The 115,343-nt window shown below is 52.9% G+C and carries 111 protein-coding genes, 2 tRNA genes and 2 riboswitches (2 of these 115 cut by a window edge); of the genes, 83 read left to right on the plus strand and 30 right to left on the minus strand.

What is annotated here, in order from left to right:
- Together gatA and gatB are read left to right on the plus strand one after the other, a co-directional pair.
- On the plus strand, nucleotides 1-216 hold the end of the coding sequence (gene gatA / locus D7024_RS08490) for an Asp-tRNA(Asn)/Glu-tRNA(Gln) amidotransferase subunit GatA (RefSeq protein WP_121451401.1). Its footprint begins 1,242 nt before the window's first position; 216 of the gene's 1,458 nt are visible here — the last part of the coding sequence; its start codon lies off the left edge, out of view; its stop codon occupies nucleotides 214-216.
- A gap of 15 nt (nucleotides 217-231) precedes the next feature.
- Nucleotides 232-1,677, plus strand: a complete 1,446-nt coding sequence (gene gatB / locus D7024_RS08495; RefSeq protein ID WP_121451402.1) for an Asp-tRNA(Asn)/Glu-tRNA(Gln) amidotransferase subunit GatB — start codon at nucleotides 232-234, stop codon at nucleotides 1,675-1,677.
- A gap of 46 nt (nucleotides 1,678-1,723) precedes the next feature.
- Here the strand turns inward: gatB and D7024_RS08500 are convergent, their stop codons facing one another.
- Nucleotides 1,724-2,974, minus strand: a complete 1,251-nt coding sequence (locus D7024_RS08500) for an L-lactate MFS transporter (RefSeq protein WP_121451403.1) — start codon at nucleotides 2,972-2,974, stop codon at nucleotides 1,724-1,726.
- 431 nt (nucleotides 2,975-3,405) lie between these two features.
- Between D7024_RS08500 and nifV the strand changes: the two genes are divergently transcribed.
- The 7 genes from nifV to D7024_RS08535 all read left to right on the plus strand — a co-directional run bounded on the left by nifV (nucleotide 3,406) and on the right by D7024_RS08535 (nucleotide 12,124).
- Nucleotides 3,406-4,569 (plus strand): homocitrate synthase, encoded by a 1,164-nt coding sequence (gene nifV / locus D7024_RS08505; protein WP_121451404.1) that lies wholly within the window; start codon nucleotides 3,406-3,408, stop codon nucleotides 4,567-4,569.
- 10 nt (nucleotides 4,570-4,579) lie between these two features.
- Complete coding sequence (locus D7024_RS08510; protein ID WP_121451405.1) at nucleotides 4,580-5,836, plus strand: 3-isopropylmalate dehydratase large subunit; 1,257 nt, start codon at nucleotides 4,580-4,582, stop codon at nucleotides 5,834-5,836.
- Nucleotides 5,837-5,860: 24 nt separating this feature from the next.
- Nucleotides 5,861-6,361: a 3-isopropylmalate dehydratase small subunit gene (locus D7024_RS08515; protein WP_121451406.1), complete on the plus strand. Its 501-nt coding sequence runs from the start codon at nucleotides 5,861-5,863 to the stop codon at nucleotides 6,359-6,361.
- Between the two features lie 24 nt (nucleotides 6,362-6,385).
- Nucleotides 6,386-7,390: an isocitrate dehydrogenase (NAD(+)) gene (locus D7024_RS08520; protein ID WP_121451407.1), complete on the plus strand. Its 1,005-nt coding sequence runs from the start codon at nucleotides 6,386-6,388 to the stop codon at nucleotides 7,388-7,390.
- A gap of 462 nt (nucleotides 7,391-7,852) precedes the next feature.
- Complete coding sequence (locus D7024_RS08525; protein ID WP_121451408.1) at nucleotides 7,853-8,227, plus strand: carbohydrate-binding protein; 375 nt, start codon at nucleotides 7,853-7,855, stop codon at nucleotides 8,225-8,227.
- A 147-nt stretch (nucleotides 8,228-8,374) separates the two neighbouring features.
- Nucleotides 8,375-9,622, plus strand: a complete 1,248-nt coding sequence (locus D7024_RS08530; protein WP_207666912.1) for a glycosyltransferase family 4 protein — start codon at nucleotides 8,375-8,377, stop codon at nucleotides 9,620-9,622.
- Nucleotides 9,623-9,655: 33 nt separating this feature from the next.
- Nucleotides 9,656-12,124: a mannose-1-phosphate guanyltransferase gene (locus D7024_RS08535; RefSeq protein ID WP_121451409.1), complete on the plus strand. Its 2,469-nt coding sequence runs from the start codon at nucleotides 9,656-9,658 to the stop codon at nucleotides 12,122-12,124.
- 32 nt (nucleotides 12,125-12,156) lie between these two features.
- On the opposite strand, the gene D7024_RS08540 is transcribed toward D7024_RS08535, so the two are convergent.
- On the minus strand, nucleotides 12,157-13,764 hold the full coding sequence (locus tag D7024_RS08540; protein WP_121451410.1) for a glycoside hydrolase family 57 protein: 1,608 nt from the start codon (nucleotides 13,762-13,764) through the stop codon (nucleotides 12,157-12,159).
- Nucleotides 13,765-13,781: 17 nt separating this feature from the next.
- Nucleotides 13,782-14,531, minus strand: a complete 750-nt coding sequence (locus D7024_RS08545) for a DUF4912 domain-containing protein (RefSeq protein ID WP_121451411.1) — start codon at nucleotides 14,529-14,531, stop codon at nucleotides 13,782-13,784.
- Nucleotides 14,532-14,851: 320 nt separating this feature from the next.
- Here D7024_RS08545 and D7024_RS08550 point away from each other — a divergent pair, with 320 nt between their 5' ends.
- Both D7024_RS08550 and nth read left to right on the plus strand, forming a co-directional pair.
- Nucleotides 14,852-15,277, plus strand: coding sequence for a CoA-binding protein (locus tag D7024_RS08550; RefSeq protein ID WP_121451412.1), 426 nt, complete (start codon nucleotides 14,852-14,854; stop codon nucleotides 15,275-15,277).
- The gene (gene nth / locus D7024_RS08555) at nucleotides 15,277-15,966 is read left to right on the plus strand and encodes an endonuclease III (protein ID WP_121451413.1); all 690 of its coding nucleotides are present in this window, start codon (nucleotides 15,277-15,279) and stop codon (nucleotides 15,964-15,966) included. The genes D7024_RS08550 and nth overlap by 1 nt, the downstream gene beginning before the upstream one ends.
- Before the next feature lie 44 nt (nucleotides 15,967-16,010).
- Here the strand turns inward: nth and D7024_RS08560 are convergent, their stop codons facing one another.
- A complete protein-coding gene (locus D7024_RS08560) occupies nucleotides 16,011-16,637 on the minus strand; it encodes an acetate uptake transporter family protein (protein WP_121451414.1) in 627 nt (208 codons plus the stop codon).
- Nucleotides 16,638-17,138: 501 nt separating this feature from the next.
- Between D7024_RS08560 and trmL the strand changes: the two genes are divergently transcribed.
- The 16 genes from trmL (at nucleotide 17,139) to D7024_RS08640 (ending at nucleotide 36,040) form a co-directional block, all read left to right on the plus strand.
- Nucleotides 17,139-17,600 (plus strand): tRNA (uridine(34)/cytosine(34)/5-carboxymethylaminomethyluridine(34)-2'-O)-methyltransferase TrmL, encoded by a 462-nt coding sequence (gene trmL, locus D7024_RS08565; protein WP_121451415.1) that lies wholly within the window; start codon nucleotides 17,139-17,141, stop codon nucleotides 17,598-17,600.
- Between the two features lie 121 nt (nucleotides 17,601-17,721).
- Nucleotides 17,722-18,663, plus strand: a complete 942-nt coding sequence (locus D7024_RS08570) for an AAA family ATPase (protein WP_121451416.1) — start codon at nucleotides 17,722-17,724, stop codon at nucleotides 18,661-18,663.
- Nucleotides 18,664-18,677: 14 nt separating this feature from the next.
- Nucleotides 18,678-20,084, plus strand: coding sequence for a vWA domain-containing protein (locus D7024_RS08575; RefSeq protein WP_121451417.1), 1,407 nt, complete (start codon nucleotides 18,678-18,680; stop codon nucleotides 20,082-20,084).
- Nucleotides 20,085-20,161: 77 nt separating this feature from the next.
- A complete protein-coding gene (locus tag D7024_RS08580; RefSeq protein ID WP_243113737.1) occupies nucleotides 20,162-21,907 on the plus strand; it encodes a sigma-54 interaction domain-containing protein in 1,746 nt (581 codons plus the stop codon).
- A gap of 145 nt (nucleotides 21,908-22,052) precedes the next feature.
- Nucleotides 22,053-22,163: riboswitch (TPP riboswitch) on the plus strand.
- A 102-nt stretch (nucleotides 22,164-22,265) separates the two neighbouring features.
- The gene (locus D7024_RS08585; protein ID WP_121451419.1) at nucleotides 22,266-23,045 is read left to right on the plus strand and encodes a sulfide-dependent adenosine diphosphate thiazole synthase; all 780 of its coding nucleotides are present in this window, start codon (nucleotides 22,266-22,268) and stop codon (nucleotides 23,043-23,045) included.
- 73 nt (nucleotides 23,046-23,118) lie between these two features.
- A complete protein-coding gene (locus tag D7024_RS08590) occupies nucleotides 23,119-23,529 on the plus strand; it encodes a Fur family transcriptional regulator (protein WP_121451420.1) in 411 nt (136 codons plus the stop codon).
- Between the two features lie 138 nt (nucleotides 23,530-23,667).
- Complete coding sequence (locus D7024_RS08595; RefSeq protein ID WP_121451421.1) at nucleotides 23,668-27,066, plus strand: DNA polymerase III subunit alpha; 3,399 nt, start codon at nucleotides 23,668-23,670, stop codon at nucleotides 27,064-27,066.
- Nucleotides 27,067-27,144: 78 nt separating this feature from the next.
- Nucleotides 27,145-27,381, plus strand: coding sequence for a trp RNA-binding attenuation protein MtrB (gene mtrB / locus D7024_RS08600; protein ID WP_121451422.1), 237 nt, complete (start codon nucleotides 27,145-27,147; stop codon nucleotides 27,379-27,381).
- Between the two features lie 91 nt (nucleotides 27,382-27,472).
- A complete protein-coding gene (locus D7024_RS08605; RefSeq protein ID WP_121451423.1) occupies nucleotides 27,473-27,664 on the plus strand; it encodes a putative signal transducing protein in 192 nt (63 codons plus the stop codon).
- Nucleotides 27,665-27,684: 20 nt separating this feature from the next.
- Entirely contained in the window at nucleotides 27,685-28,527 is an 843-nt protein-coding gene (gene accD / locus D7024_RS08610) for an acetyl-CoA carboxylase, carboxyltransferase subunit beta (protein ID WP_121451424.1), read from the plus strand.
- Nucleotide 28,528: 1 nt separating this feature from the next.
- Nucleotides 28,529-29,494 (plus strand): acetyl-CoA carboxylase carboxyltransferase subunit alpha, encoded by a 966-nt coding sequence (locus D7024_RS08615; protein WP_121451425.1) that lies wholly within the window; start codon nucleotides 28,529-28,531, stop codon nucleotides 29,492-29,494.
- A gap of 35 nt (nucleotides 29,495-29,529) precedes the next feature.
- Complete coding sequence (gene pfkA / locus D7024_RS08620) at nucleotides 29,530-30,492, plus strand: 6-phosphofructokinase (protein ID WP_121451426.1); 963 nt, start codon at nucleotides 29,530-29,532, stop codon at nucleotides 30,490-30,492.
- A 13-nt stretch (nucleotides 30,493-30,505) separates the two neighbouring features.
- Nucleotides 30,506-32,257 carry a pyruvate kinase gene (gene pyk, locus D7024_RS08625; protein WP_121451427.1) on the plus strand — a complete coding sequence of 584 codons (1,752 nt, stop codon included), beginning with the start codon at nucleotides 30,506-30,508 and terminating at the stop codon, nucleotides 32,255-32,257.
- Between the two features lie 111 nt (nucleotides 32,258-32,368).
- A complete protein-coding gene (locus D7024_RS08630) occupies nucleotides 32,369-32,965 on the plus strand; it encodes a DedA family protein (RefSeq protein WP_121451428.1) in 597 nt (198 codons plus the stop codon).
- Nucleotides 32,966-33,057: 92 nt separating this feature from the next.
- Nucleotides 33,058-34,173, plus strand: coding sequence for an HD-GYP domain-containing protein (locus tag D7024_RS08635; protein WP_121451429.1), 1,116 nt, complete (start codon nucleotides 33,058-33,060; stop codon nucleotides 34,171-34,173).
- Between the two features lie 256 nt (nucleotides 34,174-34,429).
- The gene (locus tag D7024_RS08640; protein ID WP_121451430.1) at nucleotides 34,430-36,040 is read left to right on the plus strand and encodes an acyl--CoA ligase family protein; all 1,611 of its coding nucleotides are present in this window, start codon (nucleotides 34,430-34,432) and stop codon (nucleotides 36,038-36,040) included.
- A gap of 135 nt (nucleotides 36,041-36,175) precedes the next feature.
- Here D7024_RS08640 and D7024_RS08645 read toward each other — a convergent pair whose 3' ends face one another.
- The 4 genes from D7024_RS08645 to sigK all read right to left on the minus strand — a co-directional run bounded on the left by D7024_RS08645 (nucleotide 36,176) and on the right by sigK (nucleotide 39,651).
- A complete protein-coding gene (locus D7024_RS08645; protein WP_121451431.1) occupies nucleotides 36,176-36,907 on the minus strand; it encodes a UPF0280 family protein in 732 nt (243 codons plus the stop codon).
- 62 nt (nucleotides 36,908-36,969) lie between these two features.
- The gene (locus D7024_RS08650; protein WP_013822739.1) at nucleotides 36,970-37,371 is read right to left on the minus strand and encodes an NIL domain-containing protein; all 402 of its coding nucleotides are present in this window, start codon (nucleotides 37,369-37,371) and stop codon (nucleotides 36,970-36,972) included.
- 20 nt (nucleotides 37,372-37,391) lie between these two features.
- The gene (locus tag D7024_RS08655) at nucleotides 37,392-38,585 is read right to left on the minus strand and encodes a homocysteine biosynthesis protein (RefSeq protein ID WP_121451432.1); all 1,194 of its coding nucleotides are present in this window, start codon (nucleotides 38,583-38,585) and stop codon (nucleotides 37,392-37,394) included.
- A gap of 83 nt (nucleotides 38,586-38,668) precedes the next feature.
- Nucleotides 38,669-38,817: riboswitch (SAM riboswitch) on the minus strand.
- Between the two features lie 126 nt (nucleotides 38,818-38,943).
- Nucleotides 38,944-39,651 (minus strand): RNA polymerase sporulation sigma factor SigK, encoded by a 708-nt coding sequence (sigK, locus tag D7024_RS08660; protein ID WP_121451433.1) that lies wholly within the window; start codon nucleotides 39,649-39,651, stop codon nucleotides 38,944-38,946.
- A gap of 402 nt (nucleotides 39,652-40,053) precedes the next feature.
- Here sigK and D7024_RS08665 point away from each other — a divergent pair, with 402 nt between their 5' ends.
- The 19 genes from D7024_RS08665 to cooS all read left to right on the plus strand — a co-directional run bounded on the left by D7024_RS08665 (nucleotide 40,054) and on the right by cooS (nucleotide 59,039).
- Nucleotides 40,054-40,824, plus strand: coding sequence for an SDR family NAD(P)-dependent oxidoreductase (locus tag D7024_RS08665; protein ID WP_121451434.1), 771 nt, complete (start codon nucleotides 40,054-40,056; stop codon nucleotides 40,822-40,824).
- 35 nt (nucleotides 40,825-40,859) lie between these two features.
- The gene (locus D7024_RS08670; RefSeq protein ID WP_121451435.1) at nucleotides 40,860-41,882 is read left to right on the plus strand and encodes a zinc-dependent alcohol dehydrogenase; all 1,023 of its coding nucleotides are present in this window, start codon (nucleotides 40,860-40,862) and stop codon (nucleotides 41,880-41,882) included.
- A 52-nt stretch (nucleotides 41,883-41,934) separates the two neighbouring features.
- Nucleotides 41,935-42,981, plus strand: coding sequence for a TRAP transporter substrate-binding protein (locus tag D7024_RS08675; RefSeq protein ID WP_121451436.1), 1,047 nt, complete (start codon nucleotides 41,935-41,937; stop codon nucleotides 42,979-42,981).
- 132 nt (nucleotides 42,982-43,113) lie between these two features.
- Nucleotides 43,114-43,575, plus strand: coding sequence for a TRAP transporter small permease (locus D7024_RS08680; RefSeq protein WP_121451437.1), 462 nt, complete (start codon nucleotides 43,114-43,116; stop codon nucleotides 43,573-43,575).
- Nucleotides 43,576-43,603: 28 nt separating this feature from the next.
- Nucleotides 43,604-44,896 (plus strand): TRAP transporter large permease, encoded by a 1,293-nt coding sequence (locus D7024_RS08685; protein WP_121451438.1) that lies wholly within the window; start codon nucleotides 43,604-43,606, stop codon nucleotides 44,894-44,896.
- A gap of 356 nt (nucleotides 44,897-45,252) precedes the next feature.
- The gene (locus D7024_RS08690) at nucleotides 45,253-46,281 is read left to right on the plus strand and encodes a TRAP transporter substrate-binding protein (protein ID WP_165859317.1); all 1,029 of its coding nucleotides are present in this window, start codon (nucleotides 45,253-45,255) and stop codon (nucleotides 46,279-46,281) included.
- A 69-nt stretch (nucleotides 46,282-46,350) separates the two neighbouring features.
- On the plus strand, nucleotides 46,351-46,833 hold the full coding sequence (locus tag D7024_RS08695) for a TRAP transporter small permease (protein WP_165859318.1): 483 nt from the start codon (nucleotides 46,351-46,353) through the stop codon (nucleotides 46,831-46,833).
- A gap of 1 nt (nucleotide 46,834) precedes the next feature.
- The gene (locus tag D7024_RS08700) at nucleotides 46,835-48,115 is read left to right on the plus strand and encodes a TRAP transporter large permease (RefSeq protein WP_121451440.1); all 1,281 of its coding nucleotides are present in this window, start codon (nucleotides 46,835-46,837) and stop codon (nucleotides 48,113-48,115) included.
- A 16-nt stretch (nucleotides 48,116-48,131) separates the two neighbouring features.
- Nucleotides 48,132-49,424, plus strand: coding sequence for a nickel pincer cofactor-dependent isomerase, group 22 (locus D7024_RS08705; protein WP_121451441.1), 1,293 nt, complete (start codon nucleotides 48,132-48,134; stop codon nucleotides 49,422-49,424).
- Between the two features lie 119 nt (nucleotides 49,425-49,543).
- Nucleotides 49,544-50,458 carry a dihydrodipicolinate synthase family protein gene (locus tag D7024_RS08710; RefSeq protein WP_207666913.1) on the plus strand — a complete coding sequence of 305 codons (915 nt, stop codon included), beginning with the start codon at nucleotides 49,544-49,546 and terminating at the stop codon, nucleotides 50,456-50,458.
- 17 nt (nucleotides 50,459-50,475) lie between these two features.
- A complete protein-coding gene (locus D7024_RS08715; RefSeq protein WP_121451442.1) occupies nucleotides 50,476-51,249 on the plus strand; it encodes an IclR family transcriptional regulator in 774 nt (257 codons plus the stop codon).
- Nucleotides 51,250-51,394: 145 nt separating this feature from the next.
- A complete protein-coding gene (locus tag D7024_RS08720; RefSeq protein ID WP_121451443.1) occupies nucleotides 51,395-52,039 on the plus strand; it encodes a bifunctional 4-hydroxy-2-oxoglutarate aldolase/2-dehydro-3-deoxy-phosphogluconate aldolase in 645 nt (214 codons plus the stop codon).
- 40 nt (nucleotides 52,040-52,079) lie between these two features.
- On the plus strand, nucleotides 52,080-53,030 hold the full coding sequence (locus D7024_RS08725) for a sugar kinase (protein WP_121451444.1): 951 nt from the start codon (nucleotides 52,080-52,082) through the stop codon (nucleotides 53,028-53,030).
- Nucleotides 53,030-53,671 carry a bifunctional 4-hydroxy-2-oxoglutarate aldolase/2-dehydro-3-deoxy-phosphogluconate aldolase gene (locus D7024_RS08730; RefSeq protein ID WP_121451445.1) on the plus strand — a complete coding sequence of 214 codons (642 nt, stop codon included), beginning with the start codon at nucleotides 53,030-53,032 and terminating at the stop codon, nucleotides 53,669-53,671. The genes D7024_RS08725 and D7024_RS08730 overlap by 1 nt, the downstream gene beginning before the upstream one ends.
- Entirely contained in the window at nucleotides 53,672-54,601 is a 930-nt protein-coding gene (locus D7024_RS08735) for a phosphoglycerate dehydrogenase (protein ID WP_121451446.1), read from the plus strand.
- Between the two features lie 24 nt (nucleotides 54,602-54,625).
- Nucleotides 54,626-55,621, plus strand: a complete 996-nt coding sequence (locus D7024_RS08740) for a C-terminal binding protein (protein WP_121451447.1) — start codon at nucleotides 54,626-54,628, stop codon at nucleotides 55,619-55,621.
- Nucleotides 55,622-55,783: 162 nt separating this feature from the next.
- Complete coding sequence (locus D7024_RS08745) at nucleotides 55,784-56,437, plus strand: HAD-IA family hydrolase (protein WP_121451448.1); 654 nt, start codon at nucleotides 55,784-55,786, stop codon at nucleotides 56,435-56,437.
- A gap of 77 nt (nucleotides 56,438-56,514) precedes the next feature.
- The gene (mgsA, locus tag D7024_RS08750) at nucleotides 56,515-56,886 is read left to right on the plus strand and encodes a methylglyoxal synthase (protein WP_121451449.1); all 372 of its coding nucleotides are present in this window, start codon (nucleotides 56,515-56,517) and stop codon (nucleotides 56,884-56,886) included.
- Nucleotides 56,887-57,128: 242 nt separating this feature from the next.
- Nucleotides 57,129-59,039 carry an anaerobic carbon-monoxide dehydrogenase catalytic subunit gene (cooS, locus tag D7024_RS08755; protein ID WP_121451450.1) on the plus strand — a complete coding sequence of 637 codons (1,911 nt, stop codon included), beginning with the start codon at nucleotides 57,129-57,131 and terminating at the stop codon, nucleotides 59,037-59,039.
- Nucleotides 59,040-59,195: 156 nt separating this feature from the next.
- Here the strand turns inward: cooS and D7024_RS08760 are convergent, their stop codons facing one another.
- Nucleotides 59,196-59,483, minus strand: a complete 288-nt coding sequence (locus D7024_RS08760; protein ID WP_121451451.1) for a DUF3795 domain-containing protein — start codon at nucleotides 59,481-59,483, stop codon at nucleotides 59,196-59,198.
- 204 nt (nucleotides 59,484-59,687) lie between these two features.
- Here D7024_RS08760 and D7024_RS08765 point away from each other — a divergent pair.
- Nucleotides 59,688-59,765 (plus strand) — tRNA-Pro (locus D7024_RS08765).
- Nucleotides 59,766-59,856: 91 nt separating this feature from the next.
- Here D7024_RS08765 and D7024_RS08770 read toward each other — a convergent pair.
- The 12 genes from D7024_RS08770 to D7024_RS08830 form a co-directional block, all read right to left on the minus strand.
- The gene (locus tag D7024_RS08770; protein WP_121451452.1) at nucleotides 59,857-61,038 is read right to left on the minus strand and encodes a tyrosine-type recombinase/integrase; all 1,182 of its coding nucleotides are present in this window, start codon (nucleotides 61,036-61,038) and stop codon (nucleotides 59,857-59,859) included.
- A gap of 48 nt (nucleotides 61,039-61,086) precedes the next feature.
- Complete coding sequence (locus D7024_RS08775) at nucleotides 61,087-61,476, minus strand: hypothetical protein (protein ID WP_121451453.1); 390 nt, start codon at nucleotides 61,474-61,476, stop codon at nucleotides 61,087-61,089.
- Nucleotides 61,477-62,138: 662 nt separating this feature from the next.
- A complete protein-coding gene (locus tag D7024_RS08780; RefSeq protein WP_121451454.1) occupies nucleotides 62,139-62,462 on the minus strand; it encodes a helix-turn-helix domain-containing protein in 324 nt (107 codons plus the stop codon).
- 330 nt (nucleotides 62,463-62,792) lie between these two features.
- On the minus strand, nucleotides 62,793-63,176 hold the full coding sequence (locus tag D7024_RS08790) for a hypothetical protein (protein ID WP_121451456.1): 384 nt from the start codon (nucleotides 63,174-63,176) through the stop codon (nucleotides 62,793-62,795).
- Nucleotides 63,173-63,436, minus strand: coding sequence for a helix-turn-helix domain-containing protein (locus D7024_RS08795; RefSeq protein ID WP_073167516.1), 264 nt, complete (start codon nucleotides 63,434-63,436; stop codon nucleotides 63,173-63,175). The genes D7024_RS08790 and D7024_RS08795 overlap by 4 nt, the downstream gene beginning before the upstream one ends.
- A 57-nt stretch (nucleotides 63,437-63,493) precedes the next feature.
- Complete coding sequence (locus D7024_RS08800) at nucleotides 63,494-63,928, minus strand: helix-turn-helix domain-containing protein (protein ID WP_165859319.1); 435 nt, start codon at nucleotides 63,926-63,928, stop codon at nucleotides 63,494-63,496.
- Nucleotides 63,929-63,974: 46 nt separating this feature from the next.
- Entirely contained in the window at nucleotides 63,975-64,184 is a 210-nt protein-coding gene (locus D7024_RS08805; protein WP_121451458.1) for a hypothetical protein, read from the minus strand.
- Nucleotides 64,171-64,653 carry a hypothetical protein gene (locus D7024_RS08810; protein WP_121451459.1) on the minus strand — a complete coding sequence of 161 codons (483 nt, stop codon included), beginning with the start codon at nucleotides 64,651-64,653 and terminating at the stop codon, nucleotides 64,171-64,173. The genes D7024_RS08805 and D7024_RS08810 overlap by 14 nt, the downstream gene beginning before the upstream one ends.
- Before the next feature lie 111 nt (nucleotides 64,654-64,764).
- Nucleotides 64,765-65,217 (minus strand): hypothetical protein, encoded by a 453-nt coding sequence (locus D7024_RS08815; protein ID WP_121451460.1) that lies wholly within the window; start codon nucleotides 65,215-65,217, stop codon nucleotides 64,765-64,767.
- Between the two features lie 139 nt (nucleotides 65,218-65,356).
- Entirely contained in the window at nucleotides 65,357-66,874 is a 1,518-nt protein-coding gene (locus D7024_RS08820; protein ID WP_125185642.1) for a YfjI family protein, read from the minus strand.
- 35 nt (nucleotides 66,875-66,909) lie between these two features.
- The gene (locus tag D7024_RS08825; RefSeq protein ID WP_165859320.1) at nucleotides 66,910-67,494 is read right to left on the minus strand and encodes a CHC2 zinc finger domain-containing protein; all 585 of its coding nucleotides are present in this window, start codon (nucleotides 67,492-67,494) and stop codon (nucleotides 66,910-66,912) included.
- 70 nt (nucleotides 67,495-67,564) lie between these two features.
- On the minus strand, nucleotides 67,565-67,768 hold the full coding sequence (locus D7024_RS08830) for a helix-turn-helix domain-containing protein (protein WP_073167520.1): 204 nt from the start codon (nucleotides 67,766-67,768) through the stop codon (nucleotides 67,565-67,567).
- 91 nt (nucleotides 67,769-67,859) lie between these two features.
- Between D7024_RS08830 and D7024_RS08835 the strand changes: the two genes are divergently transcribed.
- From D7024_RS08835 to selB, 17 genes are all read left to right on the plus strand, one after another.
- A complete protein-coding gene (locus tag D7024_RS08835) occupies nucleotides 67,860-68,879 on the plus strand; it encodes a hypothetical protein (protein WP_121451463.1) in 1,020 nt (339 codons plus the stop codon).
- Between the two features lie 481 nt (nucleotides 68,880-69,360).
- A complete protein-coding gene (locus tag D7024_RS15375; protein ID WP_121451464.1) occupies nucleotides 69,361-70,314 on the plus strand; it encodes a methyl-accepting chemotaxis protein in 954 nt (317 codons plus the stop codon).
- A gap of 185 nt (nucleotides 70,315-70,499) precedes the next feature.
- A complete protein-coding gene (locus tag D7024_RS08845; RefSeq protein WP_121451465.1) occupies nucleotides 70,500-72,293 on the plus strand; it encodes a methyl-accepting chemotaxis protein in 1,794 nt (597 codons plus the stop codon).
- Nucleotides 72,294-72,540: 247 nt separating this feature from the next.
- Complete coding sequence (locus D7024_RS08850; protein ID WP_121451466.1) at nucleotides 72,541-73,692, plus strand: LysM peptidoglycan-binding domain-containing protein; 1,152 nt, start codon at nucleotides 72,541-72,543, stop codon at nucleotides 73,690-73,692.
- An 89-nt stretch (nucleotides 73,693-73,781) separates the two neighbouring features.
- Nucleotides 73,782-73,970: a ferredoxin gene (locus D7024_RS08855; RefSeq protein ID WP_072870099.1), complete on the plus strand. Its 189-nt coding sequence runs from the start codon at nucleotides 73,782-73,784 to the stop codon at nucleotides 73,968-73,970.
- A 305-nt stretch (nucleotides 73,971-74,275) separates the two neighbouring features.
- Nucleotides 74,276-75,475 (plus strand): glycosyltransferase family 4 protein, encoded by a 1,200-nt coding sequence (locus tag D7024_RS08860; RefSeq protein ID WP_121451467.1) that lies wholly within the window; start codon nucleotides 74,276-74,278, stop codon nucleotides 75,473-75,475.
- A 37-nt stretch (nucleotides 75,476-75,512) separates the two neighbouring features.
- The gene (locus D7024_RS08865; protein ID WP_121451468.1) at nucleotides 75,513-77,774 is read left to right on the plus strand and encodes a hypothetical protein; all 2,262 of its coding nucleotides are present in this window, start codon (nucleotides 75,513-75,515) and stop codon (nucleotides 77,772-77,774) included.
- A gap of 156 nt (nucleotides 77,775-77,930) precedes the next feature.
- Nucleotides 77,931-78,323: an adenosylmethionine decarboxylase gene (gene speD / locus D7024_RS08870; protein WP_121451469.1), complete on the plus strand. Its 393-nt coding sequence runs from the start codon at nucleotides 77,931-77,933 to the stop codon at nucleotides 78,321-78,323.
- Nucleotides 78,324-78,488: 165 nt separating this feature from the next.
- A complete protein-coding gene (locus D7024_RS08875; RefSeq protein WP_121451470.1) occupies nucleotides 78,489-79,241 on the plus strand; it encodes a polyprenyl synthetase family protein in 753 nt (250 codons plus the stop codon).
- A 19-nt stretch (nucleotides 79,242-79,260) separates the two neighbouring features.
- Nucleotides 79,261-79,986, plus strand: coding sequence for a demethylmenaquinone methyltransferase (locus D7024_RS08880; RefSeq protein ID WP_121451471.1), 726 nt, complete (start codon nucleotides 79,261-79,263; stop codon nucleotides 79,984-79,986).
- A gap of 15 nt (nucleotides 79,987-80,001) precedes the next feature.
- Nucleotides 80,002-81,438, plus strand: coding sequence for a menaquinone biosynthesis decarboxylase (locus D7024_RS08885; RefSeq protein WP_121451472.1), 1,437 nt, complete (start codon nucleotides 80,002-80,004; stop codon nucleotides 81,436-81,438).
- A complete protein-coding gene (locus tag D7024_RS08890; protein ID WP_121451473.1) occupies nucleotides 81,428-82,306 on the plus strand; it encodes a UbiA-like polyprenyltransferase in 879 nt (292 codons plus the stop codon). The genes D7024_RS08885 and D7024_RS08890 overlap by 11 nt, the downstream gene beginning before the upstream one ends.
- A 41-nt stretch (nucleotides 82,307-82,347) precedes the next feature.
- Nucleotides 82,348-83,454 carry an aminofutalosine synthase MqnE gene (gene mqnE, locus D7024_RS08895; protein ID WP_121451474.1) on the plus strand — a complete coding sequence of 369 codons (1,107 nt, stop codon included), beginning with the start codon at nucleotides 82,348-82,350 and terminating at the stop codon, nucleotides 83,452-83,454.
- Entirely contained in the window at nucleotides 83,451-84,305 is an 855-nt protein-coding gene (locus D7024_RS08900; protein WP_121451475.1) for a menaquinone biosynthetic enzyme MqnA/MqnD family protein, read from the plus strand. Before mqnE ends, D7024_RS08900 begins: the two co-directional genes overlap by 4 nt.
- Nucleotides 84,293-85,360: a cyclic dehypoxanthinyl futalosine synthase gene (gene mqnC, locus D7024_RS08905; protein WP_121451476.1), complete on the plus strand. Its 1,068-nt coding sequence runs from the start codon at nucleotides 84,293-84,295 to the stop codon at nucleotides 85,358-85,360. The genes D7024_RS08900 and mqnC overlap by 13 nt, the downstream gene beginning before the upstream one ends.
- 110 nt (nucleotides 85,361-85,470) lie before the next feature.
- Entirely contained in the window at nucleotides 85,471-86,898 is a 1,428-nt protein-coding gene (gene selA, locus D7024_RS08910; protein ID WP_207666914.1) for an L-seryl-tRNA(Sec) selenium transferase, read from the plus strand.
- Complete coding sequence (selB, locus tag D7024_RS08915) at nucleotides 86,895-88,823, plus strand: selenocysteine-specific translation elongation factor (protein WP_121451477.1); 1,929 nt, start codon at nucleotides 86,895-86,897, stop codon at nucleotides 88,821-88,823. Before selA ends, selB begins: the two co-directional genes overlap by 4 nt.
- 52 nt (nucleotides 88,824-88,875) lie before the next feature.
- Here the strand turns inward: selB and D7024_RS08920 are convergent, their stop codons facing one another.
- Together D7024_RS08920 and D7024_RS08925 are read right to left on the minus strand one after the other, a co-directional pair.
- On the minus strand, nucleotides 88,876-89,337 hold the full coding sequence (locus tag D7024_RS08920; protein WP_243113738.1) for a PPC domain-containing DNA-binding protein: 462 nt from the start codon (nucleotides 89,335-89,337) through the stop codon (nucleotides 88,876-88,878).
- Nucleotides 89,338-89,436: 99 nt separating this feature from the next.
- The gene (locus D7024_RS08925; RefSeq protein ID WP_121451478.1) at nucleotides 89,437-89,664 is read right to left on the minus strand and encodes a DUF1657 domain-containing protein; all 228 of its coding nucleotides are present in this window, start codon (nucleotides 89,662-89,664) and stop codon (nucleotides 89,437-89,439) included.
- Between the two features lie 141 nt (nucleotides 89,665-89,805).
- Between D7024_RS08925 and D7024_RS08930 the strand changes: the two genes are divergently transcribed.
- From D7024_RS08930 to D7024_RS08950, 6 genes are all read left to right on the plus strand, one after another.
- Nucleotides 89,806-90,957, plus strand: coding sequence for a class I SAM-dependent methyltransferase (locus D7024_RS08930; RefSeq protein ID WP_121451479.1), 1,152 nt, complete (start codon nucleotides 89,806-89,808; stop codon nucleotides 90,955-90,957).
- On the plus strand, nucleotides 90,954-91,337 hold the full coding sequence (gene lpdD, locus D7024_RS08935) for a prenylated flavin chaperone LpdD (protein ID WP_121451480.1): 384 nt from the start codon (nucleotides 90,954-90,956) through the stop codon (nucleotides 91,335-91,337). Before D7024_RS08930 ends, lpdD begins: the two co-directional genes overlap by 4 nt.
- A 75-nt stretch (nucleotides 91,338-91,412) precedes the next feature.
- Entirely contained in the window at nucleotides 91,413-91,565 is a 153-nt protein-coding gene (locus D7024_RS14790) for a hypothetical protein (protein ID WP_165859321.1), read from the plus strand.
- A 202-nt stretch (nucleotides 91,566-91,767) separates the two neighbouring features.
- Complete coding sequence (locus tag D7024_RS08940) at nucleotides 91,768-91,989, plus strand: FeoA family protein (RefSeq protein WP_121451481.1); 222 nt, start codon at nucleotides 91,768-91,770, stop codon at nucleotides 91,987-91,989.
- A gap of 2 nt (nucleotides 91,990-91,991) precedes the next feature.
- Complete coding sequence (gene feoB / locus D7024_RS08945) at nucleotides 91,992-93,968, plus strand: ferrous iron transport protein B (protein WP_121451482.1); 1,977 nt, start codon at nucleotides 91,992-91,994, stop codon at nucleotides 93,966-93,968.
- A 375-nt stretch (nucleotides 93,969-94,343) separates the two neighbouring features.
- Entirely contained in the window at nucleotides 94,344-94,823 is a 480-nt protein-coding gene (locus tag D7024_RS08950; RefSeq protein WP_121451483.1) for a DUF456 domain-containing protein, read from the plus strand.
- Nucleotides 94,824-94,838: 15 nt separating this feature from the next.
- On the opposite strand, the gene D7024_RS08955 is transcribed toward D7024_RS08950, so the two are convergent.
- The 3 genes from D7024_RS08955 to D7024_RS08965 form a co-directional block, all read right to left on the minus strand.
- Complete coding sequence (locus D7024_RS08955; protein ID WP_121451484.1) at nucleotides 94,839-95,024, minus strand: hypothetical protein; 186 nt, start codon at nucleotides 95,022-95,024, stop codon at nucleotides 94,839-94,841.
- Between the two features lie 87 nt (nucleotides 95,025-95,111).
- Nucleotides 95,112-95,585 (minus strand): ribonuclease HI, encoded by a 474-nt coding sequence (gene rnhA, locus D7024_RS08960; RefSeq protein WP_121451485.1) that lies wholly within the window; start codon nucleotides 95,583-95,585, stop codon nucleotides 95,112-95,114.
- A 73-nt stretch (nucleotides 95,586-95,658) separates the two neighbouring features.
- Nucleotides 95,659-96,945, minus strand: a complete 1,287-nt coding sequence (locus D7024_RS08965; protein WP_121451486.1) for an AAA family ATPase — start codon at nucleotides 96,943-96,945, stop codon at nucleotides 95,659-95,661.
- 237 nt (nucleotides 96,946-97,182) lie between these two features.
- Here D7024_RS08965 and purL point away from each other — a divergent pair, with 237 nt between their 5' ends.
- From purL to D7024_RS08990, 5 genes are all read left to right on the plus strand, one after another.
- Nucleotides 97,183-100,056: a phosphoribosylformylglycinamidine synthase subunit PurL gene (gene purL, locus D7024_RS08970; RefSeq protein WP_121451487.1), complete on the plus strand. Its 2,874-nt coding sequence runs from the start codon at nucleotides 97,183-97,185 to the stop codon at nucleotides 100,054-100,056.
- A complete protein-coding gene (purQ, locus tag D7024_RS08975) occupies nucleotides 100,053-100,832 on the plus strand; it encodes a phosphoribosylformylglycinamidine synthase I (RefSeq protein WP_121451488.1) in 780 nt (259 codons plus the stop codon). Before purL ends, purQ begins: the two co-directional genes overlap by 4 nt.
- 20 nt (nucleotides 100,833-100,852) lie before the next feature.
- Entirely contained in the window at nucleotides 100,853-101,320 is a 468-nt protein-coding gene (locus D7024_RS08980; protein ID WP_121451489.1) for an N-acetyltransferase, read from the plus strand.
- Nucleotides 101,321-101,495: 175 nt separating this feature from the next.
- Entirely contained in the window at nucleotides 101,496-101,729 is a 234-nt protein-coding gene (locus tag D7024_RS08985) for a DsrE family protein (protein ID WP_121452528.1), read from the plus strand.
- A 46-nt stretch (nucleotides 101,730-101,775) separates the two neighbouring features.
- Nucleotides 101,776-102,621, plus strand: a complete 846-nt coding sequence (locus tag D7024_RS08990; protein ID WP_121451490.1) for a nitrilase family protein — start codon at nucleotides 101,776-101,778, stop codon at nucleotides 102,619-102,621.
- A gap of 41 nt (nucleotides 102,622-102,662) precedes the next feature.
- Here the strand turns inward: D7024_RS08990 and D7024_RS08995 are convergent, their stop codons facing one another.
- From D7024_RS08995 to D7024_RS09005, 3 genes are all read right to left on the minus strand, one after another.
- Complete coding sequence (locus D7024_RS08995) at nucleotides 102,663-103,433, minus strand: YkgJ family cysteine cluster protein (RefSeq protein ID WP_121451491.1); 771 nt, start codon at nucleotides 103,431-103,433, stop codon at nucleotides 102,663-102,665.
- Between the two features lie 212 nt (nucleotides 103,434-103,645).
- Entirely contained in the window at nucleotides 103,646-105,514 is a 1,869-nt protein-coding gene (locus D7024_RS09000) for an NADH-quinone oxidoreductase subunit NuoF (RefSeq protein ID WP_121451492.1), read from the minus strand.
- Entirely contained in the window at nucleotides 105,456-106,010 is a 555-nt protein-coding gene (locus D7024_RS09005) for an NADH-quinone oxidoreductase subunit NuoE family protein (protein ID WP_121451493.1), read from the minus strand. The genes D7024_RS09000 and D7024_RS09005 overlap by 59 nt, the downstream gene beginning before the upstream one ends.
- A gap of 138 nt (nucleotides 106,011-106,148) precedes the next feature.
- Here D7024_RS09005 and D7024_RS09010 point away from each other — a divergent pair, with 138 nt between their 5' ends.
- Together D7024_RS09010 and D7024_RS09015 are read left to right on the plus strand one after the other, a co-directional pair.
- Nucleotides 106,149-107,156, plus strand: a complete 1,008-nt coding sequence (locus tag D7024_RS09010) for a restriction endonuclease (protein ID WP_121451494.1) — start codon at nucleotides 106,149-106,151, stop codon at nucleotides 107,154-107,156.
- Between the two features lie 119 nt (nucleotides 107,157-107,275).
- Nucleotides 107,276-108,382, plus strand: a complete 1,107-nt coding sequence (locus tag D7024_RS09015; RefSeq protein WP_121451495.1) for a GerAB/ArcD/ProY family transporter — start codon at nucleotides 107,276-107,278, stop codon at nucleotides 108,380-108,382.
- A gap of 69 nt (nucleotides 108,383-108,451) precedes the next feature.
- On the opposite strand, the gene D7024_RS14795 is transcribed toward D7024_RS09015, so the two are convergent.
- Nucleotides 108,452-108,549, minus strand: a tRNA-Sec gene (locus tag D7024_RS14795).
- 222 nt (nucleotides 108,550-108,771) lie between these two features.
- Here D7024_RS14795 and D7024_RS09020 point away from each other — a divergent pair.
- The 6 genes from D7024_RS09020 to nirJ1 all read left to right on the plus strand — a co-directional run.
- Nucleotides 108,772-109,734 carry a polyprenyl synthetase family protein gene (locus tag D7024_RS09020; protein ID WP_121451496.1) on the plus strand — a complete coding sequence of 321 codons (963 nt, stop codon included), beginning with the start codon at nucleotides 108,772-108,774 and terminating at the stop codon, nucleotides 109,732-109,734.
- Between the two features lie 19 nt (nucleotides 109,735-109,753).
- Nucleotides 109,754-110,401: a precorrin-2 dehydrogenase/sirohydrochlorin ferrochelatase family protein gene (locus tag D7024_RS09025; protein ID WP_121451497.1), complete on the plus strand. Its 648-nt coding sequence runs from the start codon at nucleotides 109,754-109,756 to the stop codon at nucleotides 110,399-110,401.
- On the plus strand, nucleotides 110,370-111,695 hold the full coding sequence (hemA, locus tag D7024_RS09030) for a glutamyl-tRNA reductase (protein ID WP_121451498.1): 1,326 nt from the start codon (nucleotides 110,370-110,372) through the stop codon (nucleotides 111,693-111,695). The genes D7024_RS09025 and hemA overlap by 32 nt, the downstream gene beginning before the upstream one ends.
- A gap of 71 nt (nucleotides 111,696-111,766) precedes the next feature.
- Nucleotides 111,767-112,705 carry a hydroxymethylbilane synthase gene (hemC, locus tag D7024_RS09035; RefSeq protein WP_121451499.1) on the plus strand — a complete coding sequence of 313 codons (939 nt, stop codon included), beginning with the start codon at nucleotides 111,767-111,769 and terminating at the stop codon, nucleotides 112,703-112,705.
- The gene (gene cobA / locus D7024_RS09040) at nucleotides 112,702-114,246 is read left to right on the plus strand and encodes a uroporphyrinogen-III C-methyltransferase (RefSeq protein WP_121451500.1); all 1,545 of its coding nucleotides are present in this window, start codon (nucleotides 112,702-112,704) and stop codon (nucleotides 114,244-114,246) included. Before hemC ends, cobA begins: the two co-directional genes overlap by 4 nt.
- Nucleotides 114,230-115,343 carry the 5' portion of a putative heme d1 biosynthesis radical SAM protein NirJ1 gene (gene nirJ1 / locus D7024_RS09045; protein ID WP_121451501.1) on the plus strand. The gene runs 62 nt beyond the window's last position, so 1,114 of the gene's 1,176 nt are visible here — the first part of the coding sequence; it begins with the start codon at nucleotides 114,230-114,232; its stop codon lies off the right edge, out of view. Before cobA ends, nirJ1 begins: the two co-directional genes overlap by 17 nt.

A 115,343-nucleotide genomic window follows, 5' to 3' on the forward strand; every position in this document is an offset into this window, starting at 1 on the left:
ACTGACGACCCCCTTCAGATGTACATGTCCGACATCTGCACCCTGGCGGTAAACCTGGCCGGCATACCCGGAATATCCATCCCGGCGGGGTTTGTGGACGGCTTACCCGTGGGCTTACAGTTAATTGGCAGGCCCTTTGGCGAGGGTACCCTCTTGCGGGTGGCCTACACCTTTGAGCAACACACGGATTATCACCGGCGCCGGCCGTCTTTATAGGGAGGGAAACAAAATTTGGTTGAGTACGAAACCATCATCGGCCTGGAAGTGCACGTAGAATTAAAAACAAAAAGCAAGATCTTTTGCTCGTCCACCACGGAATTTGGGGGGGACCCCAATACCCATGTTTGCCCCGTTTGCCTGGGGTTGCCGGGAGTGCTCCCGGTTTTAAATAAAAAGGTGCTGGAATACGCCATCCGGGCGGCTTTGGCCCTGAACTGCGAAATTGCTGAATACTCCAAGTTCGACCGCAAAAACTACTATTACCCAGATCTACCTAAGAATTACCAGATATCCCAGTATGATCTGCCCCTGGCCAGAAACGGCTACCTGAACATTGAAGTGAACGGGCAAACCAGGCGCATCGGCATTACCCGCATACACATGGAGGAGGATGCGGGTAAGTTGATCCACCAGGGCACCATTGCCACCTCTCCCTATTCCCTGGTAGACTACAACCGCACCGGTGTGCCGCTCATTGAAATTGTCTCCGAGCCGGATATGCGTTCCCCCGAGGAAGCCCGGGCTTACCTGGAAAAACTGAAGGCCATTATCCAGTATACCGGAGTTTCCGACTGCAAAATGGAGGAAGGGTCCTTACGCTGCGACGCCAACGTTTCCGTACGCCCCAGGGGGAGCCGGGAATTCGGCACGAAAACGGAAATTAAAAACATGAACTCCTTTAAAGCGCTGCAGCGGGCCCTGACCTACGAAGTAGAACGGCAAATTGCCGTGCTCCAGGAAGGCGGCCGCATCGTCCAGGAGACCCGCACCTGGGATGAAAACAAAGGGGTAACCCTGCCCATGCGCAGCAAGGAAGAAGCCCACGATTACCGCTACTTCCCCGAGCCGGACCTGGTACCCCTGGTGATCGACCGGCGGTGGGTGGAGGAAATCCGGGCAACACTCCCCGAGCTTCCCGACGAGCGGCGCAACCGCTACATCAAGCGCTACGAGCTCCCGGCCTACGACGCCACCGTGCTCACCGCCACCAAAGAAATGGCCGATTACTTTGAAGAGTGCGTGGCCCTTTATCCCAACGCCAAGGCGGTCAGCAACTGGATGATGGGGGATCTCTCGCGCCTGTTAAATGCCCATAATATAGACATTACCCGGTGCAAGGTGTCCCCCCGCCAGCTGACGGACATGCTCAAACTGATGGATAAGGGCACCATCAGCGGAAAGATTGCCAAAACGGTTTTCGAGGAAATGTTTGCCACCGGCAAGGATCCGGAACAAATTGTGCAGGAGAAGGGGCTCGTACAGATTACCGATGAGGGGGCCATTGCCGCCGTAGTGGAGGAAGTGCTGGCCGGCAACGCCAAGGTGGTGGAAGACTATCTGAAAGGAAAGGACAGGGCCTTCGGCTTCTTAGTGGGCCAGGTGATGAAGGCCACCCGGGGTAAAGCCAACCCGGAGCTGGTCAACCGCCTGCTCAAAGAAAAACTTCATTCCAGTTAAAGACTTACCCTAATGTTAAGGGGCGGGTGCAAACCCGCCCCAACCTTTATACATTTACTGCCTGCTCGTTTGCCGCCGGTTTTGTGGGCGGCTTGGTGACAAAACTCAGGATGGCGGCCACCACCAGCAGGGCGGCGGAGATCAGGTAACTGGCATTATAACCGCCGGTAAGGTCTGCCGCCCGCCCCGCAATGATTGGCCCGATGAGGGCGCCGGCACCCCAGGCGGTAAAGACCAGGCCGTAGTTGATACCGGCATTCTTCAACCCGAAGTAGTCGTAAGTAGCCGACGGGAAGAGGGAAAGGTTGGCCCCGTAAGCTATCCCGGTGAGAACCGAGCCAATAAACAGGGTTGCCGCACTCTTGTAGGAGGCAAACAGCAGCATGTTGGCCGCTTGAATGGCAAACACAAGAAGCATGGTGTTGGTCCGGCCCAACCGGTCACTCAACCATCCGGCCAGTATGCGCCCGCCGGCATTGGCTACGGCCAGCACCGCCACAAACACGAAGCCCCAGTTGATGCCACCCTGGATCTGGGCAATCTTGGCCAGGTGGCCGATAACCAATAGCCCTGCCGAAGCGGCGAAGCAGAACATCAACCAGAGCAGGTAAAACTGGGGTGTGGCCAGCATCTCGCGGGGGCTGAAGTCCTGCTTGGAGCTGGCCGCGGTGGCCGCCCTGGTGGCGGGAGGCGGACCGCCGTAAGGCACATAACCCGGGGGCGGGAAGGCAAGTACCTGGGCCAGGATGACAATAACGGTTAAGAATATGATTCCTTCGTAGATAAAGGTTTTGGAAATACCGTAATTAGCCAGGAAATACTTTGTCATGGGGGCGGTATAAACCGAAGCCAGGCCGAAGCCGGCCACCACCAGACCGGCAATCAGTCCCTTCTTATGGGGCTGGAACCATTTCACCGCCGCCGGCGTGGGAGCGCCATATCCAAACCCCAGGGCCGCACCAACGATAAGCCCAAAACCGATGGTAATACCTGCCAGGGACTGGGTAACTCCCGAGATAATCATACCCGCACCGGCCAGGATACCGCCAATAGTGGCCACCAGCCGGGGACCAAACTTATCCACCATACGCCCCGCCGGAACCATGAACAGGGCAAACATCACACAGGCCAGGGTATAGGGAAACTGGGACTGGGTTTTGGTCCAATGCAACTGATCAATGAGGGCCGCGGCAAAAACACTCCAGGTGTATAATACACCCAAAGCCAGATTTATACCCATGCCGGCAAGGGGAACTGACCAGGCCCGGGCCAAACTGGGCTGGTTGGGCTGATTCATGGGATACACCTCCGGTCATATTTGGTTAAATACCTCACTTGTTGCTGCACTATCTTTTAAATGCGATGGGGCGTTCTGCTGGTCATGGCATCCCTCCCCGGGGCATCCCTCCGCTATTTTTATTGTATTTTGTTTTATCAGGTAAGAATATAAATTTTCCGGCAATAGACAAAACCATCAACTAAATGGTTTCGCTTTCGCTCAAAGAAAGCAAAAGGTTCCCCAACTGCCAGCGGATTTTCTACCCGCAGCCAGATTTTGACCGCTGGGTGCACCAGAATGGCCGTCGGAGGAAGCATCTTTTGGGCTTTTATACAGGTGAAATTATGCTTTTCAGTTAACCAATTTCATGGTATTATTAAAGCTGTATAATTTTGTGTCGCATTTTGCTACAGACCTTTCGGGAAAAGAATGCAACAAGGGGTGAAAAAATGAGTGAAAAACTGACTGAAAATACGACCGAAAAAAAGGAGCAAAGGAAAATTATTATCGTGGATACCACCCTGCGGGATGGTGAGCAGACGGCAGGAGTGGTCTTTGCAAACCGGGAAAAGGTACGTATAGCCAGGTTCCTGGACGAAATTGGCGTGCACCAAATCGAAGCAGGCATCCCCGTAATGGGCGGCGATGAGATGGAAGCCATTAAGGAAATTTGCAGGGCGGGCCTTAAAGCCAGCATAATGGGCTGGAACCGCCCGGTAATCAAAGATATCGAAGCCTCCCTGGCCTGCGGGGTAGATGCCGTGGCTATTTCTATTTCCACCTCGGATATCCACATTAAATACAAGCTGCAAACCAGCCGGGAATGGGTGCTGGAGCAAATGGTCAAGGCCGTGGAGTTTGCCAAGAAAGAAGGCATGTATATTTCGGTTAACGCCGAAGACGCCTCCCGCACCGACATGGATTTCCTGATCCAGTTTGCCAGGGCGGCCAAGGAGGCTGGCGCCGACCGGCTGCGCTACTGCGACACCGTGGGCATTCTGGATCCCTTCACTACCTACGAGCGCATTCAAACCATACTTAAACATGTGGACATAGACATTGAGATGCATACCCATAACGATTTCGGCATGGCCACAGCCAACGCCCTCGCCGGTGTCAGGGCCGGTGCGACCCATGTGGGGGTGACCGTAATCGGCCTGGGTGAGCGGGCGGGAAACGCCGCCCTGGAGGAAGTGGTCATGGCCTTGAAACACTTGATGGGCATTGATTTAGGATTTAAGACCGAGATGTTCCGGGAAATCGCCGAGTACGTATCCCGGGCTTCCGGCCGGGAGCTGCCGGCCTGGAAGGCCATTGTGGGTTCCAATATGTTTGCCCATGAATCGGGCATCCACGCCGACGGCGCCCTGAAGAACCCGAAGACTTACGAGGCCTTCCATCCGGAAGAGGTAGGCCTGGAGCGCCAGATCGTGATCGGCAAACATTCCGGTACCGCTGCCCTGAAGGCCAAGTTTGCTGAGTACGGGATCCATTTGAGCGAATTCCGGGCTCAGGAGTTGCTGGCCAAAGTACGTGCTTACTGTGTAGCCTTAAAGCGGCCGCTCTTCGATAAGGAGCTCATGTACATCTACGAAGACTATTTTGGAAAGTAGGGGTTTTGCCTTGGGTCAGACCATCATTGAAAAAATTCTGTCCAGTCATAGCGGTCAGGAGGCCTATGCCAACGATATTGTGGTAGCCCGGGTTGACTTCATCATGGGTCAGGACGGTACCTCCCCCCTGGCCATTCGGGCCTTCGAGGAAATGGGGGGATCAAAGGTCTCCGATCCCGACCGGGTTGCCTTTGTTATCGATCACAGTGCCCCGAGCCCCAATGAAGGGGTATCGGCTTTGCACCAGCTGATGCGCCGGTTCGCCCGGGAAAAGGGCATTCATCTTTACGACATCGGGGAGGGTGTCTGTCACCAGGTGGTGCCGGAGAGCGGGCGGGTAGGTCCCGGAACCCTGGTCATTGGTGCCGATTCCCATACCTGCACCTACGGGGCGCTTAATGCCTTTTCCACGGGTGTGGGTTCCACCGATCTGGCCGGTGCCTTGATTTCGGGGCAGATGTGGTTTAAAGTGCCCGAAACCTTCAAGTTTGTCTGTCACGGCACCCTGCCCCGGGGTGTTTACGCCAAAGACCTCATCCTGCACCTCATCGGTGATGTAACGGCCGATGGCGCCACTTATATGGCGGCGGAATACACCGGTGAAGCCATTGCCAACCTGTCCATGGACGGGCGTTTTACCATTGCCAACATGGCCATTGAAATGGGTGCCAAGGCGGGTTTAATGGAAGCCGACGAAAAGACCTTTGCCTGGCTGGCCCAGTTCACCCGCCGGCAGTTCATCCCCGTAAGCCCGGATCCCGATGCCCGCTATGCCCGGATCAAGGAATATGACGTCTCAAACCTGGAACCTCAGGTGGCCCGGCCCCACCGGGTGGATAACGTCTGCCCGGTGGCGGAGGTGGCCGGAACCCCCATCCAGCAGGCGGTGATCGGCACCTGCACCAACGGGCGGCTGGAGGATTTACGCATCGCAGCCCAAATTCTGGCCGGAAGGCGCATCCACCGGGACGTGCGCCTGATTGTCGCACCCGCTTCCAGGCGCATTTACCTGCAGGCCATGCGGGAGGGGATCATCCAGACCCTGGTGGAAAGCGGTGCCGCCGTGGTTACCCCCGGCTGCGGACCCTGCGTGGGCACCCATAACGGCGTGCCTTCCGATGGGGAGAATGTAATTTCCACCGCCAACCGGAACTTTAAAGGCCGCATGGGCAACAGCAAAGCCTTTATTTACCTGGCTTCCCCGGCCACGGTGGCAGCCTCGGCCCTGACCGGACGGATTACCGACCCGCGGGAGTTTTTGCGTTAAACTGAACATAAAGTAGGTGACGGGATGCTTTTACAGGGAAAAGCCCATAAATTCGGCGATGACGTAAATACTGACTACATCATTTCGGGTAAATATAAATTTAAAACCCTGGACATGCAGGAACTGGCCAAACATGTCATGGAAGACCTGGACCCTGACTTTTACCATAAGATCAACGCGGGCGATTTCATCGTGGCCGGCCGTAATTTTGGCTGCGGCTCATCCCGGGAACAGGCCCCCCTGGCCATCAAACACGCCCGCATTTCCGCCGTGCTGGCCAAATCCTTTGCCCGCATTTTTTACCGCAACGCTATCAATACGGGACTACCCGTAGTGGAATGCGACACCGACCAGATCGACCCGGGGGATGAGCTGGTAGTGGACTTAAGTAGCGGGGTGATTACCAACAAAACGAAAGGGATCACCATTGCGGCCAAACCCCTCCCCCCGGTGATGATTAAAATTCTTAACGACGGCGGCCTGGTGGCCCACTTCCGGAAATACGGCGGTTTTAATTTAGATTAGGTAACCACTAGGAGGTACTAAGCGGTGACACATAAAATAACCCTGATCCCCGGTGACGGCGTGGGCCCGGAGATTGCCCAGGCCACCCGCCGGGTTATCGATGCCAGCGGTGTGAATATTGAATGGGAAGTGGTAGAGGCCGGGGAAGCCTTGATACCCCGGTACGGTACTCCTCTGCCCGAGCATGTACTGGACTCCATCCGCCGGAACCGGGTAGCCTTAAAGGGGCCCATCACCACCCCGGTGGGAGGGGGCTTTCGCAGCGTAAACGTTACCCTGCGCCAGGAATTAAACCTTTACGCCAACGTGCGCCCGGCCCGCACCCTGCCGGGAATAGTTACCCGTTACCAGAACGTGGACCTGGTGGTGGTAAGGGAAAATACGGAAGACCTTTATGCGGGTATTGAACACCGGGTGGGCCCGGATGCGGCCGAAAGCATCAAAATCATTACCCGCCAGGCCTCGGAGCGCATTGCACGCTTTGCCTTCGAACTGGCCAGGAAACAGGGGCGCAAAAAAGTCACCGCCGTACATAAGGCCAATATTATGAAACTCACCGATGGCCTGTTTCTGGAATGTGCCCGGCAGGTGGCCCGGGAATACCCGGATATTGTCTTTGAAGACATGATCGTCGACGCCATGTGCATGAAACTGGTACAGGCTCCGGAAAACTATGATGTCCTGGTGCTTCCCAACCTGTACGGTGATATCGTCAGCGACCTCTGTGCCGGTCTGGTGGGCGGCCTGGGTGTCGCCCCGGGAGCAAACATCGGTACCGGGGCGGCGGTTTTTGAGCCGGTTCACGGCAGTGCTCCCAAACACGCCGGCAAGAACCGCATTAACCCCCTGGCCATGATTCTGTCCGGCATAATGATGCTGCAGCACCTGGGCGAAGATGAGGCGGCCAACCGCATATACGAGGCCGTGCTGGCCGTACTGCGGGAGGGCAAGGCCCTGACCTACGACCTGGGTGGCAATGCCGGAACCAGTGAAATGGCTGATGCGATTATAAGTAAAATGCTGGCTTAATAATGTAGGGTCCTGTACTTTTAAGGAGGCCGAAAAAACCCTCCGGGGTACAAAACGCTTGCCTATCTCAAATACTTCCATTTAACGGTGTGATCCGTGTCACACCGTTATTGACACGGCTATGCAGGACACCTTAAGCAAATGTTTGGGTGTATATTTACCGCTCCAACGTGCGATGCCCTTTTCATCCCACAGCACGAGGCCGCAGGTTTTCTGGGGCGGTGCTATATAAAATTGGTGTGCCGGACATGTTAGCTAGCTACGCCCAACGCCTTAAAAACAAGTACCGGGTTACCTAACACTTAACCGCCGGTGTTCCACCGGCGGATTTTTTTATTGTAAAAACATCTATTGTTGCCCCTTTATCAACGGGAAAGTTGTGTGCATAAAAAAAGCCCGCCGGCATAATAATAAGCTTGTGGCCTGATTTCGCTTACCGTTACAGCCAGGAGGTGATGTTATTTGGCGCATCCAAGCAATTTCGGGGAAGGCGAGGGGCGGCTTAAAGCCATGCACGACGCCGACTTCCCCGGTGGAGTTGTGGTGGACCCCACTCCGATCACAGCATATGATGAGATCACCGTATTTTACAACGGACTGCTGGCCCAAAGCGGCGCCGAACAGGTTTACCTGCACGTGGGATTCGGAGATCCCAGGAACTGGCGCAATGTCCAGGATTTACGGATGTCCCGTACGGGGTGGGGTTTTGTGAAAACACTGGAAATGCCCGATGAAAGCCGCTTCAACTTCTGTTTTCGGGACAACGCCTATAACTGGGATAACAATAACGGGCTCAACTGGAGTTTCGAAATCCATAACGGCCAGCGCCGTATTTAAATTTCCAGGGAAGCTTTATGGTCACCACTGGCTTTAAGCAACAGCTTGCCATTTGCTTTTTAAATCCCTACCGCCAGGGCCCGGTAGGGATTTCACTTTAGGTTCAAAGTCAAAAAACAAAAAACGGATCAGGGAGGGAAAAGCCTTTTGCGGATCCTGATGCTTTCATGGGAATACCCGCCTAAATCCGTAGGGGGACTGGCCCAGCACGTCTACGACCTGTCCTGTGCCCTGGTGGGAATTGGAGAGGAGGTACATGTGCTCACCTGTGGGGCACCCGGTATTCCCGATTACGAGCAAGTAAACGGCGTACACGTCCATCGCTTTCATACCTACCAGATATCTGCCCCCCATTTTGTCACCTGGGTTGCCCAACTGAACATAGCCATGCTGGAACGGGCCATCCCGCTCTTCTCCGAATTGGGAGGGGTGCATATAATCCATGCCCATGATTGGCTGGTAGCATATGCGGCCCGGGCCTTAAAACACGCCTGGCGCCTGCCCCTGGTAGCCACCATTCATGCCACCGAATACGGCCGTAACTGTGGTTTACATAATGATATCCAGCGACATATTAGTGATATTGAATGGTGGCTGACGTACGAGGCCTGGAAAGTGATCTGCTGCAGCCAGTACATGAAAAATGAGGTGCGTCACGTCTTTCAAGTGCCGGATGATAAGATCGAGGTTATCGTCAACGGGGTTAATCCGGCCAATTTTGCCATCCGCACCATACGGGTAACCAGGGACCAGTTCGCCGCCCCAGACGAACACATCGTTTTTTATGTGGGACGGCTGGTGCGGGAAAAGGGCGTACAGGTCCTTTTAGACGCTGCCCCGCAAATTCTAGCCCGGCACCCCCAGACCAAATTTATTATTGCTGGTAAAGGCCCTTACGCGGAGGAACTGCACCGCCAGGCCGTTAGCCTGGGCATTGCCCAGCGGGTTTATTTTACCGGGTATGTAGATGACGAGGTACGGAACACCCTGTACAGCTGGGCCGATGTAGCCGTTTTTCCGAGCCTGTATGAGCCCTTTGGCATTGTCGCCCTGGAAGGTATGGCCGCCCGGACTCCGGTGGTAGTGGCGGATACCGGCGGCTTAAGTGAAATTGTGGAACATGGAGTGGACGGTTTAAAGTTTTACCCCGGCAATAGCCGTTCCCTGGCCGATATGATCGTCTGGCTGTTACAGGACCGCCAGTTGGCCCAAAACCTGCGCCAGCGGGCTTTTCGCAAGGTGCAGGAAAAGTTCAACTGGCGGGATATTGCCCTTGCCACCAGGCGGGTTTACCAGCAGGTGTGGAATGAATACCGCCACGTTCCATGGTATAGCCCGTACATGCGTAGCAACCGTCTGTTCACCCGCATGTCCAAAATCTTTGCCCGGGCCTAACCTGGGCTTTTAGTGCAGAACAGGAGGGATTTAATGAAAGCAATCATTATGGCCGGGGGAGAGGGTTCCCGCCTGCGCCCCCTCACCTGCAACCGCCCTAAGCCCATGGTGCCGGTAGCCAACCGGCCCATGATGTCTCACATTGTGGAACTGCTGAAAGCCCACGGTTTTACCGACGTGGCGGTAACCCTGCAATACATGCCGGAAGCCATCCGGGATTATTTCGGAAACGGCGCCCGGTACGGAATTAATATGCAATACTTCATCGAGGAAACCCCCCTGGGCACCGCGGGCAGTGTAAAGAACGCCCGGGAGTTTCTGGATGAAACCTTCCTGGTGATTAGTGGGGACGCCCTCACCGATTTAGATCTTTCCCGGGCCGTTGCCTTTCACCGCCAGCGGGGAGCCATGGCCACCCTGGTGCTTACCCGGGTGAGCTGTCCCCTGGAGTACGGTGTGGTTATCACCAAACCCGACGGACGCATCACCCAGTTTCTGGAAAAGCCTGCCTGGGGTGAGGTTTTCAGTGATACGGTAAACACGGGCATTTATGTGCTGGAACCGGAAGTCCTGGAATATATCGAACCCGGCCGCATGGTCGACTTCAGCAAGGATCTCTTTCCCTTACTGTTGCAGGAGAAAAAGCCGCTGTTCGGCGTGGTGCTGCCGGGCTACTGGTGTGATATAGGCAACTTGCAGCAATATTTGCAGGCCCATCAGGACGTTCTTTCGGGCCGGGTGAAAATTAACATTGCGGGCCGGGAAATTCAACCGGGAGTTTGGGTGGGTGACGGGGTGGATATCAGTACCGGCGCCCGCATCACCGGTCCGGTCCTGATTGGAGACGGGTGTTACATCGGTCCCGGTGCGGAGATAGATCCTTTCAGTGTCCTTGGAGAAGGTTGTTTGATCCAGGAACGGGCCTCCATCAAGCGCAGCGTTCTATGGAACAACGTATATACGGGGCCGGGGGCGGCCTTAAGGGGGGCCATCGTAGCCAGCCGCGTGCAGGTGCAGGCCCACGCGGCGGTCTATGAAGGGGCCGTCATTGGCAGCGACTCGGTAATTCAGGAACGAAGCATAATCAAACCAGACGTAAAGTTATGGCCCCATAAACTGGTGGAAAGCGGTACCGTTGTCCAAAACAGTCTGGTCTGGGGTACCCGATACCCGAAGAAAATTTTCGGGCTTGAAGGTATCAGCGGCCTGGTTAATGTGGAGCTGACTCCGGAGTTTGCCTGCCGGGTGGGAGCGGCCTTTGCCTCGGCCATGGGCAGCCGGGGGGTGCACCTGGCTGTAAGCAGCGATGCCTATCCGGCTTCCCGGATGATTAAATGCGCCCTGACCTGCGGGTTGCAGTCGGCCGGCGCACAGGTGGTGGACCTGGGCACCGGTATTACCCCCATGCAGCGTTTTGCCGTGCGCCAACTGGCGCTGGCCGGAGGGGTACATGTACGGCTATCTCCCCACCGCTCCGATCATGTAACTATGATTTTTATCAACGGCAAGGGCGGAAACATTTCCCGCAACGTCGAGCGAAAAGTGGAAAACTTGCTCATGCGGGAAGACTTTCACCGGGCTGAACCGCAGACCATCCTTCCCCCGGAGTTTGTTCCCGCCGTTCCCGAAAGTTATATCGAAGCCCTGATGCGGGATCTCGACCCGGCAGTGCTGGAGGAAGCGCGTTTCCGGCTGGTAGTAGCCTATGATAGGGATAATTTGGGCCCCTTCCTGGAACATCTGATCGGAAGATTGGGCGTTATAGTGGAAAACCTGAACCTGCCGGCGGATACACCTCCCGCCACCTGGCGGAATTATCAGGAAACCTTGTCCTTCTTGGGCCGGCGGGTACGGGAAACGGGTGCTTCGGCCGGGGCGCTCCTGGATGCCAACGGCGACCGGCTGGTGCTGGTGGATGAACGGGGGCGGGTAATCCAGGATAACCTGCTTACCGCCCTGATCGCGCTCATCATCCTCCGGGCCCGGGGAGGACCGGTGGTAGTCCCGGTTACAGCCCCGCTGGCTATTGATACTCTGGCCGAAAAATACCGGGGACGGGTGGTACGCACCAAGACGGCCGTCCAGGACTTTGTGGAAAAAGTGCTGGGACAGGATGAGTTCCAGTTCCTCCTGAATTTTGATGCCCTGGGAGCCCTCACCCGCATCCTGGAGTTTGCCGCCAAAAACGGACTTACCCTCGGTGAGCTGGTAGATGAAATACCCACCTTTTTTATGGACCAGAAGGAGGTGCCCGTGCCCTGGGAGGCTAAAGGCCGGGTAATCCGGCGGTTGATTGAAGACCCTCCCACAGCACAACTGGAGTTGCTGGATGGTGTAAAGGTTTTTCACCCCCAGGGATGGGCGCTGGTCCTGCCGGACCCCGACGAACCGGTTTGTCGGGTATTTACCGAAGGAGCATCCATGGAAATCGCCCGGTCCTTGTGTGATTTTTACATTGATAAAATAAGTCAAATTGCGGGTTCTGCCGAAGCTACCGGTTAAAAAAAGCTCCCCGTAGGTAACGGGGAGCTTTTTTAACCGGCTGCCATCAGCTCTTTTTCTTTAGAACGATACCAGGAGTAATCGATATCGGGGAAAATATTATTGGTGTGTTCCAGCCAGGATAACCAGCCCTCGTCGATATGCTGCCCTTTGATTTCATCGTAAAGCCGCAGGAAATTTGACAAATGGCTTTTGGTGCGCCTCACCGCGTAATCGACCATGGTGCCGGTGCTCATGATGAAAGCCCAGTCACTGCTCTGGGCCAGGAGCAGCTCCCGGGCCGCCTGATTTAAAGCCCGGCGCAAGAGCCCCTGCGCTTCGGTATGGGTATTGGCCAGTTCAACCATCCTGGAGGCGGCCAGGTGAAGGTGGCGGTAAATCCAATCGTTGGCCTGGCAGAGCCAGACTTCATTATATCCCTTGTTCCCCCAACTGGAAGGACAGGGCCTGGCCACCTGGTTGCAGGGAAAACGCTGCAGGTAATCGCTGGGGGTAACCAGTTCCACCGTATCCTGGTCAAAATGGATTTTGCGAATGAGAAATTCCAGCCACATGGGACCTTCAAACCACCAGTGGCCAAAAAGTTCGGCATCATAGGGAGCAACAATAATGGGTGGCCTGTCCATGTGCCGGCAGAGGTACTTAATCTGCAGTTCCCGGTTAAACATAAAGTTTCCGGCATGGATGGCGGCCTTTTCCCGGGCCCAGGCCGGCACATAAGGTTCTTTATGGTTTGTCCGCCCGGTGATGCGGTAATATTTAATGCCGGTGTGCACGCGGATGCCGTCGGGGTGAATATACGGCTTGATGTAATCATAGTCCAGGTCGAAACCAATATCCCGGTAAAACTCCCGGTAATCAAAGTCCCCGGGGTAACCTTCCTGGGCACTCCACACCTGCTTGGAAGACTCCACATCCCGCCCAAAGACGGCCACCCCCGAAGGACAGTAAATAGGAGCAAACACCCCGTAGCGGGGCCGGTGGGAGGCAAATAAAACCCCGTGGGTATCGGTAAAGAAAAAGCGAATACCGAACTCTTTAAGAATCTGATCAATGCCCGGCCCGTAGGCACATTCAGGCAGCCAGAGTCCCCGGGGGGGCACGCCAAAATGCCGGCGGTGCAGATCCACGGCCACGGCAATTTGTGCCCGCACCGCCTCGGGATTGACCATAAGCAGGGGCAGATACCCGTGGGTGGCCGCACAGGTGATAATCTCCAGACGACCTAAATCCTGAAAGCGCTTGAACCCCTGGATCAGGTTGCGTCCGTAAGTGTGATGGTAGGTATGGGCAATCTCCCGGAACAGCCTCTGGTACATCAGGGCCGTTTCGTGGAAGGGGCTGTTTCGCGTACGCTCCACTTCTTTATCAGCCAGTTCCATTAATTGTCTTAAATGGCGGGAATAGCGCTCCTGCAACAGGGGATCGGTAAGCATGGAAACCAGGGGTGGCGACAGGGAAACGGTGAGGCGGAAAGGTATGCCGTCGGCCACCAGGCGTTCAAAGACATGCAAAAGGGGGATGTAGGTTTCGGTGATGGCCTCGTAAAGCCACCTTTCTTCTAAAAAATGCTCATGCTCTGGATGGCGTACATAGGGTAGATGGGCGTGCAACACCAGCGCCAGGTATCCTTTGGCCATTTTAGCCAGCTCCTCCCTTACTCTTTAACCTCTATTTTGGGGCCTGCTACCGGCGGTCCAAAACCGGGAGAACTGATCCCCAGGGGAACCACGGCCGCCCGGCCGGCCACCTCCTGGATTAGCATGGGTGAACTGATACCAAACTGGAATTGATAGGAGCGATACACCCCCTCAATCCACATCCATTCTTCATCCAGGCATTCCGAAAGGCGTGACCTGGGGGTAGTTACCACATTGGACCGCAAAAGGGTTACAAAACGGCCATCGGGAAACATGCGGCCCAGGTCGACACAAAAGGAACGGTTGGGCTGGCCAACGGGGATATGCCAGTTATCCACCCCTTCCTGGACGTTGATATCCATATAACTGTTGGCATTGTACCCGTTAAAAGTTATTCCTGTAACATCGTAAACCCTTAAAACCGGGCGGGTAGTATTCCACGCCCGGGGCCCGTAAGTGGCATTAAACTCTTCCTGCCTGGTGGCGGTTATTTCCCAGTATGCGTAGAGCCAGTAAGGATCCCGGACCAGAAGCACCAGACGGTCCACTCCGTAGCGGCGGGGCAATTCGGGAACTGGCGGTGGGGATTGTTCAACCTGCGGAACAGGCAAGGCCAGTTCCTCCGCGATTTCCTCGGTGAAAAGGGGGGGAATAACTTTTTCCGCGGGCACCGGCTGGGGTGCCCGGCGCCGGGAAGGCCATAAAAAAATAACTAGAAACAGGACCACCAGGGCGATCCCGAAAAGAAGCGGAACTAACGCGCTCATGGAATACCCTCCTTATAGAAAAATATAAATAACACCAGTTTCGGGGTGAGATAATTTAAGAAGTGTTAAAAAGCTTTTTTTATTATTGCCCTGGTGCCGGGATTTATGAACGAAAAATGAGTCCCAACCTGCATAAATTAACTTATTTAGAAAAATACGACCGATTTGTTTTCATAGCTTCTAGAGGACTGGAGACGGCCATGTAATGTGGGTGTATATGACTGGGGGCAATCGCGTTCCCTGTTTTATCACGTACGGGTTGTATTGAAAAACTAAAGGGGTTAAGATAAAAATGAGCTTTTTATTAAGAGGTGGTCAGGTTGTTTCAAAATCCAGACGATGCCGTTTTAAAGGAAATATTAAGTAAAAGCCGGCGCATTGCCGTGGTGGGTTTATCCAATAAACCGGAACGGGATAGTTACCGGGTGGCCCGTTACATGAAGGAACAGGGCTATGAAATTATCCCGGTCAACCCTATGATCCAGGAGGCCCTGGGTAAAAGGGCCTACCCGGAGCTCAGTGCTATACCCCATCCCGTGGACATAGTTAATGTTTTCAGGCGTGCAGAGGAAGTCCCGGCGATTATCGAAGCCGTACTACAGCTTAACTTCCAGCCGGTCATCTGGTTGCAACTGGGAGTGGTGCATCAGGAAGCGGCTGAAAAGGCACGGGCCCGGGGCCTAACAGTGGTTATGGACCGTTGTCTGATGGTGGAGCACCGTCGGCTGCTGGGAGGCAGCTGCTAATGCCGGCCCTGCACGGGACAACCCAACCGCAGGAAGAACAGGACCGGGCCGCCCGGGTCAGTGAAATCCTGGCCATATTATCCCAAACCTACCCCGATGCCGGAACAGCCCTGCGCTTTGAGACTCCCTTCCAGCTGCTGGTGGCGGCCATGCTTTCAGCCCAGACCACGGACCGGCAGGTGAACATCATTACCGGTAGGCTGTTTCAGCGTTACCGTGAACCTGCGGATTTTGCCCGCCTGCAGCCGGAAGAACTGGGCCGGGAAATCCGGGGCTGCGGTCTCTACCGGAATAAAAGCAAAAATATTATCGCCGCCAGCCGCATTCTGGTGGAGAAATATAATTCTCAAGTGCCTCAGAGTCTGGAAGAGCTGGAAAGTCTCCCGGGGGTGGGCCGTAAAACGGCCAATGTGGTGCTGAATGTAGCCTTCGGTCGACCCACTCTCCCGGTGGATACGCATGTCTTCCGGGTCAGTCACCGCCTGGGCCTGGCCCGGGGTAAAACTCCCGAAAAAACTGAGGAGGAATTACTGGCCATCATCCCGGAATACGCCCGCCGGGCCGCCCACCACCAGCTAATCGCCCACGGCCGCACCATTTGCACCGCCCGCCGGCCCCGGTGCAACATCTGCCCCGTGGCCCATCTTTGCCCCAGCCGCGACGGGCAAGAACCGGTAACAAGTGCTTGAAAAAAAGCTCCCGCCTGTTCAGGCGGGAGCCAAAAGGCCGCGTTCTAATGTTGCTGGCTTGTCGTTGATACCGGCATCGGCTTGATAATGGGTCCGGGAAAGGGAACTACCGTTCGACCATAGGCGGTATTTAATATCACAGCCATGGCCGTGTAGAGGCCGAAAATACCGGCAAGGAGCAAGAGATTTCCGGCCAGGGACAGCATTGTCCTGGGAATGACTCCCATATCAGCAAAGGCAACAATGAATATGGCCGGATCGAGGGCTAATACCACCCCCAGCAAGGTAAGAGGTGATTTAAAGTAAGCCGGCGTCCAGGTGAGCAGGGCAATGCCCAGGGCAAGCCAGGCCCAACCGTCGATACGGGCGTCAATCTTCCAGCCATTCATGGCGGCAAAAAATTTAAAGATCAATTCCAAACCGGTAACCAGCATAAAAAAGGCCGAGAAAAAGGTGAACACGTTACCCCCGGTAGTATTGCCTTCCTTTAGTTCAATTAGTCCCACGCAAATTTGAATGACAAATCCTCCCAGAAGCCAGATTCCCAGCAGGGGAATGGCGCTGTGCTCAACTTTACCAGTAAAGACCGCATAAAAGGTAAAACAGGCCATGGCCAGGGCAACCAGCCCGGCCGGACCGGGATTGGCCCAGTCGTGTCCCTTTGCCGACATCTAGATTCCTCCCCCGATTATCATTTTGGTTACACTCATAGCTAGGGGTCCCATTAAATACATCCCTGCCCGTTCAAGGGCCCTTTGTGCCAGGGATTCTCCTTTCCGGTTCTTTTTTAGTGAACACCTCCCTTAAGACATCTAAACTATCCCGAAATGAGGCAATTGCAATAAATGGGGCAATATTCAGCCATTTCAGGCGAAAGGCTATTTAATAGCCGGGAATGGTTGACTTAAGACGGTGAACAGCATTTAAGAACAAATGAAAATTACCCCAAAAGCAGCGTTGAAGCCGGATACATGTCAAGTTTCATAAACATGTCTAGAGTTTTCCAACCCAAGTAGCCGGGGCAAAATTTACAAAATGACTACCTGCTCAAATGAAAAAGCCTTATAATTTTTAGCAGACGGATTAGAGTGCATGTTTTTTAAATTTCTGTTCAGGCAGGCGGTGGCGGCCGACCAAAGTGAAACAATTTTTCCCTAAAGGAGTCGATTCCAGTGCACATTGTTCTCGTTGAACCGGAGATTCCAGCTAACACCGGCAATATTGCCCGCACCTGTGCGGCCACGGGCAGCATCCTCCACCTGGTTCGCCCCCTGGGCTTTTCCACCGACGACAAACATCTTAAGCGGGCGGGCCTGGATTACTGGCATCTGGTGGAAATACACTACCACGATTCCTTTGAGGAAGTGCGCCGCCTGTATCCCCGACACCGTTTTTATTTCCTCAGCACCCGGGGCATACATCTATATAGTGAAGTCAGATATGGACCGGATGACTTTCTGGTCTTCGGGAAGGAAACGCAGGGATTGCCGGCGGATCTACTGTCCGCCAACCGGGACTATACCCTGCGCATTCCCATGCGAGAGGGCACTACCCGCTCCTTAAACCTGGCCAACTCCGTGGCCCTGGTTCTTTACGAGGCCTTGCGCCAGCAGGGCTTTCCAGGACTGCGTTAACACACATTTATGTAATTTCTAAAAATTATTGAAGGATTTTGGTGTTGGCAGGACGAATACTATCGTTTACACCTGGCTGTTTGCACCTGTTACAAGAGCAATACCGGGGAAGGAGAAGCCCATGGATTTAACCATAAAACAGCTACAACAAAGACTGGAAGCCCAGGGGTACATTTGTGATCAGGACCTGGTGATTACCCTCTACCTGTCCTTAAAACTGGCCAAGCCCCTGCTGGTGGAGGGGGCCCCCGGGGTAGGCAAAACTGAGGTGGCCAAAGCCCTGGCCGGGGCTTTAAATACGGAGCTGATTCGCCTGCAGTGTTACGAAGGGCTGGACGAAAACCGGGCCCTTTACGAATGGAACTACCAGCGGCAGTTGCTGAAGATCGAAATTGCCAGAGGCAGCTGCGATCCTGCCGCCCTGGAAAAGGATCTTTTCGATGTGGAATATTTGCTGGAAAGACCACTTTTAAAGGCCATCCGGGCTGAAAAACGAGTTGTTTTATTAATTGATGAAATTGATAAAACCGACCCGGAATTTGAGGCCTTTTTATTTGAAATGCTGTCCGATTTTCAGGTATCCATTCCCGAACTGGGCACACTCAAAGCGAAGCAAATCCCGGCGGTAGTATTAACCAGCAATGGCGAAAGGGAATTATCCGACGGGTTAAAACGCCGGTGCGTCTATTTGTACATTGATTATCCCACGGTGGAAAAGGAAGTGCGCATTTTACAGGTCAAAGTACCCCAGGCCCAGGAGGAACTTGTACGCCAGGTGGTCCGGGCGGTACACTTCATCAGGTCCCACCTGAATTTGAAAAAGAAACCGTCCATTGCCGAAACCCTGGACTGGACCCGGGCACTGGTAGCCCTGCATGCCGATGCCCTGACGCCGGAAATCCTTGGGCAAACCCTGAGCCTTTTCCTGAAAAACCGTGATGACCAGGAAACGTTAAAAAGGGAGGTGGGATTAAGCGGACTGGTGGAGCAGATCCGGGGGGTAAAGGATGATTCGTCCGGCCCTGCCGGGGCCACCTGTCATTGCGGCCACCATCAGCGTTAGCGGGGGGAGCACACATGGAAATTGATCCGGTCACCCGGGCGGTGGCCCGGGTAGAAGGGCAGGGCGAAAATACCCTGCACCATAACCTGGTACGCTTCACCCATATCCTGCGCCACCTGGGGATCCGGGTAAGCATGGCCGAAGCCCTGGATGCTTACCAGGCCCTGACGCTGGTTGACCTTACGTCCAGGGAACAGGTCAAGGCTGCCCTGGGGGCGGTGCTGGTAAAAAACGCCTCCGACAGGCAAATTTTTAACCTGTCCTTTGATCGCTTCTTTGTCCCCCCGGAGGAAAAGAAGCGGCGGCGCATGTTAAGAAAACAGCTGGAGGAAGAAGAACGGCGGCGCCTGGCAGAAGCCCGGGAAAAATTAAACCAGGCCCTTTCTCCCTGGTCCACGGAAGTGAATTTTAGCCCGGAGGAAATCCAAACCTTTGCCCGCATGCCCGCCCGGGAACAAAGGCGTTTAACGGAACTTATCCGCCAGATGCACGGTAATCCGGTGAACAGCCCGGGACACCTGATCGCCCGGGTAATGCAATCAGCTCTCAATTACTGGCGCTACTACTTGCTGAAAACCCAGGGGGAAGAAGCCAGGCGGCAACTGGAGGCAGAGCTGACCGGGGAAACGGAAATGGATGACGTAATTGCCGGTGTGGCCGCAGATTTTTACCGGGACCCGGATGATCAGTTGCTCCACCAGGACATGCAGCAGGTTGCCGATGCTGACCTGGAAAAGTTTACCTTAGCCCTTGAGCGCCTGTCCACACACCTGGCCAACCGGCTTTCTCGCCGTTACCGGAAAAGCAACCGCCGGCAAAAACTGGACATGCGCAGGACGATTCGCCGGAACATCGCCTTCGGCGGTTCACCCCTTAAATTATGCTATCGATCCCGCCGCCGGCACCGTCCCCGCCTGCTCCTCATCTGTGACGTGTCCGCCTCCATGGCCCGCTATGCCCGGTTTGTCCTCCAGTTTATCTATGGTTTAAGCAGTGCGGCACAAGATATCGAAAGCTTTGTCTTTTCCGAGGATCTGGAACGGGTTACCCCTTACTTCCGGCGGGATGATGGTTTTGTACCCGTAATGACCGAGCTTGTTAATGCCAGCCGGCAGTGGGGAAAGACTACCGACTTTAACGTAGCCCTGAAAACTTTTCACCGCCACTGGCGCCACCTGCTTACCGGCGATACCCTGGTAATCATAGTCAGTGACACGAAGACCGTTGCCCCCCAGGAAACCGCCCGTGAGCTGGCCGCTTTACGGGAGCGGGTGCGGGAGATCCTGTGGCTCAACCCCGTTCCCCGCAAGCAATGGCCCTATTTACCAGGTGTTAATGCCTTCCTGCCTTATGTACGCATGTTCGAATGTTATTCCCTGCATCACCTGGAAGCAATCCTGCACCGGCAAATGCTGAAGTAAAAGGACGGAAAAAAATTCACCTGATCATGCAATAAAATTAAGTTAAGTAAAACAGGTCCTGGTTACAGGTGGGGGAGGTGAAAAGCTTGGCGATCAACAAATTGGAAAGCACCGCCTTTTTAGGGAACGAACTATCTATTTTTAATTCCGTACACAATATGGTCGTTGCCGTGGACTATCAGGGCCGCGTGATCATTTTTAACCCCACCAGCGAACGGGTTTTTAATTATCCGGCAGAAAAGGCCCTGGGTCGTCCCATCAGGGAGGTCGTTCCTTTTACGGGTCTTCCCAAGGTGTTGCAGACGGGAAAACCCCACATCGGACGTAAATTTGTCGTAGGCAATGCCCTGTATGTGGTCAACCGCACACCCATAATCCGCAATAACACCATTGTAGGCGCCATTGGCGTGGCTCAAGAAATCACCGAGCTACAACATCTAGCCCAGGAGCTGAAAGAAATCAAGGAAGTCAACGGCCTCCTGGAAAATATCTTTCACAGCACACATGAAGGCTACATTGCCACCGGTAACGATGGCCGGATCCTGATGCTAAACGGGCCCATGGCGGAACTGCTGGGCGTTACCATCGAAACAGCCCTGGGCCGGCACATCCGTGAGGTGGCTCCCGATAAGCGGTTGCACCAAATCCTCTGGACCGGTAAATTGCAGTATGGGGAAGTGGTACGCATCCGGGGCAGAGAAACGGTGGTCATGCGGGTACCCCTTTATAACCAGGGCAAGATGGTGGGAGCAGTGAGCAAAGTAATGTTCCAGGATGTGGAACAGCTGCTGGCCCTGGCGGAAAAGATCAGTACTCAACGGCGAAATTTCTCCTGCCCTTCCATAACACACAACGACAACCAGACCGCGCGTTACACCGTAGATAACCTGATCGGTGCCAGCAGGGATATGCTCCGGCTCAAGGAAACCATCCGGCGGGTGGCTCAGGGACCTTCCACAGTGCTTATCCGGGGGGAAAGCGGCACAGGCAAAGAGCTGGTGGCCCATGCCCTGCACACGGCCTCCCCCCGTCACCGGGGGCCCTTCATCAAGGTTAACTGCGCTGCCGTACCAGAAAACCTTTTAGAATCGGAACTTTTCGGTTACCAGGAAGGCGCCTTTACCGGGGCGAGAAAGGGCGGGCAAATTGGTAAATTCGAACAGGCCCATGGGGGAACAATTTTTCTCGATGAAATTGGGGATATGCCCCTGCCCATGCAGGCCAAAATATTGCGGGTCCTGCAGGAAAAGGAAATTGAGCGCCTGGGAGACACCCGGCCCCGTGCCGTTGATGTACGGGTGGTGGCAGCTACCAACCGGGATCTGGAGGAATTAATCCGGCAGGGACACTTCCGGGAAGATCTTTATTACCGCTTAAATGTAGTTTCCCTTTATATTCCGCCCCTGCGGGAAAGACCCGATGACCTCCCCCTGCTGGTCAATCATTTTATCAAGAAATTCAACCGGGAATTTGGTCTTCTGGTGCGGGGCGTGTCACCGGAAGTCTGGGAGATGCTTTGCGCCTACGATTGGCCGGGTAACGTGCGGGAACTGGAAAACGTAATGGAAAGGGCTTTTAACCTGGTGGAAGGAGATACCATTGAAGTTAAACATATGCCCCCCTACCTTCAGAAAATGAGTCAGAGCAAGAAAAGAAACCTGCACAACCGCACGCTGGCAACATTACTGCAAGAGGTGGAAAAGGAAGCCCTTCTGGAAGCCCTGGCTACTGCCGGTGGTAATAAAATGCAGGCGGCTAAAACCCTGGGTATTTCCAGGGCCTGGTTATATAAGAAGATGAAACAATACGGCATCAGGGGATAAAAAAAAATATTTACCCCCAAAAAAGGAGGATAACCGGCCGAAAACATCGAAATAGTAACTTCAGGCGGCCGTCCTTAAAATGGCTTAAAATGCAAGGGTTACTTCTATAAGCCGGAACCAACCCGGCCTCTAAAGCCTGAACCGGCAAAGTACAACGGGGAGCTCCTGTTAGGGGCTGAGAAAGGGCTAGTGAGCACCTGACCCGCTAAACCTGCTCGGGGTAATGCCCGCGAAGGGAAAAGCCGTGCGTGCTGTTGACTGTGGCGCATCCTTTTGTGGGTGCGCTATTTTTTATTTGCCACCGGGATGCCCACCAGTCAACCGCTATAAATAATTAAAAAAGGAGTGGTTTTGCAAAATGCACCTGGAAGACGTAACCATTTCCAAGGCCATTATCACAAGGTACCAGGAGGAACTGCTGGAAGCTCTGGAATCAGACGTAGCCGTAGTGGGCGGAGGTCCGGCGGGACTGGTGGCCGCCTATTACCTGGCCCGGGCAAACAAAAAAGTGGTTCTCTTTGAACGCAAACTCAGCATCGGCGGCGGTATGTGGGGCGGCGGGATGATGTTCAACCAGATTGTGGTCCAGGACGAAGCATTGCCCCTTCTCAAGGAGTTTGGTGTCTCCTACAGGACATTTGAGGAAGGGTATTACACGTCCAGCTCCGTGGAAACCGTTGCCGCCCTAACCCTTGGTGCGGTACGGGCCGGGGCGAGAATCTTCAACTTAATCTCCGTGGAAGACGTCATGGTCAGGGATAACCGGATAACCGGCCTGGTCATCAACTGGACCCCCGTTGATTTGGGCCGCCTGCACGTGGACCCTCTGACGGTACAGTCGGCATACGTCATCGACTGCACCGGACATGATGCCCAGGTAGCCAGTATGGTAGTCAAAAAAATGGGGGCGGTTTTAAGAACCAGGACCGGCAACCTGGAAGGAGAAAAGCCCATGTGGGCCGCGCGGGGTGAAACAGCCACCGTAGCCAATACCCGTGAAATTTACCCCGGGCTCCTCGTGGCCGGTATGGCGGCAAACGCGGTTTGCGGCGGCCATCGCATGGGACCGATTTTCGGCGGGATGCTCCTGTCAGGCCGACGGGCGGCCCGGCTTATTCTCGGTGAAGATGAAGAATAGAACTTGACATTGGGGAAAAAAAGGCTGTATATATAATTATAAAAGTAGCTGTTATTAGATAGGGGTGAGGTTAATGGTAAAAACCACACGGATGACCAGGCAAAAAAAATTAATCCTGGAAATCCTGCGTAACACTGACACTCACCCCACGGCAGACTGGATTTACGAGCAAGCCCGCAAACAAATTCCGGACATCAGCCTGGGTACCGTATACCGCAATTTAAATAACCTCAAACAGGCCCGGGAAATCATGGAACTCAACTACGGCAGCACATTCAGCCGCTACGATGGTAATCCCCATAACCACTATCATTTTGTCTGCGATAGCTGTGGCCGGGTATTCGATCTAGATCTACCCCTGCTAGACAATCTGGAGGGAGAAGTAGAAAGCCGCACGGGCATGCAGGTAACCCGGCACCGGCTGGAATTTTACGGGTACTGCCCTGATTGCCGGCAAAGGCAACCGGGCGAAGCAGAGCAGTAAACTTCCATAGAGGTTTAAATAAAAAGGGGGGCTTAGAGCCACCCCTTTTTATTTACGACCGGGAGCAGGATTTTGCCTGACTTAAACGAATGAGGATCATAGAAAAAAGGCTAGGTTGTCCAGGAGTGTCTGAAGACCATGTTTATACACCTTCATGTACATACCGAATACAGTCTACTGGACGGTGCCGCCCGGATCAAGGAAGTAGTGGCCAGGGCCAGGGAACTGGGTATGGACTCCCTGGCCATCACCGACCATGGCGTTATGTTTGGGGTGGTGGACTTTTACAAGGCCTGCCAGAAGCAAGGGGTTAAACCCATCCTGGGTTGCGAGGTTTACGTGGCCCCCCGCACCATGAAAGACCGCACGCCCAAGGTGGATGACCGCCTTTATCACCTGGTATTGCTGGCCGAAAACCAGACCGGGTATCGTAACCTCCTGCAATTGGTATCCTTGGCCTACACCGAAGGTTTTTACTACAAACCCCGGGTGGATAAAGATGCCCTGGCCCGCTACAGCGAAGGGTTAATTGCCTTAAGCGGCTGCATAGCCGGGGAGGTGGCCGACCGTCTCCTGGCCGGGGAGAAGGAAAAAGCCGTGGAAGCCGCCGCCCTCTACCAGGATATTTTTGGACGGGGGAATTTCTTTTTAGAACTACAGGACCACGGCCTTCCCGAACAGCGCAAAGTCAACCGGGAACTTTTGCGCCTGCACCGGGAAATGAATATACCCCTGGTGGTAACCAACGACGTCCACTACGTAAACAAAGAGCATGCCGAAATGCAGGACATCCTGCTCTGTATTCAGACGGGTAAAAGTGTGGACGATCCTTCCCGGATGAAGTTTGATTCCCAGGAACTATACCTGAAAAACGAAGAAGAAATGGCCCGTCTCTTTGGAGAGCTGAAAGAGGCCATGGAAAATACCCGTCTCATTGCCGAACGCTGTAATGTAGAACTCAGTTTCGGCCAGATCCACCTTCCCTATTACGAGGTACCCCCGGGTCATACCGTGGATAGCTACCTGGAACAGCTGTGCCTGGAAGGGGTACGCCGCCGCTACGGGGAGATCACCGAGCCGGTACGGCAGCGGCTGGAATATGAGTTAAAAGTGATCCGGCAGATGGGCTACTCCGCCTACTTCCTGATTGTGTGGGATTTCATCCATTATGCCCGGCAACAGGGCATCCCGGTAGGGCCCGGCCGGGGTTCTGCCGCCGGCAGTCTGGTAGCCTACGTGCTGGGGATTACCAACCTCGACCCGTTAAAATACGGCCTGTTATTTGAGCGTTTCCTCAACCCGGAACGAGTCTCCATGCCCGACGTGGATGTGGACCTGTGCTTTGAGCGCCGTGGAGAGGTAATTAACTACATTACCAGCAAATATGGAGCCGATAAAGTAGCCCAAATTGCCACCTTTGGTACCATGGCTGCCAGGGCAGCCATCCGGGACGTGGGGCGAGCACTGAATATGCCCTACGGGGAAGTGGATAAAATAGCCAAACTGGTGCCCGCGGAACTGCACATGACCATTGAACGGGCCCTCAGTGAATCCAGCGAATTAAGGGAACTCTATGAACGAAACCCGCAGGTAAAAAAACTAATTGATACCGCCGCCCTTCTGGAAGGTATGCCCAGGCACGCCTCCACCCATGCGGCCGGTGTGGTGATCACCAGGGAACCTTTAACCCATTACCTGCCCCTGTACAAGGCCGCCGACGGTCCATTAACCACCCAGTTTGCTAAAGACCAGGTAGAGGAATTGGGCCTTTTAAAAATGGACCTCCTGGGCCTGCGCACCCTGACGGTCATTGCCGACACTTTAAAGCTCATCCGGGAAAGTGGCGGACCGGAAATAAACATTGATGAAATTCCCTTAGACGATCCGAAAACCTTTGCCCTGTTATGCCGGGGAGAAGGGAGCGGCGTGTTCCAGCTGGAATCCAGCGGCATGCGGGCCCTGTTAAAAGAGCTGCGCCCGGAGGTTTTTGAGGATATCGTGGCCCTGGTGGCCCTCTACCGACCCGGCCCCCTGGGTAGCGGCATGGTGGAGGACTTCATCAAGAGCAAGCACGGGGAAAAGAAAGTTACCTACCTGGACCCCAGGCTGGAACCAATATTAAGGGATACCTACGGTGTCATTCTCTACCAGGAACAGGTTATGCGCATAGCCAGCGACCTGGCGGGCTTCACCCTGGGGGAGGCCGACCTTCTGCGGCGAGCCATGGGTAAAAAGAAGCCCGAAATTATTGCCGGGCTGAGGAACCAGTTTATCGAGGGGGCGGTAAAGAACGGGGTAGACCCCCAAATTGCCGGACAGATTTTCGATCTGATGGAGTACTTTGCCGGTTACGGTTTTAACAAAAGCCATAGCGCCGCCTATGCCCTGGTTGCCTACCAGACGGCCTACCTGAAGGCCAATTACCCGGCCCAATATATGGCGGCACTGCTTACCTCAGTGCGGGACAACGCGGACAAGGTAGCGGCGTACGTGGAGGAATGCCGCCGTATGGGCCTGGAAGTCCTGCCTCCCGATGTCAACGAAAGCCGGGAAAGTTTCGCCGTGGTTGACGGTAAAATCCGTTTCGGGCTGGCGGCAATTAAAAACGTGGGCGAGGGTGCAGTGCAGGCCATTATCAAATCCCGGGAGGAAAAGGGACCCTTCAAAAACTTTGCCGACTTCTGCCGGCGCCTGGACACGCGGATCATTAACAGGCGGGTGCTGGAAAACCTCATTAAAAGCGGAGCTCTGGATTCCCTGGGCCACCACCGGGCACAGCTAATGGCAGGCATTGAGCTGGGGCTGTCCTTAGCCCAGCAGTCGCAGCAGCAGCGACAAAACGGCCAGCTCACCTTTGAGCAGTTCTGGCAGGGGACAGGAGAAGATATTGTGCTGCCCCAGGTGCAGAAATATTCCCGTGCGGAAATGCTAGCCCTGGAAAAGGAGGCCCTGGGACTTTACATCAGCGGTCATCCCCTGGAAGAATACCGCCAGGCCCTGGCGGAAGAAACCACCGCTACGGTGGCGGAACTTGGGGAGGGGGAACAGGCCGGGGTCACGATCGGCGGCATGCTCACCGCCCTAAAGCGCATCAGCACCCGGCGGGGGGAACCCATGGCCTTTGGTACCCTGGAGGATCTTACCGGTAGCATCGAAGTAGTTTTCTTCCCCCGCGTTTACCAGCAGTACGCTAAACTCATCGTCCCCGAAGAGGTGGTGTTAATCCGGGGGGAAATAAGCTCTACCGGTGAAACATTAAAGATTGTCGCTGAAGAGGTATCCCCCTTACAAAAGAAAACCAGTGCCAGCCTTTATCTACAGTTCAGGGAAGCTACCCCCCAGCTAATCAGGCGGGTCCAGCTGGTCCTGCGCAATTATCCCGGCCCCTCACCGGTCTACCTGTACTTCCCCCTGGAGAAGAAGCTGGCCCGAACTTCCCGGGACTACTGGATTAACCTGTCTTCACCGGTAGTCACAGAACTGGCCACCCTTTTAGGGCCGGAAAACGTGAGAATAAAGGAATCGCCTGGCAGGTAACTTGTCAAAGACCTTGCGGTATGCTATGATGGAACTGCTAAAACCCGGCAATCTACCTGAAAAGGGGGGGGTACTTGCATGCCTGAAAACTGGGAAATTAATGCCGACTATGTGGCAGTCAAAGCCCTGGAAAACGGGGTAACCATCATCGGCCTTACCCGTGGGAAGGATACCCGCTTTCATCATTCGGAAAAGCTGGATAAGGGCGAAATTATGATCGCCCAGTTTACAGAACATACTTCGGCGATTAAAATCCGCGGCAAGGTAGAACTGCTGACCCGGTACGGCGTCATGCGCAATGACGATCTGGCCTGAAAGTATCCAGGGTATATACTCTGGATATACTTATTGTTATCCTTCTTCTAACTTCTAAATTAATTAAATCCCGGCCCCGGGGGTGGGAATCTTGTGGACTGTGGTTTATATTGCCCCAAATAAAAAAGAAGCGACCCGGATCCAAAACATTCTTTCCAATGAAGGAATACTGGTGAAATTGCGGGAACTCTCACCGACCCATTGTGGGCACAACTGTTCGGTGGAAATCCTGGTACCGGAAGCAGAAGTGGACGAAGCCCTGGAAATAATAAACACCATTTAAATTACTTTGGAGCGAGCAAAATGCTGGATATTTTTAAAAGACAGCGACAGCGTTACGCCACGGTCAATCCCGCCAGTCGGGAAATACCCGATGGCTTATGGGTAAAATGTCCCCGTTGCCACGAAATCCGGTTCACAGGGGAGCTGGGAAAACAATTTAAGGTTTGTGCAAGGTGCGGCTACCATTTTCGCCTCACTGCCGAAGAACGCATTAAAATAACCATTGATGAGGGCACCTTTACCGAATGGGACCGGGACATGATGCCTGTAAACCCCTTCGGATATACCGAGTACAACGAAAAGCTGGCCAGGGCCCGCCAGGACACCGGACTGAACGAAGCGGTAGTCACCGGAGAAGGGAAAATTGGCGGGCACCGGGTAGTGGTGGCCATAATGGACACCCGCTTTATGATGGCCAGCATGGGCACGGTGGTGGGGGAAAAAATTACCCGGGCCATTGAGCGCGCCCGGGAAAAAAGGTTGCCCCTGGTCATTTTTGCCGCTTCCGGGGGGGCCCGCATGCAGGAAGGAGTACTTTCATTAATGCAAATGGCCAGGACATGCGCGGCCCTATCCGCCTTTTCCGAAGCGGGACTGCTGTACATATCCGTACTTACCGACCCGACAACGGGGGGAGTCAGCGCCAGCTTTGCCTTTTTAGGGGATATCATCCTGGCTGAGCCGGGGGCACTGATTGGGTTTGCCGGCCCCAGGGTGATTGAGCAAACCATTCGCCAGAAGCTGCCCGAAGGATTTCAAAGGGCCGAGTTTCTGCGGCAGCATGGCTTTATAGACGCTGTGGTTCCCCGGCCGCAGTTGAAATCCACCCTGGCCCAAATCTTAGATTTACACCGGAGCGAGTGAGATGGTTTACGATTTCGAACGGCCCATCATTGAACTGGAAGAAAAAATTGCCGAGCTACAACGTTTTGCCAGGGAAAGGGGTATTGATCTAAGCAATGAAATCGAAAACCTGGAAAAACGGGCCCGGGAACTGAAACAAACCATTTACGGACAACTCTCCCCCTGGCAAAAGGTACTGATCGCCCGCCATCCCGAACGCCCCAACACCCTGGATTATATCAAGATGCTGTGCACGGACTTCATTGAATTCCACGGGGACAGGTGCTTCGGGGATGACCCGGCAATAGTGGGGGGTATTGCCAGGTTCCGAGGACGGGCAGTAACCGTAATCGGCCACTTGAAAGGCCATGATACCAAGGAGAACCTGGCCCGCAATTTTGGTATGGCCCATCCCGAAGGATACCGCAAGGCCCTGCGGCTCATGCAACAGGCGGAAAAATTTAACCGGCCGGTGCTGGCCTTTATCGATACCCCCGGCGCGTACCCTGGAATGGGGGCGGAAGAAAGGGGACAGGCCCATGCCATTGCCCGCTGTATTGCCGGCATGCTTGTCTTGCGCGTACCGGTAATCTCGGTGATTCTTGGTGAAGGGGGCAGCGGAGGAGCCCTGGCCCTGGCTTCGGGCGACCGCATCCTGATGCAGGAGCATGCCATTTTTTCGGTGATTTCCCCGGAAGCCTACGCCACCATTCTCTGGAAGGACGTGACCCGCTGCCGGGATGCCGCCGAGGTAATGAAAATCACCGCCCAGGACCTCTACGCGCACCAACTGGTAGACGAGGTTATTCCAGAACCACTGGGCGGCGCCCACCGGGATAAAAATGAAGCCGCCCGGCTGTTGGGGGAAGCCATAGCCCGCCACCTGGAAGAACTGCGGGGCTATCCCACCGACGAACTCATTAAACGGCGCCACGCCCGTTTCAGGCGCATCGGTCCTGAATATTTGCCCGGCAATAACATAACTTAATAATGCATTTACCTGAAAGCCAGGGAGGTATTTTTTTGCAAAGGATAGGGATTTTGACCAGTGGCGGCGATTCTCCGGGAATGAATGCGGCCATCCGGGCGGTAGTACGCAAGGCTATTTATCACGGCCTGGAAGTAATCGGCATCAAAAGGGGCTTTAACGGTTTCATTGAAGGTGACATGGAACCCATGCGGCTGGGTTCGGTAGCAGATATAATTCACCGGGGAGGAACCATTTTACATACGGCCCGCTCCGAGCAGTTCAAAACGCCCGCGGGGCGGGCCAAAGCATGGGAAAATGTGGAGCGCTTTGGCCTGGAGGGGCTGGTGGTTATTGGCGGTGACGGTTCCTTTACCGGCGCATCCATCTTTCACCGGGAATACGGGCTCCCGGTGGTGGGCATCCCGGGAACCATCGACAATGATATCAGCGGCACGGATTTTTCCATTGGCTTTGATACCGCCGTAAACACCGCGGTTGACGCCATCAACAAGATCCGTGATACCGCCACCTCCCACGAACGCACCTTTATTGTGGAAGTAATGGGTCGCGACACAGGCTTTATTGCCGTCGCCGCCGGCCTGGCCGGAGGAGCGGAATCCATTCTCATTCCCGAACATCCCTTCAGCATTGAAGAAGTTTGTCACAAACTTTGTAAGGGCTACCGGCGCGGAAAACTGCACAGCATCATCGTGGTGGCCGAGGGAGCAGGCAGCGGACTGGAAATAGGCAAACAAATTAAGGAACGCACCGGCTTTGATACCAAAGTGACCATCCTGGGCCACCTGCAACGGGGTGGCACGCCGACAGCTTTTGACCGCATTCTGGCCAGCCAGCTGGGAGCCCGGGCCGTAGAATTGCTCATGCAAGGGGCAACCAGTAAAATGGTCGGCATGTCAGCCGGGAAAATAGTGGAAACCGATCTGGACCGGGTCCTGGGGCAGAAAAAAACCGTTGATCTCGATGTTTACCGGCTGGCGAGCATTTTAGCCATATGAGGAGGAACAGGCCGTGAGACGAACCAAAATAATCTGCACCATCGGTCCAGCCTGCGAACAGGTAGAAACCCTGATGGAAATGATGCGGGCGGGCATGAATATAGCCAGGCTTAATTTTTCCCATGGCACCCATAAAGAACACGCCCGGCGCATTGCCAATATCCGCGAGGCTGCCGGCCGGGTAGGTAAAAATATTGCCATTTTGCTGGATACAAAGGGGCCGGAAATCCGCCTTGGTTACCTGGAAAAGGAACCTGTAGTGCTCAAGGCAGGACAGCGGGTAGTGCTCACAACCGAAAAAATTAAGGGTACGGCGGAACGCCTGCCCATCACCTATGCCGGATTGCCCCGGGACGTGTCCCCCGGAAACACCATCCTTATTGCCGATGGACGAATCGAGCTGCGGGTACTTAGCACCAACGGGCACGAAGTGGAATGTGAAGTAGTGCACGGGGGGGAATTGACCAGCCAAAAGGGGGTCAATCTCCCCGGAGTGCCGGTGAACCTGCCCGCCATTACCGAGCAGGACATCCGGGACATCAAGTTTGGCATTGAACAGGAACTGGATTTTATCGCCGCCTCCTTTATTCGCAAGGCTTCAGATGTGCTGGCCATCCGCCGCATCCTGGAAGAGCATGGGGCGGACATGGACATTATCGCCAAAATCGAAAGCCGTGAAGGCGTGGAAAACCTGGATGAAATTATCAAGGTTGCCGACGGCATCATGGTGGCCCGGGGTGATTTAGGGGTTGGCCTTCCGGTAGAGGAAGTACCGCTGATCCAAAAATCCATCATTGAAAAATGCAATTTGGCCGGAAAGCCGGTCATTACCGCCACCCAGATGCTGGAATCCATGATCCATAACCCCCGGCCTACCCGGGCCGAGGCCAGCGACGTGGCCAACGCCATCCTGGACGGTACCGATGCCATTATGCTCTCGGGAGAAACAGCCGCAGGGCACTATCCGGTGGAGGCGGTAAAAACCATGGCCCGCATTGCCAGCCGCGTGGAGCGCGCCCTGCCCTACGAAGAAATTTTACAACGGCGGGGCCGGGCGCTGGCCCGCACGATCACCGATGCCATCAGCCACGCCACCTGTACTACCGCCCAGGACCTGGGAGCCGCCGCCATTATTACCTCCACAGAAACGGGCTACACGGCCAAGATGGTAAGCAAATACCGTCCCCGGGCGCCGATCATTGCCGTGACCCCGGTAGCCCGGGTGTTGCGCAAGCTGGCCCTGGTCTGGGGCGTGCAGCCCCTCCTGGTAGGACGCACCCGGGACACTGACAGTATGATTGCTTCGGCCATTGAAGCATCCCTGGCGGCGGACCTGATCAAACCAGGAGATCTGGTGGTCATTACTGCCGGTGTTCCCGTGGGTGTTCATGGCACCACCAATCTTTTAAAAGTCCATACTGTTGGGGATATCCTGGTCCGCGGCCAGGGTATTGGCACCCGGGCAGTCACCGGGCGTGTGCGCATCTGCCACACCGTGAAAGATGCTTTGGAAAAGGTGGAACCCGGGGACATCCTGGTCACACCCTTCACCGACAAGGACTTTATACCGGCCATCGAAAAGGCGGCCGCCCTGATCACGGAGGTGGGAGGACTGACTTCCCATGGCGCCATTGTCGGCCTGGAATTCGGCATTCCGGTAATTGTAGGGGTAGATGCTGCCACCTCCATCCTTACCGACGGGGAAACGGTTACGGTGGACGGACAACGGGGCCTGGTGTACCGGGGTACCGCCAGGGTGCTATGACCTCCGCGGGGACAGGCCTGCAAGATATTCAACGGGCAAATTTGGCGCAAGCGTACCCATATATAACGCACCTTTTCCGGGCATGTTAAAGCCCGGGAAGGTGAATTTTTTATGAAGGACTGGGTCCTGCACTACCTGGGCACCCTGGGTGCAGGGGGACTGTTCCTGGGGTTAATTATCGAAGCCCTGGGCATTCCCTTTCCCGGGGGCTTAATGACCCTCCTGGCCGGTATTCTGGTAAACCAGGGGAGGCTTGATTTTTACCATATACTTGCTGCTGCCGTGCTTGGTTTTAACGTAGGTGCCACAGCGGCCTATTTGATCGGCCGCTGCGTAGGCGAACCGTTTTTGCTCCGTTACGGAAAATATTTAATGGTTACACCGGCCAAATTTAATCAAGCCCGCAGCTGGATGTATCGGTCGGCACCGGCCTTTATCATTTTCGGTCGCTTTGTGCCCATGGTGAGCAACCTCACCCCCTATCTGGCCGGTATCAGCCGCTTACCGTTTGTGCAGTTTTTAATTTATAATTCTCTTTTCGCCTTAAGCTGGGTTTCGTTCAACCTGGGCATCGGCATCTTTTTTGGGCATCACTGGGAATCTATCTTTTCCCTGATCCAGTCGAGGTTGCCCCTGCTGGCCTTAGGGGTGTTAGTTGTTTATTTGCTTTATCTTTTCCTCAAGCAAAAAGCGTTGCACCGGACATAAAAATTAGAAAGATTTTTCTTTGCTGTAGGGATAAATTAGTTTTCGTCGAATTAGGTAGATAAGTGCGTACATAAACAACAAAGGGGTAAAATATGCGCAAGGTTCCTACAGATCTTTTACGGCCCGGTTTAAAGGTCGGCCGGGCGGTTTACAATGCTTCCGGGCAGGTACTGCTCCAGGCCGGGACCATTCTTACCGAAAGGTTTATCACCAGGTTAAAAATGCTGGGTATTCCGGCCGTATACATAGACGACTTTGTGGGTGTAGAAGTAGAGGATGTCATTTCCGAGGAAACACGGGTCCAGGCCACAGCCAAAGTCAAAGCCCTGTTCCTTTCCGAGTCCCAACGGGGCACTGGCCCAAGCCGGGCGTTAATTGATGTAAAGGATATGATCAGCACCGTAAATGAGATCATTGACGAATTGCTCAGCCGGCGTTCATTGATGGTCAACCTGGTGGATATCCGGAGCCTGGATGAGTATACATTCGGTCATTCGGTTAACGTCTGTGTCCTGGCAGTGATTACGGGCATAACCCTCGGTTACAGCCGCACCAAGTTGTTCCATCTGGGCATGGCGGCTTTATTGCACGATATTGGTAAAACACGTATTCCTCTTGAAATTTTAAATAAGCCCGGGCCACTGACCAGTGAAGAATTTCAGCTGATCCAAAAACACTGTATTTACGGTGCCGAGATCCTGCAGCAGGACCCCGAAGCCAACCTCCTGTGCCGGATCGTGGCCATGCAGCACCATGAACGCCATAACGGTCAGGGTTATCCCCTGGGGCTCAAGGGGGCGGAAATTCATGAATTCGCCCAGATCACCGGCCTGGTGGACATGTATGACGCTCTGACCGCCGACCGGGTTTACCGCCCGGCCTATCCCGTGCACGAAGCTTATGAAATGATTGCCGGTTCGGGTAACTTTTTATTTGACTTTGATATTGTACAGGCCTTTTTAAGTAACGTGGCCGCTTACCCCGCAGGCAGCCTTGTGCGCCTATCCAGCGGTGAGATTGGCGTGGTGATTGAAACCAAGCGGGGCTTTTCCCTTTATCCCCGGGTACTAGTTTTATTTTCCGCCCAAAGGCAACCCCTGGGCAAACCCTATGAAATAAACCTGGCGGAACACCGCCACCTTACCATAACCGAAGTTATTAAAGATTACTGGGAATCGTTCTCTGAAACCATTAAAAATGTCACGTGAATACAAATGGTGCTTGAGGTCATATCTCTGATCGCTGGGGGAACATCAACGCTTCCCCCAGAAAAATTTTTACTATCCCGCTGGGCAGGCAGGAAAAAGGAAGGTTAGCGCCGAATAATTATGAATATTCATTTAATATAGCACAACTAGAGTTACGCACACAACAACCGTTTTGATCGGGAAAAAACGCCGATTGCCACCGTCAGGCCAGTACCCTGATAAACCACCATGCCGGAAAAGAGAGGAGTAAAAAACCATGACCCAGCGCACGGTTTACTATGAACCGCTAAGTCCTTTAAGTTTTCTGCGGCGCAGCGCCTTTGTTTTCCGCGATAAAACGGCAGTGGTATATAATGATAAACGTTACACTTACAGTGAATTTTATCAACGGGCTAACCGGCTGGCCAGCGCCTTAAAAAAGATTGGCATCGGGAAAGGGGATAAGGTGGCTTTCCTGTGCCCCAACATTCCACCCATGCTGGAAGCCCATTATGGAGTACCCATGCTGGGAGCAGCCCTGGTAAGCATTAACATACGCCTATCTCCCCGGGAAATAGCCTACATTCTCAATCATTCCGACAGCAAAGCCCTTTTTGTGGATAATGAATTTGCCCATCTTATTACCGCCATCAAAGAGGATCTCCCCAATATCAAAACCTTTGTCAACATCTGTGATGTTAACGACAGCCGCCCGTTGGAAGGACCCGAGTATGAAGAATTCCTGGCCGGAGGTTCCCCGGATCCCCTGCCCAATGTAATTGAGGATGAAATGGAAGTTATTACCATTAACTATACCAGCGGAACCACCGGCCTGCCCAAGGGTGTCATGTATCACCACCGGGGGGCCTACCTGAACGCCCTTGGGGAAGCCCTGGAACATAAAATGAGTTCTAATTCGGTCTACCTGTGGACATTACCCATGTTCCACTGCAACGGGTGGTGTTTTACCTGGGGTGTCACTGCGGTAGGTGGGACCCATGTTTGCCTGCGCAAAGTGGTGCCGGAAGACATTTACCACCTCATCGAAAGGGAAGGGGTTACCCACCTTTGTGCCGCCCCAACGGTGCTGGTGTCCATGGCCAATTACCCGAAGGCGAAAGAATGCAAGATGAAAGCAAAACTAAATGTAATCACGGCCGGTGCTCCTCCATCTCCGACCGTGATCAGGAACATGGAGGAGATTGGGGCGGAGGTAACCCACGTTTACGGCCTGACGGAAGTATACGGGCCCCACACCATTTGTGAATGGCAGGCCCCGTGGAATGAACTGGATGTAAGTGAAAGGGCGAAAATTAAGGCCCGCCAGGGAGTGGCCTACATTCACGCGGAGTTCGTGCGGGTCGTGGATCCGGCAGATATGACCGATGTCCCCGCGGATGGTCAGACTATGGGTGAAATCGTCATGCGTGGCAACAACGTCATGCTGGGTTATTACAAACAACCAGAAGAAACTGAAAAGGCCTTTCGCGGCGGCTGGTTCCACAGCGGAGACCTGGCCGTGATGCACCCTAACGGTTACATTGAAATTAAGGACCGCTTGAAGGATATTATCATCAGCGGCGGGGAAAACATTTCCACGGTAGAAGTGGAGAACTGCATTTACGAACATCCCGACGTGCTGGAAGTAGCGGTAATCGGCATTCCCGATCCCAAGTGGGGGGAAGTACCCAAGGCCTTTGTGGTCCCCAAACCGGGCACCAACCTTACTGCGGAAGACATCATTAACTTCTGCCGGGAACGCATCGCCCGCTTTAAAGTGCCCAAGGCCGTGGAATTTGGCGAGCTACCCAAGACCTCCACGGGTAAAATTATGAAGTACCGGTTGAGGGAAAAAGAATGGCAGGGTTATGATAAACGGGTCAACTAAACTTCAGGCAGGGTGATGGTAAACAAAAGCAGAGATTTTTAGAACGGGAAGCGGTTGAAGCACCAGATGGGTGGCGAAGCAATAATCGCGGGAAAAATAAAAAGGCGGGCCAAGAAGCCCGTCTTTTTTACGTGTTTATGCGGGTACCAGTTTGAGGCGACCCCAGGCGGCCATTTTGTCCCGGCAAATGATCAGCGCCCCGGTGACCCCGGGGATGCGGGCGGCAAAATCCACCGCCTGCCCTACCTGATCGGGATCCTTTACCAGATTTCCCGCCGCCGTGGCCACTGCATCGGCCAGGGCCGTATTGGGGGAAAGGATAACCACCGCATCGGCCATGCCGAAACTCAAAGAGTGCCCTACCGTACCCGAAGAAGTGCAAATGCCTAGAGGAGTATCCTCCGGGCGGACCTCCAGGGCCAGGCGATGGGAAAAGGGAGAGTTCCCGGCATAAATACCAATCCGCCGGATCCGGGCACTGCGCAGGTAAATGTCCCCGCCATTTTCCACAATAACATCGCGGCTGAAGCGGACCAGAGCCCGTCCCACCCTTTCGGCTATGGCCCCGGCCACGGCAGCCATGGGGCCAACGCCGGCCAACCTGGCCGCTTCGGCCATCTCCCGCACAATGGGGGGGGCGTCGGGCGGTATATCGTAAGGTGTATGGGCTTTAAGGAATGCCGGGTCTCTTTTAATATATTCTTCCAGGGGGGCCCGGCATTCCCGCACCATTTGCGTTACCCGCTCCACCAGTTCCGGGGAAAAACGCTCCCTGCGCACACCAATATCCAGGTCCGTTTCCCCTACCACCACCTGAAAGTGTACCAGATCCTCCTGCCGGTGGCGGTAACGATAGGTTCGTTCCAACTACAGTTTAACCTCCATTGTCCTTCTCCCGGCGGCAATAAAGAGTGCCCCCGGCAAGTTTCCTATAGCTTAACCTCCATCGCCCGCACCGGGCAGGCCTTCACGCATAGCTGGCAGACCACGCAGCTATCCCCGTCAAAACGCACTTCCATGCCTGGCCGGTCCAGGTACAGGGCACCGGTGGGACAGATGGCAGTACAGGCACCGCACATGGTGCAGCGTTGTTCATTGCGCACCACCTCGTGGGTGAGGGCCTGGACCGTTACCCCCTGTTCCCGCAGGTACTTCAGACCCTGCTCGTAGTTATCCCCCGTTAACTCCAGGACCATAATGCCTTCTTTTTGGGGGTTAACATTGGCCTTTACTATGTTCATCACCAGGTCGTAATCCTTGACCAGGCGGTAAATAATAGGTTTATCAGAAATCTCGGGTCCAAAGCGAAGGACTATTTTCCTGGGCGACATGGTCGTTTGCCCTCCTTAACTTAACCTTTTAAAACTTTTCCGGTCAAACCATCGGCCGGAGAGGGTAGGAGCTGCACTGGTTCGGAAAGGAAAAACTCACCCTTTTGAATCCATTCCTTCAAGATGCCGGCAATTTCCCGGGCCCGGGGGTAGCTGGACAATGGTGCCGTGGGCACTTCCTTACCCTGGACCACGATCTTCCCCGACTTCAGCTGGGCGTAACTGACATAACCCAGGTTCCCCGGTTTCCGGTTGGGATAGGCCTCACCATAATCCACAATGGGGGCGTAAAGATCCGCATCGGTGGCTGCGGCATAACGGGCAATTTCTTCATTTAAAATGGGAATGGGTACGCCAATACCGACGCTCAAGGTGGCCCCGTAGCCCAGGTAACTGGTGCCCATGAGCCAGCGGGGACTCATTTGCTTTAAATCTCCAATAACCGCCAGGGTGCCGCCGGCAGGCCCCAGTTCCTTGCCGCTGGCATCGGTTTGTATGGCCGGGAAGTGCTGGGTGCCGTGCCAGGCCACATACCCGATACCGCCGCCCAGGAAAATGCGGGTACCGATGCCAATAGTTTTAAAATGGGGATCTTTGAGCAAAGGACTTAATTGACCGGAAGTGGAATAATGGGCGTTACCCAGATTGGGCTTCAAGATCCCCATGTAGGTATATATGGTCCGGTTGGAAAGGTTGACGGCACAGTTGTAATTCTGGTAAGCATTCCGCGGGTTAAACAAAATGGCCTCGTTAATATCATGAATGGTGATGGTGGTTTCAATTTCCCGCCGCGGGTAGCAATCGGTGCCGTAACCCACTGCTTTCAAACGGACAGGCCTTCCGGCTACCAGGTCTTCAATAACATGGCCGCCGCCGTAGCGGAATTCCCCCGGGTGATTGCTGTTCAAGGGGTCATCATCAGGAAGCTCGGTGGCTCCAATATAGGCATCTACCGCCGCGATGCCCGTATAGGCCGGTACGTTGTTAAGCCACACCCGGTGCATTTTGATGCGCGGGGCCGGGTGGCCGAAATTGAGAAAGGCGCCGGAGGAGCACATGGGGGCAAAGGTGCCGGTGGTCACCACATCCACTTCCCGGGATGCATGGGCAAGCCCCTTCTCTCGGACGATGTCGATAAATTCTTCCGCCGTTACCACTACTGCTTTGCCGCTTCTAATCCGGGCATTGATCTCTTGATAGGTTTTTTCGCTCATTCACCTCATCCCTTTCGTCGTGTGCTCTACTCCAGACGTCAGGAGGCCTCTTCTAAACAGAAGAGGCCTCCATAAAATGAACCCTCTTATCTGTCAGAAGATAAACTTCTGCAGGAATTAGCACCATTCCCCGGGCAACGGTAAAACCCGCCGGCGGTTTGCGGGTTCACCTTCACCCCAGGGCGGTTGCCGGGTTTCATCGGGCCAGTCCCTCCACCACTCTGGATAAGAGCACCCCGGTATTCGTTTTTAATTCGATAGATATTCTAACAACTGGCCAGGAAAAAGTCAACGGTTTTATAATTTATTTATATAGCGGGATTTTTGGGCCATTTGTCCGTTAAATCACGCAAATTATTCATCTCCCGGCCTCACAGGGGAAATACTGGGTTAAACGACTGAGCGCCCGCTTCTCAATGCGGGAAACGTAAGAACGGGAGATGCCCAATCGCCGGGCGATTTCCCTCTGGGTGCGGCGGGCACCGTCCTTCAAACCGAAACGCAACACCAGCACCTTGCGTTCCTGGGGTGATAGCTGCTCCAACTGCTTCCACAGGCGGTCCTGCTCCATCTGTCCGGCCACGATATCACTGACAATCTCCGGATCGGTCCCCAGGACATCGATAAAACTAATCTCATTGCCTTCCTTATCCACGCCAATGGGATCATAGAGGGAAAGCTCTGCCCGGATTTTTTTGCGTGCCCGCAAATGCATGAGGATTTCATTTTCAATGCAACGGGAAGCATAGGTGGCCAGGCGGGTAGCCTTTTCGGGATTGTAGGTATCCACGGCCTTGATTAAACCAATGGTACCGATGGAAATCAGGTCGTCAAAATCCTCACCGCTGTGATCGAACTTCTTGATGATGTGGGCTACCAGGCGCAGGTTGCGCTCAATGAGCACCCGCCGGGCCGACTCATCCCCGGCCAGCATTTTTTCCAGGTATAGGGCTTCCTCCTCCTCGCTCAAAGGTTTGGGAAAGCTGTTCCCGGCTACATGGCAGATCAGGATCACCAGACCGTTAAGCATCGACAATACTGCCAGCGCCAACAGACCAGGCCCCATGGTATCCCTCCCCCAAAAGAGTAGGACTGTATATCTTATGGAATGATAAAAAAAAAGGTGCCTGGCATGAAAAAATTTTTTGCCATTTAAAAATCCAGGCCTTCGTAATTGCTTAATGAACATAAAGAAGAGTAATACCAACCAGCTATGGTACACTTTACCGTACTCCCAGAAAAAGAGATTTGCCATTTTTTACATGGCAAAAAATTTTTTGAGTTAATAAAAGTTCTGAAGGAATTTTTAAATTCATGCCGAAAAGTAGTTTTGTGTTATAATACATGATTTCACTTTATGAAACAAACTTTTATTTTTTGCTACTTACCAAAACATTGTTTCACATTGTGCAACTAGCCAACAGTGTTAACGATCATATAAGCTTTAACTTAAAAGGGGAGGTTGTTTATGAGCTTAGACCTTTTCGACTTATCTGGAAAAGTAGCTCTGTTTATAGGCGGTGGTGGCGGACTGGGGAAGGTGGTTAGTTTGGGACTAGCCAGGGCTGGAGCAAATGTAATTCCGGTTAGTCGCAATAAGGAGCGGAATGCAGATCTGGTCGAAGAAATTATGGCTTTAGGCCGCAAATCTTTCCTCACCTCGGTAGACATTACTAACAAGATGGACATCAAGAGATTGGTCAATGAGGTTATTGAAAACTTTGGTAAAATTGATATTTTAATCAATGCAGCGGGTAAAAATTACAAAAAACCGGCCCTGGAACTTACAGAAGAGGAATGGGACGATGTTTTGGAGGTTAACGCCAAGGGCGTATTTCTGGCCAGTCAAATAGTTGGGGAGAAAATGATTGCCCAAGGCGGTGGAAAAATTATTAACTTTGCCTCTCTAGGTTCCCATCTTGGTATTACCCGATCAGTTGCATACTGTTCCAGCAAGGGTGCCGTAATGCAGATGACAAAGGTCCTTGCTACCGAATGGGCACCTTACGGCATCAATGTCAATTGCATCTCGCCGGGCTATTTCAAAACCCCGCTTACCGAAAAAGTCCTTTCGGAAAAAGAGACCTGCGAGAAAATAATCAACCGCACACCGATGAGGCGGTTAGGTGTACCGGAGGATTTGGTCGGAGCGGTCATCTTCCTGGCTTCGGACGCTTCAAATTTTGTCACCGGCACCACCATTGCTGTTGATGGCGGTTTTCTCTCGCTGGCTATCTAAGCAGGGAGGCAGCAATCAACTCAGGAGGGTTGTTAATGAATGCCAAAATGAAAGCAGCTGTCTGGGTGGGAAAAGAAAAGATAGCCCTGCAGGAAGTAGATGTTCCAAAACTAAAGCCGGGGGAGGTGATGATCAAGATAGCATATGCCGGTATCTGCGGTTCAGACCTGGGTATTTACGCCGGCAAGCACCCCAGGGCGAAAGCCCCCCTAATTATGGGTCATGAGTTTGCCGGGGAAATTGTTGAAACCGCACTACCCCAAGGGAGTGATTTGAAAGTAGGTGACAGGGTAACTGTAAATCCTTTAATCAGTTGCGGCATATGTCAGCCCTGCCAAACAGGTCATTCTCATGTATGTCGTAACCTTGGGCTGGTGGGTATTGACTGCGATGGTGGTTTTGCAGAGTATGTAGCAGTGGATGCTGACAGGGTGGTGAAGGTACCACCCGGAATGCCTTTGGACATAGCTACCCTGGTAGAACCGGTCGCAGTGACGGTACATGCCTTACGCCGGTCGAACTTCAAGGCAGGGGATGCCGTTGTGGTATTAGGGGGTGGACCGATTGGCCTGCTGACCGCATTCAGTGCACGATATGCCGGAGCTTCTCAGGTAATACTCAGTGAAATAAGTGAACAGCGTCTAAAACTGGCTTCTGATCTGGGATTTACCGTAGTTGATGCCAAACAGGACCCCGGGCAGAAAATATTAGCCATGACCGGTGGCGATGGCGCTGACGTGGTTTTTGAGGCAGCCGGCGTGCCGGAAACCGCTGCGCTGGCAACCCAAATAACAAAAATCACCGGGCAAATAGTTATTGTCGGGGTATTTAAGGAACCCGTCCCGCTTGACCTGCAAGCAGTGAATTTCCGCGAGCTGTCAATAACTGGAGCCCGGGTCTATACCCAAAAAGATTTCCAAATTGCCATTACCATGCTCGAGCGGGAACCGGGTATTGCCAGCGTAATTTCTCACCATTTGCCGCTGGAAAAAGCCGAAGAAGGCATCAGGCTAATACTCTCAGGTGGGGACTCAATGAAGGTTTTGTTGCACCCTTAATTCCAGAAATTCCGTCTATTATCTCTCATTTTCTGGAGGAGGAATAAAAACTATGAGAGTAAAACGTTTGCTGTTACTTTTCACAATCTTTAGCTTGTTGATTGGTTTGGTCGGTTGTGGCGCATCGCAGAGTAAAAAAGAAGGTGAAGAAAAAAGTAAAGATCAGGCGCAGCAGATTGTTCTAAAGGCGGGCATTGGATCCAGTTTACAAAACAGCTCCCATGGAAAAGGATTGGTAAAATTTCAAGAAATCGTTGAAAAAGAAAGTAACGGCAGGATTAGTTTGCAGATATTTCCAGACGGCCAGCTTGGCAACGATAAGTCCATGATGGAAGCGCTGCAAATGGGTACCCTGGATATTACCATTCCGTCCACAGCACCTATTGCCAACTTTACCAAGTCCTTTATGGTTTTCGATCTTCCTTATCTATTCCCGAACGAAGAAGTAGCTGACAGGGTTTTAGACGGACCGGCAGGACAAGAAATTCTAAAAACCCTGGAAGACGTGGGCATGGTAGGGTTAGCCTATTGGGAAAATGGTTTCCGGAATATTACCAACAGTAAAAGACCCATTAACTCCATCGATGATTTGAAAGGGTTAAAAATTAGAACGATGCAGAATCCGATTCACCTGGAAACTTTTAAGGCCTGGGGAGCCAATCCCGTACCGATGCCTTTTAATGAAGTGTTTACTGCTCTGGAACAGAAAGTCATTGATGGCCAGGAGAATCCTAATACCCTTATTTACGATGCAGGATTTTATGAGGCGCAAAAGTATCTGACTTTATCCAGACATTTCTATACTCCTTTTGTATTCATGATCAGTAAAAAGACATGGGATAAGCTATCTCCTGCTGATCAGGAACTGCTTAAAAAAGCGGCTGTTGAAGCCGGAAAATATCAGAGACAGATAAATCGGGAACTGAGCGAGATGTATTTGGAAGATATGAAAAAGAAAGGTATTGAAGTAAACGAACTCTCTACTGAAGAGAAGCAAAAGTTTATCGAAAAGTCCAGGGCAATTTATGCGAAATTTGAAAACGAAATTGGAAAAGATCGACTCAAAAAAGTTTTAGACGAAATAGCGAAAGTACAATAACAATTTGGCAAACTGATTGGTAAGGCTGGATCCAGGCTACGGATGTACCCCAGCCTGGATCCAGTCAAATAGGTTAAGTAGATTTCTCACAGAGAGTTCGTCTTTTTAACATTACATCTCGGAGGTGAGGAAATGAAAAAATCAGGGCACTTGTTGGGAATCATAGTTAATTTTTCAACTGCAATAGCATTGGCCGGTATAGTCGTACTGGTATTTATTAATGTTATTTTGCGCTATTTCTTCAATAGTGGCCTTACCTGGAGCGAAGAAGTAGCAGTGAATCTCTTCGTCTGGGTGATCTTCCTTGGTGCTATCATGGCCGCCAGGGACGGGTTGCACATCAGAGTAGATGTATTTGTTAGTAGACTTCCAAAAGGCCTTCAAAAAATATTTTTGCTTCTTGCTAATTTTTTAGTGTTAATAGGATTGGCAGTACTTATACACGGAGGAATCAAAGTTGTCAAGGTAACTCACGCCAGCATTAGCCCGGCGACTGGTATTCCTTTTTCCTACATTACCATATCCCTTGTTGTTTCTGCTATAGGCATAGGGCTTATTACAATGTACCAGACCTATAAAACTTTGCAGCGGTGAGTCTGAGAAAAAGGGGGGGGCAGGTAGAATGTCAGGAAACGAATTGATTCTTCTATTTTTAGGGGTATTATTTCTTCTGTTGTTTATTGGTGTACCCATAGCTTTTACATTGTTGCTCGTAGCTGTAGCCTTGTTGATTGCCATCGGAAATTTCGATACGCAGTTAATAGCCCAATCTGTTATTTTTGGCGCAAATAGCTATACTTTGTTAGCGATACCCTTCTTCATCCTTGCAGGGGAAATAATGAGCTATGGTGGTATATCACGCAGAATAGTAGATTTTGTTGCAAGTCTGGTTGGACATGTTAGAGGTGGCTTGGGGTACGTAGTAATTATAGCTAGTATCATATTTGCCGGTTTGTCGGGGTCAGCGGTCGCCGATGCTGCTGCTTTAGGAGCTATATTAATACCAATGATGGTTCAGATGGGATATGATAAGGCAACTTCCGTAGCTCTTGTCTGTGCCTCGGCAATTATTGCCCCTATCATTCCTCCCAGTATCCCCATGATCTTGTTCGGAGTTGCGGGACAAGTATCCATTAGTCGCCTTTTCATGTCTGGAATTGTTCCAGGCCTCATTCTGGCTCTTTCTCTGATGACTATCTGGTATTTCATAGCCAGGAAAAACAATTATCCGGTTGGGCAGAAGGCTTCTCCAGAGCAAGTGCTTAAAGCTTTTAAAGGTGCCATATTCGCTCTGGTCATGCCTCTGATTATTGTCGGAGGCATTCGTTTTGGTATTTTCACGCCCACTGAGGCCGGTGCCATTGCCGTGGTATATGCTTTTATTATTTCTGTTTTTGTTTATAAGGAAATAAAGCTCAAGGAAATCCCGCAAGTTCTAACGGCTGCAGCAAGGACTACAGGACAGGTGTTACTGGTTGCCGCGACAGCAATGAGTGCCGCGTGGGTAATTACAACTGCCGGTCTTCCTCAAAAGATTGTTACAACATTATCCGGCCTGGCGGAAACAAAACTAATGCTTTTATTAGTTATTAACGTATTTCTCCTGTTCCTGGGAATGGTAATGGATATCACCCCTGCTATTTTGATTTTTACTCCCATCTTGATACCACTTATAAAGCAGGTCGGGATAGATCCCATTTATTTTGGACTGATTATGACGCTCAACCTCGTAATGGGTCTTATTACACCCCCGGTTGGTACTGTTCTTTATGTAGGCTGTGGTGTGGGAAAAATAAACATGGCAGAACTTGTTAAGAAGATCTTGCCGTTTATTATGGTTGAGTTTATTGTGCTGTTACTGTTGATTCTCTTCCCCCGCCTGGTTATTGCACCGCTGGGTTGGTTGGTAAAGTAACCGGGAAGGCAACAGGACCTTGGGAAGTATATTGGAATTATGGCCACCAGTAGCTGTAACTCCCAGGAAGAGGAGGAACCGATCCCAAATGCCAGGTTGTTCCTTCTGAGCTGGTGATAAAAAGTTTTCAAGTTAATGAAAGTTTGAAGGAATTTTTAAACCCATGTCGAAATGTTGTATTACGTTATGGCACAATGTTTCATATTGCAAAATTCACAGATGACGGCGAAGGAATAATGTGGCCTGGGAAATGTAAAATATTTCAATAACTAACCCAGGGGAGGTGATGTAAAGGTAGCTATACGCCGGCGATCTTCAAAATTTAAAAAAGAAATACCAGAAAACGGGAGGGTTAAATGGTGAAAAAACATTTTAAGCTGGTTTCGAGTTTAATTATTACTTTACTTTTTGCATTTTTCTTAAGTGGCTGTGGCAGCAACCAGACTGCCGACGGCTCTAAAGGAAAAACTTATACCATTAAAGTAGCTAACTACTTCGCTGCCGATCACCCCCAAAACATTGCCTTAAAAGAAAAGTTCAAGCCCATGGTTGAGAAGGAATCCGGTGGCAGGATAAAAGTGGAAATATATGACAATTCCACGCTGGGTTCTGAGGAGCAGTTTATTGACGGTGTAAAGAACGGCAGCATTGAAATGGCTGTTCCTGGTATGCTGGTTGCCAAGGACATGCCGATTATCGGATTAACTGAAATGCCATATTTGTTCCGTGATTACGAACATGCCCAAAAGGTCTTGAATGGCGAGCTGGGCAAGGAACTTACTAAAGGTATGGTGGAAAAAATGGGCATTCGTCCGCTGGCGTGGACTGCCAATGGGTTTAGAGTTGTTTCTTCCAGCAAGCCAATTAACAGGTTTGAAGATTTTAAAGGATTCAGGTTAAGGGTTCCCAATAACCCTCGTTTTCTGGAAATGGCTAAGGGTTTTGGTGCAAACCCCATACCGATGCCAATTTCAGAGGTATTTACTGCTTTAGAACAAAAAGTGATTGATGGACAAGAAAACCCCTATGCAACTCTGCGGGCTTCTGGTTTCTATGAAGTGCAAAAATACGTAGTAGATACCCGGCACATATTTTCTCCCAACCTATATGTTATTAACGAGAAATTCTACCAAAGCTTGGATCCCGAGCTGCAAAAAGTAATTGAAAAAGCTGCTATCGAATCTGCGAACTACGAATGGAAACTGCTGCAGGAGTCTGAAGAAAAAGATATCCAATTCTTAAAGGAAAAAGGCCTGACTGTTGTATTTCCGGATGATACATTTAAACAAAAGCTAATCGAATCTCAGAAACCCGTTCAAGAATGGTTCTACCGGACCTACCCCGGTACCAAAGAACTGGCCGAAAAGATCATGGCTGCAAAATAAACTACCACCAGGTAAATGGCTGCTGCCTCCCGCTGGACGGGAGGCAGCAAAATTAGAAAGAGGTGGACTATGATTGAGCTCATTCAAAAAATAGGTCGTGGCGCTGAGAAGCTGGTGGAATATTTACTGTTTGCATCCCTGGGCGGGATGGTTTTTCTGGTTTTCGTTAACGCAGTCTTAAGATACATTTTTAACGAAGGTTTTGCTCCCAGTGAGGAGTTAGCTCGATACCTCTTTGTGTGGGCTGTTTTTCTCGGCGCAATCACTGCTTACAAAGATAACAAGCATATTGCCGTAAATTTAATTACTGCTCGCTTAAAGGGTCTGCCGAAAAAAATAATAGAATTAGCAGGATATATGCTGGTGCTGGTAGCAGCAGGGGTTATGATCAAAGGTGGGTTAGAGTTTACTCAACAATCTATATCCTCTTTAGGTCCTGCTACAGGAATTCCCTTTTCGTTTATTACTTTTTCTTATGTCTTAGCTACCGTGTTCATTGGAGCAATGACCTTGGGGAGAATCGTTAATGTAATTCGCAAGGGTGGTGTGTAGGTTGGCCTTAGGAATATTTTTTGCTAGTTTGTTTGCATTGTTAGCCTTAGGTATCCCCATTGCTGTTGTTCTAGTGCTTTGTGCAATTACTTTAATGTTGTTCCTGGGTAATTTTGATGCACAAATTATTGCTCAAAACATGGTTTACGGTGCCAACAGCTTTCCCCTGATGGCAATTCCCTTCTTTATGCTGGCCGGGGAAATTATGGCATACGGATCCCTCTCACAAAAGATTGTCGACTTTGCCACGATGTTGGTCGGTCGTATCAGAGGAGGATTGGGTTATGTTGTAGTCCTGGCCAGTATATTATTTGCCGGTCTTTCCGGGAGTGCAGTGGCTGACGCGGCTGCTCTGGGAAGCATCTTGGTACCCTTGATGGCCCGGGAAGGTTACCGCAGGGATGTTTCAACCGCCTTGGTAGCCAGTTCGGGGATTATTGCTCCGATTATCCCGCCCAGTATTCCCATGATTATTTTTGGGGTTACGTCTGGAGTTTCGATCACAAAATTATTTATGTCAGGTATTATTCCCGGCTTAATTTTAGGTTTAATACTCATGGTGACCTGGACTTTTCTGGCCAGGAAGGGTAATTATCCACGAGGAAAAAAATATAGCCGGGCAGAAAGTTTAAAAGTCGTTAAAGAGTCCGTCTGGGCTCTATTAATGCCGATCATCATTGTAGGTGGAATCAGATTCGGCGTTTTTACACCCACTGAAGCTGGTGCCGTCGCAGTTGTTTATGCGTTAATTGTTTCCATGTTTATCTATCGGGATGTGAATCTGAAGGATTTAAAACCCATTTTTATAGCAGCAGCTAAGTCAACATCAGTGGTCATGTTTGTTGCTTCAGCGGCTATGGCGGTGGCCTGGCTGTTGACGGTAGCGCAAATTCCAAATCAAATGGCTCAAATTTTCGGGGGCTTAACAGAAAATAAATTAGTATTTCTTTTTGCCGTTAACGTATTCCTTTTATTCCTTGGTATGATCATGGATCTAACTCCTGCTATTCTAATTTTTACCCCCGTTTTAATGCCATTAGTAGCAAAAGCAGGTATCGACCCGGTTTATTTCGGAGTAATTATGGTCTTTAACTTATGTATAGGTTTGATTACTCCTCCTATTGGAACTGTTTTATATGTAGGATGTGGTGTCGGTCAAATTAATTTCATAGATTTGACAAAAAAGATCTGGCCTTTCCTGATTGCGGAAATAATTGTGTTGATTTTATTGATTCTCTTTCCAGATCTGGTAATGGTGCCACTGAAATGGTTTGCTCATTAGGAGAGGTGTATGGATAATGCCGGTACTTGGTGATTTCTCTATGATAGAGCGAATTCTGGACGAAGTTAGGATACCGAAATTTGCCAAAGCGAGGCAGAACTTACCAGCGCCTGTACTGGATAATGTCGAGGAAGCTGTTTTGACCGAATTAAATCGAGAGAAGATAAAACGTCTGCTCACGCCGGGAATGAAAGTCGCAGTGGCGGTGGGGAGTCGTGGTATTACAAACATTTCTAAAATCGTTAAAACAACCATTGATTTTCTCAAGAGCCGATTTATAGAGCCTTTTATCATACCAGCAATGGGTAGTCATGGTGGGGCTACTGCGGAGGGACAAAAACAAGTCCTGGCAGAATTTGGCATTACCGAACAGACGATGGGGGTTCCAATTCTGTCTTCAATGGAAGTTGAAAAAATTGGGGAAGCAAGCGGGATGCCGGTCTATGTTGATAAGTATGCGCTCACTGCCGACGGGGTGATTATCATTAACAGGATTAAGCCCCATACCGCCTTTCGGGGGGTTATTGAAAGCGGTATTATCAAAATGAGTGTTATTGGACTAGGAAAACAGAAGGGCGCAGAATCCTGCCACCAGTTGAGTATGAATCGTTTCGACCGGCATTTGATCGCCATGAGCAAGGTTGTGTTTGAAAAGGTTAACGTACTATTTGGATTGGCTATCCTGGAAAATGCTTATGATCAGACTGCAGAAATTTACGCCATTCCTGTTCCAGAAATATTGGAGAATGAACCCCGGTTGTTAGAAAAAGCCAAAAGTTTAATACCCAAAATACTGCTCAATCCCTTGGACGTTCTGATTGTTGATGAGATCGGTAAGGACATCAGCGGGGACGGTATGGATCCAAATGTAACCGGGCGATTTTCTACCAAATTTGCCCATGGAGAATTAGAGGTTGAGCGTATCGTCGTTTTGGGTCTTACTGAAAAAACCGAGGGAAACGCCAATGGCCTGGGTGCGGCAGATATTACCACTGAACGGGTATTTAACAATTTTAATATGGCAAAAACATATATTAATGCTATAACCGCTGCCTTCCCGCCCACTGTGCGTATTCCAATGGTGATGCGTAACGATAACTATGCCATCAGGTGTGCTATAAAAACTTCATATTGTTTACAGCCCGAACGGATCCGGATTGTGAGGATTAAAAATACCCTTCATGTAGATGAGATTTATATCTCTGAAGGCCTTTTGCCTGAGGCTATGGCTAACCCGCAAATAGAAATTCTAAGTAAACCTGAACCGTTTAAGTTTGATAGGTTTGGTAACCTGCTTACAAAAATTTAGGGTTTTCATTACATTACCGGGTTTGGGGTCAGCTCCATGGTAGCACCAGGATAGCTTATGACTAATTCTGGCACGAGTTTATTCTTTATTCGTTGATTTCAACCCAGGGGGGTCTATCAGTGACTGTAGCTAAATTCCGGGGAGTTATTCCGCCCATGTTGACAATCTTTAAGGAAGATGGTTCCTTTGACTGGGAAGGCAACAAAGCCTTGATTGAACACCTGCTCAGGGGTGGAGTCCACGGCATCTTTGTGCTGGGCAGCAGCGGAGAATTTTCTCACCTGAGCGTGGATGAAAGAAAGGAATTTGCCGAGTTTGCCGTGAATTATATAGCTGGCCGCGTACCTGTTGTTGTGGGTACTTCCAGTTGCAACACCCGCGAAGTAGTGGAACTTACCCAACATGCCACGGAAATTGGTGCCGATGGTGCAGTCATCGTCACTCCGTACTACTGGGGCTTATCTGAAGAAAACCTTTATCTTCACTACGCTACTGTGGCCGAGACAGTGGATATTCCAATCATTCTCTATCACTTTCCCGACAATACCGGCCAAAGCCTTTCCCCTGCGCTGGTAGCCCGTTTGGCTAAAGACTTTTCCAACATTGTGGGGATCAAAGACACCGTTGACAGCATTGCCCATATCCGGGAACTGATTTTGCAAGTGAAAGCAGTCAGGCCTGATTTCAGCGTACTGGCCGGTTATGATGACCATCTGCTCAACACTCTCGCCATGGGCGGTGATGGGGCTATTCCCGGCACTGCCAATTTCGCTCCTCAGGTGACCGTCAATATTTACAATAACTTTGTAAGAGGAAACCTGCAGGAAAGTATCAATTGGCACCGCCAGCTATTAAAGCTTCCCCGGATTTATACCCTCGACAAACCTGCCATTGGTGTATTGAAAGAAGCCTGCAGGCTCTGTGGTGTACCGGTAGGGACCACTGTCAGGCAACCTGCGGGTCGTCCCGACGAAACTGTCCTGACAAAACTGAAAATCATGCTAGACGAAGCCGGTTTGCTTAGAACTTGTTAGTTAATAGGGTGATAAGGATGTCCACGCGTAACGGGCAAAATGTACAATCGCTGGGCCGGGCTTTAAAAATTCTCGAAGTTTTGGGCAACAACCCAAAAGGCCTGGGTGTTACCGAATTGGCACATGAAGTTGATCTCCATAAAAGCACTGTCCACCGCCTTCTTAATACACTGGCACAGAGAGGTTATGTTGAGAAAGATCAGGAAACGGAAAAGTATAAATTGGGTTTAAAAATTGTTGAGTTAAGCAACAAAATTTTGACCAACATGGAATTGCGCGGAGAGGCCCGGCCTTATCTGGAAGAATTAATGAAATTTGCCAATGAAGTGGTACACCTGTGTGTTTTGCGGGAAGGTGAAGTGGTCTACATTGATAAAGTTGAGTGCCCAAGTACAATTCGAATGTATTCGCAAATTGGCCGGCGCGCACCCGTTCATTGTACAGGAGTAGGAAAAGCTATTCTAGCCTTTCTGCCTGAAGACGAGATCATAAGTATTTTGAAAACAAAAGGCATGCCGCAAAAAACGCCCAACACTATTACTGACATCCAGGAGATGCTTAAACATTTAAAAGAAATCAGGCATTTAGGTTATGCCGTAGATGAAATTGAGCACGAACCTGGTATCCGTTGTGTTGCCGCGCCTGTTTGGGATCATACAGGGCAGGTCATAGCGTCTATAAGTGTTTCAGGACCGGCATATCGTTTAACCCGGGAAAGAGTACCTGAACTGGCGGTTAAAGTTAAGGAAACCGGATTGAAGATCTCTCGCCGTCTCGGCTATTGTCCTTAATTATGTAGGGAGACATGGTGTCATATTGTGGTATAATAGTTAATTAATGGGCCTTTTCTTTTAAAAGTAATATGAAACAAGATACCATAATATGAAACAACCAGGCGCTTTGGCCCCAGAGCAAAGAAAAACCGAGGTGAATTTAATGAGTTTGGATCTGATAACAGATACCGGTCTCGTTGTTATTATTCGGGGAACGAAAAAGGAAGAATTGTTACCGGTAGTTGATGCTCTTCGGGAAGGAGGTGTTAAGGTAATAGAGGTAACCTGCAACACTCCGGGAGCCCTGGAAATGATCGGTGAACTAAGGAACAAATTTGGTAACGAATTATCAGTAGGAGCCGGTACGGTACTGGACCGGGAAACAGCCAGGCTGGCTATTTTAGCAGGGGCTCAATTTCTCATCTCACCGCACCTTTCCAGAGAGGTAGTAGAATTAGGAAATCTCTACGGTAAGGCAGTGATACCGGGAATAATGACTCCCACTGAAATTGCCCAGGCCCTCCAATGGGGCGTAAAGATGGTGAAGGTATTTCCGGCAGCGGCTCTCGGGGCGAAATATTTTACTGACGTTTTAGGTCCCCTTGCTCAAACACAGCTGATGGCAGTGGGTGGTGTAAATATTGCTAATGCCGGTGACTTTCTGCAGGCTGGGGCAACGGCTCTAGGCATTGGCAGCGATCTGGTAAACAGAGAGGTAGCACGAAGGGGTAGCTACCGGGAAATTACCGCTAAAGCAAGGCAATATTTAAAAATAATCACCGAGGTAAGACAAAAAAACGTCCAATGACTACTGACTTTACAATTCGTTTTTAAGGGAGAGGACTAAGATGCCGGAAGTAGTTACACTGGGAGAAACCATGGTTCTGATGAACCCGGATAGTTCCGGACCTTTAAAATATGTTACTCGCTTTACCAAACAGATTGGTGGCGCCGAATCCAACTTTGCCATTGGTGTTGTCCGGCTCGGACATGGTGCCGGCTGGATCAGCCGAGTGGGTAATGATGAATTTGGCAAGTATATAGTAGCTTTCATTCGGGGAGAAGGGGTTGATACGTCTCAGGTTAAGTTTGATCCCGATGCCCCTACCGGATTGTACTTCAAGGAACGGCGGGAGTACGGCGAAAGTAAAGTGTACTATTATCGCCGGGGCTCTGCTGCGAGCCGGCTTTCCCCGGAAGATCTTGATCCTGACTATATTGGGTCAGCTAAGTTTTTGCATGTTACCGGAATCACGCCGGCACTGAGTGAATCATGCTACCGTACTGTCAAAGAGGCAATCAAAATTGCCAAAAGCCGGGGGGTAAAAGTCTCCCTGGATCCCAACATCCGGCTGAAGCTGTGGAGCAAGGAACGCGCCAGAGAGGTCATTATGGAGTTAGCCACCCAGGCTGATATTATTCTGCCCGGTCTCAGTGAAGGAGCCATTCTGGTCGGGGAAAGGGAACCGGAGAAAATTGCCGCTAAATTTCTGGACCAGGGAATAGAAACGGTTGTGGTTAAGTTGGGAAAAGAAGGTGCTTATTTTGCTTCAGGCTCAGAGAGCAAATTTGTACCTGGTTATCCAATTGAAAGAGTGGTTGACCCCATCGGAGCCGGGGATGGATTTGCCGCCGGCTTTATCGCCGGTTTGCTCAAGGGTTATAGTATTGAAGAATCAGTGAAGCTGGCCAACGCTGTGGGCGCGCTGGCCACTACCGTGACCGGTGATGTGGAAGGGTTGCCCACCATGGAAGAGGTTGCTGTCTTTCAAGGAAAAAAGGAGGGGGTTGATCGTTAATGAAAGGATTGGAGAAACTTAGAGCCAGTGGTGTCGTGGCGGTAGTCCGGGGAGCCAAAGCCGAAAGTATCCTTAACATAGCACGGGCTTTAAAAGCCGGTGGTGTCACTGCCATTGAGATTACCGTGGATGCTCCCGGGGCGATGGAGATGATCAAGCAACTTACCTCCGGGCTGGGAGATGAGGTGTGGGTTGGAGCCGGAACCGTCCTGGATGGAGAAACTGCCAGGCTGGCCATTCTGGCCGGAGCGGAGTTTATTGTCTCCCCCAGCCTCCACCCGGACGTCATTACCACCTGTAAGCGCTACGGAAAAATTATAATCCCCGGGGCGATGACTCCTACCGAAATTGTAAAAGCCTACGAACTGGGAGGAGACGTGATCAAGGTTTTCCCTGCCGGTGTTTTAGGGCCTCAATATATCAAGGATGTACGCGGACCTCTGGGGCACATTCCACTAATACCCACAGGGGGCGTCGACCTGCATAACGCCGCCGATTTCATCCGGGCCGGCTGTATAGCCATCGGGGTGGGCGGTTCCCTGATCTCTCGAAAGGATGTTGTGGAAGGAAACTGGGAGTCGATTACTAAAAAAGCCCGCCAGTTCGTAGAAACGGTCCGGCTAGCGAGGTCGGAACGATAAGTGAAACCTACAGTTCTTATTTCCTCAGCTTCTTTTGGCAGGCTGTCCGGAGATGCTCTTGAGCTCCTGGCCAGGGCAAAGGTTAAAGTTGTGCATAACCCATTCGGCCGCACCCCGACCGAGGATGAAATGGTAGGGCTGATCCAGGGGATAGACGGGGTAATTGTCGGTACCGAACCCATAAGTGCTCGGGTTCTGGAACGAGCGGATCGGTTGAAGGTAATTGTTAGAAGAGGTACCGGGCTGGACAATATTGATCTGGCAATAGCCCGGCGAAAGGGTGTGCAGGTATTTAATACCCCGGGAACTGTTGAGGATTCGGTAGCCGAATTAACAATGGGGCTCATCCTTGCTTTGGCCCGACAATTGACAGTACTGGATAAAGCCCTTAAAAATAACCGGTGGTGGAAGCTGCCAGGTATTGAACTGGCTGGAAAGATTCTGGGTCTCGTGGGATTGGGACGAATCGGCCAGGCAGTGGCCGAAAGGGCCAAAGCATTTAAGATGAGGGTTATCTATTACAGCCGTACCAGGCGGTTTGATCTCGAAGAACGACTTGGGGTAACCTTTATGCGGTTGGACCAACTGTTGCAAGAGAGCGATTTTGTAACCCTCCATGTACCTTTAAGTAAGGAAACCACGGGTCTGATTGGAGAACGAGAATTAGCCCTGATGAAGCCTGCGGCCTTTCTCATTAATACAGCCAGGGGTGCGGTGATTGACGAAGAGGCATTATATCGCTTTTTAGAGGAGGGGCGGATAGCCGGAGCAGCTTTGGACGTGTTCAAGCAAGAACCTCTCCGCGATAGCCGGCTTCAAAAACTGGATAATGTTATTCTCACCCCTCACGTTGGTACCTACACGAAAGAAGCTGCCCAGAAAATGGATCTCAAGGCGGCCGAATTAGTCTTGAAAGTTCTTCAACCCTAAAAATTTCCGAAAGAGGTGGAGAAGATGAGTCAATTCAAGGTTGTGGTAACCGATTACGAGTATGGAAACCTTAAGTATGAAGAGGAGGTCCTGGCACGGGCTGGTATTACCCTGGTCCCTGCCCAGTGCCGGACCGAAGAAGAATTAATTGCCGCCTGTAAAGATGCCCACGGCCTGTTAAACCAGTATGCTCAAATTACAAGGCGCGTCATTGAGGCGCTGGATAACTGTAAAGTAATTGCCCGTTACGGGGTAGGAGTAAATACTATTGACCTTGCGGCGGCGACGGAAAAGGGGATTTGTGTGGTCAATGTGCCAGATTATTGCATGGACGAAGTTTCCGATCACGCTCTTGCCCTGCTGCTGGCCTGTGCCCGGAAAGTAGTTCTGTTAAATAACAGCGTGAAAGCAGGGACATGGGATTACAAAATAAGCAGGCCTATTTCACGCCTTCGGGGTCAAACCCTGGGAATTGTCGGATTTGGCCGTATACCCCGCACCCTGGCGGAAAAAGCAAAACCTTTTGGTTTTCATCTGCTGGTATATGATCCCTATCTTACCCAGGCAGACGTAGAACCTTACGGAGCTACTTTGGTTGAGTTGGAGGAGCTGCTGGCTAAATCTGACTTTGTTTCTGTGCATGCTCCGTTAACCCCGGAAACTTATCACCTGATTGGTGAAAAAGAATTGGGGTTGATGAAGCCCAGCGCATTCATTATTAATACCTCAAGAGGTCCTGTTATCGATGAAAAGGCCCTCATTAAAGCTTTGCAAGAGGGGCGCATTGCCGGAGCAGGGCTGGATGTCTTGGAAGAAGAGCCTGCTCCCCGGGATAATCCTCTGCTGACCATGGATAATGTCATTATCAACCCCCATGTTGCATGGTACTCCGAGCAAGCTGAAATAGAGCTGCGGACAAAGGCGGCCCAGGGAGTGGTAGAAGTGTTGCAAGGTTATTATCCCAGAAACCTGGTAAACAAAGAAGTTAAAGATAAAGTACATTTAAAAAGGCTACCGTAGCATAGAAGCGTGGTTTCAGGCTTCCAGGCTGTTGACAAAGGTGGTATTTTAAAAGCTTTAAATTTTGCATTAAAACAATATGAGATTTTTAAGAAGCTGAAGCGTGATTATTACGCTTCAGCTTTTTGGGTTGTTTAACTTACTTTTAAGGCCGGTGAATAAATGTTTAAAGGAATTCTTTTTGATCTGGACGGGACATTGATAGATACCCTACAGCTAATTGAAGAATGCTACCGTTTCACCTTTCACAAAAAAACTGGCCTGGACGTACCTGTTCAAAAAATTATGAAGCACCTGGGACTTCCCTTGAAGGATATCTGTACCATTTTTGCTCCAGACAGGGTTGAAGAAGCCATAAGTTATTACTTAGAAACCTATGACCGGCTCCATGACCGGCTTATCAAGGTATATCCCGGGGTATGGGAAGTTTTAGACCATATAAAGGACAATGGTCTCAAACTGGGAGTTGTTACGTCCAAAAACCGAACCAATACCGACAAGGCGTTAAATCTGTTTGGACTGGAGCAGTTTTTGGATGTAATAGTTAGTTCAGACGATTGTCGGCTTCATAAACCACATCCTGAGCCCGTAATAAAAGCATTAAGATTTTTGCAGATTGATCCCGGGCAAGTCCTTTTGATAGGTGACAGCCCTTATGATATTAGGGCCGGAAAAGCCGCCGGTGTTAAAACAGGCGGCATAACGTGGGGGGTATCTACCAGTGAGGAACTACTGGCTTATCAACCCGATTTTTTGCTAGGGGGTCTAAATGAAGTTTTGGACATCATTGGCCTGACCGGGAAGGCACGAAGGTAAATGTTTACCGGAGTAGAGATTATTCTTAGTTTCCCTGATTGGGCGTTTTAATAAGATTTTTTTTAGGAGGCAAAAATATGGAGATTGCCCTTATTGCCCATGATAAGAAGAAAGAAGAAATGATTAAGTTAATTAAAGAGAACAAGGATCTTTTCAGCAGGCACAGCCTGATAGCAACCGGTACAACCGGGAAGATGATTAAGGATAAAACAGGACTTGCTGTCGAGTGTCTTATGTCAGGGCCATTGGGAGGAGACCAGCAGATTGGCAGTAGGATCGCTGCAGGTGAGGTGGACCTTGTGATTTTTTTGAGGGACCCGCTGACCGCCCAACCTCATGAACCGGATATTAGTGCCTTGATAAGAATTTGCGACGTCCACAACATACCTATTGCGACTAATTTGGGAACAGCTAAGTTAGTGTTACAAGCATTGGCGACAATGGAGTAAGAAGTATTGCCTTATTCCATTGATTTTTCTTTAGCTGCTGAGCTATTAAAAGGGGTTTTTTAGAGCCTGGAACCAGGCGCCGAGTATCGCTTAATAGCCAGTTTACTGCTGGAAGGAACTGCCGGGATAATACTTTACTTTTTCCCCGGGGTTCCTGTATTGCTTTTCACAAGCACCTCCACCATGTATACACCTTCCTTCTCCGGGCATTACTAAAAAAAATGTTTCCGGGAGGAAGACAGATGGCCAAAAGGGAAAGGGTCCAGCTAGGCGGCCGGGTCAGTGTGCACGACTCGGTCCAGGAAATGTATGAGCATATACACCGGGACGGTTTAACCAATGTATGGGATCGCTTTGACCCCCAGGAGAAAATCCGCTGTAACTTTTGCCTGGCGGGGGTTAGCTGCCAGCTGTGCACCAACGGGCCCTGCCGCATTTCCGACAAAACCGATGCCATTTTGGGCGTATGCGGCATCGACCGCAACGCTATGGCCATGCGGGACATGCTTTTGCGCAACGTGATGGGTACCGCCACCTATACTCACCACGCCTATGAAGCCTTCCGCACCCTCAAGGCCACGGCTCAGGGGAAAACGCCTTTTACCATCACAGATAAAGATAAACTGTACAGCTTCGCCGGGCAGGTGAAGGTAGATACCAACGGTTCTCCCGAACAGGTGGCCATTCGCCTGGCCGATTTTCTGAACAGCGAACTTTACCGCGACTACGATGAACCCAGCACCATGGTGGAAGCTTTCGCCCCCGAACCACGGAAAAAATTATGGCGGGAACTGGCCATTTACCCTGCCGGAGTGATGCATGAAATTAAAGACGCCACTGCCAGCTGCCTGACCAATGTGGACGGGGACTTTGTTTCCTTGGCCAAAAAGGGTCTGCGCCTGGGCATAGCCTGTATATACGGCGCCCAGATCGGCCTGGAAATGGTGCAGGACATCCTTTTTGGCACCCCCATGCCCCATGAGGTGGAAGTGGACCTGGGCATCATGGACCCGGAGTACGTGAACATCGTGTTCAACGGACATGAACCCTGGATTGGCGTAGCCACCATCCTGGCCGCCCGGGACCCCCAGGTCCAGGCCCAGGCCCGGGAGGCAGGCGCCAGGGGCGTGCGGGTGACCGGTTCCATCGAAAGCGGCCAGGAGGTACTCCAGCGGTTTGCCATCGATGAAGTCTTCCGGGGATTAACGGGAAACTGGCTGACCATTGAACCCCTGTTGGCCACCGGTACGGTAGACGTCTTTGCCATGGACGAAAACTGCTCACCCCCCTGGCTGGCCCCTTATGCCGAAAAATACGGTGTCACCCTGGTATGCGTTTCCGACCTGGTGCGCATGCCCGGGGTGGAAAAACACCTGGACTATAAGCCTACGGAAGTGGCCGGTCAGGCCCGGGAACTGATCCGCCTGGGCATTGAAAATTTTAAGAAACGTCACGGCCGCATTAAACCCAGGGTGCCCCGGAAAGTGCAAAAGGCCATTGCCGGATTTTCCACCGAAGCGGTACTCAAAGCACTGGGGGGCAGGCTGGACCCCCTGGTGGATGTACTTAAGGCCGGAAAAATTAAAGGTGTGGTGGCCCTGGTCAACTGCACCACCATTTCCACCGGTCCCCACGACTACATGACCGTGGGGTTGGCGAGAGAAATGATCCGGCGCAACATACTGATAGTCAGCGGCGGTTGCGGTAATCACGCCCTGGAAGTGGCTGGCTTGGCCAGCCTGGAAGCGGCAGAGCAGGCGGGGGAAGGCCTGCGGGAGATCTGCCGGTCTTTAAATATCCCTCCGGTGCTCAGTTTCGGTACCTGTACCGATACGGGGCGCATTTCCATGCTGGTCACCGCCGTGGCCAACCACCTGGGGGTGGACACCAGTGCTTTGCCCGTGGCCGTAACCGCGCCGCAGTACCTGGAGCAAAAGGCCACCATTGACGGGCTTTTTGCCCTGGCCTTTGGGCTTTACACCCATCTTTCACCCACTCCTCCGGTAACCGGGGGCCCCGAACTGGTCAAGCTGCTGACCGAAGATCTGGAAGGCATTACCGGTGGGAAGGTTGCCCTGGGAGACGATCCGGTGCAAGCAGCCAATGGTATTGAGGAACACATTAACAAAAAACGTGCCGCCCTGGGAATTTAAGCATTAGCTGAGCGGAAAAGGTTCAATCAAAATCTTTTAGGAAAGCATCATTCGCCGACAACCCACGTCCACGCGACCAAATACGGCGCAGTAACGAAAAAGTGCGCCCGGAAACCAGGTTTAAACCCCTTGCCATGTTCCATGGCGAGGGGTTTCTTAATGCTGGGGACCGGATCGGCGCCTGTACATTTGCAAAAAACTCAGGCTCAACGGATAGGGACCACGCTCATAGCGGGAACAGGGAAACTCGGAACAATCCCGGGAGCAGTAATCGATGTTCCGGGTAATAGCGCAGGCCAGCACGGGGCAGCGAAAACCCAACTGTTCCTGAAAGTTGATTTTGGCCCGGGCTTCAATGCTGTTGCCGGGACCGCAGGACGCACATTTGCCCCGGTTGTACAGACCACAGGCATCGCAGGCCAGCCCACAGGGACCGGTAGCCATGAAAAAACCTCCTTAAATAATTAAAAAAACAGCATGATGGCATTGCAAACACGGCATTCCGGGAAATATTTTACCTATCGCTTTTTGCCGTTTCAATGACTTCTTGTTTTTCTTAGAGAGCGCGTCCACTCTGGCCCAGCAACACCTAACCCCTTGACATTGGGTTAAGGATACAGTAAAATTAATAATGCAAGCAGGTAATGTCGGGGCGTAGCTCAGTTTGGCTAGAGCGCTACCTTGGGGTGGTAGAGGTCGCACGTTCGAGTCGTGTCGCTCCGACCAGAAAAATCAAGGCTTCCGGGGTTCGGAAGCTGACCACAAAAGGCAGTTGACCACAATTTTGACCACAATGAGAATTGATGGTCTGTTGTGGTCATTGCCTTTTTGGGGCCACATTCAACAGGGAGGACAGCTTTTCCACCGCCCGGCGCTTGTCGTCCAACCCACTGTGGCAGTAGGTTCCCAGTGTCGTGCGGATGTCGGCATGTCCCATCAGCGCCTGCAGGTTCCTGGGGTTTTCTCCAGCCTGGGCAATAGCATTCCCGAATGTATGCCGCAGGGTGTGTACCCTTATTTCTTCCCGCAGGCCAGTTTTCTTCAGAATGCTTTTCAGCTTCCGCAAAAAGTTTCTCGGGTCAATGGGCTTTCCTGTGGAGGTACAGAAAACCAGGTCGTTGTCCTCGTATTCCCTCCCGAAGAAAAGCCTCTCTTCGTTCTGCCGGGCCTTATGCCTCTTCAACTCCTGGACCACCTCGGGGAGCAGGGGAATGGTCCTCTTCCCGCTTTCTGTCTTAGGCTCGGAAAAGACCAGCTCCGTTTTGCCCGGTTCGATTTCCACCCTGGACAGGGATTCACGAACGGTTATAGTCCCGGCCTTGAAGTCAACATCACTCCAGCGCAGGGCCAGCAGCTCACCCCTCCGCAGGCCGGTGAACAGGTCCAGCAGGAAGGCCGCATACAGACGGTCACCCCTGGCAGCCTCCAGGAATTTGGTCACTTCTTCCTCTGTCAGCGGTTCAACCTCTCTGTACTTTACCTGTGGCCGTTCCGTATACTCGGCAGGGTTGTTCAGAATGACCCTCTGCTTGACGGCCTGTTTTAAGCTGCCGTTGATTATCTGGTGCAGTATGGCAATGACACTGCTGGAGTGTGTTTGGGCCTTCTCGTTGTAAAACTCCTGGATGTGTTCCGTGGCCAGTTTCTGCAGCTCGATGTGACCCAGGGCAGGGACGATGTGCGTCCTGGTGTTAATCTGGTATTTGGCATATGTACTCTGCCGCACCTTCGGCTTTACAAACAGCTCCAGCCAGCGATTGACCCACTCACCGAAGAGGATTTTCTGCGGTTCAACGTAAGTGCCGGTCCTTACGGCGGTCAGGTATGCATCCCGCTTTTCAATAGCCTCGGCCTGTGTTTTGCCGTAGAAGTGTTTAAACTTCGGTTTGCCGGTAACAGGGTCTATTCCTACAGTAATCCTTGCCTCCCAACGTCCATCAGGCCGCTTCCTGACAAGCCCTTCACCGCTCGCCCGTTTCTTCGTCTTTCTCTTCGCCATAATGTCCCCTCCTTCCTATTTTGGCTACAGGGCCGGGATATTTCCCGGTTAGTGTGATTGTACCTGCCCGCCCGCTTCGATGGCTTCCAGGGCCTTCTGGAGCGGTCCGGCTATGTCCGGCCTGGCATGGTATCGCTCCACCAGCCGCCGCACCGCCCGGATCGCGCTTTCCCGCCTCCAGTCCGGTGTTGGCTCCAGGGCCTCCGGCGGGGCCAGCTCCCGTAACTGCCGCATCAGCCGGGCCTTTTCCTCAGCCGTTAGCACCCACCCGCGCCCGAATCCGTTCAGCATCTCCTGTTCCAGCCGCCGTTCGGCTTCCTCCAGGGTCTTGCCCAGGAAGGTCGTGGCCGTCCTGACCTTCCCGTTCTCCCGGTAAGAGTGCTTGAAATAAGCATACTTTCGCTTACCACGGCTGCCCGCAAACCACGTTATATACATGTAACCTGATCACCTCCTAATAACAGGTTATACAATTACCAGAGGGCAGTCAATGCCTTTTTTTCTGACAAAATACGACACGGCCTCTTTTGGGGATGGTCGTAACGCCAACACCCTTCTAAGGGGCCATCGTTACGATGATGCCCAGGGCAGGTGGTCAGCGAAACGATTTCGGTGACCATCACCGTTACGATGATGGGCAGGGGACGGTCGTTACAACCACCCCTTTGTAATCCTCCCGGCCTTAATGAGCGCATTACCGCCCGGAAGTATCCCCAGCCGGGGCCTTCTCCCCTGGAGGCCGCATTTTATGCGGGTTTGGCGGGCCTTTTGCTTCCCGCCTGCTCCGGTGTGGCTTGTTCGCACGAAACAGCTATGCCAGCGTAGCAGAAAAAGGGGTAGGGAACGGCAGTCCAGGGAAACAGCAGTTAAAACTTACCTGTGACCGGTCAGGGTATGCCTCCTGTTTCCACCCTGGCTGCTGGTGCGAAACGTGCTTCGCAATATTCGCACCCGAAAGCCAGGGTTGGTTCCGGCGGAAATGGGGCGGGCCGGGAAAGGGCCGCTGGAGGGCTGTAAAAGGCCCTATAAGGCCATGAAAAAACCGAGTAGGTATTCCCTCTTGCCCGCTCAATAACCCTTGCTCTCAGGGCCGTCCTGCGTCATTCCAGGGGCCACCGGTAGACCAACACCTGGCCGGTGGGGATGTCCACCAGGACCACCGGCGGGGCTATCGTCCACCAGGGAGTAACCCCCCTGAAGCAAGAAGGGGTGATAAGCTGCCGGGGCTTCTTCTTGCCAATGGCCTGCCTTGGCCTGGCCTTCGCTTTTTCCCGGATGTCTTCATGGAAAGCCCGGTCGGTGTCGGAAAGCCATAACCTCACCGTCTCGCGGGAGACGTCCAGCCTGTCGGCTATCTCGCGGAGTGCCATGCCTGCCTTCCGGAAGTTCCGGGCCATTGCCATTTTTGTTTCCCGCTCCCGCACGTTTCAAACCCTCCCTCGTTATGATACACTACAGGCATGGAGAGGACAGTTTTATGCCCGCTCTGCGGGGAAACAATGGCTCAACAAAAGCTGCGGGGAGACACCTTCTGGGAGTGCCCCGGGTGTTCCTGCGAAGTGTGGCCGTATGATCCTGCCGTAGAAAAAGAGGTCCGGAAGTTGATGGCTCCTTCTGCCGGCAAAAAGAAGAAGGGTTCCGGCGGACGGAGGAAGTCCAGGTTTAAATCAAAAAAGCCTGGGGAAAAATTTATCCCCTGGTATCGGCGGTAACCGGGGACGAAGCATTTGCCGGGCAGAAGCGCCCGGCTTATTTTACCTGGGATAGGGCCGGCCGCATTCCGAGCAGGTTTCCCATACCGGGGAAAACAATATGCCTTGCAAAAACTCCAGCGGGTCTATGTCCCGGCGGTAGCCTTCCCGCCAGCAGACAACCAGGGCCTCCAAGAATTTTTGTGGGGAAAAGTCAAAATGGTTAAGCAAGACGGCTTCCTCGTCAGGGGTTAGCACCCTACCAAAAACCAGGGGAAGGAAATGACGCACTTTTTCTCTGTACCTGCGTGGGTTATTGGAAACATATGTAGAAAGAAGCAACCTGACAATGTACCTGCTTTGCTTTACCCGCTCCTGCTGGCGTTTTTGTCTCCACTTTCTCAAGTATTCCGCCTGTTTTTCTTTGTTCCGGTAGGGCATTATCAATGCACCGTCCCTTCCTTCGGTTCGCCCCGCCGCCAGCGCGTATATTCCGTAATCAGCTCAAAGGGAAGTCCGGCCTTGTAGATGGCGTATACCAGCCGCTCAGGGAGGGGGGCAGGATAATGGCCTTTCTCCAAGCTGTAAACGACATTGTACGACGTACCGAGCAATCGGGCCAATTCCGCGCGGGTTAAGCCCTGTTCTTTCCTCCAGGCCACAAACGGATTTTCGCCAGCCTGTTCAAACCTTCGCTTGAAGTCCATGTGCAACCCTCCTTTCTTTCGGGGGTAAGTGGACGGCCAGGTTTCCCCGGCCGCCATCTATGTCACGGCCTGTTGCCGCGCCTTTTGCAGCCGCTGCCAGTGGTGGAAGTCGCCAAATCCCTGCATGACGCCAGGAGAGGTTTCCTCATAATGACACACATCTCTTTCGTCGATGAACCTGCCGGCTGTCTGGCGCCGTTCGTTTAAAACTTTTATGGTTTCGTCAATATCTTCTTCGGTCTTGTCCACTCTGGGAGGTTTCTCTTTGGGTCTCTCCGGGGGGCGGTAGTCACTGAACAGGTCTGCCAGCTTGACGCCCAGGGCATCCGCAAACCTCCTGTCGGTGTCGTATCCCCACGGTGTGCGTCCCCAGGAGTCTTCCGCCCGCTCAACCTGCAACACCCAGGCGGGGTGGAGGTTGGCCTTTCGTGCCAGTTCCCTAACTGATAAGCCCGCTTTTTCTCTAAAGTACCGCACTTGGTTGGTTCCCATTAAATTTTCCTCCTTTGCATAGCATAAAGCCATTTAGTGTGCCGGTTTAGTGGGGGGGCCGGGAAGACCCAGCCGCCCCATATGTTAACGGCCTGGCCGGGCCGGTTCGTTGTTTCCGCTCCCGCGCCCGGATGATGGCCTTGCCGCGCCGTATGGCCGCCTTCCAAAGCTCGGGGTCGCGGGCCAGCAGGGAGATAAGTTCCGTTTCGGTGAGAAACAGCCTGCACCTGGTAAGCCGTATCTCAATCAGCCGCATGCGTCCGCCACCCCTCGGGGGAATGCCACCGTTTCCCGGCTGCTTCCACCACGGGCAGGGGGGAAGCAAAAATCGTGTCCAGCACCTGCGCCTGCTCATCGGTAAGGTTCCAGGTCCTGTCGCAGCCGAACATCTGAATGACTTCGTCCGCCGTCAGCGGTCGCTGATCCCGGTAGGCTGTAACCACGTCCCAAATGGCCCTCTCGAAAACCTGTGCCGCCTTCCGGCAGCCGGCCATGTCCCTGGCCCGATATGCCCGGTCAAACTGTTGCTCTGCTTCGGTGATGGCTTCCACCAACTCCGGGTGGTGCTTCTCGGCCCAGGGTATGGACCCGGTGACGTAGGTGTTTTTCGCCCGTTCAAGGACCTCCCGGAACAGGGCTTCGGCCTGGCGGGGGTCGAACGTACCAACGTCACCAAGTATGGCCGTTTGAGGAGAAATTTTAAACTCGGCCAACCATTTCCCCATCGCTTTTACCCCCCTTACATACCTACCCCACAAAAATTTTCCCTAAAAGGGTCAGGTAAGGTACTGACACCGCTGACGTTGGTCACTAAAATACGGTATTGCTGGCATATGTTAGTCGCCAACGTCACCAATGTCGGTACGTGCCTGGGGCGTTTGGGGGTAAATTTTTTCAATCTCCCCTCCCGATAGCCGCAGGTGTTTGGCGAATATGCGACACATTGCCTGATGAATGTATGCCTCTTCACCCACCGGGCAGGGGGCAATAGAAATAATGGTTGGGCCGTTACCATAAACGACAGTCTGTTTGCTCCTGGGGAGTTTTTTATCTATACACCACCGGGCAAACATCGCCTCAAAAACACCGGCAATTTCGTACCTGCCCTCTTCCGTAAGTGAAAACCCTGCACGCTGGACGGGCAGCAGGTCACAGTAGTACTCGCCATATTTCCTACCTCTGGCAAAAAACGCATATGGAAAGATTTTGTCGCAACACTCCTGCCACGCACCCTTTACTCTGTCACCGTTCCAAAGGGGAGTCTTGAGAAATCTCTTATCCCAAACCATCCTGCATGCACCTCTCAAAAAAATTTTTCCTCAAACGGCCGGTAAGGTACTGACATTGGTGACATAGGTCACTATAAAGTGGCAACGCTGTCATTCATTAGGTACCAACGTCACCAATGTCGGTACCTTCCGGGTGCGTTTACGGGAAAATTTTTGGGTTCACACGGTACACGATTTTGGGCTGCCGTCCAGGAACATCTTCGGGCACCGGCTTTAACCAGCCAGCATCCACAAGCTCATCACATGCCGCCTGGACCAGTTCCCTGCTGTTAAGCAAGTACCATCCCTTGCGGTAAACATCCCGCACAGTAAAACCATCTTTCAAAACGCGTTTTTGGATTTTCTTTGCCAGCTCCGCCGCCGCCCGCTGGCCAACACTTCCCACCAGGCCATAAATCCGCCTGGCGTGCGATTCAAGGTAATCGCACCACGCTGCGGCCATCTTTGCTGCTTTAAGCGAAACATCACCTTCCGCAGCACCTGCCGCAATGTCGATCAGGTGAATAATGAGGGCCAGGCTCGGCATCAAGCTGCGGTATTTACTCAGATGCTCTAACAGTGCAGGAGGGTCATCCCGCCTCAGTTTCTCGTTCTCGAGCTCTGTCAGCCATTCGTAAAAAAGGTCCTGGGCTTCGTTATCAAAACGAAAGTATGGAATTCTCTCGCCCTCGTCCAGTCGGGCACCGTAGGCCACGAAGTCCATCTTATCCAGGCGCTCAATCACCTTAAAAGCTAGTTCCTGTGCCTTCTTATCAGGGTAACGGTCCACCAGTTCCCAGTCCCCGAGTTCATCGGGGAAAACCAGCAACTGCAACCTTTGCATTAGGCCGTCGTTTTCTAATTCGTTCATTGCCTGGTGGAGGTAGGCCAGTAGTTTCGCCGGCTGGATACCGCCCAGGATGGACACACAAAGGTTGTCCACGTGGATCGTCCCCCTCCCTATGCGGTCGGTGGTCATGCTCCCGTAACCATTCCACGCCTCCAAATAAAAGGCACGGTCCGTTTCTCTACCTTCTTTGTCCCAACCTGCCAGTAAGCCGATTAATTCATCTCTAAACAGGAGGATTCCACGCGGGTTTTCCGAAAGCAATTCGCTCATCTTCTCGATTGTCGCATCGTTCGTTCGGTAGCGCCTCCAGACGGGGGGTTCAGGCTCCTTCAGGTTTAGATATTGCTGGCGCAGTTCTGCCAAAGATAGTCCCTCGGTCTTTTTCTTACCCTTCGTTGCTTCTAGCATTTTTGATTTAAGGGCTTCCTTCTGCGCCTTGAAAAGCTCTCTGTCCGCCTCATATTCTTTCATCGCGGCTTCGTATTCTTTACGCGCACGCACCTCCAATGGGACCAAGGGCTTTAAAGCCTCCGCGAGTGCGGGGGTCTTCAACTTTCCGGGTCGGGCTATAGGACCACCCCAAAGGTTGGGTACCACAAGCCAATCGTCATATTTTTTGGGTCTTATCCCGCATCCCGTGCCGATTATTGATCCGGTCATAATGATGGTAGGAACGGCAACAAAGTCGGCGGGGCACTGCATCCGATAGGAAACGTCCATTACCCACGGTCTGAACGGTTCTGGAATTATTTCTGGGGGAAGTTTTTCCACAGGCAGTAGATAAGTCCCGAGAGGCTCCGGGTCCGGCCAATCCTCGACGGTGGTCAACAATTCCGCCTGCTCGTCCTGGGTCAGAAGCTCCGTCACACAACCCACGGGAACCACCTCCGGGCATACCGCCAGGCCTCCACCTGCCGGGCCGGGTCTCGGGACGTTAACTCGTCCAACACATATTCCAAGAGGGGCTGGGCGTGGACGAGTCTACTCAGTCGTTTGTAATCCTCGGGCGTCCGCAGGCTCCGGAAAATGCACCGGTGCAGCATGGCCAACCGCTGGCGAATCCGCTCAAGGTCGGCCTTGAAAGCCTGCTCAATCTCCCTTTGGCGGGCCGCTTCCTCTGTTTTGCGCCTGGTCTCCGAGGAAAGGGGCCGGTTATTCACCGGCAGGCCAAAGTCGCGGCATATTTGCCGGGCCGCTTCGATGGGCCGCAGGTTAAACAACCGGGACACCAAGTCCGTCGCATCGCCGTGGGCCTGGCATCCGAAACAACGCCATCTGCCATCAGGGAAAAGGACCAGGGACGGGTTGTTGTCTTGGTGGAAAGGGCACCTGGTCAACCACCGGCTGCCAGCCCGCCGCAGTTCCAGGCCATAACGCCGGGCCACATCGGTAAGAGGAATTTCCCTGGTCAGCTGAAAAACATCGTGGGAACGTGCTATACTATGCATAGAGAGCATCGCCTCCATCACAAGTTGCTCCACATCCCCTTTTCGTCCACCCGGCCGCCGCCGGGGTTTTTTATTTTGCTTCCCGATTCCACCAATCGATGAAAGCCTGTTTATTAATAATCCACCGGCGGCCAATCTGCTTCGCGGGAAACCCCTGACTCCGAACGAGCTGGTAGGCTCTCGCCTCGGCAATGCCGAGAATCCGCGCTACCTCTCGCGGGCCGATGAAATCGCCCACATCATTGAGATTCAGTCGGTTGCTGGCAGTCCGCATGCAAAGTCACCCTCCTGTAAACGGCTTGTCTTACTCTCATCTGATATTATATAATGCAGGTGAAAACCGATGAAAACCAGGAGGGACAACCGTGTTTCCTGGCTTCGTGGAAGTGCCGAAGAAGTTTTCCGTTCCGGTGTGCGCTTCCGCCTGGACCGAAGAAAGGCCTTTGCCGCTCGAAACGGCCATGCGCCTTTCGGCGTTTGCAAGCGCAATGGAAAAGGTAGCGGGGGAAAGGCCCGACATTAAGCCGACCGAAACGTACCTTTGCTGGCGTTCCGGGCCGGGGAGGAAAAAGGTGGAAGGGGGGCGGGCAGTGGCCGCTTTGCTTAATTGCGGTTACACTATGGACGCGGCGGAAGAAATAAAAGGTTTCTATCTTTCCTATGGCCCCCTCTTGAATAAAAAAGAAGCCCCTCTCCGGGAGATCCTGCGCTTGGTTTGGAGTTTTCACATAATCGCTTACAGCATTCTTCCATCGCTTCACCCGGAAGGGTTTGATATTGGCGTAGAAAACGTCATTAATCCGCTCAAAATAGCGGTCTATGTTCACAATATGATGGGGGAGAAACCCAAAACGTTTTACCCTACACCGAACAAAAACGGGTTCAACTTTCATAGCGGAAGCAGTTGGCCTGTTTTTCCTACACCGCCGGGGGAAGCAAGCAGGGAAGAAATCATCGAATGGCTCAAGACGCAAGCATGGAAGAATGCTGCGCAATGGCTGGGTAAGTATGCCAGAATCAACATAAGGGCACAGAAGGATAGCCTGACCTTTCACATCACACCGGAAAATCTGTTTACCTACGTCCTGGCTTATTCGGTTTTCGGCTCCCAGGAAAGCAAGACTTGCGCCTGCGGTTGCGGCCTTCCCGCTCTTCATGGAAACTACTACAACGCCACGCATAAACGCCGGTGCATAAGTACCCGGCCAAAACAGAAGGCCATCGCTTACTTTTACAAAATGCTGGACGGCAAAAATAACCGGGAACGGCATGAAGAGGTTAAGAAGGAGATAAACCGGTTGTGGAGTGCGGGGGTGGAGGATTACGAAACGCTGATAAGAAAGACGAAAGCCTTTGTAAGAAAGAGGTTCGGGGTGGTTCTGTGAACAAACGTTTGACCACAATCTTGACCACAATAAAGATGAAAATACATAAAGGCAGACAGAGAAACAAAAGGAAACAAAAAAGCCTCAATCCCTTGCGGGACAAGGCTTCCGGGGAATGGATAAAATTAGAAGAGACCAGAAAAAACACGCCGCTTTAAATTGGGGTGGTAGAGGTCGCACGTTCGAGTCGTGTCGCTCCGACCAAAGGAAAGCCCGCAAGGCCGCATAAATAAGGCTGTGCGGGCTTTTATTTTAGCATAAGGCCGGACGGAGTTGCGGAAGGAATGATTGCCGCAGGGAATTGGATATTTTTCCCCTGCGGCTTTTTCCTGCGTACCACTGCTTCATAACACACGATTTCTCCCCTGCACAAATTATTTGCATTCACCACCCTCACCCTCATTTTTCACAAGAAATCGCCGATATAATACTTGAGGTTTGCTAATGAAAATTTAACTTAAAAAGGAAGGAGAATGCCATCATGATCCTGTCCCGATTGAACAATAAAAAAGCATGCCAGAAAAAAATAGAATCAACCCCTGCTGTGCCTCCGGAAGAATCATTATCAGTTTCCCAGGAAAAAACGGCTGTTGACCAGCCAGAGCAAGCAGAACGCGATCTGCTTGACTGTACCTTGGAGCTGGCCCCTTTTATCAAGGGGCTCCTGGGTGAAGAGGTGGGTATATACGTCTCGGACCTGGAACGGTATATATATTGCGATCCGGGGCGTGTAGGCCTTTCCCTAAAAGCAGGGGATATCGTCAAAGAAGGCAGCGTAACGGCTCTGGCTCTGCGCACCGGCCAAAGACAAGTCACACGGGTGGGAAAAGAGGTCTACGGCATACCATATATCGGTATTTCTTGTCCTATTACCGACGCCAAGACGGGTAAAATAGTCGGTGCTCTGAGCATGACCACTCCCATTACCCGCCAGGAAAATCTGGTAGCGGCGTCAAAAGAAATGGAAAACCAGGTCAACACCATTACCATGGCCATCACCAACCTTTCCGCTACCGCGGAAGAACTTGCAGCCACCACGGAAAACCTGAACAGTAACGCTCAGAATATCAGAAACGAGATTAAGAAAACCGATAATATTGTAGCCCTCATCCAGGAAATTGCCGAGCAGACCCACCTGCTGGGTTTGAACGCGGCCATTGAAGCAGCCCGGGTGGGTGACGCCGGGCGGGGTTTTAATGTGGTAGCCGGCGAAATACGCAAACTTTCCCAGGATACCCAACGTTCGGTTAAAGAAATCATGCAGACTTTACATGATATGCAGCAATCCATTATGGAGTTGACGCACTCAGTTGAGCAGATGTCTGCGGCAGCTCAACAGCAGGCGGCTTCCTCCCAGGAGATAAACGCCGCCGTCAACGAACTGGGTGCCGTGGCTGCGCAACTGAAAAAACTGGCCGATGAATTGGTCGTTTAAGTAGAGTTGATATAAGGCTCTTGACGCATGTATTTTTCTGTAAAGAAAAAGAATCCTTCTGGCCGGAGTTTTAACCTCTAAAATTTCGAACCAGTCAAATCAAGATTGCTTTTGACGCTCTGATAAATTTTCAAGCACCCTCCATGCCAACCTGAGAAAATACTATTGAAGGGATATGACATACAATGGCACGGAAAAACTGCTGGGAAGTATTAAAATGTAACGAAACCACGAAACAGACCTGTCCTGCCTTTAAAGAAAACCGCGGCACCGAGTGCTGGGAAGTAACGGGAACCCTGTGCCGTGGTGAAACCCAGGGAACCATGGCCGAAAAGATCGGCCAGTGCCGGAAGTGTAAATATTACACGTTTATTAACCGGATCCGTTTTGGTGTCGGTGCCAAACTGGCTTTTGGTTTCGGACTGATCCTGATGTTGCTGGTTTCCACCGCAACCGTGGCACTGATTAGCCTGAACCGGACGGAAACAATTTACCGGAATGTTTTAGACGGTACAATCCGCGCCACACTGGAGGCCGACCAGGCCATGATCCTGGCCCAGAAAGCGGCAATTGGAGCCCGGGGCTATGCCATTACTGGTGAGAGCCAGGAGAAGGTTAACTGCGAGCTATCTTTGGCTTTAGCCGAAAAGAAGCTGGCCGCCTTAGAGGCTTATATTGAAGGAGAGGATGTTACGGTTCTTTACCGGAACATGCGGGCGAAGTTTAACGAGGCAAAAGAGGCAATGCTGGGCTTAATCGCTCTTAAAAATAATAGCCTTGAACTGGCGGCTGCCGGAGCGAACAACCATGACGCCGAGGCAGCCGTCCAGGTGTGGGTAAAGCATCGTACGGGGAGTATCAACGCATTCCTTACAGCAACTGAGACTTTGGATAAACAGCTTCATCGCAAGGTACAGGCGGAAACCGATCGGTTAGAGGCTATCGTGGCCCGGGCCAGGAGTGCTGCTGTACTCCTGGTAGTCGTCGCCCTGCTGGTTGGTCTGACTTTTGCCACCTTCCTTACTCTAAGCATTAAACGTCCCCTTGCCCTTCTTGAAGCAAGGTCGGGAGAAATTGCGGCAGGGGATCTTACCGGAGAAAAACTGGTGGTGCGCAACCGGGACGAAACCGGTCGGCTGGCGACCGCCTTCAACGAAATGACGGAAGCCCTGCGGGACATGTTAAAACGCCTGGCGGTGGGTTCCAGTGAACTGGCTGATGTAGCCGGACAGGTAAATGCCAGCGCCCAGCAGGTGGCGGCCACTGCAGGGGAGACAACCACTACCATTAACCAGGTATCAGACGGTTCCCAAAGTGCCGCCAAAACGGTTCAGCAGGTGGCGGATATGGCCCGGAAGGTAGCAAATCATGCGGAAAAAGGGCTGGCGGCCGTGGAGCGGGCGGAGGATCAGATTCGTGTTGCCGAGGAGACGACAGAGAGAATTGGCACTATGGTCGGCCGGTTGGGAGAGGCTTCTGGTCGTATTTCCCAGATTGTTAATCTCATTACCGGCATTACCGATCAAACCAACTTACTGGCATTAAATGCGGCTATCGAAGCAGCCCGGGCCGGAAAACATGGCCGCGGCTTTGCCGTGGTGGCAGAGGAAGTGAGAAAGCTGGCCGGCCAGTCCGGCCAGGCTGCAACGGAAATCGGAGAGATCATCAAGGAAGTAGAGCATGAGATTCAGCAAGTGGTTACGGCCATGGATGCCGGCCGGCAGGAAACAGCCAAAAGCTTGACGGTGGTTTCCGAAGCAGGAAGCTTATTCCGGGAAATCACCCGCCAGATCGAAGAACTGGCTGAAAAGGTGCAGGATGCGGCCGCCAGCACCGAACAGATCAGCGCCAGTGTGGAAAATATTGCTGCAGCCAGCGAGGAACAAACGGCCACGGTCGAAGAACTCAGCGCTGCGGCGGCCAGTCTTAGTGAGCTGGCGGAATCTTTACGGGCCTTAGCGGGTCGCTACCGGTTCTAATAACAGGAATGAATACACTTTTGGGTTTTATTGTGCCGTGCCAGCAGGGTTTACTCAAAAAGTTAACCGGCTTACTGGCATCATCTCTGCAAGGCGGGTATGTCAATAGCCATGCTCGCCTTTATTTTTATGCCTTGAGTGCCACCCCGCGGGAACAAAGTATCACTACACCCTTCAGTAAAAATACCTGCTGGTCAACTGGCGCATACTTTGTGGGTGAGGAATTTTACTGAGGGGGCGAAGGACAATGGCTAATGGAAAGGATCCGCAGTGGAAAGCCCGGATTAACCGGGGACCGGTGCTGGTGGGGAGCGGGAGAATCATCAGCAACCAGGGGGACGTGGTGGCGACCACCGGGCGCCGCATAGCCGTTTTCGTACCCGAAAATAATATTTATCGCCTGCTGAGTACCATCGATGTACCGGCGGAAGTATTAAGCCTGGCAGTGGGAATGGGGAACTTTACGCCGGATCAGATTATTGCCGGCACTCTGGACCAGATCCTGACCTGGTCGGCCCGCGGGGAAACTATTATTTCCTTCTGGAGTACTCCGCCGGAACCCGAGGCCCGCTTCGTCAGTTTGGCCCTGGGAGACGTGAATGGGGACGGTCGGTTGGAAATCGTAGCCGCCGCCGAGGGCGCAGGTGCTTTTTATGTTTATGAACAGCCGGGAAGGCCAGAGGTGGAAATGAATCTCCAGCTGCTGGCCATCCGGTTGGTGCCCGGGGCACCGCAGAAAGTAACCGTAATCGAGCGAACCGGGATGTTACCCTTAATTGCAGTCGCTTTCCTGGAAGCAGGCAATTGGGGCATCGTTACTTTTTCCTATACGGAGAGGGGCTTTGTGGCCGGGCCCTTGCTGGAACGACTGCCCGCCGGCTTGACGGCCATGGCATCCGGGAGATTAACAGGTGCCCCCGGGGAGGATCTGGCCTGGGGTGGCGATGACGGGCGGGTCCGGATAGTGGCAGTGGGGGAAACCCTTTCTACCGTACTCACCACCGATGACCTGGGAAGCGCCATATCAGCCCTGGCCGTGGGGAGGTTGGCCGACCGGGAGGTGCTGGTAGCGGGAACCCCCGAAGGGCATATCTTTATCTACCCCGTGCCGGTGGTCTCCCCGTCACCCGAGCGGGCGATAACGGTAGAAGTTCCGGTTAATGATCTGGCTTTTACCGCTAACGGCCGCCTGGTGGTGGGCAGCCGGGAGGGACGGGTTCTGGTAACCTGGATGAGCGGTGGTTCTTCTTTTTTCCTGCACCGGGTACGCCCCGGGGAAACCCTTTGGGAGCTGGCCCGCCGTTATAATACATCGGTAGCGGAAATCATCCGGCTTAACGGGTTGACCAACCCTGATCGCATTTACCCGGGGGAACTTTTGCAAATTCCTTTACCGTAACACTCAAGCCTTCAAAAAAGCATAATTTTGCTATACCGGGACAAAGAATAATAGTGCTTCAGCAAAAACCAACAATGGAGGCGATAATCATGCGCGTTGAAGTGGACCAGGATCTCTGTATCAGCTGCGGCACCTGCGTGGACACTTGTCCTGAAGTATTTGACTGGAACGATGAAGATAAAGCTCATGCCATTGTAGACGAAGTACCCCCGGAGTTGGAAGATCAGGCGCATGAGGCCGTAGAAAGCTGCCCCACAAATGCCATCTCAGAGTATTAGGCTGTACCTCTACAAACTTGTTTGCTGACCGGCAGGTCAAGTTCAGTCAACCCGCTTAAGGCACGGCGTTTTCCCGCTCACTCATGTGCTTCGCGCCGACAGCACCACGGCTTGCTTCGGGATTAAACCCCAAAGGCCCTGTTGCAAAGCACGGTTTAAAAAAACCGTGCTTTTGATCTGCAGGAGGTAAATTCCCTTGCCGTAGCGAATAAAAAAGAACGGGGGGGAATAATACTGGTGAATGCTGGTAAAGTAAATGGTAAAAGTCTGGCCGTTTGAAAAATTGTACCTAGGGGAGAAGAAGCGTGTCCAAATTTAAGGTACTGCATGTTATTCGCCCGGCCAGGGGCGGCATGAAAAATCACCTGCTTTCCCTTTTGTCTCTGGGAGATAAAAAATTTTTTGAGCCTGTTGTAGCCTGCCCGCCTGGAAATATGGCCCAGGAAATTGCAGACCTGGGGATAAAGGTAGTTCCCATACCTCTTGCGGGTGAACTTTCTCCCCGCTCTGATTGGCATGTTTTGCGCATCCTGGTGGATACCCTGATGGCTGAGAAAATCACCATTATGCATGCCCACAGCTCCAAAGCAGGGCTGGTGGCACGGGTGGCCGCAAAGGTAGCTCGCACTCCAGTTGTCTTTATGACGGCTCACAACTCCATTTTCTATGAATTCTGGCCGTCCTGGAAAAAAACCGCCTTTGCCTTTGGGGAGCGACTCCTGGCCCGCTACACCCACCGCATTTTAACCGTGTCGGAAGCCCTGAGGCAGGAGCTTTTAATAAAAGAAGGACTGCACCCGGACCGGGTGGTTACCATACATAACGGCATAGATCCGGCTCCCTTCCGCCGGGAGGTTGACAGGCGGGCGGTACTGCGTTCCCTTGGTCTGCCCCCCCTCGGCCAGCTGGTGGGTACCATCGCCCGCCTGGCCCCACAAAAAGGGGTGTCTTACTTCCTTCAAGCCGCGGCCATTCTTTGCCGGGACCACCAGGTGAATTTCGTGGTCGTAGGGGATGGCCCTTTACGCGAGGTCCTGGAGGAGGAGGGCAGGGCCCTGGGGCTTAGCGGACGGCTTTTTTTCACCGGGGAGCAACGGGATATTCCCCAAATCTTAGCCGTGATGGATGTTTTTGTCCTGCCCTCCATCACTGAAGGTTTACCCCTGACCATCCTTGAGGCCATGGCCGCGGGAAAACCGGTGGTAGCTACCCGGGTGGGCGGATTGCCGGAAGTGGTGGTAGACGGAGAAACCGGCTTTTTGGTACCGCCCCGGGATCCCCAGGCCCTTGCCCGGACCCTGGCCCAGTTGCTTTTGGAACGGCAGAAGGCGGAAGAAATGGGCCAGAAGGGAAGGCAAAGGGTTATGCAGCACTTTACCGTGGAAGCCATGGTGCGTAAAATTGAGGAGGAGTATAAAATTGCGCTCTTGAGCCGGGGTTTTTTACCTGCCCGGTCCGTAAACATAACAGGTGAGAAAAAGCCTTCAGAAATTAATCAATGCTAACAACAGATAAAACATCGAGTAAAAGGTGACGAAAACTATGAAAACCAGGCGGTCAATCATTATTACCGCCCTCATCTTTTTCATGGCCCTTTTCCAGGCCCCCCTGCAGGCTGGCTCTGAACCGGCACTGCAAGCCGCCTTGCCGTCGAAAGGTAAACAAGGTAAACCCTTTATGCCTGCACCCCGTGGGGGCAGGGTAGTCATGGTTGTTGTGGATCGGTTGGGCCTGTCCGATTTAAAGCATTTGCCCCATCTGCAAAAGTTGCAGCAACAGGGTGCATTGGGACTGATGAACGGCAATACGGCAGGGGCCTTAACCCCGGAAAACACCTATGCTACCATTGGAGCCGGGGCGCATGTTACTGCTAACGGCACGGCTGCTCTGGGCTTCAACGCCCGGGAGAAATTAGAAAGGGGTACCGCCGGCGAGGAGTTTTACCGGCGCACGGGCATGGTTGTGGAACCCGACGCGTTGGTCCAGGTAGGTATTGTGCGCATTCACAAACAAAACCAGCAACTGCCCTATCCAGCCATACCGGGCGCTTTGGGCTCTGCTCTGCATAAAGCGGGCTTGAAAACCGCCGTTTTAGGAAATGCCGACGTTCCCCAGGGGCTGCGGCGGCAGGCACTGAGCATAGCCATGGATGAAGGCGGCGTGGTAGATTACGGCAATGTAGGTACGGCGATGCTGGCCAGTGATCCCTCCTTCCCGGGGGGGCTACGTACCGATTACGAAAAGCTGTTGCACGCTTTTGACCGGCTACCACCGGAGGTATCTCTGGCTGTTCTTGAACTGGGGGATCTCTCGCGGCTGGATGAAATGCGCGGCGATGTTTTGGATAAAGTGATGGACAAACAGCGCCGGTTAACTTTAGAAAGGGTGGATCAATTTATCGGGAAACTGGCTTCGCGGCTTGATCCGCACCGGGACCTGTTGCTTATCGTTTCCCCCACACCCGGGAAAGGCATTTCGGGCGGTTCAAATTACCTGACTCCCATCATGGCCGTTGGGGCGGGGGTTACTCCCGGTATGCTATCTTCTCCCACCACCAAAAGGGCCGGTGTGGTGATGAACACCGACATTGCCCCAACAGTTTTGCACTTTCTAAGAATAGGGGTACCCGGGGAAATGACCGGCCAGCCCATGCGGGTAACGGCTCCCGAAAAGGGTCAAATCGGGCTTTTGGAGCGTATGCTAAACCAGCTCAGTCTTACGTACAATATCCGCCCGAACATACAAAAGGGGTATATCTTTTATCAGCTCATTCTGCTTTTGGTATCCCTTTACTGCATTTTTTGGCGGCGCACCAGGTTGGGCCAGGTGCTGGAACCCTTTTTGCTCTCGGTTATGGTGGTACCCCTGGTCTATTTGCTGCTGCCTTTACTGCCCCAGCCGACGGCCGGGGTGGTTGTTCTAGAAATGGTAACGTTAACCGTTCTTATTACTCTGTTAACGGTTTTTATGCATCGCAGGTGGCATCTGGATCCCTTTATCTTTCTTTGCTTTGCCAATGGCGGAATGATTTTACTGGATGCCGTACTGGGAGGATCCCTGCAAAAAACAGCCATTATGGGATACGACCCCATTGTTGGCGCCCGCTTTTACGGTATTGGCAATGAATACATGGGTATTCTCATCGGTTCAATGATCATAGGCTCTACAACCCTGCTAACCCGTTTACCCCACCGGCGGAAACCCCTGTTGCTCTTTACCGGGGTACTTTACCTGGTCACCATTTATATCCTGGCCGCCCCGCAACTGGGTACCAATGTGGGGGGGACCATAGCCGCAACCGGTGCGCTCTTTACTACCTTTTTACTGCTCACAGGCCGGTCCCTGACCATTCACAACGTTATCCGGATTGGCCTGGGTTTGGTGGCCGTGCTGGTGGCCTTTATGATTTACGATCTCCATCGCCCGCCCTGGCTGCAGTCCCACATCGGACGTAACACGGCCCTGGTATTACAGGGCGGTTGGCCGGTAGTGCTGGATATTATCCAGCGCAAGTCGGAGTTGAACATCAAACTGGTCCGCTACACCATCTGGAGCCGCATTTTCCTGGCCAGCCTGGGCAGCCTGGTGCTGCTCTTTCACCGGCCGGTAGGCGTGATGGCGGCCATCAGGAGCAAATATCCCGACCTCTTTCGAGGCTTTGTTGGCGTTACGACGGCCAGTATCCTGGCCCTGATTTTTAATGATTCGGGTATAGTGGCCGCAGCCACCACCATGGTTTTTGGCGCCCCGCCCATGGTTTATCTGGTACTCAAAGAGATTGGTGAAGAAACACCAAAAATGTAAAAGAACCCTATTAGGACCTTTAAAATTTTATTTGACAACCACAAATCTTATGCTACAATTGAACTTGATTGGAATTGGCCAATCCTGACAAATGTCGAGTTTGTCAGGTGGCTTGATTCCAATAATATTTTGGGTCAAAGGGGGAAGATAACTAAGATGAAACACTTGGGCCGCCATGTCTTGGCTGAAATTTATGGCTGCGAATTCGACATCCTCAACGACATCGAAAAAGTGGAAGAAATCATGGTTAATGCAGCCCTCGAAGCAGGAGCGGAAGTACGAGAATGCGTGTTCCATAAATTCAGCCCGCAGGGAGTCAGCGGCGTGGTGGTTATCTCCGAGTCCCACCTGGCCATCCATACCTGGCCGGAGCTGGGTTATGCAGCGGTTGATGTGTTTACCTGTGGTGATAAGGTCGATCCCTGGGATGCCTGCAACTACCTGACCAGCCAATTTCGTGCCAAGCACATGTCGGCCAGAGAAACCAAACGCGGTATCTTTCCCGTGGCTGAACAAGTGGCTGAGCAACAGGTAGCTGTCAATCTTTAGGAGGGGGATTTTTATTAGTACCCGGCTAACCAAGGGCTAGTGAGCCTTGCGATCTGAAAAAAGATTGCAGGGCTCACTGCATTTTTCGGCCATTTTTCACACCGGGAAGGAAATTTTTTAGCCGTAACGAATTAATACTAAGTTAGGGTAAAAAGGAGGTCTAAAATGTTCGACCGGGTACTCGCCCCCATTAAATCAGAACTTCAGCAAGCGCAAAACATACTGGCCAAATCCTATCAGATCCGGGCCGGGCACCTTGGCAGGTTTGCCCGTTTGGTACCCGGCAGTTTTCATGACATCATCCGCCCCGCCCTGGTACTGTTGTCGGCCAGGATTTTTGCGCCTCTAAACTCCCAGGCCGTTGCCCTGGCAGCCGTCATACAGTTCATTTACCTGGCTGCCCGCATACACCGTAATGTCCGGGAGTGCCCCGGACCGGGGGACCCGACAGACGGCTACCAGTTTCCGGTGCTGGTTGGAGACTACTTTTACAGCCGGTTTTTTACATGCCTGTGCGACTACGGTGTGGTGAAGTACTTAAAACCCCTTTCTGGAATAATCTGTGAAATGAGTGAGGGCGGTATCCTGCGTGTCAAAAGTGAAGATGGGCCGCCAAATGCGGATGTGCTCAAACAAATTGTCTACAAGGAAACGGCCATCCTTTTTGGCGGCGGCTGCCGGCTGGCTGGCCACCTGGCCGGTGCGTCGGAACGGGAACAAAAAGCGCTGGACAGGCTGGGAACAAGCTTTGGTATGGCCGTGGGACTAAGCGAATATGCCCAGGAAACCAACGGCTACCTTGAGGAAGCCCTCCTGGCTCTGACTGGTCTTCCCCCAGGGGAAAGTCGCGATATTTTAGAACAATTAATCCTGCTTTTCCAAAAACAAAACGCGGGACTGGCCGTCCAGGTAGGATAAGCAAAAAGGAGCAAGATTAATGGTCCACATTCCATCACCCTATCGCAGCAAAGAAGAATATGTACATGCCATCTTTTCTTCCATTGCCCACCGCTACGACCTTTTGAACACCGCTTTGAGCTTTAACCGGGACAAGTACTGGCGCCGTTTCGCCGCCGCCCAGACCGGCCTGCAGCCGGGAGGCTACGGCCTGGATGTCTGCTGCGGGACGGGGATGCTCACCATCGAGCAGGCGCGCCTGGCCGGACCCCGGGGCCGGGTGGTAGGGCTGGATTTTTGTGAAAACATGCTGGCAAAGGCCAGGGAAAACGTTAAAAAAACTCCCTTTTCCGAACAAATCCAGTTTGTGCAGGGAAATGCCATTAATTTGCCCTTCCCGGATAATACCTTTGACTGTGCCACTATTGGCTTCGCCCTGCGCAATGTACCGGATATCCGCAAAACCATAAGTGAAATGGCGCGGGTGGTCCGGCCAGGGGGCAAAGTAGTATCCCTGGAATTGTCCAAACCCAGCGCCCCCCTTTTCAAGCAGCTCTATTACTTTTATTTCAATCACCTGGTACCCCTTCTAGGACGTCTGGGAATCGGCTTCGATGGCCCGTACAGCTACCTGCCCAATTCCTTAAAGGATTTTCCCCATCAACGGGAAATCAAAGAGCTCTTTCGTGATGTGGGCCTGGCAGATGCCCGCTACTACGAACTTACCGGGGGAATTGTTACCGTACACGTGGGTACCGTGGTTTAAGGCGGAGGTAGTGTCATGGCTTATAAAGATTTGCGGGCCTTCCTTTCTGTACTGGAAAGGAGGGGGATGTTAAAAAGAATCACCACGGAAGTGGATGTGGAACTGGAAATAACCGAGATTACAGACCGGGTTTGCAAAGCCGGCGGGCCGGCATTGCTTTTTGAAAATGTGCGGGGTTACGATATGCCCGTGTTGACCAATGCCTTTGGTTCCCTGGAACGGATGTGTCTGGCCCTGGAGGTAGAAAACCTGGATCAGATTGGAGAAGAATTAATTAGTATTTTGCAACCTGCCGAACTGCCTGTAACTTTCATAGATAAGCTAAAAGCCATACCGAAGCTGGCCCAGTTGTCCTCGTTTATACCCAAAATAGTGAAGACCGGTCCCTGCAAGGAAGTAATTATCCGGGATAACCCTTCCTTGAAAGAACTGCCCGTGCTCAAATGCTGGCCCCGGGATGGAGGGCCATTTATCACCCTGCCCCTGGTCTTCACCCGGGACCCTCTTACGGGACGGCGCAATGTAGGTATGTACCGCATGCAGGTTTTCGACGAACGTACCACGGGTATGCACTGGCACATCCATAAGGGAGGGGCAGAACATGTGCGAAACTATGATGGGCCCATGCCCGTAGCAGTGGCCATTGGTGCCGACCCGGCTGTTATTTATGCGGCGACGGCCCCTCTGCCTTCCGGAATCGACGAAATGCTCTTTGCCGGTTTTTTACGCAAGGAACCGGTGGAACTGGTACGCTGTGAAACGGTGGACCTGGAGGTTCCGGCCAATGCCGAAATCATCCTGGAAGGTTACGTGGACCCGCGGGAAACCCGCCTGGAGGGACCCTTTGGTGACCACACGGGCTATTATTCTCTGCCGGATCATTACCCGGTTTTCCATTTGACCTGTATTACCCGGCGTAAAAACCCCATTTACACCGCGACCATTGTGGGCAAACCACCAATGGAAGACGCCTATCTCGGTAAGGCCACCGAGCGCATCTTTTTGCCCCTGATGCGGCTGCAGCTACCGGAAATTGTGGACATAAATATGCCCTTTGAGGGAGTATTTCATAACTGTGTTATTGTATCAATTAAAAAACATTACCCGGGGCAGGCCAAAAAGGTAATGTGCGCCCTGTGGGGTATGGGGCTGATGATGCTGGCCAAGCTGATTATTGTGGTGGATGAAAATGTGGATGTACAAAACCTTTCCGAAGTAATGTGGAGGGTATTCAATAATGTCGACCCGCGCCGGGATGTCCTGATGGTGGACGGCCCCCTGGACGCCCTGGATCATTCGTCGCCCTTACCCCATTACGGCAGTAAAATGGGCATTGACGCCACCCGGAAAGGTCCCGGAGAAGGACATATGAGGGAATGGCCCCCGGATATAGAGATGAGCGCAGACATCAAGGAACTTGTAGACAGGAAGTGGGAGAGCTATGGTTTATAGGGTAGTGCACAAGACACGCATTGTCCTGGAAATGATTAAATTTGAACATACCGTTTTTGCCCTGCCCTTTGCTTATGTGGGTGCGCTCCTGGTACAAAAACAAATACCCAGCCTGCACGACCTGCTCTGGATTACTCTGGCCATGGTGGGGGCCCGCACTGCCGCCATGTCTCTCAACCGGTTAATTGACCGGCATATTGATGCGCTAAATCCCCGTACAGCCAACCGGGCTCTGCCCCGGGGCTTGGTTAACGTAAAGGAAGTATGGCTTTTAGTCATCCTTTCCTTTGCCCTGTTGTTTCTGTCGGCCTACCAGTTGAGCCCTCTGGCCTTTAAGCTGTTTCCGGTTGCAGTGGCGGTCCTCTCCTTTTATTCTTTTACCAAGCGTTTTTCCTGGGCCTGCCATCTTTTTTTGGGTCTGGCCCTGGGGCTGGCCCCGGTGGGTGCCTGGATTGCCATTGCCAATCGTTTTGATCTGGCCCCTGTACTCATCGGGTTGGGGGTTCTTTTCTGGGTGGCAGGTTTTGATATTATTTATGCCTGCGATGACTATGACTTTGACCGTAAATACGGTATTTACTCCATTCCGGCCCGTTTTGGCCTGGAACGGGCATTACTAATTTCAACCTTTTTTCACATTGTCGCACCGATATTTTTCATCTCCGTGGCTTTTATCTTAAACCTGGGAATATTTTACCTGGCGGGTGTGCTGATTGCCGTGGTCCTTTTATTCAAACAGCATACCCTGGTTTCACCCCAAGACCTTTCCCGTGCTGGAGTGGCTTTCTTCAATCTTAACGGGACTTTAAGCGTAGTAATGTTTATCTTTACCCTTTTAGACGTGCTCTTTCCCCTGCACCTTTTTTAGTTAGGGAAGGCACTTAAAAAAATCTAAGGGAGAAGGAGATTATGGACAAATTTTTTGTTTTTGAAGAATTAAGGGACATCGCCGAAAAAGTGCAGGCGGGAGAACGCCTGAGCTTTGAAGACGGGGTGCGTTTATTTAAATCCGGGGATCTTTTAACCATTGGTTACCTGGCCGACCAGGTCCGCCAGCGGAAAAACGGCAACCGCGCGTACTTCATTGTCAACCGGCATATCAACCATACGAATATTTGCATCAATCGCTGCCCCCTATGTGCCTTCGGGCGGGATCCCGGCGACCGGGGAGCCTATACCATGACCCTTGATGAAATTGAAACCCGGGCGCTGGAATGCCGGGGACAGGGTGTATCGGAAATTCATATTGTAGGCGGATTAAATGATTCGCTGGACCTGGAATACTATCTGGAAATGCTGCGCCGGGTGCGCCGGGCCCTGCCGGGAACGATAATTCAGGGCTTTACGGCCGTAGAGGTAGATTACCTGGCCCGGAGCAACGGACTCTCCATTAAAAAAACCCTGGAACTGCTAAAAGACGCCGGACTGGACTCCTTACCAGGCGGAGGGGCGGAAATATTTGCCCCACGGGTGCGGGAGCGGATCTGCCCTCGCAAAATCAGCGGCGACCGCTGGCTGGAAGTGCACGAAACGGCCCATCGCCTGGGCATGCGGACCAACGCTACTATGCTTTACGGCCATATTGAAACCATTGAAGAACGGGTAGAACATTTAATCAGGCTGCGGGAATTACAGGATCGCACTGGCGGTTTTCTGGCCTTTATCCCCCTGGCATTCCATCCCAAAAACACCGGGCTGGAATCCCTGGGACTGGCCGGCACTACCGGTTACGAGGATTTAAAAGTGCTGGCTATTGCCCGTCTGATGCTGGATAACTTCGATCACATCAAAGCCTTTTGGATTATGATTGGCCCTAAACTGGCTCAGGTAGCCCTTTCCTTCGGGGTGGACGATCTGGACGGCACGGTGGTGGAGGAAAAAATTGCCCACGACGCGGGTGCTGAAACGGACCAGTACATGCCCAAGCAAAAACTCATTAAAATGATCCGGGCAGCAGGGCGAATACCGGTAGAACGGGATACCCTGTATAATGTACTCTGGGAGGGGTTGCAGTGACCAGGTTGCGCCTGGGGCAGGTAGAATACCTGAACTGTCTGCCGGTCTACCATGCCCTGGAGGAGGGGTTACTTCCATTGGACGGGGAACTGGTAAAGGGACCCCCTACCAGGTTAAACCGCATGTTTTTCGAGGGAAATCTCCACTGCACCCCTCTTTCGTCCATTGAATACGCCCGCCACGCCGGGGATTGTTTCATTTTACCCCGCCTATCCATAGCCAGCGACGGCAGAGTGGCCAGCGTCCTTTTCTTTAGCTATCTCCCGGTTACCGAACTGGAGGGGAAAAAGGTTTGCGTAACCACGGCCTCGGCTACCTCCGTGGTTTTACTACGCATCCTCTTTGAACATTACTACCACGTGGAGGTAGAACTCTACCCCGTGAAAGCGGATTTAAAGACCATGCTGGAAATGGGAGACGGGGCGCTGCTCATTGGTGACGACGCCATGCTGGCCCACCAGCAGGTAATCCGGGAAAATATGCCGGTGTTCATCACCGACCTGGGCCAGGCCTGGAAAGACTTCACTGGGGAAAAGATGGTTTATGCCCTGTGGGTAATCAGGCGGGAATTTGCCGAAACCTACCCCCAGGAAACTACCACCCTGGCCAAACTGCTCTACCACTCCCGGGAAATAGGTATGGGGAATTTGCCCGCGCTTATTAAAAAAGCACACCGGCGCACCGAACTGCCCTTGCCGGTACTGGAAGATTATTTTCACATCATCCGTTACGACTTTGACGGGGACTACCGCCGGGCATTGCTCACTTTTTATGACTATGCCTACAAGAGCGGCATCATCGAAGAAAGGGTCAGGCTTTTAGTCTGGGGTGAAGACAAGTGCCAGAGGTAACGGCTCTGCTGGAGAAAGCCGTAGCGGGAGAAAGGCTCTCCCTGGAAGAAGGGGTGGAAATCCTCAAAAAGGCCGACCTTTTGGCCCTGGCCAGGGCAGCCGACCAGGTACGTCGTAGATTGCACCCGGAAAACCGGGTGACTTTTATCATTGACCGCAACATTAATTATACCAACGTATGCCAGTGTCGCTGCCGTTTTTGTGCCTTTTATCGCCATCCGAAAGATCCCGATGCCTATGTAATTACTAAGGAAGAACTTTTTCAGAAGATCGAGGAAACCATCCGGGCGGGAGGCACTGAACTGCTCATCCAGGGGGGTCTGCACCCCGATTTGGGCCTGGACTACTACCTGGACATGCTGCGCTCCATAAAGGAACGTTTCAATATCCATATTCACTCCTTTTCGCCGCCGGAGATAGTACACATGGCCAGGAAATCCGGCCTGCCGGTAAAGGAGGTACTGGCCCGGTTGAAAGAAGCCGGCCTGGACTCCCTGCCCGGGGGAGGGGCGGAGATACTGGTGGACCGCGTCCGCCGGATTATCAGCCCGTACAAGGTTTCCTGGGCCGAATGGATGGAGGTAATGCGCTCCGCCCACAGCCTGGGGATGAAAAGCACCGCCACCATGATGTTCGGTCATGTGGAAACTCCGGAAGAACGGGTGCTGCACATGGTGCGGGTGCGCGAGCTTCAGGACGAAACCCGGGGGTTTACCGCCTTTATCCCCTGGAGCTTCCAGCCCCAAAATACCGAGTTGGGGGGAGAAACGGCTACCGGGGTGGATTATCTGCGCACCCTGGCCATAGCCAGGCTGATGCTGGATAACGTGCCAAACCTCCAGGTTTCGTGGGTCACCCAGGGAGCCAAAATAGCCCAGATAGCCCTCTTCTTTGGAGCCAATGATTTCGGCAGCACCATGCTGGAGGAAAATGTGGTCCGGGCAGCGGGAGTGAACTACCGGGTGCCGCTGCCGGAAATAATCCGCTGCATCAGGGAGGCGGGATTCATCCCGGCCCAGCGCACCACTTTTTATGAGATCATCCGGGAATATTGATGGGTGAAGCGGGGCAGAGCAAACCGACCGGGTATGCCCCGCGCACTTGCTTTGAACGACGTGCTTGCCCTATAATGTTGGGGATAATGGTAGCGGAGGCAATACAGATCATGGCCAATAGGGAAGCTTTACGTAAACTACCGGCAGTGGACGAAGTATTGCGTTCACCAGAAATGGCCGCCCTGCTGGCGGAAAAGCCCCGCAACCTGGTGGTAGAAACGGTCCGGCAAGTTTTGGATCGCTGGCGCCAGGCCTTTTTAGCGGATGGGGCAGAGGATGAGATGGGGCGCGTAGAAATTACCACCCGGGTAGTAAGGGAAGTAATCCGGGAAACCGCCCGCCGCTCCCGGCCAAATTTGCGCCGGGTGATCAATGCTACGGGAGTAGTACTGCATACAAACCTGGGCCGGGCCGTACTGGCTCCTGCCGCCCGGGCCGCGGTAGAGATGGTAGCTTCCGGCTATTGCAACCTGGAACTGGATCTCCAGAGTGGTCGCCGGGGCTCCCGTTATGCTCCCCTGGAAGGGTTGCTGACCAGTCTAACCGGGGCGGAGGCAGCCATGGTGGTAAATAACAATGCCGCCGCCGTTTTGCTCGCCCTGAGCACCCTGGCCCGGGGCCGGGAGGTTATTGTCTCCCGGGGTCAGCTGGTAGAAATTGGTGGGTCATTTCGCATTCCCGAAGTGATGGCCCAAAGCGGAGCCACCCTGGTGGAAGTAGGAGCAACCAACAAGACCTATCCTCATGATTACCGCCGGGCCATTACCGACCGGACCGCTCTTCTCTTGCATGTTCATACCAGCAACTACCGCCTGGTAGGTTTCGTACGGGAAATTACCGTTAACGAGCTGGTCATGCTGGGCAAAGAATATGGTTTGCCGGTAATGAGCGACCTGGGCAGTGGTTTTCTGGTTGATCTAAGCCACTTTGGACTCCCTGCAGAACCAACGGTACAGGAGGTCGTGGCCTCTGGCGCCGATGTGGTCACCTTTTCCGGCGACAAGCTTTTAGGTGGCCCCCAGGCGGGCATTATCGTGGGCCGGCGAGAGTACATCGAAAAGATGAAGAAAAATCCCCTGACCCGGGCCATACGCATTGACAAGTTTACCGTCGCCGCCCTGGAAGCCACCCTACGGGTCTACCTCGAGCCCGACCGGGCCCTTGTCCACATCCCTACCCTACGCATGCTCACCGTAGACATAACAGAGCTGGAAGAACGGGCCCGGAAACTGGCGGAGCAATTGCGCCAGATGGTCGGGGAACTGGCCGTCATTGAGGTAGAGCCTGCCATTTCCCGGGTGGGGGGAGGGGCCATGCCTACGGCTGACCTGCCTTCCATGGCCGTAACAGTACAACCCCGGCAAACGGATAGCGAGAATCTGGCCAGGATATTGCGGGCCGGGGAACCGGCGGTCATGGGCCGGGTACAGGATGACCGGTTGATCCTGGACGTCCGCACCGTTTTACCTGGAGAAGAGGAGATTCTGGTTCAAGCCATCACAGCAGCACTTCAACCCGGGGAGGAGGTCGAAAGGTGACCCATTTGATCATCGGGACCGCCGGCCATGTGGATCACGGTAAAACCATGCTGGTAAAGGCCCTTACCGGAGTGGATACGGATCGGTTAAAGGAAGAGAAGGAACGGGGTATCTCCATTGAACTGGGCTTTGCTTCCTTAACCTTACCCAGCGGCCGGCAGGCCGGCATTGTAGATGTCCCAGGCCATGAGCGTTTTATCAAAAACATGCTGGCCGGTGTAGGCGGTATTGACCTGGTGCTCCTGGTTATTGCCGCCGATGAAGGAATCATGCCCCAAACAAAAGAGCATATGGATATCATCCAACTCCTGCAAATAGCACGGGGAGTAGTGGTGCTGAGCAAAGTGGACCTGGTGGACCGGGAATGGCTGGACCTGGTGCGGGAAGAGGTGGTTGAGTTCCTCAAGGGTACCATCCTCGAAGGTGCACCGGTGGTGGAGGTTTCCAGTGTTACCGGCCAGGGGCTGGACGAGCTTTTACGCACCATTGATCTGGTAGCGCAGGAGGTCAAGGAAAAACCGGCTACCGGTTACGTACGCCTCCCTGTTGACCGGGTTTTTTCGATCACCGGTTTTGGCACCGTAGCCACCGGTACTCTGTGGAGCGGCATACTGCGCACCGGGGACGCGCTGGAAATCATGCCCCGCAAAATAGCCGCCCGTGTACGCACGCTGCAGGTGCACGGACGGAAGGTGGAAGAAGCCCGGGCCGGACAGCGGGTAGCGGTAAACCTGACCGGAGTTGAAGTCGAGGAGGTGCCCCGGGGCAGTGTCCTGGCCACTCCCGGCAGCCTTACCCCCTCCTACCGCCTGGATGCTCGCTTTGTGCTTCTGGGAACGGCCAGGCCCTTGAAAAACAGGAGCCGGGTGCGCCTGCACCTGGGAACGGCCGAAATTATGTGCCGGGTAATCCTCCTGGACCGGGATGAACTGACTCCGCATGAGACGGCCCTGGCCCAGCTGGAGCTGGAGGAACCCGCGGTGGCCGTGCGGGGGGACCGGTTTGTCGTCCGTTCCTATTCCCCGGTACGCACCATTGGTGGCGGTAAGATCATTGACCCTGTAGCGCCTAAACACCGGCGACTGCGCCGGGAAGTAATCGAAAGCCTCTTAACCCGGGAAAAGGGTACACCTGAAGAACTCCTGCTTCAGCAACTCAATAGCCACCGGACTATCCTCACGGCAGAAGAACTGGTTAGGGCCAGCGGACTGGATGAGAACACGGTAAAGGATACCCTGCACTCCCTGGTGGAAAAAAAGCAGGTTCGCTCCATACCTTTAGAAAACCAGGTTTATTATCTTCTTCAGGAAGTCTATCTGCAGTGGGCGGAAAATATGCGCTTGATGCTGCAAGAATACCATCGGGACTTCCCGCTGCGGGAGGGTTTCCCCAAAGAAGAAATGCGTTCCCGCCTGTTTGCGGGGTTGAACAGCAAGCAGTTTCAGTCTCTTCTCCAGGTTATGGAAGAGGATGGTCTGGTGAAGCTTTACGCCCAGGAAGTAGCCCTGACCGAATTTACCCCGAAGCCCAACCCCAAACAGGAACAGCAAATACAGCAGCTGCTCGAGATTTACAGGGAGGGGAATTGCCAGCCACCTGCCTGGGGTGAGGCAACCCGCCGGGTAGGGCTGGAAAGCCATACTGCCCAGGAGATTTTGCAATACCTGCTCAAGAAATGTATGCTGGTGCGGGTGGCCGACGATCTGTACTTTCACCCGGCCTGTGTGGACAGAGCCCGGCAGGCACTGGTTGACTATTTGCGGGAAAAGGGGGAAATCACGGTGGGGGAAACCCGGGATTTACTGCAAACGTCCCGGAAATACGCGCTGCCCCTCTTAGAGTATTTTGACCGGGAAAAAACTACCCGGCGGGTGGAGGACAAGCGGGTTCTTACCCGGGCGGAAAAACAAAAAAACCGGTCATAACCGTCAATACGGTTACAGCCGGCCATCCACCCTGGCCCCTTTTTTGGGAAAACTAGTCCCCGGCCATGGGCCAGAGGTACAGCCCCGTGGCTTCATCAAAGACCCGTTCAAAATTGCGGTCATGCTCATGGAGGAGTTCGGTGATCACATATTCACAGGCGAAAATCTCCGTCCCTTCAGCCAGGTGGCCGCCGACCATACGCCCGTCTGCGGCCATCAGGGCTATATGAGCGTGGACGAAGGGTTGCCCGTCCTTAAGGGAAATATTCCCCTCGAGGCTGATGATTTCGTGGGGATTATCAAACTCCAAATAAGTATAGGTGCGCCGGTCCTGGTGATAAAAGCCCACCCGGGCACGGGTGACCGCCCCAATGGCCCGCACCACGCCCAGCTGGATATTTTCATTCACACAAAGCTGGGTCAGGGAAGCCAGTAAATCGGATCCCTTTTTTAGTCGTCCCATAATCATGCGCCCACGGCTTACCGGTTGTACGAGCATATAAATTCTGACCATCCTCCTGTTAAAATTTTTCCCGACTTTGGCTAAAAGACAGGGAGGACCCGGGGAAAACCCCGCGTCCTCCGGCTATGCTGCGTCCAGGCGAGATTAGCGCTACTGCTGCTTTTGCTGTGGTTGCAATACTTTGTACTGGGGTTCCTGCTGTTCGATGTAATTAACCCGTCCACGCAGGCCCTTACAAATGTCTTCCAGCTGTTGCGAATAACTGGCAAACATTTGTTTAGCCGTCTGATCCTGGGTATCCAGGGAGAAGGTCTTTAAATTGGCAGCCGCACTTTCTAAAGAGGCCAGGGTTTGATGCATCTTTTCGCCAATGGTCATAGATTTACCTCCTTATAGGAAAAAATTTTTTAATTGCAATTCTAGTGTGAGCGTTTTCACGGTGAGATATCACCGGGTTATTATGGACAAAAATGCAAAAAATATCTTTATAAAAACCTGGTTAGGATAAAGGTGAGTAATTTGAACCCCCTGTTGGGAAAAATTATCGCTTTAATTAAGGCCCGGGGGCCTATTACTTTTAAAGATTTCATGCAAATAGCCCTTTATTATCCCGGACTGGGGTATTATACCGGCCCCGGGGAAAAAATTGGCCCCCGGGGTGATTTCTATACCAGCGCCGACGTGCATCCCCTTTTCGGGGCCATGCTTGCCAAACAGTTTTCCCAGATATGGGAATGCCTGGGGCAGCCGCAAAACTGGGTGCTGGTAGAATACGGAGCCGGTAAAGGCTTTTTAGCCCGGGATATCCTAAATGCGCTGGCTACATCTTTCCGGCCGGCATGGGAAGGGGTGCGCTATTACATCATTGAAGCCAGCCCGGAAATGGTCCGGCGGCAAAAAGAGTTTTTGGCCCCATTCCCGGAAGAAAAGGTATCCTGGGCCAATGCCCTGTCTGAAGTGGGAAATCCCGGTTATATTAACGGAATCATTTTCGGCAACGAGCTGGTGGACGCCTTTCCGGTCCACCGGGTGCGCCAAACCGCGTCAGGACTCAAGGAAATTTATATCAACTGGCGTGATGGCAGGCTGGTGGAGGAGGAGGGGGAACTTTCCACCCCCCTCCTGGGGGAATACTTTACCACCCTGGGCATAAAACTTGCCCAGGGCCAGGTAGCCGAAGTAAATCTGGCCGCCCGGGAATGGCTGCAGGAAGTGGCGGCCGGGCTGGGGCGGGGTTTTGTGCTCATCATTGACTACGGTATGGATTCCATGGAGCTTTACCACCCTTCCCGCTTTGAAGGCACCTTGCGCTGTTACCGGCAACACCGTTTGAGCAGCGATCCCCTGAACCACGTAGGACAGCAGGATATCACCTCCCATGTTAATTTTTCCGCCCTCATCCACTGGGGGAGGGAGGCCGGCCTGCACCTGGCCGGGTATACTACCCAAATGGACTTCTTACTGAACCTGGGCATAGTGGAGGCCATTCCCCGGTCTGCCCCGGACTACGTTTTTGATGAAAGGACCACGCGCACCGTCATGGCCGTAAAAAAACTGATTCTGCCGGAAGGGATGGGAGGAATCTTTAAGGTCTTAGCACTTTGCAAAGGGGTTGAGCAACCTGACCTGCTTGGTTTTCCGAAGGGACGGAAAGGAAGGGGGCAGCCATGATCAAAAACCTTTTCTTTGCCGCCGGGGAAGGAAAACACCGGGTACAGCTGCAGGCAACCCTGACCGACGAGGGAATAATGATCTCCCTTTTCGGTGGTGAAAAGCCCCATATCGGAGCGGTGGTTTTGAGCATTCCCCGCCCCAGCCTGGCCGATCCTGGCCGCTTAAGCTGTACCTCCACGGTGGTACCCAGACTGGGACACAAGGACGACGAAATAGCCAAACCCCTGGCCGAAGAACTGGCCAAAGCCTGCTCCCAGCCGGTGGTGGTGGTAGCCGGACTCCATGTGGAAAGGGCACAGGCAGAAGACATAGACCTCCTGAAAAAAAATTCCTGGCAGGCCATGCAACAATTGTTAAACAATTTGAATCTAGTTTAAGAACTAATACCATTTTTCGTTAGCTTTTTTTTGTGCCTCTGGGGACAAAATATGTTCCAGGAGGTGATAAAAATCATGTCCCGTGATGACAAAACCACTCGCGCAGCGGAACGCAGGAACGATACTGCCCAATGTCCGGCCCTGGAGAGCACAGGTACCTGTCCGGCAGAAGCCGATCTTTCCTCCAATTCTTGCACTGAATGCGCGAAAGCGGATGACGATCTGTAAAAACTAGTCTAAACGGGGTTTTATACCCCGTTATTTTCTTAAAAATATCTTGACAGGAGCAGACAGGAGAATTAAACTGTATTTGGATTGAGATTCATTCTCACAGCTTCTCGCTAAAACCTGCTGTCGGGGGAAGGTCATCACCATGAAACGATAATGATTCTCATATCCATGCATTTATCTACATAAGGAGGGATTTACCGTGACCCTGGATCGCATGAAAAGAGGTCAGCGTTGCCGCATTTTATCCATACCATCTGAACTGATTCGGGCACAAGCCCTGCGTTTTGGTATCGCCGAAGGGGAAGTTGTGACCTGCTGTGAAGTAATACCTGCTGGACCGGTAGTGATTAGTAAAAACCGTCAGGAAATCGCTATCGGCCGCGGACTGGCCCGGCAGATCGAAGTGGAAGGGAGTTTTTAACCATGGCCCACTGCCATTGTCCTGGCCTGAAAATAGAAGCACCTGCCGGGGCCCGGCGCATCGTGCTGGCCGGTAATCCCAATACGGGAAAATCGGTATTTTTCAATCACTTTACCGGCATGTATGTGGATGTTTCCAACTACCCGGGAACGACCCTGGATATTTCCTACGGGCGTTACGGCTCCGACATGGTGATTGATACGCCGGGGGTTTACGGCATTTCTTCCTTTAACGACGAGGAACGCATTGCCCGGGATATCATCCTTTCCGCCGATCTGGTACTCAATGTTGTTTCGGCCGCCCATCTGGAAAGGGATCTTTTCCTCACCCAGCAAATCATCGACACCGGGGTACCGGTAATCGTTGCCCTGAACATGATGGACGATGCTAAGAGGATGGGCATTGAAGTGGATGTGGATCGGTTAAGCCAGTTGCTGGGAGTGCCGGTCATCCCTACGGTGGCCGTGAAAAAGGAAGGATTTGACCGCCTGAAGGCTGAACTCTTCAACGCCCGGCCGGGACAGGCCACACCGGGACTGGAAGAGGAGCTCAACCAACTGCTCAACCGGGTAGGTAGCCGGGGAGAAGCACTGCTGGTCCTGGAAGGGGACCCGGTAATTGCCGCTCGCCACGGCTGCGAGCCGGGCACCCGGCGGGAGGAAATTTACCGCCGCCGGAGAGAAAGGGTTAACGAGATTTGCCAGCAGGTGGTGCGGGAAACCTCCCGGAGCACCGGTGTGGCCGCCACTTTGGGACGCTGGATGATCAAGCCGCTGACGGGGGTTCCCATCCTGTTCTTGGCCCTCTGGGCGATGTACAAAGCCATCGGTGTTTTTATTGCCGGAACGGTGGTGGGTATTACCGAGGAAACCATTATGCAGGGCATATATGAGCCTGCAGTGCGTCAATTCGTCGAACAATTTATACCCCAGTCTTCGATACCGGGTACCATTTTGATTGGCGAGTTCGGTTTGCTCACCATGACGGTGACCTACCTGTTGGGATTGTTGATGCCTCTGGTGGTGGGGTTCTACTTCTTCCTGTCTTTATTCGAGGACTCGGGTTATTTACCCCGGATTGCCACCCTGGTCGACCGTTTGTTAACCTCCATTGGGTTAAATGGCAGGGGAGTAATCCCCATTATTCTGGGTTTTGGCTGCGTAACCATGGCCACCATCACCACCCGGCTCTTATCTTCGGACCGGGAGAGAAAGATCGCCATCTTTCTGCTGGGGTTAACCATTCCCTGCTCGGCCCAGCTGGGCGTTATCGCCGGCATGCTGGCCACACTGGGACCACAGTACCTGGCCCTGTATGCCCTGGTGATCTTCAGCGTGCTGGTGATGGCCGGCACATTGCTGTCCACCCTTTTGCCGGGTAAATCAGCTGACCTGTTCATCGATCTGCCTCCCCTGAGGTTGCCCCGGCTGGATAATGTGTTAAAGAAGACCGGTACCAAGTCATACCATTTCCTTAAGGAAGCTGCACCGCTCTTCGCCCTGGGGGCACTGATCATCAGTATCTTTCAGGTAACGGGAATCCTGGAGTTCTTGCAAAACCTCCTGGCTCCTCTTACCGTTGGCTGGTTGAATCTGCCCCGCGAGGCGGCCACGGCCTTCATTATGGGGATTGTAAGGCGCGATTTCGGGGCTGCCGGGTTGACGGACCTGGCTTTAACCCCGCTACAAACTATTGTGGCCCTGATCACCATCACCCTGTTCGTACCCTGCATTGCCTCCATACTGGTGATTTTTAAGGAACGGACCAAAAAGGAAGCGCTTTTCATCTGGGGGAGCAGCTGGGTAGCGGCATTTCTCGTTGGCGGCCTGGTGGCCCAGCTGGCCCGGCTCTTCAGCCCAGCCGGCGATAAAGTACAGGTTCTGCCCGTAATACTGGTCTTCGCGGCCCTTACCCTGGCCATTGTGGGAATGTGCATGTTTCTGCGCCGGACCAAACCGACCACCAATATTCCGGGGTAGGGGCGTAACGGTGCTACCGGTAGCCGCCACTTAGTACATGGGGAGGGAGGTAGGGCATGCAATGGTCGAAAGGCACCTGCCCTTGTTGCGGTTATAAAGCAGCTGATGTTAACGCTGTCCGCTGCCCCCGCTGCAACCACCTTCTATGGACATTGCAGTGCTGCCAGGGCAGTTGCAAAAAATGCACTAAGGGGTGCAAAATTTAAAGGTTCCCCCTGGCGGGGGGCACGCCGGCAAGGGTCAACGGTTTAGGAAGGGCAATTTAAAATGGTTTGTGGGGCCGGTTTGGAAAACCGGCCCCTATTTTTAAAGGGAAGCATCATAGGCTGTCGAACGTTGCATATAAATCAAAAAAAACAGGGGAGGTATGTTGAAATGTCCCTCCTGGGTCTGGTGCTGGCGTGCCTGTTCTTTGCTGCCGGCCTGGCCGGGACGGTGGTGCCGGCTCTACCCGGCGCACCGCTCATCTGGCTGGGAATGCTGGTTTACGGCCTTGCCACCGGTTTCTCTACCCTGGAATGGGGCTTTTACCTGGGCCAGGCACTGGCTGTGGCCCTGGTACTGGCTCTGGATTACCTGGCGGGAGCATGGGCGGTACGCCGCTACGGCGGTTCCGGTTATGCCATCTGGGGTAGCGTGGCCGGCATAATCCTGGGATTAATTTTATTTGGAGCCATGGGTATGGTCTTTGGCCCCCTGGTGGGGGCGGTAATTGGGGAGTTACTCGCCCGTAAACCCTTAACTCAAGCCATTCTGGCCGGCTGGGGTTCCCTGGTCGGCCTTGCAGGGGGGACGGCCATCAAACTGGTGCTGGAGATAGGGATGATCATCTGGTTCTTTTCGGCCATCTGGTGATGGCCCAGCCTGTGTTTAATCCCGGCGGGGGCCTTTCTCCCGGAATTCTTCATCCAGGGGCCCACCGGCGGTGTTCAGCTGGAAGCCCTCAACTTCCTGGTTAGGGCCGGGCTGACTTACCCTGGCCTCTTCCCCCGGATTTTCTCCCGTGAGCAAGATGTGCACCCGGCTCACCTGCCCCTTGCGTTTGACACGGTGCAATAGCAAGAGCACCTCCATAACGATATTTTTGTTTTCAATGGCGGTGTGACCTTTAATGAAAAGCCCGTTGGATAGACCTGTCTCTTATCATGCTTGAAAACCCGGATCCACGGGCAAAGAATCCCGGCGGCTGGCCTGCACCGCCAGCTGATCGCAGCGGTTATTGTAGATATTGTCGGCGTGGCCCTTTACCCAAACCCAGGTGATGCGGTGCCTGCTGGCCAGGGAAAGAATTTGCTGCCAGAGATCTGCATTTTTGGCCGGCTCGCCGTTCTCCCGGCGCCAGCCGTTGGCCTGCCAGCGTCTGACCCATCCCCGGGTCATGGCATCCACAATATACCGGCTGTCGGTATATATGGTGACCCGGCAGGACCGCTTCAGCGCTCTCAGCCCCTCAATTACGGCCATTAATTCCATGCGGTTATTGGTGGTCTGCGCATATCCCCCGGATAGCTCTTTAACGTGGTTGCCGTAGCGCAGCACCACCCCGTAGCCACCGGGTCCGGGATTGCCGCTACAGGCACCATCGGTATATATCTCCACTTCCGGCAGATCAGCCATCAATATTTTCCCCCGTCAATGCTAAATTACTCCTATATTGTAACACCACCTTATCCGGGGTACTAGTAAAAATTTATTTTGCCGCCACCCGCCCGGCCAGGCTCTTCACGGGGGCATAATAAACCTGCCTGGCCGGCACCTGTACGATCTCCCGTTCCGGATAACGCAGGGCGGTTAATTTTCCCCCCATAACGCAACCCTGATCAATATCAATGGTGTTGTTACGAAAAACAGGCAGGGGTACCGGTGTATGTCCATAAACCACCAGTGCCTGCCCCCGGTATTCTTTGGCCCAGTCCCGCCGCACGGGTAAACCCTCCGGAGTTACTTCCCCGGTGGCATCGCCATAAAGGCAGAAATCCCTGATACGGGGAGAAAGGCGGCCAATCATTTTCTCTTTAATTCCACCATGAACCGCCACCAGCCGCCCCTCATCCAAAATAAGATAGGGAACAGCCCGGTGGAAGAATTGCAAAAAACGCCGGGCAAAGGCGTCCCGTTCCGCCGAGCTTAATCGCTCCAGTTCCCGGGTGGTTTTTTCCAGACCGTGGCGCACCTGTACCCGGCGCCCGGAAAGAAACCCGGCCAGTTTTTTGCAGTGATTTCCCGGCACATACAGGGCGTGCCCCGCCTCCACCATATCCATGGCCAGGTTAATGGCGGCCAGGTTAAAGGGTCCCCGGTCCCCCAGATCACCCAGAAAAACCACCTTCCGGTTTTCCGGGTGAAACCAGATTTTCCCCCGGCGCCGGTAACCCAACCGTGTAAGGAGATCCTCCAATTCCACCAGGCAGCCATGAACATCACCGATGAGATCAAAGGGGCCCCTGGCCGGTGATTCCACGGGCAAAGGGACGATTTCGACCCGGGCGCGGCGTGCCTCCTCAGGGTCGAGGATGTACACCTGGTCAAAGCCCTCCCGGTGCACGGTGGATAAGCTCTCCCGGAGCAGGCGCTGGTGTTCGGTAATCACCCGGGATTCCACCACCCGCCGTCGCCCGGCATTAAGCCTTTGACAGAGCTTTTCCGGAAAATTAAACACGATCAGGACGGCCTGGAAATCATGCCGGCGGGCTTGTTTCAACAAATCCCGGCGGGCGCGGGCAGTTAAAGCGGTAGAATCGGCTACCGTCAACCGCCCCAGGGCCAGACGTTGCTCAATGAGACAATGAAACACTTTAAAAGCCTGCGGTGAGGCAGCCATGTTTTCTTCCTCATCGCTAACCAGCGCCCGGCAACGGTCGGAGGAGACAATCTGGGTATCCTTAAACCAGCGGGCGGCAAAAGTGGATTTACCGCATCCGGCGGAACCACACAAAACCACCAGGGAGGTTTTGGGTATGGACAGGGTGATGGACATGCATTCTTCCTCCTTAAATTCTCTAAGCAGGTACCATAACAGTCAACACTTCTATCTTCTCACCAACGCAATTTCAATAAACTTTTAAAATTGATAATTGTTTATTGTTCGCTAAGAGAAGACTCTTGTTTTTCCGGCACAAGTATACTACAATTTCTTTGGGAGTTATGCTCCCGGCGGCGCGCCGCCGGGAAATTTCTTTTTCCTGAAGTCTTCATCCAGGAGGTGGCAATACAGGTGACTATTGTTGAGATCAGGGTCATGAACCGTCCTTTTCTGCCCGATCCGGCAGGAGAGGAGGTTCTCTATGAGATAAAGCATGCCCTGGGCATAAATACAGTCCAAAGGGTACGTACGGCCAAGGTTTACCGTTTTGAAGGCATCGATGAGTCAAAGGCCCATCTGCTGGCCGAAAAACTGCTGGCCGAAGCAGTTTTCCAGGATTACACCATCAACGCCCCCATCATCAAAGACGCTCCGGTAGTAGTGGAAGTGGCCTATAAGCCGGGGGTCATGAACCCCGAGGCCGCCTCATTGCTGAAAGCCGCCCAAGACCTGGGGATTGAGGGGCTGGTGGCCGCCGATTCCAGCCGGGAATATGGCTTCTACGGCCCGGACATCAATTCACGGGATATTGAAATCATCCTTGACCGGCTGCTGGTCAATGCCACCGTGGAGCGGGTGGTTACCGAAAAACCCGCCACCCTCCTCATCTCGGGCCAGCCGGGCCGGACCGAAATCATCCCCCTGCGCGGGATGAGCGATGCGGAACTGATGGAGTTGAGCCGCGACAAACTCTTCCTGAACCTGGAAGAAATGCATGCCATCCAGGATTACTTTAAAGCCATCGGCAGGGATCCCACGGACTGTGAAATAGAAACCCTGGCCCAAACCTGGTCCGAGCACTGCGGCCATAAAACCTTTAAGGCGCGCCTCCTGGTGGACGGCAAGGAAAGGGAACCATTTTTAAAACGTTTGCAGGATGCAACCGCCACGGCCAACCACCCCCTGGTGCTTTCAGCATTTGTTGATAACTCCGGGGTAATGGAGTTTTACGACGGTTGGGCTGTCTGCGGCAAAGTAGAAACCCATAATTCCCCTTCCGCCATTGAGCCCTACGGGGGAGCCATGACGGGTAGCGGGGGGGTATTCAGGGATGTTATGGGCACGGGCCAGGGGGCCCGGGTAATCGCTTCTACAGATATTTTCTGCTTTGCACCGCCCGATACCCCCCGGGAAGATATTCCCCCCGGTTGTCTCTCCCCCCATTATCTGCTGCGCCGGGTGGTGGCCGGGGTGCGGGACTACGGCAATCGTATGGGCATCCCTACCAATAACGGCTCGGTTCACTTCCACCGTGACTTCCGGGCCAAGCCCTCGGTGATCGTGGGGGCATACGGGCTGTTGCCTGTGGAACGCTGCCGGAAAGGCCAGCCCCAGCCAGGAGATTTGGCCGTGGTCATCGGCGGGAGGACGGGCCGGGACGGCATTCACGGGGCCACCTTTTCCAGCGGGGAAATGACCCACCGGACTACCGAGGTAAATGCCAGTGCCGTCCAGATCGGCCATCCCATCGAAGAAAAGCGCGTGGCCGATGCAGTGCTGGCGGCCGGCGAAGCCGGTCTAATCAGGGCCATCACCGATTGTGGCGCCGGGGGATTTGCCTCGGCCCTGGGAGAAATGGGGGAAAAGACCGGTGTCAGGGTCTGGCTGGAGAGAGTGCCTTTGAAATACCAGGGGCTTAAGCCCTGGGAAATATGGCTTTCCGAAAGCCAGGAGCGCATGGTCATAGCCGTATCCCCGGAAAATCTGGAGCGGCTGCTGGAGATTTGCCGGGGGCTGAACGTGGAAGCTACCGTGCTGGCGGAATTTACTTCCGACCGGCGACTGGTGGTTACCTATGAGAATGAAACAATTTGCGATCTGGATATGGAATTTCTCCACCACGGCCTGCCCAAACGGGTCCTCACCGCCCGCTGGCAACAGCCGGCGCTGGCAGACCCGCAAATGTCAATTCCTGAAAACTGGGATGAGATTTACTGCCAGGTAATGGGCCACCTGAATGTCTGCTCCAAGGAACCCATTGTGCGCATGTACGACCACGGAGTGCAGGGCTCCTGTGCCCTGGCGCCCTTTGGTGGGGTGGAGCAGGACGGGCCCAACGACGCGGTGGTCCTTACTCCCCTGTTCGGTTCCCCCGCCGCGGTGGTCATCAGCCACGGTCTAAATCCGGTTTTAAATCAAATAGATCCCTATTACGGTAGCCTGTGGGCGGCGACGGAAGCGGTTTCCAATGCTGTGGCGGTAGGGGCCAACCCGAAAGAGTTGGTATTGATTGACAACTTCATCTGGCCCTTCCCCGATGAGGAGGCGCTGGGTGCCCTGGACCGGGCCGTGGATGCCTGCGTGGATTTTGTGCGGGCCACCGGAATGCCCTTTATTTCCGGAAAGGACAGCCTGTCCAGCACTTACCGCGGGGACGGTGGAGAGGTGATCAAAATTCCACCGGTACTCTGTGTTTCGGTTTTTGGCCGTCTTCCCGATGTAAGGCGCACCGTTTCAGCCGATTTCAAGGGATCCGGCAATTTAATTGTCCTGGTGGGCCAGCGTAATCCTTCCGAAATGGCCGGATCGGTTTATTTTGATTTAGCTGGTTGCCTGGGTAAAAACCTGCCCCGGATCAACCTGGAGGTTGTCACACGAGTGTGGGAAGGCATTCACCGGGCTATCCAGGAGGAACGGCTTCTGGCCTGTCACGATATCAGCGAAGGAGGACTGGCCGCTGCCCTGGCCGAGATGTGCTTTGGCGGCGGGGTGGGAGCCCGGATCACCATCCCTGCAGGTGAACGCCCGGATTATTTCCTGTTTAACGAAACCAGCGGGTGCTTCCTGGTTGAAATGACCCCCACAGAAAAACCCGAAAAAACGTTTGCCGGCTTACCACACCTGGTGCTGGGGCAAACCACAGATGATCCGGCGGTTGTAGTGGAACAAGGGGGACGCCGGCTTTGCAGTGTTCCCCTGGCCGACCTGAAAAGGGCCTGGCAGGAACCCATGGCCCGGGTCTTCGGCACCCCTGGCGCCGGTCATGGCCGGGAGGTGGGAGTATGAAAAAACCGCGGGTATGTGTTTTGCGTACCGATGGCACCAACTGCGACCGGGAAACCGGTTATGCCTTTGAACGGGCGGGGGGGGACCCCCATCTGGTGCACGTCAACCAGCTGCGAGCAGGAGAGAAAAAGCTTACCGAGTATCAGATCCTGGTTATTCCCGGTGGCTTTTCCTACGGGGATGACGTACACTCGGGCAAAATACTGGCCGTGGAACTGACCTCTTTCCTAAAGGAGCAGTTACAGGAATTTGTGGACAGCGGCAAGCCGGTACTCGGGATTTGCAACGGTTTTCAGGTGCTCGTCCGTACGGGACTTTTGCCTGCAGCTAAAATAGGGGATATCAGGACCACCCTCATGCACAACGACAGCGGCCGCTTTGAGTGCCGCTGGGTTCACCTGCGTGTGGAAGATACGCCCTGTATCTTTACGCGAGGACTGGCCGGCCGGGTATTGCATTTTCAGGCCGCCCACGGTGAAGGCAAATTTTATACCGATGCCCAGACTCTGGCCAGCATCGAAGCGGGCAAGCAGGTGGTTTTCCGTTACGCCACCAGCAACGGTGACCCCACCAGCATTTATCCCCACAACCCCAATGGCTCTCTGGCCGCCATTGCCGGCATTTGTGATCCCAGCGGCCGGGTGCTGGGGCTGATGCCCCATCCGGAACGTTTCGTGGATTTCACCCAGCACCCCAACTGGCGGCGCCGGCAATTCCACGAACCCCACGGCCTGCCCATTTTCCGCAACGCCGTGGCTTATGCTCAAGAGATGTGAGAAGAGGAGAACCGAAAAGGATGAACATTCGCAAGGCCAGAATTACCGATATGGAATCGGTGCACAGGTTAATCAATTATTACGCGGACCAGGGACTGATGCTGGCCCGTCCCCGCTCCGCTTTGTATGAGGCCGTGAGGGAATTTACGGTAGCCGAAGAAAAAGGGCAGATTGTAGGAGCCGGCTCCCTGCACATCATCTGGGAAGACCTGGCGGAAATCCGGGCCCTGGCGGTAGACCCTCGCTACACCTGCCGGGGTATCGGACGCCGCCTGGTGCAATCCTTTCTCGAGGAAGCCCGGGAACTGGGGCTTCCCCGGGTTTTTGCCCTTACTTACCAGTCGGGCTTTTTTATCAAGTGCGGTTTTCAGCCCATCCCCAAGGAAAAGCTGCCCCAGAAGGTGTGGAAGGAGTGTATCAACTGCCCCAAGTTCCCCAACTGTGAAGAGGAGGCAGTGATCATCGAACTGGTTAGAACCCTGCAATAGGAAAGGGCGTTGGGTCGTCCCGCCTTGCTGGGTCAAGGGGCGAACAAAGCCAGGATTATGTAATTACCTTTAATTACCAATAAAAGAGATTACCGGTGTACACACTAATTTGAAAGGGAAAGTAACACAGGGGGGTGTTTAATGGGTTTTTTCAGGCAATAATTTCCTATTGGTGATGGCCAACGGCCTCGGCGTGCTTGTATACAGCCTGGGCAAGCAGGATTTAATTAAAGAGATGGAGAAATTGCATGAACAGGGAGTAACTTTTATTGCCTGCCGGAACGCATTAAGAATAAGAAAATACAACATCAGTGAAAACAAGCTGCCCGCCTTTGTTACCGTGGTGCCGGCAGGGATCACCGAAATAGTTCAGAAACCGGCTCAAGGATACGCTTACATCAAGCCCTGAGTCTTTCCGGCGGCAGGCTCAATACCGAAACCAAAAGGAGAGCAAAATGAAAGACCTGCGCATTGCCCTGGTTCAAATGCAGGTAACCATTGGCGACGTGAAAAAGAACCGGGAAAAAATGGCTGCCTTTGTGGAGGAAGCGGCCGGCAGGAAGGTGGAGATGATTCTCTTCCCCGAGCTATGCGTGCAGGGGTATAACCGGGAAAGGACACGGGAATTTGCCGAACCCATTCCCGGGGAAAGCACGAACCACATCAGCCAGCTGGCCCGCTCCTTTAACATGGTCATACTGGCCGGGCTGGCTGAAGCCTCCGGCGGTGAGAAACCCTACATCACCCAGGTAGTAGCGTACCCCAACGGCCGGGTGGATAAATACCGCAAAACCCATTTGGGCAAGAGCGAGAAACCACATTTCACCCCCGGCGACCAGCTACCGGTTTTCGAAACGGAAAAGGCCCGGTTCGGTATTGAAATTTGCTGGGACTTGCATTTCCCCGAAGTTACCACCGTGCTTTCTTTGCAGGGAGCAGAAATTATTTTTGCCCCCCACGCTTCACCTACTATTGTAGGGGACCGGAGGAATATCTGGCTCAAGTATCTCTCTGCCCGGGCCTACGATAACAGTGTGTTTGTAGCTGCCTGCAACCTGGTGGGGCCGACCGGGGAAAAAAAACAGGAATTCTGTGGCGGAGCGCTGGTTATTGATCCTAAGGGCGATGTGGTGGCCGAAGATTTCCGGGGAAAGGAAGGATTGCTGGTAGTTGACCTGGACTCCCGGCTCATCAATACCATCCGCAACAATGAGGCTACCAGTATGCGCCATAGCTTTTACCTGCAGTCCAGAAGGCCAGAGTTATACCAGTTACTGGTCAATACCCCGTTAACAAATTAACCCCGGAGCTTTTTCCGGGGTTAATTTGTCTGTACAATCCTTTAGCCCTCACGGGCAGCCTGTTTCTTTTTGGCTTCCTGGAGAACCTCCTCCTTGATCTTCAGGGCATCTCCCATCACCATACCAAATTGCAGCCATTTAAATCCAAACTGCAACAGCTCCAGGTCGTCGGTTTTGATCCGTTCCACGACCTCCGGATCCACTTCAAAAACATCCAGGAACCTGCTTTCAAAGACAAACTGCCTGAACTTGTCCAGATCATAGCAGGCCATATAATACATCTGGACAATGCGCGGGTTGGCCACCTTTTCGTTCAGCACCCGGGGGCTGTTGGAAAGCAGCTTGAAGATGGCCTCTACATCCTCATAGACAAACAGTCCCTGCTCCCTGAGGTAATCTTCAACATACAGCTCTTGGGGCTCTTCCAGGCCCCGGCAACGGGACGGGTCAGTTAAGATAGTGAACTGATCGCATTCGGAACACCTGTCTAAAGGAAACATGCGACACGCCCAGGGGCGATCGTCATAGATCTGACATCCCCGGGGAGTTACAAAGGGGCACTTTCTGTCCTGTTCTTCATCCATTTTCAAGAGTACCACGGGTAAGCCGGTTCCTTCCCCAATTAAGGAGACGGTATAACGATCCAGAAATTCCCCCGAGGAAAGTCCCAGCCTTTTGCGCATGCGCAGGACGTCAAAAGGTGAGAGATAAATGTTTACATCCCGGCAACAGTGGGTGAAACAGGAAAGCCCTGGATGACAGGAAAAGTGAAACTTGCTGTCACTGCTCAGTAGCGGTTTTTCATTGACCATAATTTTTTATCCCCTCTTCCCAATATTAAGTTAAGTTAATTGCAAAAAAGTTATTTAACCAATTCTTCCGGATCGCGGCCGCTCTCACCACGGCCATTCTGTCCTTTCTTTAGGCTAACTCATTATAACCCTTTTTTGTCCGAAATAGCAAGCCAATCTTTCCTGCCAAAAATACAAGGGACAGGTACATTGAAAACGCACCCGTCCCTTGCTCAAGCGGTATAAATAGCACCTTTGGGACAGCGGGCCAAACAGGCCCCGCATTTCAAGCACTTCTGCCGGTCAATAAAATAGGGCTGGCCTTTCTTTTCCCCTATAATGGCTTTGGCGACACATTCCCGGGCACACAAGCCGCAGGCAACGCATTTTTCCTCATCTATTACGTAGTCAAGCAATGCCCGGCAGACTCCGGCGGGACAGCGCTTATCCCTGATGTGGGCCTCATATTCGTCCCGGAAGTATTTTAAGGTGGAAAGAACAGGGTTGGGCGCAGTCTGGCCCAGGCCACATAAAGAAGCGTCCATAACCTCCCGGGAAAGCTCTTCCAGCTCGTTCAGGTCTCCCATTTGTCCTTGTCCCAGGGTAATCCGTTCCAGAATTTCCAGCATGCGCTTTGTTCCCACCCTGCAGGGAGTGCACTGGCCGCAGGACTCATCCTGGCTAAACTGCAGATAAAACTTGGCAATGTCTACAATGCAATCGGTTTCGTCCAGGACGATCATGCCTCCGGAACCCATCATGGAGCCCAGCTGCTTTAAGGATTCGTAGTCAATGGGCGTATCCAGGTAACGTTCTGGAATACATCCCCCGGAGGGGCCGCCGGTTTGTACCGCCTTGAATTGCCGTCCTTCGGGAATCCCTCCACCAATATCAAAAACCACAGTACGTAATGTAGTGCCCATGGGCACCTCAATTAAACCCGTATTCAAAACCTTGCCGGCCAGGGAAAAGACCTTGGTTCCCCGGCTGTTTTCCGTACCGAGGGAGGCAAACCAGGCGGGCCCTTCGCGAATGATCACCGGCACATTGGCGTAGGTTTCCACGTTATTCAGCAGGGTGGGCTTTCCCCACAGACCGCACTGGGCAGGGTAGGGAGGCCGGGGGCGGGGTTCACCCCGCTCGCCAACGGCCGAACGCAAAAGGGCGGTCTCCTCGCCGCAAACAAAGGCACCGGCACCCAGGCGCAGGTCGATGTCAAAGTCAAAATTAGTATTAAATATGCGCCGCCCCAGTAATCCATACTGCCGGGCCTGGGCAATAGCCCGTTCCAACCGGTCTACGGCAATGGGATACTCTGCCCGCACGTAAATATAACCTTCCCGGGCCCCAATGGCATAGCCGGCAATGGCCATGGCTTCCAGCACGCTGTGGGGATCTCCCTCGAGAATACTCCGATCCATAAACGCCCCGGGATCCCCCTCGTCCGCATTGCAAACCACGTATTTTACCGGTCCCTCCGCGACCGCCGCCAGCTCCCATTTACGGCCGGTGGGAAAACCCGCACCGCCCCGCCCCCGCAAGCCGGATTGCTTAATAGCATCCACCACCTGGGCCGGCGTCCAATTTAGCAGGACATCGGCCAGGGCAAAATAGCCCTCACATGCTATATATTCCGTAATATCCTCGGGGTTGATCAGACCACAATTGCGCAGGGCTACCCGGTATTGGGCGCGGAAAAACTGGATATCTGAAAGGCGTCGCTTTCTTTCCCCGGAAGCCGGTTCTTCATAAAGAAGGCGTTCCACTACCTGACCTTCCAGCAAATGTTTTTCCACGATTTCGGCAACATCTTCTTTTTTTACCAAACAATAAAGGGTTTGTCCGGGGTAAATAACCACCAGGGGTCCCATTTTACAAAAACCAAAACAACCCGTCTTGATTACCCGGGCCTGGACCTTCTTTAACTGAACCTGTTTGGCCAGCTCCTCCCTTACCTGATGGCTGGCCGAAGATGTGCAACCCGTACCGGTACAGACCAGCACCTGCCAGCCGGCGGCATCCCCCGGTTTTTCCCTGCGGGCGTTAATGTCCGGGAGCCGTTTCTTCTGGATATCGATCAGGTCGTTCAGCCCGTTGATCACCGGCAATCACCTCCCTGCGCCGGTACTTCCGCAACAGCTTAGCCACATCCTGACGTCTAAATTTTCCGTACACTTCATCCTCAACCGTTAGAACTGGCGCCAACCCGCAGGCACCCACACAGCGGGTGCTCTTCACCGTAAATAAACCGTCAGCGGAGGTATCGCCCTCGTGCAGGTCCAGCTGGCGCCTGAACTCGTCGAGAATACCCTGGGCGCCCTGAACGTAGCAGGCCGTTCCCATGCAGACACTGATGCCGTATTTTCCCCGGGGCTCTGTATGAAAGAGGGCGTAAAACGTAACCACCCCGTTAACCTCACTTACCGGCATGTCCAGCTTGCCTGCAATATAGGTTTGCACTTCCTCCGGCAGGTAGCCAAAAATATCCTGAGCCTCTTTCAGGATGCGGATTAGCTGTCCCTCCTGATGGCCGTAGCGTTCAATTACCTCGTCCAGCTGCCGGTACTTTTCGTCCAACTCCTTTTCCCCGCCGGCCACGGCTTTCACCTCCTAAAGGATAGTTTGCCGTGGGAAGAATTAATAAATGCACCTCTTTAAGGAATCATTAATACAAAAATTGGTAATCCTACAGATAAGAATGATAAACCATAAAACAAACTCAAAGGAGGGTCAGTAGTGAAGGTATTTAAATTTCCCCGCCGGGCCTTGTATCTCGCCTACCAGTCCTGGCAAAAACGTCGCCGGCGGGGTGAGCTTTTGCGTTACTACGTTAAACCAAAAGAAGACAGCCGCAACCGGATTGCCCGCTGGCTGGATTTCTACGGTACCCTTTTAATATTGTGGATATTGAGTTTCGTGTTTTTAACCACGTTCTGGCCCGGTAAGATCGCCCTGTCCTTTTCCCTGGCCATCGTAAGTTCCACCGGTCTTTTGGCGGCAAAAATCCAAAAGAAAAGGTTCCAGACGGAAACCCTCTATCGCAAACTACGCTCTTTAGCTGAAAAGTACCGGGAGAAATTAAAGCAGTTCAGAACTGCTGAAGAACTGGCTTCTTTTTTATGGCCGATCCTGGAAAGCCTGCCCCAGTTTGAGCAGGCGCGGCCAAAGGGTAGAAAAAGGGACAAGACGGCAAAAGTACCGGCCGGAGTTATCCAGGCAACTTACCGTAATGTACCCGTACTCGTCGAGTTTATACCGGCCGACCAGAGTCCGGTGGATGTTTCCGCGGTGCATAACCTGGTCAGGACGATGAAAAAGCAGGGTTATCAATACGCCCTCCTGGTTACCCCCGGGGAATTTGCCCCGAGCACCAGACGGCTGGTGGCTTCACTGCGCAGCCAATACCGCATTGCCCTGGTGCCGGAAAAAGAACTGTTGTACCTCGTGGCCCAGGCAGAAAAAATAAAGGAGTCCACAGACCAGATAACGGCGGAAAAAACCATATCCCTCCCGTCTCTGTCTGCCCTCAAGCAAGTGGCCCTTGATTATAAAAAGGGGCGCGCTTACCTGACTGCCGGGGCGTTTTTAATAGGCTTCCATTTCCTGTTAGGGATAAACAATCCGGTCGGCAAGGTTTACCTTTTCCTGGCCGCGGTCAACCTCGTGCTGGCCGTGCTCTGTCTGGTTTTCGGGGAAAGGGAAACGGCGCCGCCGGATTTCCACGACCTCCAGCCCGAAACATAACGCCTCCTGGAAAAACGTGGGGCCACTGTCAAAGGTGGTCCCTTTAATTATTCTTGATGGTACATAGAATTAATGTAAGTTACTAACAATATCGATATGTAGCCTATTGAGGTGTCACAATGCACGATCCGGGGAAGATTTCAGGTCTGCAAATGGTATATTTGCTGATCAATGTTGTCGGTGCTACGGCCCTGGTTTTTTTGCCCGGGTTTACTGCATCCATAGTGGGAAGGGATGACTGGGTAACCCCGGTTCTGGCCACCCTGCCCGGTTTTTACGTCATCCTGGTAATCACAGCCCTGGGCCGGCGTTTTCCCGACCGGACCATTGTGCAGTACATAGAAAAACTGCTGGGCCCCTGGCTGGGAAAAATCATCGCCTTTTTCTACGTGCTGTTTTTTCTGCACGTGAACGGAGTGATCGTGCGGGAATTTGGTGAACTGGTTGCCGCCACCATTATGCCCCAAACCCCACAGGTAGTTTTTGCCGCTTTAATGGTTGCTGTCTGCAGCTACGGCCTGCACCAGGGCCTGGAGGTGATAGCCCGGGTTATGGAATTAGCTTACCCTATGATGCTTATCCTCTTTGGCTTAATTCTCATTCTGGTGTCCGGGCACATGGAACTGGCCAACCTGTTTCCAATGCTCCAACACGATTTCAAAACCATCATCCGGGCCAGCCTCAATCCCATTGCCTGGCGGAATGAGGTGTTTCTCCTGGGCATGTTCTTTCCCTACCTGGCCAGGCCTGATTTGGCCCGACGCAACGGGATCATTGCCGTAGCGGTCATCGGATTGATCCTTACTGTAAACGCCCTCGCCTGTACCGCCGTCTTTGGTGTCTCCACCGGAAGGTTTAATTTTGCCACCTTCGAGCTGGTGAGGCTGGCCGGTTTTGGTACCTTTTTAACCCGTCTTGACGCCATCTGGATTGTGATCTGGATCGTGGGTATCTTTGGAAAGGTAGCCTTATTTCATTATGCCGCGATAATGGGCACTGTCCAGCTGCTCAGACTTAAAGACCATCGAACCGTTATCGTTCCGTTGAGTATTCTTCTCATTGCCCTGTCCCTGAGCCAGTTTAAAAATTTAACGGAAATGATGGCCTGGATTAACGGTCCCTGGATTCCCTACGCCTATCTCTTTGAAATGGGCATTCCCACCTTTTTGCTTCTCCTGGCTTTCTTAAGGGAAAAACCTGCCCTCAAACGTAACCCATCAAAGTAAACCGGGAATTTTGGCTAAAAAAATAATCCAGCAGGGTGTTAACCAGCTGGACCTAGCCTAAAACAGTTATGGCGGGAGTGTGTGAGAATCGAACTCACCCGGGACGGGATTGCCGCCCCACAGCTGGTTTTGAAGACCAGGAGGGCCACCAGGCCCCATCCACTCCCTTGAAATCCATCTTATATTATAACATGAATAACTTAAAACAGGCAAACCAAAAAACAAACCCCTCTCCATCCACTGCCATTGATTTTAAGGGAAAAATATAATACCCTAGATTAGAGAGTTGTCCGGTAGCTGGCTTTAGAAGGATTTTACCAGTTATCCGTGGAATAATACAAAAAGCCGGGGTTTGACTTAATTACAGGCAGGTGAGCTTTTAGGAAAAGATGCGGGAGTTGTTTGAGGAAATTAAAGATGAATTGGCCATCGTAGAACGGGAATTGCAAGCCACCTTGCAAACCCCGGATCCTTTTCTCACCGTAACCTCTACCCATCTTTTAAAAGCAGGGGGAAAGCGCCTGCGCCCCGCCTTTAGCTTGTTAGGGGGCAAGTGCGCCAATTTTCACCTGGAACGGGTCCTGCCCCTGGCGGTAGCTTTAGAACTCATCCATATGGCCACCCTGGTTCACGATGATGTGGTGGACGCGGCCATGACCCGCCGCGGCGTACCCACCATTAAGGCCCGCTGGGGGAACCGGATTTCTACTCATATTGGAGACTACCTGTTTGCCCAATCCCTGATCCTGATTGCCAGTTACGATGAACCTCTGATACCCCGGGTGCTGGCCGATACCAGCGTAAAAATGTGCGAAGGGGAAATCCAGCAAATTTCCAGCTCCTTTGATGCCGGGCAAACGGTGAAGGACTATTTTTCGCGCATTAACCGCAAAACCGCCCTGCTCATTGCCGCCAGCTGCCAGTTAGGGGCCGTAGCCTGCGGTGCTCCAAGGGAAGTACATCTTGCTTTACGGCGGTACGGGCACAACATCGGCATGGCCTTTCAAATAACCGACGACATCCTGGACCTGGTGGCTGAACAGCGCCAACTGGGCAAACCGGTGGGCAGCGACTTGCGCCAGGGCATTATTACCCTGCCGGTCATTTACGCCCTGGAGCACAGCCCCCAGCGGGAACGTTTAAGGACATTGATTTTATCCCGGGAGAAGGATGAGGAACAGGTCCAGGAAGCAATAGCCCTCATCCGGCATTGCGGCGGGATCAAACATTCCATTGAAGTAGCCGAGAAATACATATTGAAGGCCAAAGGGGCTTTAAAGCAGTTGCCGGAACGCCCCGCCAAGAAAATTTTAGCAGCCATTGCAGATTTTATAAGCATCAGAAAATTCTAGATAAAGGACTGAAGCTATTTTGCCGAAGTGTTATCCCGTCTCTTTAATTTTATCCCAGCGCCTGTGCCTGGTAGTGGGCGGCGGCAGCGTAGCGGAGCGCAAGGTGTTATCCCTCCTGGCCTGTGGGGCTAAAGTAAAGGTGGTCAGTCCCACCCTTACTCCACCCTTACGTGGACTGGTGGAAAAGGGAGAAATCAGCTACCGGCAGGGGGAATACGAAACTGCCGACCTTGCAGGCGTCTTTTTAGTAATTGCCGCCACTGACCGGGATGAGATCAACCGCCGGGTAGCAGCCGAGGCAATGGCCAGAAATATGCTGGTGAACGTGGTAGACGATCCACCCCATGGCAATTTTTATGTCCCGGCAGTGGTAAGGCGGGGCTCCCTGCAAATCGCCATCTCCACCGACGGCAAAAGCCCCCTGCTGGCCCGGAAGATTAAAGAAGAGCTCGAAAAACGTTATGGCCCGGAATACGGTCTTTTGGTTAATTTGCTGGGTGAATTACGCCACGATATTTTAGAAAATATAGCCGATCCCCGTAAAAGACGGGACTTGCTGACGGCCATCCTGGATGATCAGGTTTTGCAGTTGCTGGCCAGGGGAGAACTCGAGCAAGCAAAGGAGCGGGTAATCAATGCTTATCATCGCGGTCGGAGTCAACCATAGAACAGCACCGGTGGAAATACGGGAACGGCTTTCCTTCTCGGATCATTCCCTGGAAACATCTTTGGCCCGGTTAAACAGTTATCCCGCCATTGAGGGGTGTGTCATCCTGTCTACCTGTAACCGGACGGAAATTTACGCCGCCACGCGGGAACTGGACGAGGGGTTAAATGCCATCTGGGATTTCCTCTCCAGGAAATCGGGGGTGGACATCTCGGAAATTAAAAACTACACCTACGCCCATACCCTCTATGATACCATCCGCCATCTGTTCCGGGTGGCAGCCGGTCTGGATTCCATGATCCTGGGGGAAACCCAGATTCTGGGCCAGGTGCGTCATGCCTACCAGTTGGCCTGCCAGTTCGGGGCAACCAACCGGGTGCTGAACACCCTGTTCCAGCAGGCCATCACCGTAGGTAAACGGGTACGCACGGAAACGGGTATCGATCAGAACGCCGTATCCATCAGCTATGCCGCCGTGGAGCTGGCTAAACAACAATTTAAGGACCTTTCCGGACGCTCGGTGCTGGTTATTGGTGCAGGCAAGATGAGCGAGCTGACCGCCCGCCACCTGGTAGCCAACGGTGTATCGGGAGTGATTGTTTCCAACCGCTCCTATCAGCGGGCCGTGGACCTGGCCGCCCAGTTTAATGGCCGGGCAGTAAAATTCGATCAACTTTACCAGTATATCGAGGAAGCGGACATCGTCATCAGCTGTACCGCAGCCTCCCACTATGTGGTACGCCTTAATGACGTGGCGGAAGCCATTGCCCGCCGGCAGGGCCGGGAGCTGATGATCATCGATATTGCGGTACCCCGGGACATTGACCCGGCGGTGGGACAGTTGCCGGGAGTAACTCTTTATGATATCGATGATTTGCAACAGGTGGTCGACCACAACCTGGCCCAGCGTAAAAAGGCCGCCGTGGCGGCAGAAAGCATCATTGAAGAAGAACTGGATCAGTTTATGCAGTGGTTGAGTATGCAGTTTGTCGTGCCCACCATTGTGGCCTTAAAGCAACGGGGAGAAGAAATCAAACAAAAGGAATTGCGCCGGGCCCTCAACCGGCTGGGGGACATCTCCGAGCATGATCGCAAGGTGGTCAGTTCCCTGGCCAACTCCATTGTTAATCAGCTGTTGCACGTACCGGTGACCCAGCTAAAAGCCTATGCTCTTACCCCTGAGGGTCACCTGTATATGAAAGTATTGCAAAATCTTTTTAAACTGGAAATACCAGGTGAACAATCCCAGGCCGGGAAAAAGCCTGTACAGGGTAACCTGGCCACCGGCAGATGAGTGGTAAGCTGGTGGTAGCAGTGCCCGACTCCGGACCAAGAGAGCAGGCCTTATTTATGGAGGCAAATTTAATGAAGCAAGAAATTATCATCGGTACGCGGGACAGCCAGCTGGCCATGTGGCAGGCCCGGTGGGTATTGGAAAAACTGCAAAAGCTATACCCCCGGAAAAGATTTGTCCTGCGCGGTATGAAAACCCGGGGAGACCACATCCTGGATGTGGCCCTGGCTAAAATAGGGGATAAAGGCCTGTTTACCAAAGAACTGGAATTGGCTCTATCGGCCCGGGAAATTGATCTGGCGGTCCATAGCATGAAAGACCTGCCTACCCGGTTGCCCGAGGGTCTAATCATCGGGGCCTTTTGCCAGCGGGAGTACCCGGGGGACGTGTTAATTTCCCGCTACGGCCTTACCCTGGAAACACTGCCTTCAGGTGCCCGCATCGGCACCAGCAGCTTGCGGCGCACCGCCCAGTTACTTCATTTCCGGCCCGACCTTAACGTTACTACCATCCGGGGAAACTTGACCACCCGGCTACGCAAATTGGAGGAATTAAATCTGGATGCCATAATTCTGGCTTACGCCGGGATACACCGTCTGGGACATGATGCACGCATCACCCAATTCATCCCCTTTGACATCTGCCTGCCCGCCGTAGGCCAGGGAGCTATTGCCATTGAAATTCGCGCGGATGATCCGGAAATTCAGGATTTAATTCGTCCCCTGGATGACCCAGATTCCCGGGCAACCATTACCGCCGAGAGGGCGCTGATGAGGAAACTGGAAGGCGGCTGCCAGGTACCCATTGGTGCCCTGGGACAAATACAGCATAACCAGCTGCTTCTGGAAGGGGCCGTAGCCAGTCTTGATGGCCGCCAACTGGTTCGGGACAGAATTTCCGGACCACCAAACCAGGCAGAACAACTGGGAGAAGAGCTGGCTGCCCGGTTAATAAAACTGGGTGCGGAGGAAATCTTAAAAAAGGCGCGACAGGAGTTTGATCTTGAATGAAAAAGGGAACTGTTTATCTGGTAGGAGCAGGTCCCGGGGATCCGGGACTGATTACTGTTAAGGGACTGGCCTGTATTCAAAAAGCCGACGTTATTGTTTACGACCGCCTGGCCAGTTCCAAGCTATTATCCCATGCTGCTCCCGGGGCAGAGCTGATTTATGTGGGCAAAAGCCCCGCCGGGCATTCCATGACCCAGGAAGAAATCAACCAGCTCCTGGTAGAAAGGGCCCTAAAGGGGCAGGTGGTTGTGCGCCTGAAAGGGGGGGACCCCTTTGTTTTTGGCCGGGGCGGGGAAGAGGCCGAGGTTCTGGCGGAGGCAGGCGTCCCCTTTGAAGTGGTGCCAGGAATCACCTCGGCTGTTGCCGTGCCGGCCTATGCGGGCATCCCGGTTACCCACCGGGATTGCACCTCTACCCTGGCAGTGATCACAGGCAACGAGGATCCCTCTAAGGAAAGTTCCCGCATTAACTGGGAAAAGCTGGCCACCGGGGCGGACACTTTGGTTTTTTTAATGGGCATGACCAACCTGGAATCCATTGTCAAACAGCTCACCAGGCACGGTCGTGACCCCCAAACACCGGTGGCGGTAATCTGCTGGGGAACCCGTCCGGAGCAAAAAACCGTCGTGGGTACTTTAGCAAATATTGTTTCCCGGACCATGGAAGCAGGCGTTACCAACCCGGCCGTAATCATTGTGGGCGAAGTGGTAACCCTGCGGGAAAAGCTGTCCTGGTACGAAAAGAAGCCCCTTTTCGGGAAACGGGTCCTGGTCACCCGGAGCCGGGAACAGGCCAGCCAGTTATCCCGGGCCATTGAGGCGCTGGGAGGAGAAGCGGTGGAGTTTCCCACCATCCAAATCGTAGAACCGGAAAGCTACGAACCCATAGATGCAGCCATTGCCCGGCTGGATTCCTACCGCTGGATTATCTTTACCAGCGTCAATGGTGTGCGCTTCTTCTTTGCCCGTCTGCTGCAACAGGGGAAAGATGTGCGGGATCTAAAAGGGGCTAATCTTTGCGCCATTGGACCCAAAACTAAAGAAGCCCTGGAAAGGTATGCTTTGAAAGTTACTTACGTACCCGATGAATACCGGGCAGAACAAATCATTGCCGGTTTAAAAGGCCAGATCAAACCCGGCGACCGCATCCTTTTACCCCGGGCGGACATTGCGCGGAAAGTGTTGACCGAACTGCTATCCGGCCTGGGAGCAGTGGTTGACGAGGTGGTGGCCTACCGCACCATCCCAACCGGGGAGGATACCCAACTGGTCAGGCAAATGCTGGCTGAAGGAAAGATTCACATCATTACCTTTACCAGCTCGTCTACCGTGCGCAATTTCGTTGAACTGCTGAAAGAACACAAGCTGCCCCGGTTGCTGCAGGGAGTAACGGTGGCCTGTATCGGCCCGGTAACGGCCCAGACCGCCCGGGAATTGGGCCTGCCCGTGCACGTACAGGCGCGCCGCTATACCATTGAAGGCCTGCTGGAGGTCGTTATTGAGGCAGCCCAAGGGGGGAATCAAGATGATCAGTATCAGTAAATTGCTCCTGGATACCGCCAATTTTGGTGATCAGCTGCGTTACACCCCTTCCTCCCGCAACCAGATCCACGGAACAACCGCGGGCCAGGGACCGGTGGTGGTATGGAACATGACCCGTACCTGCAACCTGCGCTGCATTCATTGTTATGCCAATGCAGACAACCAGAAGCACCCCGGTGAATTAACTACGGCCGAAGCCAAAAAATTTATTGATGACCTGGCTGCCTTCAAGGTACCGGTACTCTTATTTTCCGGCGGCGAACCCTTAATGCGCCAGGATTTTTTTGAACTGGCGGCTTACGCCACCAGCCGGGGCATCCGCACCACCGTTTCCACCAACGGCACCCTGATTACCCCCGCCGTAGCCCGCCGTTTAAAAGAAATAGGCGTGGGCTACGTAGGCATCAGCCTGGATGGCACCGGGAAAAACAACGACCACTTCCGGGGCCGGCCGGGAGCTTTTCAAGCCGCCCTGGAGGGCATCCGCAATTGCCTGGCGGTGGGGCAGCGGGTGGGGCTGCGCTTTACCATCAACCGGCATAACTTTCACCAGATGGAAGCCATCTTTGACCTCATTGAGCGGGAAAACATCCCCCGGGTATGTTTTTACCATCTGGTTTACAGTGGCCGGGGAAAGGAAATGTTAAAAGACGATATTACCCACCAGGAGTCCCGGGCCGCCCTGGACCTGATCATGGAACGGACGCTTGATTTCCACCGCCGGGGCCTGTCCAAAGAGATTTTAACCGTGGATAATCATGCCGATGGGATTTATGTATACTTGAAATTGCGGGAAAGGGACCTCCAAAGGGCAGAGCGGGTTTACCAGCTGCTTTTGCACAACGGGGGCAACCGTTCCGGCATAGCCATTGCCGCCGTGGACTGGGAAGGCAACGTCCATCCGGACCAGTTTACTCCCCAGCACACCTTCGGCAATGTGCGGGAGAAAAGCTTCGGTGAAATCTGGACGGATCTCTCCCAGCCCATTCTGGCCGGGTTGAAAAACCGCCGTCCTCTTTTAAAGGGACGCTGTGCCCGCTGCCGCTGGCTGGAAATATGTAACGGCAATTTCCGTACCCGGGCAGAAGCGGTATTTA

The sequence above is a fragment of the Desulfofundulus salinus genome, assembly GCF_003627965.1.
GTDB lineage: Bacteria > Bacillota > Desulfotomaculia > Desulfotomaculales > Desulfovirgulaceae > Desulfofundulus > Desulfofundulus salinus.

What these genes read in the sequence shown, in the direction of transcription:
- D7024_RS08500 (WP_121451403.1), bottom strand. Translation starts at nt 2,974, where the DNA reads ATGAATCAGCCCAACCAGCCCAGTTTGGCCCGGGCCTGGTCAGTTCCC.
- nifV (WP_121451404.1), top strand. Translation starts at nt 3,406, where the DNA reads ATGAGTGAAAAACTGACTGAAAATACGACCGAAAAAAAGGAGCAAAGG.
- D7024_RS08515 (WP_121451406.1), top strand. Translation starts at nt 5,861, where the DNA reads ATGCTTTTACAGGGAAAAGCCCATAAATTCGGCGATGACGTAAATACT.
- D7024_RS08535 (WP_121451409.1), top strand. Translation starts at nt 9,656, where the DNA reads ATGAAAGCAATCATTATGGCCGGGGGAGAGGGTTCCCGCCTGCGCCCC.
- D7024_RS08540 (WP_121451410.1), bottom strand. Translation starts at nt 13,764, where the DNA reads ATGGCCAAAGGATACCTGGCGCTGGTGTTGCACGCCCATCTACCCTAT.
- D7024_RS08545 (WP_121451411.1), bottom strand. Translation starts at nt 14,531, where the DNA reads ATGAGCGCGTTAGTTCCGCTTCTTTTCGGGATCGCCCTGGTGGTCCTG.
- nth (WP_121451413.1), top strand. Translation starts at nt 15,277, where the DNA reads ATGCCGGCCCTGCACGGGACAACCCAACCGCAGGAAGAACAGGACCGG.
- D7024_RS08560 (WP_121451414.1), bottom strand. Translation starts at nt 16,637, where the DNA reads ATGTCGGCAAAGGGACACGACTGGGCCAATCCCGGTCCGGCCGGGCTG.
- D7024_RS08570 (WP_121451416.1), top strand. Translation starts at nt 17,722, where the DNA reads ATGGATTTAACCATAAAACAGCTACAACAAAGACTGGAAGCCCAGGGG.
- D7024_RS08575 (WP_121451417.1), top strand. Translation starts at nt 18,678, where the DNA reads ATGGAAATTGATCCGGTCACCCGGGCGGTGGCCCGGGTAGAAGGGCAG.
- D7024_RS08585 (WP_121451419.1), top strand. Translation starts at nt 22,266, where the DNA reads ATGCACCTGGAAGACGTAACCATTTCCAAGGCCATTATCACAAGGTAC.
- D7024_RS08590 (WP_121451420.1), top strand. Translation starts at nt 23,119, where the DNA reads ATGGTAAAAACCACACGGATGACCAGGCAAAAAAAATTAATCCTGGAA.
- D7024_RS08595 (WP_121451421.1), top strand. Translation starts at nt 23,668, where the DNA reads ATGTTTATACACCTTCATGTACATACCGAATACAGTCTACTGGACGGT.
- mtrB (WP_121451422.1), top strand. Translation starts at nt 27,145, where the DNA reads ATGCCTGAAAACTGGGAAATTAATGCCGACTATGTGGCAGTCAAAGCC.
- accD (WP_121451424.1), top strand. Translation starts at nt 27,685, where the DNA reads ATGCTGGATATTTTTAAAAGACAGCGACAGCGTTACGCCACGGTCAAT.
- D7024_RS08615 (WP_121451425.1), top strand. Translation starts at nt 28,529, where the DNA reads ATGGTTTACGATTTCGAACGGCCCATCATTGAACTGGAAGAAAAAATT.
- D7024_RS08630 (WP_121451428.1), top strand. Translation starts at nt 32,369, where the DNA reads ATGAAGGACTGGGTCCTGCACTACCTGGGCACCCTGGGTGCAGGGGGA.
- D7024_RS08635 (WP_121451429.1), top strand. Translation starts at nt 33,058, where the DNA reads ATGCGCAAGGTTCCTACAGATCTTTTACGGCCCGGTTTAAAGGTCGGC.
- D7024_RS08640 (WP_121451430.1), top strand. Translation starts at nt 34,430, where the DNA reads ATGACCCAGCGCACGGTTTACTATGAACCGCTAAGTCCTTTAAGTTTT.
- D7024_RS08650 (WP_013822739.1), bottom strand. Translation starts at nt 37,371, where the DNA reads ATGTCGCCCAGGAAAATAGTCCTTCGCTTTGGACCCGAGATTTCTGAT.
- D7024_RS08655 (WP_121451432.1), bottom strand. Translation starts at nt 38,585, where the DNA reads ATGAGCGAAAAAACCTATCAAGAGATCAATGCCCGGATTAGAAGCGGC.
- sigK (WP_121451433.1), bottom strand. Translation starts at nt 39,651, where the DNA reads ATGGGGCCTGGTCTGTTGGCGCTGGCAGTATTGTCGATGCTTAACGGT.
- D7024_RS08665 (WP_121451434.1), top strand. Translation starts at nt 40,054, where the DNA reads ATGAGCTTAGACCTTTTCGACTTATCTGGAAAAGTAGCTCTGTTTATA.
- D7024_RS08670 (WP_121451435.1), top strand. Translation starts at nt 40,860, where the DNA reads ATGAATGCCAAAATGAAAGCAGCTGTCTGGGTGGGAAAAGAAAAGATA.
- D7024_RS08675 (WP_121451436.1), top strand. Translation starts at nt 41,935, where the DNA reads ATGAGAGTAAAACGTTTGCTGTTACTTTTCACAATCTTTAGCTTGTTG.
- D7024_RS08680 (WP_121451437.1), top strand. Translation starts at nt 43,114, where the DNA reads ATGAAAAAATCAGGGCACTTGTTGGGAATCATAGTTAATTTTTCAACT.
- D7024_RS08685 (WP_121451438.1), top strand. Translation starts at nt 43,604, where the DNA reads ATGTCAGGAAACGAATTGATTCTTCTATTTTTAGGGGTATTATTTCTT.
- D7024_RS08690 (WP_165859317.1), top strand. Translation starts at nt 45,253, where the DNA reads ATGGTGAAAAAACATTTTAAGCTGGTTTCGAGTTTAATTATTACTTTA.
- D7024_RS08695 (WP_165859318.1), top strand. Translation starts at nt 46,351, where the DNA reads ATGATTGAGCTCATTCAAAAAATAGGTCGTGGCGCTGAGAAGCTGGTG.
- D7024_RS08705 (WP_121451441.1), top strand. Translation starts at nt 48,132, where the DNA reads ATGCCGGTACTTGGTGATTTCTCTATGATAGAGCGAATTCTGGACGAA.
- D7024_RS08715 (WP_121451442.1), top strand. Translation starts at nt 50,476, where the DNA reads ATGTCCACGCGTAACGGGCAAAATGTACAATCGCTGGGCCGGGCTTTA.
- D7024_RS08720 (WP_121451443.1), top strand. Translation starts at nt 51,395, where the DNA reads ATGAGTTTGGATCTGATAACAGATACCGGTCTCGTTGTTATTATTCGG.
- D7024_RS08725 (WP_121451444.1), top strand. Translation starts at nt 52,080, where the DNA reads ATGCCGGAAGTAGTTACACTGGGAGAAACCATGGTTCTGATGAACCCG.
- D7024_RS08730 (WP_121451445.1), top strand. Translation starts at nt 53,030, where the DNA reads ATGAAAGGATTGGAGAAACTTAGAGCCAGTGGTGTCGTGGCGGTAGTC.
- D7024_RS08740 (WP_121451447.1), top strand. Translation starts at nt 54,626, where the DNA reads ATGAGTCAATTCAAGGTTGTGGTAACCGATTACGAGTATGGAAACCTT.
- D7024_RS08745 (WP_121451448.1), top strand. Translation starts at nt 55,784, where the DNA reads ATGTTTAAAGGAATTCTTTTTGATCTGGACGGGACATTGATAGATACC.
- mgsA (WP_121451449.1), top strand. Translation starts at nt 56,515, where the DNA reads ATGGAGATTGCCCTTATTGCCCATGATAAGAAGAAAGAAGAAATGATT.
- cooS (WP_121451450.1), top strand. Translation starts at nt 57,129, where the DNA reads ATGGCCAAAAGGGAAAGGGTCCAGCTAGGCGGCCGGGTCAGTGTGCAC.
- D7024_RS08760 (WP_121451451.1), bottom strand. Translation starts at nt 59,483, where the DNA reads ATGGCTACCGGTCCCTGTGGGCTGGCCTGCGATGCCTGTGGTCTGTAC.
- D7024_RS08770 (WP_121451452.1), bottom strand. Translation starts at nt 61,038, where the DNA reads ATGGCGAAGAGAAAGACGAAGAAACGGGCGAGCGGTGAAGGGCTTGTC.
- D7024_RS08775 (WP_121451453.1), bottom strand. Translation starts at nt 61,476, where the DNA reads ATGTATATAACGTGGTTTGCGGGCAGCCGTGGTAAGCGAAAGTATGCT.
- D7024_RS08795 (WP_073167516.1), bottom strand. Translation starts at nt 63,436, where the DNA reads ATGGACTTCAAGCGAAGGTTTGAACAGGCTGGCGAAAATCCGTTTGTG.
- D7024_RS08800 (WP_165859319.1), bottom strand. Translation starts at nt 63,928, where the DNA reads ATGGGAACCAACCAAGTGCGGTACTTTAGAGAAAAAGCGGGCTTATCA.
- D7024_RS08805 (WP_121451458.1), bottom strand. Translation starts at nt 64,184, where the DNA reads ATGCGGCTGATTGAGATACGGCTTACCAGGTGCAGGCTGTTTCTCACC.
- D7024_RS08810 (WP_121451459.1), bottom strand. Translation starts at nt 64,653, where the DNA reads ATGGGGAAATGGTTGGCCGAGTTTAAAATTTCTCCTCAAACGGCCATA.
- D7024_RS08815 (WP_121451460.1), bottom strand. Translation starts at nt 65,217, where the DNA reads ATGGTTTGGGATAAGAGATTTCTCAAGACTCCCCTTTGGAACGGTGAC.
- D7024_RS08825 (WP_165859320.1), bottom strand. Translation starts at nt 67,494, where the DNA reads ATGCATAGTATAGCACGTTCCCACGATGTTTTTCAGCTGACCAGGGAA.
- D7024_RS08830 (WP_073167520.1), bottom strand. Translation starts at nt 67,768, where the DNA reads ATGCGGACTGCCAGCAACCGACTGAATCTCAATGATGTGGGCGATTTC.
- D7024_RS15375 (WP_121451464.1), top strand. Translation starts at nt 69,361, where the DNA reads ATGATCCTGTCCCGATTGAACAATAAAAAAGCATGCCAGAAAAAAATA.
- D7024_RS08845 (WP_121451465.1), top strand. Translation starts at nt 70,500, where the DNA reads ATGGCACGGAAAAACTGCTGGGAAGTATTAAAATGTAACGAAACCACG.
- D7024_RS08850 (WP_121451466.1), top strand. Translation starts at nt 72,541, where the DNA reads ATGGCTAATGGAAAGGATCCGCAGTGGAAAGCCCGGATTAACCGGGGA.
- D7024_RS08855 (WP_072870099.1), top strand. Translation starts at nt 73,782, where the DNA reads ATGCGCGTTGAAGTGGACCAGGATCTCTGTATCAGCTGCGGCACCTGC.
- D7024_RS08865 (WP_121451468.1), top strand. Translation starts at nt 75,513, where the DNA reads ATGAAAACCAGGCGGTCAATCATTATTACCGCCCTCATCTTTTTCATG.
- speD (WP_121451469.1), top strand. Translation starts at nt 77,931, where the DNA reads ATGAAACACTTGGGCCGCCATGTCTTGGCTGAAATTTATGGCTGCGAA.
- D7024_RS08875 (WP_121451470.1), top strand. Translation starts at nt 78,489, where the DNA reads ATGTTCGACCGGGTACTCGCCCCCATTAAATCAGAACTTCAGCAAGCG.
- D7024_RS08880 (WP_121451471.1), top strand. Translation starts at nt 79,261, where the DNA reads ATGGTCCACATTCCATCACCCTATCGCAGCAAAGAAGAATATGTACAT.
- D7024_RS08885 (WP_121451472.1), top strand. Translation starts at nt 80,002, where the DNA reads ATGGCTTATAAAGATTTGCGGGCCTTCCTTTCTGTACTGGAAAGGAGG.
- D7024_RS08890 (WP_121451473.1), top strand. Translation starts at nt 81,428, where the DNA reads ATGGTTTATAGGGTAGTGCACAAGACACGCATTGTCCTGGAAATGATT.
- mqnE (WP_121451474.1), top strand. Translation starts at nt 82,348, where the DNA reads ATGGACAAATTTTTTGTTTTTGAAGAATTAAGGGACATCGCCGAAAAA.
- selA (WP_207666914.1), top strand. Translation starts at nt 85,471, where the DNA reads ATGGCCAATAGGGAAGCTTTACGTAAACTACCGGCAGTGGACGAAGTA.
- D7024_RS08920 (WP_243113738.1), bottom strand. Translation starts at nt 89,337, where the DNA reads ATGGTCAGAATTTATATGCTCGTACAACCGGTAAGCCGTGGGCGCATG.
- D7024_RS08925 (WP_121451478.1), bottom strand. Translation starts at nt 89,664, where the DNA reads ATGACCATTGGCGAAAAGATGCATCAAACCCTGGCCTCTTTAGAAAGT.
- lpdD (WP_121451480.1), top strand. Translation starts at nt 90,954, where the DNA reads ATGATCAAAAACCTTTTCTTTGCCGCCGGGGAAGGAAAACACCGGGTA.
- D7024_RS14790 (WP_165859321.1), top strand. Translation starts at nt 91,413, where the DNA reads ATGTCCCGTGATGACAAAACCACTCGCGCAGCGGAACGCAGGAACGAT.
- feoB (WP_121451482.1), top strand. Translation starts at nt 91,992, where the DNA reads ATGGCCCACTGCCATTGTCCTGGCCTGAAAATAGAAGCACCTGCCGGG.
- D7024_RS08950 (WP_121451483.1), top strand. Translation starts at nt 94,344, where the DNA reads ATGTCCCTCCTGGGTCTGGTGCTGGCGTGCCTGTTCTTTGCTGCCGGC.
- rnhA (WP_121451485.1), bottom strand. Translation starts at nt 95,585, where the DNA reads ATGGCTGATCTGCCGGAAGTGGAGATATATACCGATGGTGCCTGTAGC.
- D7024_RS08965 (WP_121451486.1), bottom strand. Translation starts at nt 96,945, where the DNA reads ATGTCCATCACCCTGTCCATACCCAAAACCTCCCTGGTGGTTTTGTGT.
- purQ (WP_121451488.1), top strand. Translation starts at nt 100,053, where the DNA reads ATGAAAAAACCGCGGGTATGTGTTTTGCGTACCGATGGCACCAACTGC.
- D7024_RS08980 (WP_121451489.1), top strand. Translation starts at nt 100,853, where the DNA reads ATGAACATTCGCAAGGCCAGAATTACCGATATGGAATCGGTGCACAGG.
- D7024_RS08985 (WP_121452528.1), top strand. Translation starts at nt 101,496, where the DNA reads ATGGCCAACGGCCTCGGCGTGCTTGTATACAGCCTGGGCAAGCAGGAT.
- D7024_RS08990 (WP_121451490.1), top strand. Translation starts at nt 101,776, where the DNA reads ATGAAAGACCTGCGCATTGCCCTGGTTCAAATGCAGGTAACCATTGGC.
- D7024_RS08995 (WP_121451491.1), bottom strand. Translation starts at nt 103,433, where the DNA reads ATGGTCAATGAAAAACCGCTACTGAGCAGTGACAGCAAGTTTCACTTT.
- D7024_RS09015 (WP_121451495.1), top strand. Translation starts at nt 107,276, where the DNA reads ATGCACGATCCGGGGAAGATTTCAGGTCTGCAAATGGTATATTTGCTG.
- D7024_RS09020 (WP_121451496.1), top strand. Translation starts at nt 108,772, where the DNA reads ATGCGGGAGTTGTTTGAGGAAATTAAAGATGAATTGGCCATCGTAGAA.
- hemA (WP_121451498.1), top strand. Translation starts at nt 110,370, where the DNA reads ATGCTTATCATCGCGGTCGGAGTCAACCATAGAACAGCACCGGTGGAA.
- hemC (WP_121451499.1), top strand. Translation starts at nt 111,767, where the DNA reads ATGAAGCAAGAAATTATCATCGGTACGCGGGACAGCCAGCTGGCCATG.
- cobA (WP_121451500.1), top strand. Translation starts at nt 112,702, where the DNA reads ATGAAAAAGGGAACTGTTTATCTGGTAGGAGCAGGTCCCGGGGATCCG.